General features: G+C 45.3%; 58 protein-coding genes, 1 rRNA gene and 3 pseudogenes (1 of these 62 running past the window's edge). 15 read left to right on the top strand and 47 right to left on the bottom strand.

All coding sequences use genetic code 11. The features are described from left to right. The 9 genes and pseudogenes from NLX74_RS20905 to NLX74_RS20865 form a co-directional block, all read right to left on the bottom strand. On the bottom strand, positions 1–8,370 hold part of the coding region annotated (locus tag NLX74_RS20905) for a non-ribosomal peptide synthetase (protein ID WP_254329862.1) (this coding region is incomplete at its 3' end). Its footprint begins 6,531 nt before the window's first position; 8,370 of 14,901 annotated nt are visible. Between the two features lie 2,026 nt (positions 8,371–10,396). Beyond that, a complete protein-coding gene (locus NLX74_RS20900; protein ID WP_235306323.1) occupies positions 10,397–10,576 on the bottom strand; it encodes a hypothetical protein in 180 nt (59 codons plus the stop codon). 299 nt (positions 10,577–10,875) lie between these two features. Beyond that, entirely contained in the window at positions 10,876–11,184 is a 309-nt protein-coding gene (locus tag NLX74_RS20895; protein WP_254329861.1) for a hypothetical protein, read from the bottom strand. A 120-nt stretch (positions 11,185–11,304) separates the two neighbouring features. After that, positions 11,305–13,155: an ABC transporter ATP-binding protein gene (locus NLX74_RS20890; protein ID WP_250261360.1), complete on the bottom strand. Its 1,851-nt coding sequence runs from the start codon at positions 13,153–13,155 to the stop codon at positions 11,305–11,307. Beyond that, positions 13,148–14,911: an ABC transporter ATP-binding protein gene (locus NLX74_RS20885; RefSeq protein WP_165179824.1), complete on the bottom strand. Its 1,764-nt coding sequence runs from the start codon at positions 14,909–14,911 to the stop codon at positions 13,148–13,150. Before NLX74_RS20885 ends, NLX74_RS20890 begins: the two co-directional genes overlap by 8 nt. A 74-nt stretch (positions 14,912–14,985) precedes the next feature. Continuing rightward, entirely contained in the window at positions 14,986–15,396 is a 411-nt protein-coding gene (locus NLX74_RS20880; RefSeq protein WP_250261362.1) for a MarR family winged helix-turn-helix transcriptional regulator, read from the bottom strand. Between the two features lie 768 nt (positions 15,397–16,164). After that, positions 16,165–17,187, bottom strand: coding sequence for an NADH:flavin oxidoreductase/NADH oxidase (locus NLX74_RS20875; protein ID WP_254329860.1), 1,023 nt, complete (start codon positions 17,185–17,187; stop codon positions 16,165–16,167). A 174-nt stretch (positions 17,188–17,361) separates the two neighbouring features. Next, a pseudogene (locus NLX74_RS20870) lies at positions 17,362–17,588 on the bottom strand (NAD(P)H-binding protein); the annotation flags it as partial. 856 nt (positions 17,589–18,444) lie between these two features. After that, positions 18,445–18,705, bottom strand: a complete 261-nt coding sequence (locus tag NLX74_RS20865) for a hypothetical protein (protein WP_254329859.1) — start codon at positions 18,703–18,705, stop codon at positions 18,445–18,447. A gap of 469 nt (positions 18,706–19,174) precedes the next feature. Here NLX74_RS20865 and aiiA point away from each other — a divergent pair, with 469 nt between their 5' ends. The 5 genes from aiiA to NLX74_RS20840 all read left to right on the top strand — a co-directional run bounded on the left by aiiA (position 19,175) and on the right by NLX74_RS20840 (position 23,699). Then, a complete protein-coding gene (aiiA, locus tag NLX74_RS20860) occupies positions 19,175–19,933 on the top strand; it encodes a quorum-quenching N-acyl homoserine lactonase AiiA (protein ID WP_165179822.1) in 759 nt (252 codons plus the stop codon). A gap of 14 nt (positions 19,934–19,947) precedes the next feature. Next, positions 19,948–21,273, top strand: a complete 1,326-nt coding sequence (locus tag NLX74_RS20855; RefSeq protein ID WP_254329858.1) for an MFS transporter — start codon at positions 19,948–19,950, stop codon at positions 21,271–21,273. A gap of 45 nt (positions 21,274–21,318) precedes the next feature. After that, on the top strand, positions 21,319–22,707 hold the full coding sequence (locus NLX74_RS20850) for an amidase (protein ID WP_254329857.1): 1,389 nt from the start codon (positions 21,319–21,321) through the stop codon (positions 22,705–22,707). Positions 22,708–22,737: 30 nt separating this feature from the next. After that, entirely contained in the window at positions 22,738–22,929 is a 192-nt protein-coding gene (locus tag NLX74_RS20845; RefSeq protein ID WP_254329856.1) for a hypothetical protein, read from the top strand. Positions 22,930–23,090: 161 nt separating this feature from the next. Continuing rightward, on the top strand, positions 23,091–23,699 hold the full coding sequence (locus NLX74_RS20840; protein WP_061830913.1) for a TetR/AcrR family transcriptional regulator: 609 nt from the start codon (positions 23,091–23,093) through the stop codon (positions 23,697–23,699). A 1,126-nt stretch (positions 23,700–24,825) separates the two neighbouring features. On the opposite strand, the pseudogene NLX74_RS20835 reads toward NLX74_RS20840, so the two are convergent. Both NLX74_RS20835 and NLX74_RS20830 read right to left on the bottom strand, forming a co-directional pair. Further along, a pseudogene (locus NLX74_RS20835) lies at positions 24,826–24,939 on the bottom strand (NAD(P)H-binding protein); the annotation flags it as partial. Positions 24,940–25,228: 289 nt separating this feature from the next. Then, the gene (locus tag NLX74_RS20830; RefSeq protein ID WP_416145773.1) at positions 25,229–26,110 is read right to left on the bottom strand and encodes a LysR family transcriptional regulator; all 882 of its coding nucleotides are present in this window, start codon (positions 26,108–26,110) and stop codon (positions 25,229–25,231) included. A 99-nt stretch (positions 26,111–26,209) separates the two neighbouring features. On the opposite strand from NLX74_RS20830, the gene dapA reads away from it, so the two are divergent. Continuing rightward, positions 26,210–27,094 carry a 4-hydroxy-tetrahydrodipicolinate synthase gene (gene dapA / locus NLX74_RS20825; RefSeq protein WP_367997052.1) on the top strand — a complete coding sequence of 295 codons (885 nt, stop codon included), beginning with the start codon at positions 26,210–26,212 and terminating at the stop codon, positions 27,092–27,094. Between the two features lie 437 nt (positions 27,095–27,531). Here the strand turns inward: dapA and NLX74_RS20820 are convergent, their stop codons facing one another. Together NLX74_RS20820 and NLX74_RS20815 are read right to left on the bottom strand one after the other, a co-directional pair. After that, entirely contained in the window at positions 27,532–27,636 is a 105-nt protein-coding gene (locus NLX74_RS20820) for a DUF6254 family protein (RefSeq protein ID WP_023988604.1), read from the bottom strand. A gap of 232 nt (positions 27,637–27,868) precedes the next feature. Further along, positions 27,869–28,783: an arginase family protein gene (locus tag NLX74_RS20815; protein WP_254329855.1), complete on the bottom strand. Its 915-nt coding sequence runs from the start codon at positions 28,781–28,783 to the stop codon at positions 27,869–27,871. 105 nt (positions 28,784–28,888) lie between these two features. On the opposite strand from NLX74_RS20815, the gene NLX74_RS20810 reads away from it, so the two are divergent. Then, entirely contained in the window at positions 28,889–29,230 is a 342-nt protein-coding gene (locus tag NLX74_RS20810) for a winged helix-turn-helix transcriptional regulator (protein ID WP_013310350.1), read from the top strand. 152 nt (positions 29,231–29,382) lie between these two features. Here the strand turns inward: NLX74_RS20810 and NLX74_RS20805 are convergent. Next, positions 29,383–30,666, bottom strand: a pseudogene (locus NLX74_RS20805) (glycoside hydrolase family 2 TIM barrel-domain containing protein); the annotation flags it as partial. 62 nt (positions 30,667–30,728) lie between these two features. Here NLX74_RS20805 and NLX74_RS20800 point away from each other — a divergent pair. Continuing rightward, a complete protein-coding gene (locus NLX74_RS20800) occupies positions 30,729–31,016 on the top strand; it encodes a helix-turn-helix transcriptional regulator (RefSeq protein WP_254329854.1) in 288 nt (95 codons plus the stop codon). Positions 31,017–31,185: 169 nt separating this feature from the next. On the opposite strand, the gene NLX74_RS20795 is transcribed toward NLX74_RS20800, so the two are convergent. Further along, the gene (locus NLX74_RS20795) at positions 31,186–32,073 is read right to left on the bottom strand and encodes a LysR family transcriptional regulator (protein ID WP_250261367.1); all 888 of its coding nucleotides are present in this window, start codon (positions 32,071–32,073) and stop codon (positions 31,186–31,188) included. A gap of 111 nt (positions 32,074–32,184) precedes the next feature. Between NLX74_RS20795 and NLX74_RS20790 the strand changes: the two genes are divergently transcribed. Next, positions 32,185–33,570: an MFS transporter gene (locus NLX74_RS20790; protein WP_254329853.1), complete on the top strand. Its 1,386-nt coding sequence runs from the start codon at positions 32,185–32,187 to the stop codon at positions 33,568–33,570. A 278-nt stretch (positions 33,571–33,848) separates the two neighbouring features. Here the strand turns inward: NLX74_RS20790 and NLX74_RS20785 are convergent, their stop codons facing one another. From NLX74_RS20785 to NLX74_RS20725, 13 genes are all read right to left on the bottom strand, one after another. Next, positions 33,849–54,926, bottom strand: a complete 21,078-nt coding sequence (locus NLX74_RS20785; RefSeq protein WP_254329852.1) for a non-ribosomal peptide synthase/polyketide synthase — start codon at positions 54,924–54,926, stop codon at positions 33,849–33,851. Positions 54,927–54,940: 14 nt separating this feature from the next. Continuing rightward, positions 54,941–59,566 (bottom strand): non-ribosomal peptide synthetase, encoded by a 4,626-nt coding sequence (locus NLX74_RS20780; RefSeq protein ID WP_254329851.1) that lies wholly within the window; start codon positions 59,564–59,566, stop codon positions 54,941–54,943. 23 nt (positions 59,567–59,589) lie between these two features. Continuing rightward, complete coding sequence (locus NLX74_RS20775) at positions 59,590–68,463, bottom strand: amino acid adenylation domain-containing protein (protein WP_483311661.1); 8,874 nt, start codon at positions 68,461–68,463, stop codon at positions 59,590–59,592. Between the two features lie 698 nt (positions 68,464–69,161). Beyond that, the gene (locus NLX74_RS20770) at positions 69,162–75,251 is read right to left on the bottom strand and encodes an aminotransferase class III-fold pyridoxal phosphate-dependent enzyme (protein ID WP_254329849.1); all 6,090 of its coding nucleotides are present in this window, start codon (positions 75,249–75,251) and stop codon (positions 69,162–69,164) included. Further along, entirely contained in the window at positions 75,226–76,446 is a 1,221-nt protein-coding gene (fabD, locus tag NLX74_RS20765; protein WP_254329848.1) for an ACP S-malonyltransferase, read from the bottom strand. The genes NLX74_RS20770 and fabD overlap by 26 nt, the downstream gene beginning before the upstream one ends. Before the next feature lie 634 nt (positions 76,447–77,080). After that, positions 77,081–77,866 (bottom strand): S-layer homology domain-containing protein, encoded by a 786-nt coding sequence (locus NLX74_RS20760; RefSeq protein WP_254329847.1) that lies wholly within the window; start codon positions 77,864–77,866, stop codon positions 77,081–77,083. A gap of 402 nt (positions 77,867–78,268) precedes the next feature. Beyond that, the gene (locus NLX74_RS20755; RefSeq protein ID WP_254329846.1) at positions 78,269–78,565 is read right to left on the bottom strand and encodes an SAM-dependent methyltransferase; all 297 of its coding nucleotides are present in this window, start codon (positions 78,563–78,565) and stop codon (positions 78,269–78,271) included. An 83-nt stretch (positions 78,566–78,648) separates the two neighbouring features. Next, positions 78,649–79,176, bottom strand: a complete 528-nt coding sequence (locus NLX74_RS20750) for a GNAT family N-acetyltransferase (protein ID WP_254329845.1) — start codon at positions 79,174–79,176, stop codon at positions 78,649–78,651. A gap of 525 nt (positions 79,177–79,701) precedes the next feature. After that, positions 79,702–80,004, bottom strand: a complete 303-nt coding sequence (locus NLX74_RS20745) for a putative quinol monooxygenase (RefSeq protein ID WP_028541298.1) — start codon at positions 80,002–80,004, stop codon at positions 79,702–79,704. A 93-nt stretch (positions 80,005–80,097) separates the two neighbouring features. Further along, a complete protein-coding gene (locus tag NLX74_RS20740; protein ID WP_235306340.1) occupies positions 80,098–80,892 on the bottom strand; it encodes an SDR family NAD(P)-dependent oxidoreductase in 795 nt (264 codons plus the stop codon). Positions 80,893–81,029: 137 nt separating this feature from the next. Continuing rightward, the gene (locus tag NLX74_RS20735; protein WP_254329844.1) at positions 81,030–82,058 is read right to left on the bottom strand and encodes a helix-turn-helix transcriptional regulator; all 1,029 of its coding nucleotides are present in this window, start codon (positions 82,056–82,058) and stop codon (positions 81,030–81,032) included. 1,146 nt (positions 82,059–83,204) lie between these two features. Beyond that, on the bottom strand, positions 83,205–84,269 hold the full coding sequence (locus NLX74_RS20730) for a Gfo/Idh/MocA family protein (RefSeq protein WP_254329843.1): 1,065 nt from the start codon (positions 84,267–84,269) through the stop codon (positions 83,205–83,207). Positions 84,270–84,386: 117 nt separating this feature from the next. Continuing rightward, complete coding sequence (locus NLX74_RS20725) at positions 84,387–85,295, bottom strand: AraC family transcriptional regulator (protein WP_061830945.1); 909 nt, start codon at positions 85,293–85,295, stop codon at positions 84,387–84,389. A 490-nt stretch (positions 85,296–85,785) separates the two neighbouring features. Here NLX74_RS20725 and NLX74_RS20720 point away from each other — a divergent pair, with 490 nt between their 5' ends. From NLX74_RS20720 to NLX74_RS20705, 4 genes are all read left to right on the top strand, one after another. After that, positions 85,786–86,994 carry an MFS transporter gene (locus NLX74_RS20720; RefSeq protein WP_254329842.1) on the top strand — a complete coding sequence of 403 codons (1,209 nt, stop codon included), beginning with the start codon at positions 85,786–85,788 and terminating at the stop codon, positions 86,992–86,994. Between the two features lie 113 nt (positions 86,995–87,107). Further along, a complete protein-coding gene (locus NLX74_RS20715) occupies positions 87,108–88,349 on the top strand; it encodes an aspartate aminotransferase family protein (RefSeq protein ID WP_254329841.1) in 1,242 nt (413 codons plus the stop codon). A 34-nt stretch (positions 88,350–88,383) separates the two neighbouring features. Beyond that, positions 88,384–89,433 carry a 2-amino-2-deoxy-D-mannitol dehydrogenase GutB1 gene (gene gutB1, locus NLX74_RS20710; protein WP_254329840.1) on the top strand — a complete coding sequence of 350 codons (1,050 nt, stop codon included), beginning with the start codon at positions 88,384–88,386 and terminating at the stop codon, positions 89,431–89,433. A 30-nt stretch (positions 89,434–89,463) separates the two neighbouring features. Further along, a complete protein-coding gene (locus tag NLX74_RS20705; RefSeq protein ID WP_254329839.1) occupies positions 89,464–90,216 on the top strand; it encodes an HAD family hydrolase in 753 nt (250 codons plus the stop codon). Positions 90,217–90,578: 362 nt separating this feature from the next. Here NLX74_RS20705 and NLX74_RS20700 read toward each other — a convergent pair whose 3' ends face one another. The 15 genes from NLX74_RS20700 to NLX74_RS20630 all read right to left on the bottom strand — a co-directional run bounded on the left by NLX74_RS20700 (position 90,579) and on the right by NLX74_RS20630 (position 108,942). Next, entirely contained in the window at positions 90,579–92,180 is a 1,602-nt protein-coding gene (locus tag NLX74_RS20700) for an alpha-amylase family glycosyl hydrolase (RefSeq protein ID WP_254329838.1), read from the bottom strand. 176 nt (positions 92,181–92,356) lie between these two features. Then, positions 92,357–92,833, bottom strand: a complete 477-nt coding sequence (locus NLX74_RS20695; RefSeq protein WP_165179843.1) for an RNA polymerase sigma factor — start codon at positions 92,831–92,833, stop codon at positions 92,357–92,359. Positions 92,834–92,907: 74 nt separating this feature from the next. Then, positions 92,908–94,122 carry an ABC transporter permease gene (locus NLX74_RS20690; protein WP_254329837.1) on the bottom strand — a complete coding sequence of 405 codons (1,215 nt, stop codon included), beginning with the start codon at positions 94,120–94,122 and terminating at the stop codon, positions 92,908–92,910. Then, complete coding sequence (locus NLX74_RS20685) at positions 94,119–94,856, bottom strand: ABC transporter ATP-binding protein (RefSeq protein WP_061830961.1); 738 nt, start codon at positions 94,854–94,856, stop codon at positions 94,119–94,121. Before NLX74_RS20685 ends, NLX74_RS20690 begins: the two co-directional genes overlap by 4 nt. After that, positions 94,853–96,325, bottom strand: coding sequence for an efflux RND transporter periplasmic adaptor subunit (locus NLX74_RS20680; protein ID WP_254329836.1), 1,473 nt, complete (start codon positions 96,323–96,325; stop codon positions 94,853–94,855). The genes NLX74_RS20685 and NLX74_RS20680 overlap by 4 nt, the downstream gene beginning before the upstream one ends. Positions 96,326–96,359: 34 nt before the next feature. Further along, positions 96,360–97,466, bottom strand: a complete 1,107-nt coding sequence (locus NLX74_RS20675) for a TolC family protein (protein WP_254329835.1) — start codon at positions 97,464–97,466, stop codon at positions 96,360–96,362. Positions 97,467–97,675: 209 nt separating this feature from the next. Continuing rightward, the gene (locus NLX74_RS20670) at positions 97,676–99,688 is read right to left on the bottom strand and encodes an ABC transporter permease (RefSeq protein ID WP_254329834.1); all 2,013 of its coding nucleotides are present in this window, start codon (positions 99,686–99,688) and stop codon (positions 97,676–97,678) included. Next, positions 99,654–100,433: an ABC transporter ATP-binding protein gene (locus tag NLX74_RS20665; RefSeq protein ID WP_254329833.1), complete on the bottom strand. Its 780-nt coding sequence runs from the start codon at positions 100,431–100,433 to the stop codon at positions 99,654–99,656. The genes NLX74_RS20670 and NLX74_RS20665 overlap by 35 nt, the downstream gene beginning before the upstream one ends. A 101-nt stretch (positions 100,434–100,534) precedes the next feature. Then, positions 100,535–101,521, bottom strand: coding sequence for a sensor histidine kinase (locus tag NLX74_RS20660; protein WP_254329832.1), 987 nt, complete (start codon positions 101,519–101,521; stop codon positions 100,535–100,537). Continuing rightward, positions 101,518–102,219 carry a response regulator transcription factor gene (locus tag NLX74_RS20655; protein WP_254329831.1) on the bottom strand — a complete coding sequence of 234 codons (702 nt, stop codon included), beginning with the start codon at positions 102,217–102,219 and terminating at the stop codon, positions 101,518–101,520. Before NLX74_RS20655 ends, NLX74_RS20660 begins: the two co-directional genes overlap by 4 nt. A 487-nt stretch (positions 102,220–102,706) precedes the next feature. Next, positions 102,707–103,549, bottom strand: coding sequence for a carbohydrate ABC transporter permease (locus NLX74_RS20650; protein WP_254329830.1), 843 nt, complete (start codon positions 103,547–103,549; stop codon positions 102,707–102,709). Positions 103,550–103,577: 28 nt separating this feature from the next. Further along, entirely contained in the window at positions 103,578–104,456 is an 879-nt protein-coding gene (locus NLX74_RS20645) for a carbohydrate ABC transporter permease (protein ID WP_061830977.1), read from the bottom strand. A 78-nt stretch (positions 104,457–104,534) separates the two neighbouring features. Continuing rightward, positions 104,535–105,836, bottom strand: coding sequence for an ABC transporter substrate-binding protein (locus NLX74_RS20640; RefSeq protein WP_254329829.1), 1,302 nt, complete (start codon positions 105,834–105,836; stop codon positions 104,535–104,537). A 198-nt stretch (positions 105,837–106,034) separates the two neighbouring features. Then, positions 106,035–107,141: a response regulator transcription factor gene (locus NLX74_RS20635; protein ID WP_069291914.1), complete on the bottom strand. Its 1,107-nt coding sequence runs from the start codon at positions 107,139–107,141 to the stop codon at positions 106,035–106,037. Further along, positions 107,134–108,942: a sensor histidine kinase gene (locus NLX74_RS20630; RefSeq protein ID WP_235306352.1), complete on the bottom strand. Its 1,809-nt coding sequence runs from the start codon at positions 108,940–108,942 to the stop codon at positions 107,134–107,136. The genes NLX74_RS20635 and NLX74_RS20630 overlap by 8 nt, the downstream gene beginning before the upstream one ends. Before the next feature lie 177 nt (positions 108,943–109,119). Between NLX74_RS20630 and NLX74_RS20625 the strand changes: the two genes are divergently transcribed. Then, the gene (locus tag NLX74_RS20625) at positions 109,120–110,106 is read left to right on the top strand and encodes a LacI family DNA-binding transcriptional regulator (protein WP_235306353.1); all 987 of its coding nucleotides are present in this window, start codon (positions 109,120–109,122) and stop codon (positions 110,104–110,106) included. 82 nt (positions 110,107–110,188) lie between these two features. After that, positions 110,189–112,465 (top strand): alpha-galactosidase, encoded by a 2,277-nt coding sequence (locus NLX74_RS20620; protein ID WP_254329828.1) that lies wholly within the window; start codon positions 110,189–110,191, stop codon positions 112,463–112,465. A 133-nt stretch (positions 112,466–112,598) separates the two neighbouring features. Here the strand turns inward: NLX74_RS20620 and NLX74_RS20615 are convergent, their stop codons facing one another. The 4 genes from NLX74_RS20615 to rrf form a co-directional block, all read right to left on the bottom strand. Beyond that, positions 112,599–113,144, bottom strand: a complete 546-nt coding sequence (locus NLX74_RS20615) for a GNAT family N-acetyltransferase (protein WP_254329827.1) — start codon at positions 113,142–113,144, stop codon at positions 112,599–112,601. After that, positions 113,141–113,866 carry a YjjG family noncanonical pyrimidine nucleotidase gene (locus tag NLX74_RS20610; protein ID WP_254329826.1) on the bottom strand — a complete coding sequence of 242 codons (726 nt, stop codon included), beginning with the start codon at positions 113,864–113,866 and terminating at the stop codon, positions 113,141–113,143. Before NLX74_RS20610 ends, NLX74_RS20615 begins: the two co-directional genes overlap by 4 nt. Before the next feature lie 273 nt (positions 113,867–114,139). Beyond that, complete coding sequence (locus tag NLX74_RS20605; RefSeq protein WP_254329825.1) at positions 114,140–114,991, bottom strand: alpha/beta fold hydrolase; 852 nt, start codon at positions 114,989–114,991, stop codon at positions 114,140–114,142. 277 nt (positions 114,992–115,268) lie between these two features. Next, positions 115,269–115,343 (bottom strand): 5S ribosomal RNA (gene rrf / locus NLX74_RS26045); the annotation flags it as partial.

Below are 115,343 nucleotides of genomic sequence, written 5' to 3'. Positions count from 1 at the left end.
ATAACCGGATGCCAAATCCTCCAGCAAAATACGCCACGAAACACCGTCCACAACCAAATGATGAATCACGATTAGCAAATGATCGCCCTCAGCGCAATGGAACAGACCGAGCTTCACAAGCGGACCCTCGCTCAAATGAATGCTCGCTTGAATTTCGCTCGCCTTGGCTTCGACAGCGGTGGATTCGTCTTCAACTCCACTAAAATCTACAATGTCCAGCGTGTATAGCTCGCCTTCCTCCACACTGCGGTTCCAAGCGGCATAGCCCTGCTCCGTCTCACGGAATACCGTGCGCAATGCGTCATGATGCTGGACAATACGGTCCATCGTACGGCGCAGCGCTTCTATGTCAAAGCGCCCAGCTCGATACAGCATCATCGCCTGGTTGCTGTGGTGCAGATCAACCGGCTGCTGCTCGAAGAACCACCGTTGAATGGGTGTCAGTTCTACCTTGCCTACGGCCTCTTCCTGGCTGGCAATCTTGCCATCTGTACGAAGCAAAGGACTGAGTGACGCTACCGTCGGATTGCTGAACAAATCCTTCATGTCCAGTCGATACCCTGCTTGCAGCAATCGGGAGGATACTTGCAGCGCTTTGATCGAATCGCCGCCCAGTTCAAAGAAGTTATCCTGCGTACCTACGGCTTCTGCGCCCAGCACCCCAGCCCACACCGAAGCTAATACTTGTTCCACCGTAGTTCGCGGTGCCACATAAGCTGCACCGGTATGAATGCTTCCTTCCGGTTCCGGTAAGGCCTTGCGGTCGATTTTGCCGTTGCTGGTCAATGGTAAGGTCTCCAGACGCATCAAGCGTGCAGGTACCATATGTGCTGGCAGTGCTGCTTCCAGTGCTGCTTGTACTTCCTCGATCTGCAGCTCGGTTTCTCCCGTGATGTATCCGCACAAATACTTGTGCCCACGCTCGTCCGTCCGGTCGATGACTACGGCTTGACGCACACCGGGCACCCGTTGAATCGCCGTTTCAATCTCGCCCAGCTCAATCCGGTATCCGCGGATTTTGACCTGATAGTCCATCCGGCCGATAAAGTCCACATTGCCGTCTGGCATCCACCGCGCCAAATCGCCTGTGCGATACAGTCGTTCACCCGGTACGTATGGGTTCGCTACGAATTTTTCCGCCGTCAGGTCCGCACGGTTCAAGTACCCACGTGCTACCCCGGCTCCGCCAATACACAGCTCGCCCAGTACGCCGATCGGCACCGGATTCAGCTGGCTGTCCAAGATGTAAAACCGGGCGTTCAGCCACGCCTGACCAATCGGTACATTGCCGCTACTTGGCAGCTTCGACAGCTCTTCGTCGTAGAAGCTGGAATCAATCGCCGCTTCCGTGACGCCGTAGCTGTTCATAATGCGGATATCTGCGCCAAACCGTTCCTGCAGCACCCGATAATCCGTCACGCTGCAGCTGTCCGAGCTGGTGATCAGCAGTTCCAGACTGCTCATGTCCAGTCCCTGTTCATGTACATGCTGCATGAACGGTACAATTAAAGCCGGTGTGGATTCGAACACCGTAATCTGATAGTCGTGAATCCAGCCGTACAGACGGCTTGGGTCAATCCGGTCGTCTTTCGGGCAGATGACCATCGTGCCGCCGTTATAGAGCGCCCGCGCAATATCGCCGACGAACACGTCGAAGGAGAAACTTGCCAGTTGCAGCAATCGTACCGGGAACTGGTTCAGACGGTAATCCCGGCGGTAGGCCGCGGCTGTGTTTACCAAACTGTGATGCTCGATCATGACCCCTTTCGGGCGTCCCGTTGTACCGGACGTATAGATCATATACGCCAGATCCTGCGGCTCATTGATAGGTTCCACATCCGTGGCATCCCCGGTGTACAGCGACTCATCGTCCAGCGCCAGTACGGTGTGCAGACGCAAGTTCGTTGCGGATTTGGATGCTGCTTCGCTATTAGATGACGAATCTGATTTCAAGCTTAATCCCTCATTAAGGCTGTCTCTTTCCATCGTTTCAATGCTAACCGCCGTTTCCAGCTCGCCCTCAGCCTGCCCTCCGGCCAAAGCCTGTCGGCTTTCATTCAGCCATGCCTGCGCGCGCTCCTGCAAACCTGTTTGAGTCAGTAGCACTGTCGCACCGCTGTCCTCGAGCATAAAGCGGATACGTTCGGACGGATAATCCGCATCCAGTGGCACGTAAGCACCGCCAGCCTTCCACACCGCCAGTACGCCGACCAGCATGTCCACCGAACGCTCGCTCAAAATACCAACAATGGATTCGCGCCCAATGCCTTCATTCCGCAATCTACGAGCAAGTTGGTTCCCACGCTCGTTCAGCTCACGGTATGTAAGCTGCCGCTCCTCGTATACAACTGCCACGTGATCCGGCGCAAGCTGCGCTTGTTCTTCCACATAGGCGTGGAACAACCCTTCTGATTGCTTTTCATCACTCCATGCAGATACGCCTACTGATCCAAAACCGTCGATGATTTTCGCTTTTTCCGAAGCAGTCACTAGCTCCAGCTCATCTACCAGCGCATGCGGTTTGTGAATTGCTTCTTCAATCATATGCAGCAAATGCTCGCGGATTTGCTCTACAGCTGTACGTTCCAATACTCGCGCGTTGTACTCCAAATGGACATGAATTTCATCCCCCGGCACAACCGTAATGTTGAAATCATAGTTCGTTTGCTCCGATACGGAAGCATTGGCAATCGTAAAACCATTCGTACCACGGCTACCCATGTGCTCCATGCGCTGTTCCACTGGGTAGTTTTCAAACACCATAATATGGTTCACCAGGTCCTGTTTTTGCTCTGTCAGGGCCTGAATTTCATATAACGGATAGGTTTCATAGGCACGGGAAGCCAGTGCCTGCTCCTGTATCTGCTTCATTAACGCAGCAAACGTCATATCTTTCTCACTGTGAATCCGTACAGGAACGGTATTAATGAACAAACCAATCATTTTATCGATGCCTGGAATATCCGCTGATCTGCCAGATACGACACTGCCAAATACAACATCCCGACTGTTGTTATACCGTTGCAGCACAACGCCCCACGCCGCTTGCAGCAGTGTATTGACCGTTACCTGCTGCTGCTTGACCAGCTTGTTCATCTGCTTGGTCACTTCGCGGTCCAGTGTAAACGAAAGCTTGTCCGCTTCATATTCTTTAGCGTGACCGTCCAGCTGTTTTGCCTGCGGCAATACCGTCTGCTGCTCGAAACCAGCAAAATAATCACTCCAGAACCGTTCAGCCTCTGCTTTGTCCTGCCGCTCCAGCCATTCAATATATTCGCTGTATGGCGTTACCGGGACAAGCTCCGGCTTGCGGTCTTCGAGGATGGCAAAGTACGTATTAAATGCTTCCCCCACAACTAGGAACAAGCACCAGCCGTCCATCAAAATATGGTGGAAGCTCCACACAAAACGGTACGACTCCTCGCCTGTACGCAAAATAGACACCCGCATCAGCTCGCCTGAGCTAAAGTCAAACCCTTCTGCCTTGTCACGCTTTGCAAAATCAGCAATGTACGCGCCCAGTTCCTCTTGCTCCAGTGAACGTACATCTTCAAAACGGAATCCAGCCGCTTTATGGCGGTACACTACCTGTAAAGGCTGCTCATTCCACCCGCTATAAAAATTCGTTCTGAATATTTGATGGCGATCCACCAGTTGATTTAAGCTTTCGGCAAAAGCCTCCACTTGAAAGCTGCCTTGCAGATCAAATGTCGCCTGCTCAAAGTACGCCCCGGATTTCGGCTCCATTAAACCGTGGAACAGGATGCCTTTTTGCATGGGTGTGAGCGAATAAATATTTTCTAGTTCTCCCGCAGTAGCCGTCTGCTCTACAATATGATCCAGCTCTCCAGCCGTCAGTCCTTGGAAGGACAAGTCGCTTGGCGTCAGCTCTGGCAACTCTTTTTCCACACAGTGAGCCAATACCTCACGCAAGCTCTCCTGAAGCAGATCAGCCAGCTTTTTGATTGACTTTTTCATGAATGTTTTCCTGCTGTAGCTGATCGTCAGTTCCAGTGCACCGTCCGTGATCATGCCGTTGATATCCAGAGTATGCCGCTTGGTCAACGTATCACTAATGGAAGCTCCGATGGAATAAGGAGACATGCCAAATGCATTATGTTTCAAATCCTGATCGAATTGTCCGAGATAGTTAAAGCTGATTTCCGGCTCGGCGACAAAAGCGGCTTCCCCTTCCCTAGGCGCAGAAAGATATCTCAAAATACCGTATCCAATTCCTTTATGCGGCAAACGACGCAGCCCTTCCTTGACGCTCTTGACACGCCGTCCCACATTCCGATCCTCGCCCATATCGAGTACAACCGGGAATTGGCTGGTAAACCAACCGACCGTACGCGTAATATCCACATCCGGCAAAATAGCTTCCCGTCCGTGATCCTCCAGATTTACAAGCACCTGACGGATGCCTGCCCACTCCTGAATTGCGGTGCCCAGAGCTGTCAGCAACAGGTCGTTCGCTTCCGTATTGTAGGCCCGGTGTGCCTGCTTCAAAAATTGTTCTGTTTCTTCTACCGTCCACGCTACTGTCAGTGTGCGGTCATCTCGTAGCTGAGGCTTGGCCTCGGATTTGCAAGTGTAATCCTTGGGCAAAGCTGCTTGTGTAGCTGCCGCTTGCTCCAGCTGTTGCCAGTACGCACGCTCCTTCTCCAAAGCCGAACTGTTCGCATATGTTGACAGCTGATCAGCCCACAGACGGAAGGAATCCGTCTTATTGGGCAAACGGACAGACTCGCCACGTAAAGATTGCTCATAGCCGGTTGCCAAATCTTCCAGCAAAATACGCCAAGACACGCCGTCGACCACCAAATGGTGGATCGCTACCAACAAATGGTCTCCATCGATGCAACGGAACAGACCCAGATTTACCAGCGGTCCTTCGGACAGGTTTATGTTGTTTTGAATTTCAGTTGCTTTCGCCTCAATCGTCGCGCTCAGAATGGCTGCATCTGTCAAATCCCTAAAGTCCAGCACGTCCAGATGATACAGCTCGCCTTCCTGTATTCCGCGGTTCCACGCTTGAAAGCCTTGCTCGGTCTTCCTGAACACCATCCGCAGTGCATCGTGGTGCTCCGTCAGCTTGATAAGCGCCTGACGCAAAGCAGCTTCGTCAAAGCCCTGCTCCCGGTGCAGCATAACCGCCTGATTAAAATGATGCGCATCCACTTGCTCTTGTTCAAAGAACCCGTGCTGGATCGGAAGCAACGCTGTTTCCCCGCTCACTTCTCCCTGATCTGCTATATGACTTGCCTCGTGCATGTGCGGTGCCAATGCTGCAACGGTTGGATATCGAAGCAGATCCTTCATGTCCAGCTTGTAGCCTGCCTGGAACGCACGAGATACGATTTGAATCGCCTTGATCGAATCGCCGCCCAGATCAAAGAAATTGTCCAACATTCCGACGGTTGGCACGCCCAGGACTGACTGCCAGACGGCTGCGAGTGCCCGTTCCGTTGCAGTGCGTGGCTCTACATAATCCGCTCCGCTTTGCAGGCTGCCTTCCGGTGCTGGCAAGGACTTACGATCAATTTTACCGTTCGGTGTCAGCGGCATCTGATCCAATTGAATGAAATACGACGGCACCATATAGCTTGGTAGCTCCCGCCCCAGCTCACTTCTCAGTTCGCTGGCTCCGAGTTCTTGACTCGCCACATAGTACGCCACGAGTTGTTTTTGACCCGTTTCGTCCGTATGGGCCACGACGACCGCTTCTCGTACCGATTCCACCTGCAATAGCTGCGATTCAATCTCGCCCAGTTCGATCCGGTAGCCCCGGATTTTCATCTGGTGGTCCATCCGTCCCAAATATTCAATGTTGCCGTCCAGCGACCATCTCGCCAAATCGCCTGTACGGTACATACGTTCATACCCGACTTTGCCTCCGGCAAACGGATTATCCACAAATTTCTCGGCCGTCAGTTCTTCGCGATTCCAATATCCACGGGCCAATCCTTCCCCTGCAATACATAACTCGCCCGGCACACCGACTGGCTGCAATTCCCCACTCGCATTCATGATATAGATTTGGGTATTCGCGATGGGACGTCCGATATTAATGTCTTGAGCATGAGTCAGTTCCTTTACGGTCGACCACACCGTCGTTTCTGTAGGTCCGTACATGTTATAAATGCGGGGACCGTTTATTTCTTGCAGTGCTGCGAGCAGCTTGGACGGAAGGGCTTCACCCCCGACCATAATTTCCTTTACGTCTCGCAACGCGCGGAAACCTGATTCATGATCCATCAGCATTTGCAGCCGCGATGGTGTCATTTGCAACATATCAATATGATGGTGAGCAATCAACTCACCAAGCGCCTGAGGGTTCACCTGATGCTGGCGGTCGCCAAGCACAACAGTCATTCCACTCAACAGGGGCAGGATGGTTTCCAAGACGAAAATATCGAATGAAATGGTCGTCAGTGACAAAATCGTTTTGTTCGCTTCAAAGTCGATGATTTCACGCATCCCGGTAATAAAGTTGAGTACCGAGCGATGCTGGAGCATAACTCCTTTCGGATTTCCAGTCGAACCAGAGGTATAGATGACGTAAGCCAGATGCTCTGGGCGGGCAAACGCCTCTAGGTTGCCGCTTTCTCCCTGATACAATGCTGCATCCTCAAGAAACATGGTATTGGCGATGTAATGATGTTCTTCTGCCAGATCACGACTGGTCAGAAGCACTTCGGCCTTGCTGTCTTCCAGCATGTATTCAATACGAGATGACGGAAATTCGGGATCGATCGGCACATATGCACCACCTGCTTTTAAAACGGCCAGCAGACCTACGATCATTTCCAATGAGCGCTGCACCATCAGACCAACCAGTTTGTCAGGTCCTACTCCTTGTGCTTGAAGCATTCGTGCCAATGAATTCGCCCGTTCATTCAGCTCCCGATAGGTCAGACACTGATTTCCAAACATAACCGCTGTCTGATCCGGTGTACGTTCTGCCTGTTCCTCGAATAGCTCATGAATCCCCACATTGTGTGGATAGGGCACTGCTGTCGCATTAAATACATCCATAATTTGTGCCCGCTCTTCGTCACTCATCAGTGACAACTCCTGAATCCGCTTCTGTGGCCCTTTCACCATATGCTCTACCACACTCAGGAATTGGCGAATAATTCGGGCGATCTCCTGCTCGCTGAACAACTCGGTCCGATAATCCAGTTGCAATACAAGTTTATCGTCATCCAGCATGTCTATCATGGCAATATCGAAGTCACTCACCGTATCTCCGCAGAAATCGGTATGCACCTGCTGAACGGCTTCATCAAAACGGGAGAAGCTCAGTGTACGGTATTGAATGGTAACGCCAAACAGGCGGCGAATATCCGTGCCGCTTTGCTGTTCACGCAAATCCTGCATGATTTTGTTGTACGGATAACGCTGATGCCGCAAAATGGACGCCTGCTCCTTGCCAACACCTTGCAGGAAGGTGAGTAGCTCGGATTCCGGCTCAACCCGCAGACGTGTAGCCACAGTGCTGACGAACATGCCCATTGTATTTTTTTCCTTCTTCAACGTACGGTTAGCATACAATGTGCCCACGGTTAAATCCTGTTCCCCTGTCATTTTATGCAAATAAATATACAGAGCAGCCAGGAAAAATGTAAAAATACTGATGTTATTCGCCTCGCAAAAAGCCGTGACACCACGATATAATTCGTGCTCCAGTGTATAGTTCTCCCGGCGTGCAGCCGTACTCACCGTAAGTGGATTGTATGATTTTAAACCTGTAACCTCCGGCAAATCGGCAAATTTCTCCGTCCAGTATATCTTGTCCTTTTGATAGCGGTCCGATTGCTCATAGCTTTGCTCCACCTGAATAAAATCGAGATATGAATTCGCTGGAGCCGACGCATCTGAACCTGTACCATGCACAATATTCATATAATGCCCCGTAATTTCATTAATGGCCTGCTCCATGGTTACGCCGTCCGAAATAATATGGTGCATTTTGAAACTAAACCAGGTGTCTTCTGCCCCCAACCGCAAAATAACAAACCGATACAGCTGCGAATCCAACAAGGGGAACGGCTGTGCGTTATGATGGCTGACCCATAGCTCAGCTTCCTCCGGGGTAACCTGAAGCGTTTCTATGCTTTGAGCAGCAAACGGCTCCACATATTGATAGGGGATGCCGTCCCGAGCCGTGATTTTGATACGAAAAGAATCGTTTTGTGCAATCACCCGGTTCATTGCCTGCTGCAATGCATCTATTCGAACTGTTCCCTTGATTTTAACAGTGGTAATAATCGTGGACGTGTTGCGATTGGGATACACAAGCTCCGTGTACCAAATACGTTGCTGTGGTTGGCTTAATGCAAACAATTGAACATTGTGCTGAGTCATACGTATCTCTCCTCGCGAAATAGATGTGGGTAAAAAGTAACTCCTCATAAATGACCGTCCTTGTCAAGGAACTGGTCATGCGTACCTTTTCACCGGCATTAAATTGCCAATGACAGTCGGCAAAAGCGACCACTCCTGATATACCATTGAGATATGGGTGTCTTCGAAGAGCTAAATTTGAATAGAAACAAGCACATCTCTCTTTTTCATCACTCACACTTTCGCAGTGCAAGCTTTTTTAGTTGGGCGGACATAGTGAAATAACTCTGACTCTGGATGTATGAATATGTGCATGGAGTGAGAACATTTTTGAATTATGCTGAGAGTACATCTTGGTGGTGGGTTGTAGAATGGTTGCCGCAGTGTTAACAACGTAGTGTATCATGCTGTGTGCTGTTAGAATCTTGGCTGGAGGGTATCGATGCTGCGAGATACATGAGCTGCTGCAGCGTGGTTAGGAGCGTAATTCTAGGATGAAAGGACAAAAAAATACTCACGACTGCGTTTATAACTTCCCTGATTTTGTACATGGATGAAAAATGATGGTCATCGGACGAGCCAACGGGATTCCAAGGCTGTTTAGGATATATTTCGCATACCTTAAAATAATAGAGTTGACTTTTGGAATACGGAAAATGTGAGACGGATTTACCAGATATGATGCTATGGACAGGAAATCTTGCAGTTTTGCCTATACAACTGCCATGCTGTTTCAATTACAATCAGTGCTCCCATACAGTGTCTAAAAAAGAAAACAGCTTATGTACTTATGAAGCCATTTCGGGAAGCCGTTGAGGGCATATTGTTCTGCTTGATATCCATGGAGCTTCTGTTGAACAACTTTCATGTTCTGTAAGCCATTCAGGTTTAAAGCCCCCATGTCGAGCGAAACAAAATAACTGGATCTTCTCAGTCAGATGGATCACGTTTTTAAAACCAAGTCATGACCGAGTTGACATATAAATTTCTCATATCCTCTTACTGTCCAAAATCTCACAATAAATCCTTATATCCCTTTTTTCCTCCCAATACTTTCTAGCTATTTTAAATATACAAACTTTAAAACCGATTAGCATGGGACATAAGTTCCAAATTGATGGATTTCATGAAATCAATAAATAACCCATATTATTCTATTATTTTTATATCTTCAAATGCAAGAATTTTACTTTTTTATTAAATTGAATACTGAACATGACCCGTTAACGTGATTCAAAACAAAATTTTTGATTTTATAAATTGATAAAATCAAAATGATGTAGGCTTGCAAGAAAGTCTCGAAATCCTTGTGCCAAAACAAATTTTACGTTACATACCATTAACACAAATATAACAAATCAATCCTGACATTATCCGACAAATTTCAACTTTTTCAGCAATATTCTTTAATTACCTATATCATGGAATTTATTTGCATTAAGCTGGAATGATTCAAAATTAATAACTCTTCACTTTTTAAATAGATAGTGACTTTTAATAGATCTTTTGAACTAATTTACATGCGGAATTTTCTTTAATTTTTCTTGTGAAATTTTAGTTCAGCTTAAATTTCCTCTAATTTAAGCTATAAATTTTATTTTTTAATTAATAGAAACGTTTTGATTCCCCTTTAAAAATATAAATTTTTAAAAAAATCATAACTTTAGAACTATTTTTTTTCGCAAAATTTAATGAACGGAAAATACAAAATAGCAAGTCTCCATGTTGCAAGAGACTTGCTTTTTTAAAGTTTTGGCGACTTGACCCTTAAGAATGAACTGAATACTCCCACAGCGAACGTACCGGAAATATTTGTTGTGGGATATATACTGTGTACGAATCGAATCGTTTTTGTTGCCGAGCGCATCACAACCGAGTGAGCTTCTGCCCTGTGACCAGACAGGAAACGAATCCTTTGAAACCACTCATCAGAAATCCAGACAAACCCTCTACATCACGTCTTTTAAATGACAAGGGCTTGCCGCAGCTGTTCACATTAACCGATTCAAAATGGTGTGCGTCAGGCAGGAAAACGATTCGAAATGCTTCACTCGTTGGGAAGCTCCAGTTTTTTACGCAAAACAATCTCATTACTGTCTTCCTCGCTAAACATCCCATACAAACGAGCGCTGACAGCCCATCCTGACAATCCAAACTGTTCCGAACTGGAGATCTCCATTAATGCGCCATCCAAAGCAATAATTAAATCACCGCTTTTTACCGTCAATGGTTGTTCGCCTAATTTACCAGCTTGCACTGCTTCCGTAATGAGAAACAGCGAAACATCTCTAACCTAGCATCGTTCCCCTTTTAGTTGATCCAACTGTTAAGTCTCTTAGCATCCAGCCAATGGAATATGTATTTTGTGGTATGGATTATTCTTCCCAGTATATTGACATAATTAACAAAAATGCTGACATCTATGTAACTCGATGTCAGCAGGCAGAAATCAGCACTGTCAATTTGCTGTAAAGATATACTACGAAGTCAACAACCTTCAGCAGAATAAGAATAGTGAATAGTTCTTCACCCATTCACCACATCTGCTTGCAAATCTGTTGCAATTTCAATCATCTTAGGCACGACAGCCTCATCGGAAATAGCCACATACACATCACCCATGTAATGACGAAAAGGTATTTCTACATCAGCATACTTCCACATGAAAAAGTCTCCCTCGATCGACATGGTACTCTCAGCACCTTGTATGATTAGCACTCGTGAATACGAAAAGTCTGGCTGGGATGCAAAGTAATCTTTGCACTCCTCCAGGGAAATGGATGGCTCCACAGGACTTTCCTGTATGGAACGGGTGATTCGAAAACGCTGGTTCATTGATCTGCCTCCACAATTATGATTAAAAAATTCTGGCTTTCATACCTTATAATGTCCACATGCTGCTGTCAATTTCGTTAGAATTATATGGATATTTAATGTGCTTTCAAGCATTTAGTTTTAAGATGCATGTTCAAACTGACTATTGTATAGATCGGCATAGAAGCCGCCTTTAGCCAACAATTCCTCATGGTTACCCATTTCGATAATGTCACCGTCCTTCATGACCAGAATCAGATCCGCATTCTTGATCGTCGAAAGTCGGTGAGCAATCACAAAGGAGGTTTTCCCCACAGTCAGCTGGTCCATCGCTTGTTGAATCAGCAATTCCGTACGCGTATCGACCGAGCTTGTGGCCTCATCCAGAATGAGCATGGGTGAATCTTCAATCATCGCTCTTGCAATGGTAATCAATTGCTTTTGACCGGCAGAGAGATTGGCTTTGTCATCCAGCACTGTATCATAGCCCTGCGGCAGTGTTTTAATGAAGCTGTGCAGACCCACCGCTCTACATGCAGCTTCCACCTGCTCATCGGTAACATGATCTTTGGAAAAGACGATATTGTCACGAATCGTTCCTTCGAACAGCCAGGTATCCTGAAGCACCATACAGAATAATTCATGAATATTCTCGCGCGTTAATTGGCTAATCGGGGTGCCGTCAATGTAGATTTCTCCATCGTTCAGCTCATAAAACCGCATGAGCAAATTCACGAGCGTGGTCTTACCAGCGCCTGTCGGACCGACAATGGCAATTTTCTGACCAGCTTCAGCTTTCATGGAGAAGTCCTTGATGATCATACGATCTGCATTATAGCCGAAACGGACATGTTTGAATTCGACATCCCCTTTGGCAGTGTCCAGCTTTATGGTCTTGTGACGCTCATCTGCCAATTCTTCTTCACCCAGAAATTCGAATACACGTTCACTGGCGGCAGCCGCCGACTGCAGATTGGTTGCGGCCTGTGCCAGCTGCGACAAGGGCTGTGTAAACAGACGAATATACACCATGAAGGCGACAATAGTTCCAATAGTTATAGTCTGTTGGTTGACCAGCAAAGCTCCCACGACACAGACCGCGACATAACCAAAATTTCCAATGAACATCATGACTGGCATCATCAGACCAGACATGAATTGGGACTTCCATGCATTTGTATATAAGCGGCTGTTAATGCCATGAAACACTTCCTTGGCTGCTTGTTCCCCGTTATATACCTTGACTACGTTATGACCAGCATAAGTTTCTTCGATATGACCGTTGATCTGGCCAAGCTCCGCTTGCTGTGCAACAAAGTATTTCTGTGAATGCTTCATAATCACGCTCATCAGGCAAAAGCCGATCAGCGTAGCTATAATTCCGGTAACGGTCATGATCCAGTTCGTATACAGCATCATAATCAAGGCGCCCACAAAGGTAGCCAGCGCACTGACAAGCGTGCCGAGACTGTTGTTTAACGTTTGTCCAATGGTGTCGACATCGTTGGTTACACGGCTAAGCACATTACCGTAGCTCGTAGAGTCAAAATACTTCAAAGGCATATGATCGATTTTTCGAGACAGTTCTGTCCGCATCTTCTTTGTAAGACGCTGTGAGACGGTTGCTGTAATGAAGCCCTGGAAATAGTTAAAGATAAGACCAAATCCATATAAAAGCGCCAATACAAGAACAATCTTCTGAACAGCACTTACATCAATCCCGGTCACGATTCCTTCCTGAATCAGGTTGGCAATATCGCTGAGCTTATCGGGGCCAATCACGTTGAGGGTGGAGCCGACCAGGGCCAGTACCATAGCTAGTATAATCATAGGCACATAGGCCTTGCTGTAGGATACAAGCTGACTGATGGTCTTTTTAAAATTATTCGCTTTTTCACCAGTACCCTTGCCCCCCGCGGGTCCTTTACCCATGGGACCTCGCTGATTCATTTTCATTTGCTGGCTGTCGACGGTGTGTTCATTCTTATCCATGTATGAGTTCCTCCTTCGAAAGCTGCGAATATGCGATCTCCTGATAGGTGCTGCAGTTCGTCATCAGCTCTTCATGCGTGCCGCTCCCTACAATCTCTCCCTGGTCCAGCACGATAATCCGATCAGCGTCTTTGATAGTACCTATGCGCTGACCAACGATAAGTGTCGTAGCGTGGCCGGTTTCTTTTTTGAGAGCGGAGCGCAGAATTCGGTCTGTTCTGTAGTCTAATGCCGAGAAGGAATCATCGAAAATATAAATTTCCGGCTGACGGTAGATGGCACGCGCAATGGACAGTCGCTGCTTTTGACCACCGGACACGTTCGCTCCACCTTGCGAAATTCTACCCTGATATTGACCATCCATCTTTTCGACAAACTCCGTTCCTTGAGCAATACCAACGGCTTCTTTAACGAGTTTCTCCGAAGCTCCTGCTCTTCCGTTATCGCCATACGAAACGTTGGATACAACCGTACCGTTGAACAATACAGCTCTCTGGGGGACATACCCGATTTTGTTATGGAGTGCCTGCTGATTATAGTTCCTGACATTCACACCATCCACGAGTACCTCCCCCTCGGTCACATCATAGAAACGGGGAATCAGATTGATCACGCTGGTTTTTCCGCTGCCTGTAGCGCCAATAAAGGCAACCGTCTCGCCTCGTTTCGCCGTAAAGCTAATGTTGCGAAGCACGGCCTCCTCCGCGTCTGGATATTTGAAGCTGACATTACGGAATTCCACTTGCCCCATAACGCTCTCTTCTCCTGTCGTCTCATGCCCGTTAACGATGCTGGATTCGGTATTCAAAACCTCCATGATCCGTTTGGCAGAGATCGAGGCGCGAGGCATCAGAATGAATATCATACTTACCATCATAAAGGCCATAACCACCTGCATTGCATAAGAGGAGAATACGACCATATTGGAGAACAACGTGATGCGGTCTGGTACGGCCGCCCCGTTAATCAGGTAAGCGCCGATACAATAGATAGAGACACTCAGACCTGACATAATAAAGGTCATACCTGGGCCAATCATCGTCATTAATCGGTTCGCGAACAGGTTTGTATTCGTCAACTCAACGTTAGCCTGCTCGAACTTCTCCTGCTGATACTGATCTGCATTATAAGCGCGTACTACCCGAAGTCCGATCAGATGCTCACGTGTTACCCTGTTCAGATTATCGGTGAGACGCTGGATTCTCTGAAAACTTGGAAGAGCGAAAACAACAATGACACTTAGCATTAAAATCAGAACAGCCACGGCCGCTCCTGTGGAGGCGGTCCACTGCCAGTTTTTATCCGCAATCTTCACAATAGCCCATACGGCCAGAATAGGTGCCTTGATGATCACCTGCAGCCCCAGCGCAACCACCGTTTGAATCTGCGTAACATCGTTCGTGGAGCGGGTAATGAGGCTTGCCGTCGAAAAGCTGTTCATCTCTTCCATCGAAAAGGATAAGGTCTTGTCAAAGACCATCGCACGCAGACGCATAGCCAGCCCAGCAGCCACCTTTGCCGCGAAATAGCCCACAATAATAGATGCAATCATACTGCCGACGGCACAAAACAACATGTAACTGCCGGGAATCAGCAGTTCGGACACAGGCGTTCCTTCCGTTTGCAGCTTGGTCGTAATTTCCGCCATATAATCAGGCAGCTTCAGATCAAGCCATACCTGCACAACGATGAAAGCTAGGCTGCAAAGTACGAGCATCCATTCATTTTTCTTGAGATATTTGAATATCTTTAGCATTCTGTTGCTCTCCTTTTATCTGATAGTCTTTGATGTTTGGTGAAGTATGGTGCGTCCTGCATCTGCATAGAAATTCAGCTTCTAGAGACAATAAGCTTAATGAGTCGAATCAGTTCTTTAGCATCCTCTTCGTCTAACTTTCGAAGAACATTCTCGGTCCATGCAATTCCTTCATTATGCTTATCAATCATAAATTGCTTACCTGAATCCGTAATGAATACAATCACCTTACGTTTGTCGTTGACATCAGTACGCCGTACAACTAGTCCTTTCTTCTCCAGACTCTTCAGTGCCGTTGCTACCCGTCCCGTACTGACGGACAAGTATTCGCTCAAGTGGCCAGAGGTAACCCCGTCCTTATTGAAATTCAGACAAATGAGAATCCCCATTTCGCCACGTGAGAAGTGCCCTCGTTCCTCTAATGCCGGTTTCCGCGATTTGACGATATACTCGAATAATTCTGTCGCTAATGCTTTATAATCCAATGGTCACAACACCTTCTCGCTAATACCTTTATACTATAAGATAATTAATCTTATAGTATAAGGTAATTAATCTTATAGTATAAGATAATAATAATGTCGAGTCACAAAGTCAATTAGAGAAAATATGGAATACAAAAAAATCCTTCGTAACTAGCTTGTATTTGTACCAATTTTTCTACACAAAGTCCAATGTAAAGACATCAGAGCTAAAACTGAATCTCTTCTTATGTATCTTCCTCTGAACATCTTCATTATTGTTTGTAAGGTCAAGTTCTACATGCCGTACTTTGATGAATCGTCTGGTCATCGATTCCGCCCACAGATTCAAAGCATATTCGGCAATCTTACGCACTTCTCCCGCCACAAACGGAAACCTTCTTCCATGCTCCTGCCCAGGCAGCCAGCAAATTGGTTTGAGCAACAATATTCTGGATGCTCTCTGTGATCGCAGAGTTCATTAATTAGACCTTTTGTAGAGTACCTTGATAGAGTACTTTACAGAAGGTCTAAAGGACGTACTTTTTTTGCTTAATCGACCAATTCAAATTCCTTTATCGTTGCATTCGGTCTTAAAATATTTTCCTGGTCGAATATAGCTAGAGGTTCATCATTTTTAACTTTGACAGGCCATGATTAGCAAGAGCTCCTTTGCCGCCATAAAACGCAAGTTGCTCTCCTTGTGGTTGCACTGCTGATGAAGCCAATTTATTTGATTCGAATCGTTTTACTGACCCAAGCAGGCTCAACCAGTAATGTATACAGTCAATCTTAAAACCCTGTAGTATACTGTGTAGGGATTGCAGTTTCTTTTTTCAATTTTGATGCTGCTTCCAGTGACCAATAAGGATTTCTCAACATCCCTCTACCCACAGCAACCAGATCGGCCTCTTCATTACCGATAACTGCATTCGCCAAAATTGGATCTTCCAGTCTTCCAACGGCCATCACCGGAATATCCAGAGCTTCTTTGATATCTTTTGCCAAGGGGACTTGATACGCTGCGTGAGTTCCTGGTCTGCCCCATGCAGCTATAGGTCCCTCACCGCCAGATGAAATATCAAACATATCTACTCCTGCCTTTTGGTATTCCTTGGCAAAAGCAATGCTTTCCTTAATACCATATCCACCTTCTACATATTCTTTGGCAGAAATACGCATCAACAGTGGCATATCTTCCGGCATTTCGCCCTTCGCTGCCTGAATGATCTCCCGACCAAAGAGGGTAAGATCTTTACCATATTCATCTTCCCGTTTGTTCGTAAGCGGCGAATGAAATTGATGAATCAAATAGCCATGTGCACCATGAATTTCAATGCTGTCGAATCCAGCCTTAACAGCGCGAGCTACAGCAGCACGAAATTTCTCAACGAGTCTTTTAACCTCTTCTGTTGCAAGCGCGCGAGGTTGTTTTGAATTTTCATCAAATGCAATAGCAGATGGTGCTACAGGGACTTCAGCATCTTCCGCCTTGCGTCCGGCATGCGCGATCTGGATTCCCACTTTGGCACCGTAGCTGTGACAAGCATCTACAATCCGTTTGAGAGCAGGAATCTGCTCATCTGACCATAAACCAAGATCAAAATCGGAGATACGACCATCTGGCTCTACATCTGTCATTTCAATTATGATAAAACCAGCTCCGCCTACCGCCCGGTTAACGTAGTGTATATAGTGCCAATCTGTGGCGACCCCATCCTTTTTGTCAACCGAATATTGGCACATTGGAGGCATAACTACGCGATTTTTCAATTCCAAACCTTTAATTGTATAGGGACTAAATAAATCTTTCATGTGAGAAAGACTCCTCTCTGATTTATATTATGAAATGCATCAATAAAATGCATGCACAAGCATATACATTAACATGTTTGTTTCATTTGTCAACTCTAGGCATGATCTCAAAACTTCAAAGTAATTGGTGCAAATAATTCATTATTGTTTGGATTCACACTTGATCATTCATCTTCAGATTTTTTGCAATGCTTCGACAACTGAATCGTCACCAGTAATCAGATCAATGCTCGCTTGTATGTGTTCTCCTCATCTAAAGCTGCCATAATGGCACGGGCTACATCCTCACGTGGGATGCTGCCATAGGTGATATTCTCCGCGGCAGCCACTTTTCCCGTACCGATTTCACTTAAAAGAATCCCCAGTCTTATGATTGTGTAGTTCAAACTGCTGCTTTCCAGCTATGAGTAATGGCTATACTTGAGACAAAAGTTATTCTTACATTCCTAAAATTTCTAGTTATAAGTGATACTTTCTTGCTTTATAACTGAGACTTTTTACGTTTTTTTGGATTATAACTGAGACTTATCCTCCAACAATAACATAATCACACCCTAATATGATCACTCGTCATTCTATAACTGTGAAGAGAAATGAGAACCAGTAGATTCCTTTTAGCTACTGGTTCTACCTGAACCGCAACAGCGACACAACATCCGTTTGAGTAAACTGTAGGCGATCTGCCCGGCTAAAAAAGTCTCAGACATATACCAAAAAAAGTATAGCTAAATTCGTCTCATGTATTACCGTAACTCATACCTGCGTCAATATGCCGGAAGTGTATTCAATAAGATATCCTTTTTCACGAAGCATATTTGATTGTGTTTCTAATCCGACGCTGAAACTCCATTGGTGATTTAACCTTTCCGATATGAATTTCTATCGTATTATCCCACCGAAAATAGCCGTAAATATTCGTCCCTTTACCAGGAACTCTTAGCCACCAGACTATTCGTGTTAAAGCTAAGCAATCCAAGAAGAATGCCATAATGTCGATTGACAACCATGAAACCGGTGCATGACCTAAATACAAGAATAATCCAACGAGAAAACTAAATATAAAACTTATGCAAACAGTTTCAAACGAACGCCCTTAATAAAGCCTGAAGCAAAATTTGAATCTCTTAAACATTTCATCCCACCAATCTTTAAATCTCTGCAGTTGTCTCCATGCCGTGGTTTTTCCACCATTTGATCACAGTAACCGCTGACTCCCCAAGATCCTGTAAGTCAATAACGTGTACAGCATGACAACATTCAAGCTTTTACCCGGACTAGATGCCCCTCATGGATCGAAATCCATTCGTGCCGAGAGGAGTGAATTCTAATCGGGCTATCTTTCTCAAATGACCACTCGTATCTCCCTGGTATCCAGCCGTCCCCAAATTTAACCTCCATGTAGCTACCCGCTTGGATCTGCTTACCGGCAACAAAATGCCGCAGGCCATTGCCGCTGCCTTCGTGTCCAAGTGTAATCAGATCTTCAATCATTCCATCTTTTTTCGGCCGCGGAGTCATCGGGTCCTTCTCCCCAACCCACTTCCTGACTTTCAGTTCCAACCCAGGGATCGGTTCTATCCAATCCGCATCCTAATAATATGTTCCGGTATGATTCCGAAGTTATCCGCTGTAAATAGTGTTCTAAGCTGACTAAAAGAGGGCACTGTCACAATTTCCTCTCCTACTTCGGGTACCGTCGTAAGATTAAATCGGACCTCACTTCAGATACAAATTCATCGTTGCTTTTCAATTCAAATCGTGGCAGATGACTAATAAACTCGGATCGCTTTTTGCCAACTGCCTCTGCATCTTCTTCTTGCTTCCGGGATGCGTAAGGGTAGAGCAGATACATACCAATTGTTGCAGGTATAAGGCTTTTGCCGAAGCCCAACCGCCGATGACAAATTGACATCGGACAATTTGTCCGATATAATCAAAACAAAACGGACAAACTGTCCGAATTTATAATATGAAGGGTGAAACTGGGATGAATATAAAAAAGTTGTATTTTTTACCTGTAGGTGAATGTTTTCTAGATCAATCGGCAGTTAATCGAACCCTTGCCCCCGGGAAATTAGTCGGAATGCCTGTGTGGTCTTTTCTATTAGAAACGACCAGCGGGCCGATACTCATCGATACGGGAATGCCCGACGCTTTTATCAACAATCCCGATTACTACAAGGGGACTAGACGTGAAGGGCGCGTCGTCCCCAACATGTCTGACGGCGACTCGATCGTAAATGTGTTAAAGCGTGTAGGTTATCGACCTGACGATATTCAAATGGTCATTAGCTCCCATTTACACTTGGATCATTCTGGGGGAAACGGGCATTTCCGCAATACGCCGATCCTTATTCAAAGGGCAGAGTATGATGCGGCCATAAACAATGAGGATTACTCTCCATTAGAGTGCAGGCTGCCTGATTTACAATATCAAATCATTGAGGGTGACCATGAATTGATTCCGGGGGTTCAAATTTTATTCACTCCGGGTCATTCCCCTGGCCATCAATCAGTCCTTGTCACAACGGAAAAGTCGGGTCCAGTGCTACTGACAATTGATGTTGCTTATACTCGGGAGAACTTCGAGAATAGCGTACCGTTCTTGACATTCGATCAAGAGATGGCTGCCAAATCGATTACTCGCATGCAGGAGTTAATTCAGGATGTTCGGCCGTCCTATGTTTTCTTGGGACACGATAGAGATCAGGCGCAAAAATGCCGCACCTTTCCTGACTTCCTGTAATGGAGGGACAGGCCATGGATACTCAATCAATGGCTTTATCCGGCAATGAGCGGAAATTAATGGGGACACTTTGCTTGCTCATTATTTTCGGAAACATCAATATGACCATGTTTAATTTGTCTATACCTTCGATTTCCGCTGACTTTGCCCTCACCTCCTCGCAGGTGAGCTGGGTTATGGTCGGCTACAGCATTTTGATGGCTATCGGCGCCGGTACTTACGGCAAGTTAACGGAGTCCTTTTCCTTTCGCCAGCTGTATGTCATTGGTTTAATCCTTTTAGCTTTCGGCTCTATGATCGGCTTTTTTGCAGCTTCTTCATACTTGCAAGTCATCATTGGAAGACTGCTGCAGGCAGCAGGGGCCTCATCCATCTCTCCCCTGTCTTATGCGGCAGTAACCCTGTATTTTAAGCCTACAGTCAAGGGACGGGTGCTGGGAACCTTATCCGCCACAATTGCCTTTGCTTCCGGCTTCGGGCCTGTGTTCGGCGGTTTCGTGGAGCAATACTTTGGCTGGCGTGCTTTGTTCATTGTGTCCAGTCTGAGCCTATTTGTTATCCCTTTGATATACAAGTATGTTCCTGACAAGAAACACGACCGCGGTTCATTCGATTTTCTCGGAGCTGTTTTGTTCTCCGCGGGACTGGCGTTGGTTTTGCTAGGGGTTACGAACTATTGGTTTATGCTCATTGCAGGAGCAGCAGTTCTTCTATGGTTCGGTACTCATATTCAGAAAAAAGAACATCCATTTATCGATGCATCTTTCATGAAAAATGCTCCTTACCGACGAATTCTAGGGATTGGATTCCTTACCTTCGTATGCAACACGGGGTTAACCTTTACTCTTCCTGTCATGATGAAGAATTCCTTTCATTTACCAACTAGTAAAATCGGTCTGCTGATGCTTCCCGGTGCCGCCTGTGCAGCCTTGCTCGGATCCCGGATCGGAGGTTGGACAGATCGTTTCGGAAGCTCCCGCGTGCTTGTCATATCGCAAAGTCTCGTCATCAGCGGATTTATACTACTGGGGGTATCCGTACATTTGCCGCCATGGATCGACGCTTTATTGATCATTATCCTTATGATTGGATTCAACGGTGTCCTCACCTCTAGCAGCAATTTAGTTTCGACGACACTCCGTTCGGCTGAGCTGGGTGTAGGGATGGGTATTTTCACACTGGCCTATCTCCTAGGCGGAGCATTCGGACCTGCGCTGGTCGGCCGACTGATTGATCTTAAGATGCCTTTTTCTGTTGTTTATTTTACCATTTCCCTGTTGGCAATCCTGACATACTTATTCGCAAGAAAAGCAAATCGTAGCGGAAGCTATGGTAATTAGTTTGGTAGACTTACGACATGTCCGAAAGATACGGAGGATGAATAGATGAGTAAATTAAATTTCCAACTGTCCTTTGCTGCTATTCATGAGCTGGCCGAGGGGATCCGAACAAGGGAAATATCCCCGGTAGAGATTACAGAACATGCGCTTCACCGCATCGAACGTTTGAATCCGAAACTGAACGTTTTCGTTACCCACACGTCCGAACTGGCGATTGAACAAGCGAAGCAATCGGAACGCGATATTATGCATGGTCGGTACAAAGGGCCCCTTCACGGGATTCCCATCGTTCATAAGGATCTATATTACACTAAAGGGATCCGAACAACTGCCGGTTCAAAAATATTGAACAGCTTCGTCCCCGATTACGATTCGACGGTTGCAGCTAAGCTACATGAGGCTGGAACAGTTCTGCTAGGCAAAGTACAGACTCACGAGTTCGCTGCGGGATTGACAACAACTAGCCCGCACTTCGGTCCTTGCCTCAATCCGTGGAACACTGAACTTGTAACGGGAGGTTCAAGCGGCGGCTCGGCTTCTGCTTTAGCGGCTGGACTTACTTATCTGGGCACAGGCTCGGATACCGGAGGTTCGATCCGCATACCCGCTGCTTTGTGCGGTGTCGTAGGGATGAAGCCGACGTACGGTCGGGTCAGTCGGTATGGTATCATTCCAATGGCCTGGTCATTGGACCACTCGGGTCCGTTGACCCGCTGTGTCATGGATGCGTCCCTGTGCTTGGATGTGATGTCTGGCTTCGATCCAAAGGATGAATCGACTGTCGATCTGCCTGCGCCAGGTATCAAGATGTATCCGAATGGTCTCAGGGGTGTGCGTATCGGTTTGCCGACAAGCTACTATTACGAGGATTTGATGCCGGAAGTGGAAGCTGCGATGAAGGCCGCTATCAATAAATTCCGAGAACTGGGAGCAGAAATCATCGAAGTTAGCCTGCCCCTGATCAAACATGTTAGAAGTGCGACGATGGCCATTATGATGACGGAAATGTACTCGTACCACGAGAAGTGGCTTGAGACAGAATTGGAACAGTATGGACCGGACGTCCGAATGTTTCTTGAAAGCAGTAGAGATATTCCGGCTTCCATTTACCTTCAGTCTCAGCGGGCCCGGCAACTAATTGTCAATGATTTTTTGAATGCATTGTCCGGAATCGACATCTTGTTGACGCCGACAACACCGATCACTGCGCCGCGTGCAGATGATGATGCTAGTGTATTTAGATTGAACTCATTTACGGTTCCGACCAATTTGACTGGCTTGCCTAGCCTGAGCATGCCTTGCGGCTTCTCACCTTCCGGTCTGCCGATTAATATGCAATTGATTGGCCGCCCCTTCGAAGAAGCGACAGTACTAGGTATCGGCAATACTTATGAAATGAATACAGACTGGCACAAGAGACATCCGGATTTGTAAGCCTTGACTATATTTGATGGAGGGTAATCTATGGATCAAAAGCAACTTAACTCTGAAGTTAGCAGGAAAGCATCAACCGAAACCGGAACAGATACGACGAGCGACAAGAAAAAAGCATACGAGCAGTTTATTCATACGATCGCAAGTTTAAAGGAAATGGACCTATCGGGCATTGAACCGCATTTGCCTCCAATTTACAAAAAGCACTATACCAAGAAATAAAAAAAGGCTCATCGGTCGCCCAAATGAATGTATTTTTAATTTTTCACGAAATGTATTATAATATGAAGACGGACAACATGTCCTATACACGAAAAACGGACATATTGTCCGTTTTTCGTGTTAAATAACAGTTAAATTAATGATGAAAGGAGATGTTTATGATGAATTCAGAATCGCAATCTGTCTCTCTGAAAATTCCCAGAGAGGAGTTAAACCGAAGACGAATTTTGGCGGCGGCTAGAGAACTTTTCATCAAAAACGGTGTTGACAATGTCAATATGCATCAGATTGCGAAGACTGCTGGAGTAGGACAAGCAAGCCTATACCGTCGCTACTCGGATAAGGGCGACATATGTCAGGAGATCGCGTATGAAGAATACCAACCTTTGTTTGATGAAGTTCAAGCATTTCTTGATCAATCCCCAGAAACCGCTGCCTTGGACCGGCTTTACCATGTAATCGTAAGATATGTCTCTTTTTTAGAGGCGAAAGTTCCTTGGCTCTGTGAGGTCAGCCGGGCCTCAACCGGGCATCGTCCGTTACAATCTCCGTTATGTCAATGGATGCGCAATATAAGCAGAAATCTGCTAAATGAGGCCGTTGAACAGGGAGACGTATCCGGGGTGGACATTTCATATACTATTGAAGCCCTGCTGGCCGTGCTTCACAATATCGATTACCATCTCCAAGATGAAGGCTTTACAAGCCAACGAGTTCTTGATGGATTACACCGCATATTTATTGAAGGTTTAAGAGCGAATAGACATTAATTGAGGGGCTGGCCACAAAGCCACATAACATGGATGAGGGATAGTCCTGCGTAACTCCTCTTTTTATCTCATAATGGTATATTGAATGTACAAAGAAACCATATCCTTTCAAATGGTCGGGTGGTACCTCCATTTTACCCAGGAACGGTTTCTTATTGTTTTACAATTGGAGAACAGGACGTCCCTAGTCATTTTTATGACTTATGGGACAACCTTTTTTTCTGCCAATGGCTGCTATACGAATTGTCCGGATCGGACTTCCATGGCACGCTCTCCTTATTCGGTCTTCTTATCATCAGCAGCGCTCTTTCGTCTACTTCCTGTAGGCTTCGTAGCCTGAGAATCCATGGAGAACAAGCAGGTTTTCATCTTATGTATTCCAAAATTGCAGTTGAAGAGATTTGTACAGCACTTTTATCGTATGACTTCTTCTCTTGTTGCTTCTCAAGTTTCATCGAGGCTTCCAGTACAAAAGTCGGGTGATTCACTAAATCAGTAAAAAATATCTCTAGATCCTCACCATCAGGCCTCCTTAGCCACACATGAGGGGGATTTATGGTAACCACCTTGAACTTTTTCCCATAAAGACAACACTAAGCATATATCCTGATTTGGTTAAATGCCATACAACATTCCTCCATCTATTTTTTCTACTTGGGGGTTCACCTGTGTGTTTAGTAATATTATGCTACGGGATGAAATAAGCTCATTGAGATTGGTGATTAATGTTCCTTTTGCGATGAGGTGATAAATCAATGGTTTAATTAAGAGGGGATCTGTATTGTTTACGAATGTGGAGGCAAGATGGTCAACTGGACAAGACCCAAATACACTGAAGTCGATAGATAACAGGGTTATATACCATTGTGAATAGTACTTTCTCTCTTTTAAAAAATCTTTCAAAAACTTAAGGTTACGGGACAGAGATATCGGCGTTTTTTTGGGAAAACTACTTGATATTCCCAATCCTTTTTTGATGCGTATGTTCTACAATATTTATTACCCAATTCTGTTCGATCATTGTTTCGTTCTTCTTTGGGCTCCAGTTTTATTTGATAAAGTAATGGAATATGCCCTTGCCTAAAAACCAAAACATCAGGAACATGGAACCATTATGATAAGCATCAGCTTGTTCTTGTTTCCTAACCATCGCACGGACTGTGTGTTCTTTGTTTTCTTTCAAAAAATGGATAAGATGTTGTCCAATTTGTCCATTTGAACCTACCACCAAAACCTTCACCTAATCACTCCTCATTATTATATTTTTTCCTTTCCCATTAACTTAAATCACCATTCTTGGCAGTAAGGTCGATCATCTTGTTCTAATTAAACATTAAGTAACCGAATGGTTTAGTGAATACAACTATTGATTGCTTATTATCCAGAAAAAATACGGTCGATGATTTGAATAAACTTTGGTTCATCTTTGCTTTCTAAGTTCTCATCCTTCGGTACGTTTAACTTTGAGCGCTTCTGGTATCTACTAGGAAGCGCTCGTATTGTATATTAATTTTGATGTGGAGGAAAATCTATATTCTCATGCTCTCCATAAAAAAGCTCAATGCGTTGGACACCCACTTTTTGGGATGAAGAACAAGCTGAATTTCCAGCTTGAGCTCGGCATGCTCAAAGGGTAACACCTTCAGCTCTTCCCGTTCGATCTCCTCCAGTGCAGCCATTAGAGGTAGAATGGATATGCCCTCTCCAGTCTTGATGCTCCGTTTGATCGCTTCCGGATTACCCAGCTCCAGACTCACGCGATAGGTGATTCCATTTGCTCGAAGCACTCTCTCCAGCAGTTGTCTGTAGTTGCACGTATGCTCGGGCATGATCCACTCCGCATCAACCAGATCATTCAGGTCGATTCGCTCTTTAGCGATAAGCGGATGGTTCGGATGGACAATCAGCACAAGCGGTTCTTCTCGAATGGTAATCCACTGCAACGCCGGATTGCTTGAATCGTCCGCGAGGATCAATCCAACATCGGCCTCCCCTTCCCTCACCTGGTGCAAAATCATCTCTTCGCGATCCGTGTGCAATCGTATGTTCAAATCTGGGTATTCTTTGCGAGTCGCCTGCATATACGGCGGCAGAAAATACGAAGCGATGGAATCCATAGTACCGATCGTCATGGAGCCCCCGCCCTGCTTGGCCAATTTTTCTTTCGATTGCTCGAAAAGCTCCAGCATTTGTCCAGCAAGCTTGAACAGCTCTTCTCCGGCGGAGGTAAGACGAATCTTATTGTTATTGTAGCGCTCGAACAATTTAACTTGATACGTTTTCTCCAGCTTCTGAATCTGGGTCGTGACGCTGGATTGTGCGTAACCGAGCACTTCTGCTGCTCTTGTAAAGCTTTCACGAATGGCAACTTCCCGAAATGTTTGAAGATAAATGAAATCCAATCTGGCCACCCCATCGAAAATTTTGATTAGAATCATCGTTTATTATAGATAACTCTGATCCTGTTTCCTATGTTACATTAGATTTAATTCAACGGGAAGGGATAACTGATGATGATGAACGAACAACATATTCATGGGATTTTCATACCGCTGATTACACCTTTTACGCGTGACTATAAGTTGGACATCGATTCGTACCGGAAGTATGTTACCTATCTTGCAGGCCATGACATCCAGGGTCTGGTCGTTAACGGTACGACAGGAGAGTCGCCAACCGTATCCTGGGATGAAGTGAAGCAGATGGTACATGTGACGCAGGATGTTCTGAAGAGCATGAATAAAACCATTCCGATCGTCATTGGCACGGGAACGAACGATACCTATTCAACGGTGCATCGGACGGAAATGGCGGCTGAATTAGGAGCGGATGCAGCCATGGTAGTCACTCCGTATTACAACCGGCCGACGCAGGAAGGAATATTGGAGCATTTCCGTGTCGTATCTCGTGTAGGCCTGCCTGTGCTAGTATATGAGATTCCGGTTCGCACGGGTAGTCGCATGACAGTAGATACAATACGCAAAGTGCTGGACCTAGATGGCATAATTGGGCTCAAGGACAGCACGGGCGGTCTTGATCTGCTCTTAAAATTGACCCAGTACGAGACCAAGCCTGTCCTCTGCGGAGAGGATGCCTATTTCCATGCCATGCTATGCCAGGGGGCTACCGGTGGTATGCTTGCATCCGCTCATCTCCATATCCAGAAGTATGTGGATATATACCAACGTTTTGTGGCTGGCGACATGAACGGGTCGCGAGACAGTTTTATGCTACTAGAACCGATGATCCAGCATGTATTTGCAGAGCCAGCCCCGGCCGCGATCAAGTGGTGGCTTACCCAACAAGAGATTATTGCCGCCGAGCAATTGCGTCTGCCACTTATGCCCCTGTCGGATCAGGTGAAGCAGGGTCTCCTGAATTCAATCATATCCTGATAAATCAGCTTATCTCAGACTCCCCAATCATAACGTAGAAGAAGCATCTCCTGAACAGGAGATGCTTCAATTCTTAGCCGGAACAGGCAACCTGTAGAAAAACGAATTTAAGAAGATACCCTCTTTAGTAGAACGCTGCGCATCTTCATCCCCAACCAACCCCAACTGTCTGTCATCAGGAAAACATTTTTTACAAGTCCCGCTATCTGCATTGGGTTGTTATACAAAGAGAATATTATGAATAACTACATACTCAGCGTTTTCATCCTAATGAGGTCTACAATCTGAAAAGCTTACAAGCAATAGCTGGAAAGTTATTAGTAAATCCAGCTGCAACATTAAAGGGATTATTTCCTGTAAGCGAAATTATTGCAAAAAAAGGCTGCCGATGAATTTCACCGACAGTCCTTCTCTTTCAAGCAGTATACTCCTCACTCCTATTCGCTGGACAGCTCCTTGAGCGATTTGACTTTACCATGGGGATGCTGCTCTTGCTTTCGTGACTTCCAGGCTGCTTCTTTCCTTTTCTTCTGGTGAGCCATAACAGATATCCTCCTTTGGAAATTGTGATGTATACTACTTTCTTAAGTTGTCATTTCTCAGCTCTGTTCATTCATAAAACTAAATTCGTTGAATTTTCTCCTACATCTCACAATCCCAAATATAGGATGTCAAAATCGCTAATCATAAAAATGCACTCACGCACTTTATGTTTGCGGAGGTGTATTTTTATGATTAAGCAGATCATTGTTCTATTATAATCCATGTATGAACTTACTTATTTAAAATAGGTATCTCTCCAAGCAGATTCTTTAAATTAATAGCATCCCACGGCATATGCTCTGTTATACCTAATCCAACTACATCTGTTTCTTCAGATAGTTCTTTAATCAGATTAAGTAGCTGAGGCATTTGCATTGTTCCCGCGGGAGAAAAATTATAGGGCGCTTCAGGGTTGGCGAACAGTAAAGAACGAAATGCTTTTGGGTCAAGCACATCTAAATCAAGGTGAATAGCTAGATGCTTAATGCCACTTTCTTTAATCCACTCTCTAATAGATTCAGTACTATTCGTTAACTCTTTGGTTCCTGCAGTTTTAATCCCTAGTCTTTGAATCACTTCTGTGTCTGATTCTGCAGGAGCTATCCCTAGTCTTTGAAACGCTTCTGAAATGCCTTCTGTTTCTTGTTCTGTAGGAGCCGCTAATCCCGCGATAAAAACATTTTCAGGTTTTAGTGGGATTTTCACATGTTTTGCGAACTCCTCATCTCCTTCTCCCAAAAGATTTCCGAGCGGTAATGTATGTCCGTTATCATAGCCCACATATCTAACTAAATCACTGTGAGCATCGATCCAAATTAAACCTAATTCCCCACCGTATTGTTCGTTCAAATAGGCAAATGGAGCTTGTTCCACTAAGCAGTCACCACCAAACATTACAATACGATCTGGCTTATGAGCATCAATGATATGCTGAGCAGCCTCTAACTGTTCAAGTAGCTGTTTTCTCCCATTCATACCGTTTTCGTTTTCAAGCGGAGTACCGTTATAAGCTTGAATGGGAACATGAATAAGGGGTTGATCATTATCCGGAGCTAGCCAAGCAAGCAGTTCGGCTCCAAAAGAGTAATTAGGATTGTTTCCCCCTTGCCATTGTGGCATTAACAGACGTATTGTTTTTTTAGTCATGTTTTCTCTCCTTTACTTCAAAAGTAAGGTTAGTATAAACTGAACACAAATAAAAACGTAGTACGCACTATTTTGATAGGTACTACCCGAAAGGATATTGTAAACATGAGTATGGCTGAATTTAAAGGTAAAGTTAAAAACATTCAAGATACACCTTTTGGTTATACAGTTTCACTGATTGGTGGTAAATGGAAAATGGTTATTATTTATCTCCTAGCCGAAAACCGAACAGTTCGCTTTAATGATCTGAAAAGACAGATAGGGGCTATTACTTATAAAACATTGAGTTCACAACTAAAAGAATTGGAAGCGGATGGTCTGGTGAATCGGAAAGAATATCCTCAAGTCCCCCCTAAAGTCGAGTACAGTCTCACAGATAAAGCAGAAACGCTATTACCTGTTTTGGAAGGGTTATGTGAGTGGGGAACAAAAAACCAAAATAATTAAATCCAGTTTTCTAATAAAAAGCCTGTATGCGAAAAGTTGTCCTGTTTTCCAACATTGCTATTCCAAGTTTAAACCTCTAGTTAAGTGAATCCAGCAATGGCTGAACAACAGCATGCAGCCGTTCTGCAAATTCTATTATCTTAATTATCGCTTCAAGCTAGATTTATTTCCCGAATCACTTCAAGCGGAACCTTCGGTTTTCGGTCTTCCGTCAACAACCCGTTGACTTCCTGCTGTACATCGGTTACCTGTGTATAGCAATAGCCCGAGAGATAGGGGGTCGCTTTAATTGCTCCGGTGATTGCACGGAAACGTTCGATAAAAGCTTCGACTGAATCCACCTGGTTTCCGTATCCCCAGCCCTTGTCCGTCTGGAAGGCAATGCCGCCGAATTCGCTTATGATAATCGGTTGTCCTCGGTAGGCATATCCTTCTGCAAAGGCATATTTCCAATTGTTAAAGGAGATGCTGTTGTTTACGATGCTTTCCTTGTCCTGATATCGCTCCAAAAACTCTTCGCCCGTCTCCACATAATCATGAAGGGTCAAAATATCCGAGACCGTATGCTCCCAACCGTCATTGGTAACCACCGGACGATACGGATCAATCGTCTTCGTCAGATGATAGATGGTTTGCGTGAACTGCTGCTGCCTTACATCATGTCCAATGGTCGATATGCCCCACGATTCATTGAACGGGACCCAAGTTATGATGCTTGGATGATTGTACTGCTGCGGCACGATTTCCAGCCATTCCTTCGTAAAGCGGCTAACCGCCTGATCATTGAACTCAAAGGTCGACGCCATTTCTGACCAGACGAGCATGCCTTTCACATCACACCAATATAAAAAGCGAGGGTCTTCCAGCTTCATATGTTTACGAACCCCGTTATATCCCATCGCGGCTATTTTATCGATATCTTCGATAAGAGCTTCTTCAGAAGGGGGAGTCAGATGAGTTTCCGGCCAATAGCCCTGATCTAGAATCAGCCGCTGGTAAAGAGGGCCATTATTCAATAGAATCTGTCCGTTTTCAATCGATATTTTCCGCATGCCAAAATAAGAATACACCCTGTCGCTCTCTTTCTCATCCTCATACAGAGCAAACTCTACATCGAACAAGTTGGGCGATTCCGGTGACCACAAGCACTGCTTCCATGGACCACACGCTTCATGAAATACATGGGCCTCCACCGTTATCCAGGGCCTGTCGGCAGATAAGCTGACCTTTTTCACATGCTGTCCTTTCAGCGCAATCCGTGTCTCCAGGCGTAAATTATCTTTAGCCTCAATACCCATGAGCTGAAAGTCAAAGCGGATCATATGACGGTCGATATCCGGTATTATCTTGACCTCATTGATTCTTACCTCATTCACATATTCAATCCACACACTTTTCCAGATTCCGGTGCTCTGTACATAAAAGCATTCAAAGTTTCGGCACCTCTCCCGGCGGCACCGTCCATGAGAGGATTCGTCATACGGCGGAATATATTCGTATGCAATGTCGGAACATGCTCGATTTGAAGACAATGGCTGCGACGTCAGGTTATAGCTCCTTTCATTTTAGCCGGCTCTTCCATCAGCTCATGGGCAGCACCCCAGCTCAATATTTGCTCCAATGCCGAATAACGCTGGCCAAACATCTCCTTGTATCCACGGTACTCACTGTAAAGCAGATTGCACTGGAAACTGGCTTTCATCAAAGAAGCTATTTTATCAAGAGATTTCGGGAGCATACAGGCATCACGCCGGAGCAGTTTCGCCAGCTGAGAAGGATGGGTTAGTACAATCTAATAACTGTTCAATAGCTGGGCATGTGTGATTGGCAGCGTACAAATCGAAATTACAAATTTTGCAGTTGAATAAAAGAATAAGCGGCCGCTTAGGACGTTTGGTTAACATGTCCTACGCTACCGCTTCTGTTAATGTTTTTTATTTCAGTTATATATGGGATTATATTGTCTGTTTGGATATTGCTCCGAAATATTCTACAACTACCTCACGGAATTCCAGAGCAGCCCGCGAAATATACCGACTCCTGTGCCATAATAAAGCGATCTCCCGTACCAATTCGTGATTTTCTACTTGAAGATATTTAAGATGTTCCCGTGAATTTCTTGCCGTGCTTGGTATGAAGGCTATGCCAATTTCAGCTTCCACAAGCGTACTAAGCCTTGCAGGTTCATCCCCCTCATACACATACTTAGGTATAAAACCTTCCGATTTGCATACAGAGTCCACTAAATCGCGAGTACCGTAGCCTCTCTTTACACCGACAAACCATTCATCCCTTAGATCCGTCAACGTTACACTGCTTCGATCCGCCAGCCGATGCCCCTTTGGAACAGCTACAAGGATTGGATCGATAAACACGATTTGGCATTCGATGTCATCTCCCTCTATTGGAGGTGAGGACAAGCAAAAATCGACCTCTCCTCTATGAAGCAGCGTTACCATTTCCTGCGTGGTCAGCATTTGCACATGAAATTGAATATAGGGTCGCTTTTTCCGAAACTCTCGCAGAATATTGGGTAATGTGCTTGCGGTGGTCACTGCCAATTCGAGAGTGCCATGTTCCGGGCTGGATAAATCACTAAGCTCCTGCTTCCCCTGCTCCAATTCAAATAAAGCCCTCTCTGCACGGTGAAGGAATCTGCTTCCGAACTCATTCAATCGCAGTTTCCTCCCTGTTCGATCGAATAGAGGAACCCCCAGATCTTCCTCCAGGCGTTGAATCGTTTTGCTCAGCGACGATTGAGTAACGTGCAGACTTCGTGCAGCTTCGGTCACATGTTCCAAACGAGCTACCGCGAGAAAATATCGCAGTTGAAGAAGTTCCATTATGATCCCCCATTCATTCCCTCAAGTCAATGAGATTATAACATCAAATGCGTTGGAATAAATAATCGCTTTCAAGTACGATGATATTAATTCGCTATGGGGGGACCAGAAATGAGCGTTCGCAGCTGGTGGTTACTGATTTCAGTTGGTCTAGGGATACTATTGAACCCATTAAATTCTTCGATGGTTTCTGTTGCTATTCCAAGTCTGCAAAATGTATTCCAACTTGACTTTACAGGTGTTTCCTGGATTATTTTTTCTTTCTACATTGCAAGTAGCATCGCACAACCTGTCATGGGAAAGGCCAGCGATTTATTCGGTCGTAGGAGGATATTTCTTTCTGGGCTTGTTGTAAGCTTCATTGCATCATTATTAGCTCCATTATCACCAAATTTCGGGTGGCTCATCGTGTTCCGCATTGTGCAATCCATCGGAACAAGCATGATGGTTGGGGTTGGAATGGCTATTGTTCGAATTCATATTACAGAGAAACCAGCAACTGCGCTGTCTGTTTTGTCCATATTCCTATCTGGAGCAGCAGCGATTGGCCCCTTTATTGGCGGTGTCTTGATTCACTGGTGGAATTGGCCTGCTATCTTTTTCATCAATATTCCGTTTGTGGTGGCCAGCTTTGTATTGGCTTGGAGGACTATTCCTAAGGACGAACTGCCAACATCCGTAGCACGCAACATGTCCTTTCGTAAATGGTTTGAATTGATTGATGCATTAGGAATTCTGCTCTTCACAGTGGCTTTGGTTACCCTGCTCGTTGGATTACTCTCAGCAAAATCATCTGGACATATCTTATTAGGAAATGTCATTTTCGGGCTGGTAGGTCTCGTTGCGCTGGGGATATTCGTACGACATGAGTTAAAAGCGATATCACCCTTTATTCCTTTACGTACATTTGCCAAGTACCCTGCGATGACTTGGGTTAATGTTGAATTCATGCTCGTTAATGTACTATATTACTCGCTCTTTTTCGGACTTCCGTCCTACTTGCAAATGGTACGTCATGTCAGTGAGTTCCAAACAGGCATTCTCATGCTAAGCTTAGGCTTGTGCTCGCTAATTACTTCTCCAATTGCAGGACAATGGATCGATAAATCAGGACCCCGACCGGCATTGCTGGTGTCCGCAATTCTGATGACATTGGGGTCAGTGTGGCTCGTGACATTGAATCCAACTTCACCGGTTATCAGCGTGTGTTTGGCTTTAGCTGCATTCGGTATTAGCAACGGTTTGAACAATGTAGGTATGCAAGCAGCACTGTTCCAAAGTTCTCCAAAAGAAATAATCGGTGTAGCATCCGGATTATTTAACACATCAAGATATCTGGGAACCATTATCTCTTCATTATTGATAGCTATCGTAATGGGAGGTACGTTTAGCTTCAAGGGATTTCAAATGCTTGGGATTATCCTCACGGTAATTGCATTGTCTATGGTATTCATGAGTCGACAGCACTGGAAGTCAGCGCAATTGCATGAGTCGTAGTCCCACAAAGTTCATATCTTAACCATTGCGAGGCACCAATCATCATGCATCCAATGTCATTTATTTGGCGTAAAGATCTACTACAACAAGTTTTAATTCAGCGACATTGCTACATAAAACTTCGCTACATTCAAACCACAAAAGCCGTAAATCTCCGGGGTTATTGGAGACTTGCGGCTTTTGTGGTTTGTTTAGATTGCCCCAAAGCCATTTGAAAGCTTTGGGGCAGTTTCCGTATTTTGAACTCGGAGCTTGTTTTTAATGCCTAAAGTGAAAAATCAGGTGGACATTATTCCACTTCCGTCTGTTACTAGTAAGTTCGCTAGCTCTGTTTCCAACATTGCTTTAACGATTTCTGGATTTTCTTCAAAAGGAAGTTCCAGTGAGATTTGCAATACATTCTCCATATGCTGAACAGTAAAGAAAATGATTGAATCCCGATAGATGTCCCTCTCTTCTGGCTCGATATTTTTAAACAGCTGATATTTATCCGACGCTTCGCCAAGGTAATTGAAGACAATAGGTAGCTTATTCAGGCTATGCTTCAGATACCGGTTAGACTGCGGATACAACGAAGCCATTTCATCATTGTATATGAGATTTAGAAAATTCAGATTACGCGCTACGGCCAACTGCATACTGTTTCTGATCTCATGCCCATGTTCATCCGCATCTGTAAGCAGTACAGGGATTTGGTCTATAAATTCACCTATAATATCAAAATACTGCTTCTCCTCATATGCACGGCCATAATTGGTGAGAAGAATAGGAATCTCGTCCACTTGCAAATATCTGCGGAAAAAGCGGTTAGCTAGTCGTATAGCCAAGTCCCACATGTCTCCGATTGCGTCAGAATCATTCCAATCTGCAAGTTCTACTGTCACATCTGTGCCCGTTGTAAGGCTGCGCTCTTCAATTGCGAGGACTACAGCGTCCGAAGCAGCAGCAAATGCGGACAAGCGAAATTTGTCGACAATCTCTTGATCGCCCATGTCCTGAGGTCCTTTGCGAACCTGACTCACATAATCACGGTAGCTTCCTGCTAGTTGCTCTTTTACATTGCTCATGTCATCATATGCACGGTAGAACTCACTCTTAACGACCTCTCCGCTCATGCCATCATAGATGAGATGTGAACAAGGGAGCAGCAGCAAATGATCCCGTAAATTAAGGCGAACAAGCGCAATGCGATATAACAAGTTTCCGGTTGTTTCATAAGGGTTCATAAAGAATGCAGGCAGTATATGTGAGAGTATACGATTTTGCATCTCTGCACCGTAGTTCGATAAATCTATCATTGGAATATCCATGCGCTCCTTCATGGACAACATTTCCCATTCCCATCCGACATCTGTTTGGACCAACACACTTCTAAAGAGTTCATGACGCTCTATCAGGCGTTGCATGATTGCAGATAACCGTTCTACATCCAGCAGGTAACTATCAAAAGGAATGACACCTCCTGAGGATTGCGGATGCTCCAAATGATAATGTTGAGCGGGAGCAAGCGCATATCGTTGTAAAGGCTCCCCTGCCAGCATCGTGCTGTTCCATTGGTCATTCATCCGCAGCAGATGTTCCAGCCATTCCTCAGCATGCCGCTTCACAGCTTCATCGTCTACCATCGTATCTGTGTATAACTTTTCACAGTCAGGTGCTTGAGCAGCCGCTTCAAAAGGAAGCAAATGATGTGGATGAAGGTCAGGATGAAGGCGTGACAAAATGACTTCCTTCAGCGCCTCTGCTTGTATAGAATCGAAAGGATCTATGTGCAAAGTTAATTGATCTCGCCCTTCAACAGCTGTTGATTGGAAATGAGCATGTACGTTATAAGCCTTTTCGATGATGTCGATTGCCTCGGCAATATCACGTGTTAGCATACCCGACATCGAAGTGTCTGCTCGCATATACTCTGATATTTGGCGAATAGTCTGATATTGAAACACCTGATTAATCCCTATTTCAATGCCAATAGCCTGAGCCTGTGAAACCAATTGAATGGCTTTTAGGGAGTGTCCGCCTAAATCAAAATAGTTATCATCAATGCCAACAATACTGACACCCAGATTCTGCTTCCAAATATCTACCATGTGCCGTTCCATGCCGTTTCGCGGGGCTGCATATTCAACACCTGTTTGAATGTCTCCGTCCGGCGCAGGAAGCGATTTACGATCAATTTTTCCGTTAGTGGTCAACGGCATCTTCTCCAATTGAACAAAATAGCTAGGCAGCATGTACATCGGAAGATTCGGAACCAACGCTGCTTTAAGTTCCTGAATGGTCAGATCGCTATCAGCTACAAAATAAGCACATAAATCTTTTTGTCCTGATTCATTCTCACGAGCAATAACCACCGCTTTACGGATCGCAGGCAGGTTCATTAATTGCGCTTCTACTTCTCCAAGTTCAATTCGGTAACCCCGAATTTTTACCTGATGATCCATCCTGCCTAAATATTCAATATTTCCGTCTGCCATCCATCGCGCCAAATCTCCTGTGCGGTACATACGTTTTCCGGGTTGGAAGGGGTCTGCTATAAATTTCTCATCTGTCAGCTCAAGATTTCCCATATAACCTCGCCCTACTCCATCACCACCGATGTAGATCTCGCCTGCAATTCCTATCGGAACCAACTTCCGATTCATATCCATAATATATACGTGCTGGTTAGCCATTGGCTTGCCAATCGGCACCGTATGTGTCCAAGCTGTCATCGTTTCCCCGTCAATGTCGTATGCAGTTGTGTCTACGCAGCACTCGGTAGGACCATAAACATTAGTTATTTGCGGACGATATCCGGGCCGGGTGCTCAAAAATGTTTTAACGAGATGACTGGGCAGCGCCTCTGCTCCAAAAATAAAATGCTGTACATTCAGGTCTGCAACGGAGTCTTGCATTTCCGTCAGCATATGCATGTGTGCCGGTGTACCATCAGTAAAATCAATACGTTGGGATCTGAAATAGTCAGCCAAACGATGACCATTGGTGCTAATCTCTCTCGGCACCACGTGAAGCGCATGCCCGAGAAGCATGCATGGGAAAATTTGTTTCACTGATGCATCAAATACATACGGCGATAGCCATGCCATCCGCATTGGCGATTTGTATTTCTTATACACTTGTTGTCTAAATGCAGTTGTCATATTAACGACATTAGAGTGTTGAATCATCACTCCTTTGGGTTTACCCGTTGTGCCGGAGGTATACATCACATAAGCCAAATGGCCGGATTCACATACTTCGGCCAAATTGGAACCGTCTTCTGCGGATAGCCTATGACTATCAGGTGAAATGACTAGCACATCCGTCGGTACCTTCACGGCCATTTCCGGCTTTGCAATCAGAAGCTGGATATGGCTGTCTTGTAACATATAGAGTATACGTTCCTGCGGAAACTCAGGGTCGATAGGTACATATCCCCCACCAGCTTTTAAAATACCAAAAATCCCTACAATCATTTCGATAGAGCGCTCCATAATCATTCCGACCAATTGATCCGCCTGGACTCCTTCTGCTCTTAGCACGCGAGCCAGTTGGTTTGCACGCACATTTAATTCGTTATATGTGATCTGGCTATCTCCAAAAACTACAGCTACTTGATCTGGAGTCTTCTCTACCTGTTCTTCGAATAATTGATGAATGGTTTTTTCACTTGGGTATTTCACCGCGGTATTTCCCCAGACATCCAATATCATTTCGATTTCCTGTGGCGTAATGATCTCAATTTCAGAAAGCTTTGTCTGTGGTTCATCTACAACAGCTTTAATCAACTGGAGAAAGTGATCGGCCATTCGTTTAATCGTGCTTCTCTTGTACAGGCTATCGGCATATGTGAAGCTGAAAACCAAACCTTCAGAGCTTTCCATGGCCGTAAGTGTCAAATCGAATTTTGCCATATTCTGTTCGCCTGGGCACAGAGTAACCTGCAAGTCTTGGAATTCCGTCGTACCAGAGTCCATGTTATCTAGCTCAAAAAGAGTATCGAATAACGGATTCCGACTCAGGTCCCTCTGTACATTCAGCTTCTCCACCAGCAATTCAAACGGATAATCCTGATGCTCAAAGGCATCAAGCACCTGGTCCTTTACTTCCTGAACATATTCGTAAAATGACTTGTCCCCTTCAGGAAAGCTCCGCAATGCAAGCGTGTTGACAAACATGCCGACGACAGGCTGCAAATCGTGATGCTGTCTACCTGCAATAGGTGTTCCAACAACGATATCCTCCTGACCGCTGTACTTGAACAATAGGGTCTTGTAGGCTGCAAGTAATACCATAAATAAGGTAGCTCCCGCCTGCAAACTGATTTGTTTCAAACCGTCCACTTCCTCAGGTGAAATGGCAAAGGAAACGGTGCTGCCCGAAGTGCTACGTGTTGCAGGTCTTTCAAAGTCGACAGGGATACCCAAAAGCGGAATGTCGCCGTTCATTTGCTTGAGCCAGTATCCTTCTTGTTTTTCCATCCATGAGCTACCAATATCCCCCTGCTGCCATACCGCATAATCCTTGTATTGAATTCGCAAGGCGGGCAACGTTTTTTCTTCATACAGTGCGGGCAGCTCGTTCAGCAATATACTCATGGATACACCATCTGAAATCACATGATGCATGTCAAACATAAACCAATGACGCTGTGGAGATTCTTGCAACAGAGCAGCTCGAAGTAACGGTGCCTTCCCAAGATCAAAAGGTCTGATAAATTGTCTCATCATTGCTCTTGCTTCGTTCTCTCCGTGTCCCTGCATAACCTCCAAAGTAAAATCAACATGGTCGTGAATCCGTTGTACCAGTTTATCATCTACGAATTCAAAAGAGGTTCGCAAAGTATCATGACGCTGAATTAATTGCTTAAGCGCTCTTTCTAATCTTAAAAAATTCAGTTCCCCTTCCATCAAAAGCATGGTAGACATATTGTAGTTATTCATGCTGCTCAAAACGTATAGTCTATTTTGAGTTATAGATGCCGGATAACTGTCTCTCAATTCGGCAACAGGAATCGCTGCAAATGGATTTGGTGACAATTCATGAACAGCCTGCGCCATTTGCTCAATTGTTGGAAAGTCAAATACATAACGCAACGGTAACTCGATATTCAGTTCTTTGTGAATTTTTGCGGCCAATGCAGTCGCACGAAGTGAATGTCCGCCAATGGCAAAGAAATTATGATGAATTCCAACGGACGGAATGTCGAGTACCTCTCTCCAGATTTGTGCTAACTTCGCCTCCATGGCTGTGCGCGGCGCTGCATATTCTGCAGTCAAATCAGTATGTTCCTCGAATGCCGACAGTGCCTTGCGATCAATTTTTCCGTTCGGTGTCAGCGGCATGTTCTGCAGTTGTATAAAATACGACGGTACCATATAGTTCGGCAATTTCTCATTCAGCAAATTCAACATCATACTGCCGCTGATTTCTTTTTCAGCTACGTAGTAAGCGGCCAAATGATAGTCTCCCTGCTGATCTGCACGAGCCATGACAATAGATTCTTTAACACCGTCCACCTTGATAATTTGCGCTTCAATCTCACCGAGCTCAATCCGATACCCGCGGATTTTGACCTGATGGTCAATCCTACCCAAATATTCAATGTTCCCATCTAGCAACCATCGTGCCAAGTCACCTGTACGGTACATTCGCTCATAGCCAACTTCCCCTGCTGCAAACAGATTGACTACGAATTTTTCTTTTGTCAGCTCTGGACGGTGCAGATAGCCGCGTGCCAGCCCCGGACCGGATACACACAGCTCACCAGGGACTCCTGCAGGTGAAAGATTTCCGTGTGTATCCACCATATACACGCGGTGATTAGATACTGGCCGTCCGATGGATATGATTCCACCTAACTCAGAATTTTCTTCCGATACCGGCCAAAGAGACGTTGCAACGGAATTTTCGGTAGGACCATACGCATTGTAATAAGCCACCCGGTCCTTCCATTTGGACACCAGTTCTGCGGTAGAGGCCGATCCTGCTGTAAGCAGAACACGCAAATCAGGCATGCGATCAGGGTTCAGGTATACAGCATAGTTTGGCGGCAGCGTTGCAATTGTAATTCTGCAGGAAGCCATGTATTGCTCGAAACGTTCATAATTCAAAATAGTCTCGGAGGAAGGTATATACAATGTCGCTCCGCATAGTAAAGACTGGATTATTTCCGAGCATGACGTATCAAACGAATAACTGGCAAACATGACAACCCGATCGGACAAGCCAATACTCAATTTTTGCTCGAAGTAGGTTTTAAGATTACTAAGACCGTGATGCTCAAGCATTACTCCCTTAGGCTGACCCGTCGTCCCGGACGTATAGATGACATATGCTAGATCGTTTGGACCCGATACAGCCTCCAGATTCGAACCGTTCTGATGATATACGGACAGCATTTCTCCGCGCACATCCGCTTTTCTTGTATCGGAAGCGACTCCGTCTTGTTCACCGTCAAGCACCAGCACCTTGCCTCCAAACAGCACCTTCTCCGTCAAGTGCTGTTGCGTTAACAACAGTTCCGTACCTGAGTCGTCCAGCATGTAGCGGATGCGTTCCTCCGGATAGGTTGGGTCTATCGGGATATATGCTCCCCCCGCCTTCAAAATTCCCAATATGCCCACAATCATTTCTACGGAACGCTCTGTCATCAGACTAACCAGACTATCGGCTTTCACACCATAGCTGCGTAAAGTACGGGCCAGACGGTTTGCGCGCTCGTTCAATTCATGGTAGGTCAATTGTTGACCTTCAAAATATACCGCTGTCTGATCCGAAGTCTGCAAAACCTGTTCCTCGAACAGTTCGTGAATTGTTTGTTCACGCGAATACTCTGCCGTGGTATTTCCCCACACCTGGATGATGTGCTCCCGCTCCTGCTTAGTCAACAGATCCATTGTCTCAATTAAACTATCTGGATTCGCTATAATTTGATCCAGCAACTGCAGTAGATGTCCTTGAATCTGCGACACACTCTGATGATCATATACCTGGGCATTATAGGTAAAATCAATCCGTAGCGTATCTCCCTGAAATACTATGATGCTTAAATCGTAGCTTTCTTGCTCAGTATTGGCCTCTTCCAAAGTAGTCTCAAACACCATTCTATGTCCAAAAAGTGCCAGTTGTTGCACTTTCGTTGTAACCATTTCAGACATTGGTAAATGTTCATATACCGCAGATTCATCGGTTTGCTGCTGCACTTTTCTCATCAACCCGATAAAGTTCGCTCCTGCTTCGGTTCGAATGCGAACTGGTAAGGTGTGGTTACCCAGTCCAATTGAATGCCTCAATTCCAATATATCTGTCAAAGGACTTGATATGGAGCAAGCGAACACCACATCATCTGTACCGTTATACTTTTGCAATAAAATTCCCCAGGCTGTCTGCAGCAGCGTATTTATCGTCACCTGCTCATTCAGTGCAATTCGCTGCAGTGCCACCGTTCGTTCAACATCCAAATTAATCTCCAGATGCTCTGTCTGATATGGACTGCGCTCCATCAGATTGGCATATGGCAATTGAGGTGCTTCTTCATAGCCTTCGAGCAGAGTACTCCAGTAGCGAGAAGTCTTTAGGGTGTCCCTATGTTTTTTTAGAATCCCTTTGTCTTCTTCCGAAATCAGCGTCAATTCGCCCAGCTTAGCATTGGGATCGGCTACAACGGTTTTGACCAACTGTACAAAATGCCTTGCCATGCTTTCTACCGTTTCCCGTTTAAACAAAGATGTAGCGTACAGAAATTGGAGCTGGATAGATGCTTCCTCCTCACTGACTTCAAGCGTCAGGTCGAATTTCGCAGAAACCTGCTCTATCCCAAAAGAGCGGAAGAACAACTTTTCCAACTTCACTTCCTTTTTCTCCACATTCTGCAATACAAACATCGTGTCGAACAACGGATTACGGCTCATATCTCGTTTCAGGTCGAGCTTTTCCACCAGCTCCTCAAACGGATAATCCTGATGCGCATATGCTTGCAGTGCACACGTCTTGGCGTCCTCAATGCAGTTATAAAACGTCTGTTCAGCGTGAGGATGATTACGTAATGCGAGCGTGCCGACAAACATACCGAGCATAGGCTCCAGGTCAGCATGTGGTCTACCTGCAATCGGAGTACCCACAATGATGTCTTCCTGCCCTGTGTAATAATGCAGCAATGCTGTGTATGCAGCCATAAGTACCATGTACAGCGTAGAATCCGTATGCACCGCCAGTTCTTTTAAACACTGAGTCAATTCCTGTCCCATTTCAAATTCAACAGCGTCACCTTCCGTACATCGTGTTACCGGACGCTCAAAATCAGTTGGCAAATCCAGTTGAGGCAAATCACCACTAAATCTATTCAGCCAGTACTCTCCCTGACTCTTTATTCGCTCCTGCTGAGTTTTGCTATGCTGCCACACAGCATAGTCCGTATATTGAATACGCAGCGGAGATAATACTTCACCTCTATATAAGCGGGCAAAATCACCAGCTAATATTTCAATGGATACTCCGTCTGAAACGATGTGGTGCATATCAAGCATCAATAAGTGCTGCGGCTCCTGTCCTTCCTCGTCCAATCCCAATTTAACCAGCTTTACACGTAGCAACGGAGCGATCCTCAAGTCAAATGGGCGTACAAAGGAACGGGCATGTTCTTCTGCTAAATTTTCAAGCATAAGTTCATTGGATTCTGTCCGCAGTTCTGATATTGTGGCATATTCCAACTCAAATTGAATCGTATCGTGCACTCGCTGCATAGGCACGCCATTTACCAGTTCAAAGCTTGTCCGGAGGGCCGTATGACGTGAAATTAATTGACGGAATACCTCTTCCACCTGGTTCACATCTATCGGACCGATTACTCTCAGTGCTGATGTGGTGTTATAGCTTATCCCTTCCGGATCCAGCTGGTGAAGCACATACATCCGTGTCTGTGCGAAAGAAAGCGGGTAAGTGTCGCGTTTTTCCGCCACCGGAATGGATGCATATGTGATTTGATCCTGTTCTTCAAGCAAGACCGCCAATTGCTCGATCGTTGGTGCATCAAATATGTTTTGCAAATCCATCGGTTTGTTTAAATCTTTGCGAACTCTAGAAGTCAGTGTCGTCGCCCGTAGCGAATGACCACCAATTTCAAAGAAATTTTCGTTGATGCCTACTTGCGGTAGACCCAGCACATCCTGCCAGATGTCTGCCAATTTTATTTCCATCCACGTTCGCGGTGCAACATGGTCGGCCAAACGAACTTCTGGTATCGGCAGCGCCTTACGGTCAATTTTACCGTTTGGTGTAAGAGGTACGTTCTGCAACTGAATGAAATGTGAAGGGACCATATAATTCGGGAGTTCTTCATTTAACATCTTGCGAAGCTCGCTCCCCGTCACTTCCCGTTCCGCCACATAATAGGCAACGAGTTCGTGTTGGTTTTGGCTATTCGCATGTGCCAGTACGATGACCTCTTGCATGCGACCTGCCTTCAGCATAGCCGCCTCAACTTCGCCCAGTTCAATCCGGTAACCGCGAATTTTGACCTGATGGTCAATCCGACCCAGATACTCAATGTTGCCATCAGGCATCCATCTTGCCAGGTCGCCTGTCCGATACATGCGTTCATAGCCCACTTCCCCGCCAGCAAACGGATTGGTTACAAATTGTTCAGCCGTTAATTCCGGACGGTGCAGGTAACCGCGCGCCAGTCCTGGGCCGGATACGCACAGTTCACCGGGGATTCCGGACGGTGAAAGCTGTCCATGTGCATCGACCATGTACACGCGGTGATTCGGTACAGGACGTCCGATTGAAATGGCCCCCTCTGCTTCGGGACCTCCCGGTACAGGCCAGACAGACGTTGCTATGGAATTTTCTGTTGGGCCGTAGGCGTTAACATAGGTCACACCGTCTCTCCATTTGCTGACCAGCTCAGTGCTGGTCGCCGATCCGGCCGTGAACAGGATGCGTAGTTCCGGCATTCGTTCTGGGCTCAAGTATATGGCATAGGTTGGGGGCAGCGTTGCAATTGTAATGTGATAATCCGCCATATACTGCTCAAACTTGTCATAGCTGAGAATAGTTTCTGATGTCGGGATACACAAAGTGGCCCCGTTGAAGAGCGCCTGAAGCATTTCCCAGCATGCCGCATCAAAGGAAAAACTGGCGAACGATACAACACGGTCGGAACTGCTGATCCACAATGTCTCCCTGAAATACGTATGCAGATTGCAGAGTCCACGATGCTCGAGCATGACTCCCTTAGGCTGGCCTGTCGTTCCAGACGTATAGATTACATATGCTAGGTTATGAGGACCGGATGTGGCTTCCAAATTCGAACCATCCCTGTGATATGCGGATATAGCTTTTCCATTTGCCTCAGCCATACTTGCATCCGCACTGCCTTCACCCAATTCTGCATCCAACAGCAGGACCTTGCCCCTAAATTCCACTTTTTCAACCAAATGCTGCTGCGTTAACAGCAGTTCCGTACCTGAATCGTCCAGCATATAACGGATGCGGTTCTCCGGATAAGTCGGATCGATCGGAATGTAGGCGCCCCCTACCTTCAAAATACCCAATATGCCGACAATCATGTCAATCGATCGCTCTGTCATCAGGCCGACTAGGCCGTCTGCTATCACACCGTTACTGTGTAAAGTTCGCGCCAGACGGTTCGCTCGCTCATTTAATTCACGGTAGGTCACTTGTGCTCCTTCAAAATATACCGCTACCTGCTCCGGTGTCTGCTTGACCTGCTCCTCAAACAACCCGTGAATCGTCTGCTCACGTGGATATGCTGCTATCGTGTCACACCAAGCACCCAGCAGTTGCTCGCGTTCCTGAGGCGTTAATATATCCAGCTCGCAAATCCGACCAGCTGGATTGATCTTGATTTGCTCCAGCAGTTGCAGCAAATGCCCCCGGATCTGTTCTACCCTTTCATAGTCATATACCTGGGCGTTGTAACCAAAATGAACTCGCAGCGTCTCTCCCGGTAACACCACGATATTAAAATCATAATTCGTCTGCTCAACCGCTCCTGCTCCGGTTATTTTAAAATCAGCTTCCTCTCTTTCACCTAATTGCTCAATTTGTTCATCCACCGGATAGTTCTCAAATACCATAATATGATTAATCAGTTCCACTTTTTGCTCTGCCTGTGCCTGAATCTCATAGAGTGGGAACGTTTCGTATGTTCCCGAAGCAAGCGCCTGTCGCTGAGTTTGCTTCATCAGCTCTGTAAATGCAGTTGCTTGTCCGCCTTGAATACGGACGGGGACCGTGTTAATGAATAGTCCAATCATCTGCTCTACTCCGGCAATGTCCGCTGGACGTCCCGATACCACGCTCCCGAAAACGACATCCTCTGTGCGATTATACTTTTGCAACAAAACGCCCCAGGCCGTTTGCATCAGCGTATTTATCGTTACCTGTTCTTGCTTTGCCAATTGCAGTAGGGCCGTTGTCAGGTCTATACCCAAATCAAACTCCAGATAATCGGTCTCATATCCCTGGGTCTTCCCTGTTTTGGCCTGCGGCAAGACCGCCGTCTCCTCATATCCCCGCAGGTAATCGTTCCAATACTCCGCTGCTTCCTGACGGTTCTGCCCCTCCAGCCATTCGATGTATCGGCTATATGGTGTTACCACAGGCAATTGCGGTGGCTTCCCTTCTGTAAGGGCGGTATATCCTCCAAAGACTTCGTTGGTAACCAGCGACAAACACCAGCCATCCATTATGATGTGGTGGAAGCTCCATACAAAATGGTATGAATCATCTGATGTACGCAAGATAGATACCCGCATCAGTGCATCCTTTGCCAGATCAAAGCCCCTCTGTTGATCTCGACGCGTGAACTCCTCGATGTACTGCTCTTGCGCCGACTTCTCCTTCTCACGTATATCCTCTACGTACAGTTCTCCGCGTTTATTCCGGTACACCACTTGCAACGGCTCGTCCTGCAAATCGCTCCGGAAGTTGGTCCGCAGTGCTGAATGACGCTGTACCAACAAGTCCAGACTGGCAGAGAATGCAGCGAGATCCAGCGTTCCCTTCAGTTCAAAGGTAGACTGCTCTACATAGGCGCTCGACTGGGAATCCAGCATGTTGTGGAACAGCATTCCTTTTTGCATCGGCGTCATGGGGTATATATTCTCAAGCTCTCCGTCAGGCTGAATCTGCTCCACCATCCGGTCCAGTTCTTCAAGGCTTAAGTCCGAAAGCAGCACATCACTCGGCGTCAATTCAGAACGCTCCCGAGATGCACAATGCTGAATCACTTCCAGCACGTTCTGCTTGAATTGCTCTGCTAGTTGCTCAGCAGTATTTTGTTGGAGTGCCTTATTGTTGTATTGAATACTTAGTTCCAGCATGCCATCTGTAACGAGTCCTCCCACGTCCATAACACAGGACATTTGGGTCAGTTCATGAGTATTAGCTCCGCTGGAATATGGAGAAAAATGCATGCCGCTATGCTGCAGTGTCTGGTCAAATTCGCCCAAATAATTAAAGCTGATTTGTGGCTCGGCGTATATTGCCCCGGACGGTCCGTTCTGGCTAAGATATCTCCAAATGCCGTACCCAATCCCTTTATGTGGAATGCTGCGAAGCATCTCCTTCATCCGTTTGATGTGCTCGGAGATGTCATCTTCCCGGTTAATCCGCAGCAGTACCGGATATTGACTCGTAAACCAGCCAATCGTCCGTGATATATCCGTATCCTTCATGATTTCTTCCCGGCCATGGCCTTCGAGAAGAATCGCAACCTTTTCACTGCCAGTCCAAGCGCTTAACGTCTTGCCGAGTGCCGTCAACAACAGATCATTCACTTCTGTGTTGTACGCGCGGTGGGCTTGCTTCAGTAGTTGATCAGTCTCTTCCTTCGTAAGCCTCACATTTACGATACCCATGTCTTGCTGCATAAACCTATCGCTATGCTCTTGGGACACTGGAAGTTGGGGCGACTCAGATGCCGCCAGTTCATTCACTTGCTCCCAGTATGCGTGCTCACTTTCCATCTCAGGACTATCGGCATATGCTGACAACCGCTCCGACCAGACCCGGAAGGAGTCTGTTTTGGCCGGGAGCTGTATGGCTTCTCCACGCACAACCTGCTCATAGGCATTCGACAAATCCTCCAACAGTATCCGCCACGATACGCCGTCTACCACCATATGATGAATAGCCAGTAGCAGATGGTCCCCATCAGCGCAGTGGAACAGGCCCGCTTTCAGCAGAGGTCCTTCATCCAGTCGGATGCTACTCTGAATAGTACTGGCCCGGGCTTCTATAGCTTGACCCAATACGGGACCGATCGGCACGGCTTTGAAATCGGCCACTTCCAGATCATACAGCTTCTCTTCCTTAACTCTGCGGTTCCACGCTTCCCAACCTTGCTCCGTCTTGCGGAACACCATCCGCAACGCATCATGATGCACCGCCAACTGCGTCAATGCCTGACGTAGCGACTCTTCCTCGAATCCCTGCTCCCGATGAAGCATAACCGCCTGATTAAAGTGGTCCGGCACAGGCTGTCCTTGCTCCACAAACCACTGCTGAATCGGCGTCAGTAGCACGGCTCCGTCGATCTCTTCCTGATCAGCTAATTGGGCATCCGACACACGCAGGTGTGTAGCTAGCTCCGCAACCTCAGGGTACTTAAACAAGTCTTTGATATCCAGCTTGTATCCTGCATGCAGCAGGCGTGAGGATACCTGAATCGCCTTGATCGAGTCCCCGCCCCGATCAAAAAATTGATCAGTCAAGCCGACAGGACCGCCGCCCAGTACAGCCTCCCATACACTGGCCAGAGCCTGCTCCGCTGCTGTCCGCGGAGCCCTATATTCCTGCGTGGAACGGGAAATCTGTTCCGGTGCTGGCAATGCCTTACGGTCGATTTTGCCGTTGGGTGTGAGCGGCATTTGCTCCATCTGAACAAAGTGCGAGGGAACCATATAATTCGGGAGTTCTTCACTCAGCTGCTTGCGAAGTTCGCTCCCCGTCACTTCGCGTTCCGCCACGTAGTAGGCAACCAGTTCGTGTTGGTTTTGGCTGTTTGCATGTGCCAGTACGATGACCTCTTGCATGCGATCTGCCTTCAGCATAGCCGCCTCAACTTCGCCCAGTTCAATCCGGTAACCGCGAATTTTGACCTGCTGATCGATCCGGCCCAGATACTCAATGTTGCCGTTCGGCATCCATCTTGCCAGGTCGCCTGTCCGATACATGCGTTCATAGCCCGCTTCCCCATCTACAAACGGATTAGCCACAAATTGCTCAGCCGTTAATTCTGGGCGGTGCAAGTAACCGCGTGCCAATCCTGGACCGGATACACACAGTTCACCGGGGATTCCTGCTGGTGCAAGCTGCCCATGTGCATCGACCATATACACGCGGTGATTCGGTACAGGGCGTCCGATTGAAATAGACACTCCTGCTTCGGGACCTTCCGGTGCAAGCCAAATAGATGTTGTTATGGAATTTTCCGTTGGACCGTAGGCATTGTAGTATGTCACATGATCCTTCCATTTGGATAACAATTCTGGTGAGGCAGCCGAGCCGCCTGTAAACAGGATGCGCAGATCCGGCATTCGTTCCGGATTCAAGTATACAGCATAGGTCGGCGGCAATATCGTAATTGTAATTCGATGATCCGCCATATACTGCTCAAACTTGTCATAGCTGAGAATGGTTTCTGATGTCGGGATGCATAAAGTGGCCCCGTTGAAGAGCGCCTGAAGCATTTCCCAGATCGAAGCATCAAAGGAATAACTGGCAAACGATACGACACGATCCGAGCCGCTGATCCGCAACGTCTCCCTGAAGTACGTATGCAGATTGCAGAGTCCACGATGCTCAAGCATGACTCCCTTAGGCTGACCTGTGGTTCCGGACGTATAAATCACATACGCTAGGTTATGAGGACCGGATATAGCGTCCAAATTCGTACCATCCCTGTGATATACGGACACGGGTTCTCCTTTTGCTTTAGCCGTACTTGCATCCACAGTGGCTTCGTCCATTTCTGCATCCAGCAGCAGGACCTTGCCCCTAAATTCCACTTTTTCAACCAAATGCTGCTGCGTTAACAGCAGTTCCGTACCTGAATCGTCCAGCATATAACGGATGCGGTTCTCCGGATAAGTCGGATCGATCGGAATGTAGGCGCCCCCTGCCTTCAAAATACCTAAGATGCCGACAATCATGTCAATCGATCGCTCTGTCATCAGGCCGACTAGGCCGTCTGCTATCACACCGTTACTGTGTAAAGTTCGCGCCAGACGGTTCGCTCGCTCATTTAATTCACGGTAGGTCACTTGTACTCCTTCAAAATATACCGCTACCTGCTCTGGTGTCTGCTTGACCTGCTCCTCAAACAACCCGTGAATCGTCTGCTCACGTGGATATGCTGCTATCGTGTCACACCAAGCACCCAGCATTTGCTCGCGTTCCTGAGGGGTTAATATACCCAGCTCGCAAATCCGACCAGCTGGATTGATCTTGATTTGCTCCAGCAGTTGCAGCAAATGCCCCCGGATCTGTTCTACCCTTTCATAGTCATATACCTGGGCGTTGTAACCAAAATGAACTCGCAGCGTCTCTCCCGGTAACACCACGATATTAAAATCATAATTCGTCTGCTCAACCGCTCCTGCTCCGGTTATTTTAAAATCAGCTTCCTCTCTTTCACCTAATTGCTCAATTTGTTCATCTACCGGATAGTTCTCAAATACCATAATATGATTAATCAGTTCCACTTTCTGCTCTGCCTGTGCCTGAATCTCATAGAGCGGGAACGTTTCGTATGTTCCCGAAGCAAGCGCCTGTCGCTGAGTCTGCTTCATCAGCTCTGTAAATGCAGTTGCTTGTCCGCCTTGAATACGGACGGGGACCGTGTTAATGAATAGTCCAATCATCTGCTCTACTCCGGCAATGTCCGCTGGACGTCCCGATACCACGCTCCCGAAAACGACATCCTCTGTGCGATTATACTTTTGCAACAAAACGCCCCAGGCCGTTTGCATCAGCGTATTTATCGTTACCTGTTCTTGCTTTGCCAGTTGCAGCAGGGCCGTTGTCAGGTCTATACCCAAATCAAATTCCAGATATTCGGCCTCATATTCCTTGGACTTCCCTGTTTTGGCCTGCGGCAAGACCGCCGTCTCCTCATAGCCCCGCAGGTAACCGCTCCAATACTCCGCTGCTTCCTGACGGTTCTGCTCTTCCAGCCATTCGATGTATCGGCTGTATGGTGTCACCACAGGTAATTGCGGTGCCTTCCCTTCTGTAAGGGCGGTATATCCTCCAAAGACCTCATTGGTAACCAGCGACAAACACCAGCCATCCATTATGATATGGTGGAAGCTCCATACAAAATGGTATGCATCGTCTGATGTACGTAAGATGGATACCCGCATTAGTGTATCCTTTGCCAGATCAAACCCCTTCTGCTGATCCCGACGCGCGAATTCCTCGATATATTGCTCTTGCGCCACCTTCTCCTTCTCACGTATGTCCTCTACGTACAGTTCTCCGCGTTTATTCCGGTACACCACTTGCAAGGGCTCGTCCTGCAAATCGCTCCGGAAGTTGGTCCGCAGTGCTGAATGGCGCTGTACCAACAAATCCAGACTGGCGGCGAATGCCACGAGATCCAGCTTTCCCTTCAATTCAAAGGTGGACTGCTCCACATACGCGTTCGATTGGGAATCCAGCATGTTGTAGAACAGCATTCCTTTTTGCATCGGCGTCATGGGGTATATATTCTCAAGCTCTCCATCAGGCTGAATCTGCTCCACCATCTGGTCCAATGCTTCCAGGCTTAGCCCCGGAAGCAGCACATCACTCGGCGTCAATTCAGAACGCTCCCGTGATATACAGTGGCGGATCACTTCCAGCACATTCTGCTTGAGTTCCCTGGCTAGTTTCATTACATTATCTTCCTGTAATACTTTTGTGTTATAACGAATATCCAACTCAAGCATTCCATCCGTTACAATGCCCCCCACATCCAGGGAACACGGCATTCTGGTCTGTTCGTTAACATCTGCTCCACTGGAGTACGGTGACATGCGCGTTTCGCTGTGCCGCAGCGTCTGATCAAATTCACCCAAATAATTAAAGCTGATCTGTGGCTCGGCGTATGTTGCCCCGGACGGTCCGTTCTGGCTGAGATATCTCCAGATGCCGTATCCAATCCCTTTATGCGGGATGCCGCGTAGCATCTCCTTCATCCGTTTGATGTTCCCGGAGATATGATCTTCCCCGTTAATCCGCAGCAGTATCGGGTACTGGCTCGTGAACCAGCCAACCGTTCGTGATATATCCGTATCCTTCATGATATCTTCCCGGCCATGGCCTTCCAGAAGAATTGCAACCTGATCACTGCCAGTCCAAGTGCTTAACGTCATGCCGAGCGCCGTCAGCAACAGATCGTTCACTTCTGTGTTGTACGCGCGATGAGCCTGCTTTAGCAGTTGATCAGTCTCTTCTTTCGTGAATTTCAAGCTCAAAGTAGCTGTGTTATTTATGGTCAATGTTTTTCTAGAATCCAACAATTCTGTAAGTCTTAAAGACTCGGATGCTGCCAATTTATTCACTTGCTCCCAGTATGCGTGCTCACTTTCCATCTCAGGACTGTCAGCATAGGCTGATAACCGCTCCGACCAGACCCGGAAAGAGTCTGTTTTGGCCGGGAGCTGTATGGCTTCTCCACGTACAGCCTGCTCATAGGCATTCGACAAATCCTCCAACAGTATCCGCCACGATACGCCGTCTACCACCATATGATGAATAACCAGTAGCAGATGGTCCCCATCAGCGCAGTGGAACAGGCCCGCTTTCAGCAAAGGCCCCTCATTCAGTCGGATGCTACTCTGAATAGTGCTCGCACGGGCTTCTATAGCTTGACCCAATACGGGACCGATCGGCACGTCTTTGAAATCGGCCACTTCCAGATCATACAGCTTCCCTTCCTTCACTCTGCGGTTCCACGCTTCCCAGCCTTGCTCCGCCTTACGGAACACCATCCGTAACGCATCATGGTGCACCGCCAACTGCGTCAATGCCTGACGTAGCAGCTCTTCCTCGAATCCCTGCTCCCGATGAAGCATAACCGCCTGATTAAAGTGGTCCGGCATAGGCTGCCCTTGCTCCACAAACCACTGCTGAATCGGCGTCAGTAGAACGGCTCCCTCGATCTCTTCCTGATCAGCTAATTGGGTATCCGACACACGCAGATGCGTGGCTAGCTCAGCAACCTCAGGGTACTTAAACAGGTCTTTAATATCCAGCTTATACCCTGCCTGCAGCAGGCGTGAGGATACCTGAATCGCCTTGATCGAATCCCCGCCCCGATCAAAAAATTGATCTGTCAATCCGACAGGACCGCCGCCCAGTACAGCTTCCCACACATGGGCCAGCGCCTGCTCCTCTGCTGTCTGCGGAGCCCTATATTCCTGCGTGGAACGGGAAATCTGCTCCGGTGCCGGCAATGCCTTACGGTCGATTTTGCCGTTAGGTGTGAGCGGCATTTGCTCCATCTGAACAAAGTGCGAGGGAACCATATAATTTGGAAGCTCTTCACTCAGCTGCTTGCGAAGCTCGCCCCCCGTTACTTCCCGTTCCGCCACGTAGTAGGCAACCAGTTCGTGTTGGTTTTGGCTGTTTGCATGTGCCAGTACGATGACCTCTTGCATGCGATCTGCCTTCAGCATTGCCGCTTCAACTTCGCCCAGTTCAATCCGGTAACCGCGAATTTTGACCTGCTGATCGATCCGGCCCAGATACTCAATGTTGCCGTTCGGCATCCATCTTGCCAGGTCGCCTGTCCGATACATGCGTTCATAGCCCGCTTCCCCATCTGCAAACGGATTAGCCACAAATTGCTCAGCCGTTAATTCTGGGCGGTGCAAGTAACCGCGTGCCAATCCTGGACCGGATACACATAACTCTCCTGCTACTCCAGCAGGTAAAAGATGACCAAGAGCATCGATCATGTACACCCGGTGGTTGGGTACTGGACGTCCTATAGAAATGGTATCGATTGCTCCGGGGTGTTCCGACACCGGCCAAATGGACGTTGCTACCGAGTTTTCTGTCGGGCCATAGCCATTAAAATAGGCAACCTGATCCTTCCACTTGTTTACAAGCTCCATCGAGGAAGCGGAACCAGCGGTGAACAGAATACGCAGATCCGGCATTCGTTCTGGGTTTAGATACACGGCGTAGGTAGGAGGTAATGCCGCTACCGTAATTTCATGTTCCGCCATATACTGTTCAAACTGGTTGTAGTTCAGAATGATTTCCGAAGTAGGCACGTAAAGTGTCGCACCACAAAATAGCGCCTGAAATATTTCCCAGCATGCAGCATCAAATGCGTAGCTCGCAAACAGTAGGGCATGATCTGACGGACTTATCTGCAATGTTTCATCAAAATACGTTTTCAGGTTACACAATCCATGGTGCTCCAGCATTACACCTTTAGGCTGTCCTGTAGTACCTGAAGTATATATGACGTAAGCTAGATCGTTTGCTCCTGATACGGCCTCCAGATTTGATCCTTCCATGTGATATACAGTTGGATCTCCATCCAATACCAGAACTTTTCCTCCAAAGGCGGCTTCTTTGACCTTTTCCACAAGATGGGTTTGTGTTAAAAGCAGGTCTGCACCGGAATCGTCAAATATATAACGGATACGTTCCTCTGGATATGACGGATCGATGGGTACATATGCCCCTCCTGCTTTAAGAATAGCAAGAATGCCAACCACCATATCTATAGAACGATCAGTCATGAGTCCAACTAGCCGATCGGTTGTTGTGCCGTAACTACGCAGGGTACGAGCCAGTCGGTTAGCACGTTCATTCAGCTCAGCATAAGTCAGACTGGAGTTCTCACAGACAATTGCTGTTGCCTTCGGTGTCTTTTCTACTTGTTTTTCAAAACAAAGATGGATGGTATCACTAGAAGGATATGAGATCTGTACTCCGCTAAATTCGGATAAAACCTGACTTTTCTCTTCTGTTGTCAGAAATTCCAAAGCGGAAATCGGTAGATCCGGCTGTTGAACAATCTGCTCCAGTCCCTGTTTAAGATGAGCTGCAATTAGCTTAATCCAATTTTCATCGTAAACCAGCCGATTATAACTAAATGTAACTTCATACTGTGATCCAGGAACGACAATCACATTAAAATCATAGTTGGTCTGTACAATATCCTCTACGTCGGTAACCTGAAGCGTATCACGCCCTTTTTCCGCATGAATAAGCTCCTCTGAATAAGGATAGTTCTCAAAAACAACAATATGACGGACTAAATTTTGTTTCAAATCCGTGTGATTCTGAATATCTGCCAAGGAAGAATAAGAGTACTGAGTAGACTCGATGTTGGAGTTTTGCACAGATATCAGCAGATCTGAGAATCTCTGATCCGCATCACTGGTTATGCGTGTTGGTATTGTGTTAATGAATAATCCAACCATATTTTCAATTCCCGGAACTTCATCTGGTCTGCCGGATACTACGGACCCGAACACAACATCCCGGCTGTGGTTGTACATTTGAAGCAATAATCCCCATACCGTCTGAAATACAGTGCTGACTGTCGTGTGGTAGTGTTTAGCTATTCTCTCCATTCCTTGAGTCAGTTCTTTCCCCAGCTTGCATGTGTAACGTTCTGCTTCGAAGATTGGATTCAATGGACGGTTATAACCCGGCAAAATTGTTTCATTTTCAAGCCCATTTAAATATCCCCGCCAATAGGCTGTCGCTTCTTCCTTGTCCTGTTGCTCTAGCCACTGAATAAAACTGCTGTACGGATATACCGTATCCAATTGCGCAGGCACTCCAGACCGAAGGGAAGTATACATAGTAAAAAATTCCTGGGCTACCGTTCCCATGCACCAACCATCCATTATAATGTGATGAACACTCCAAACAAGCCTGGAAGACTCATCATCCCATTGAAACAGAGCAAGCCGAATCGGAACATCTTTTTCCAAGTCAAAACCCGCTTGGCGCTCTGCCTTTAAAAAGGCCGTAAAATGCTCCCTTTTCTCAGCTTCGGGAAAAGCACGGATATTTTCGAAATGAACAGGCAACGCATCACGTTCCTCCAAGACAATTTGAAGCGGACGTTCTGTTTCTTTATACATAAAAATGGTACGGAATATGTCATATCGATTCATGAGCTGCTGCAAGCTTTGCTGAACCAAATGAACATCTAGCACTTCATTAAAGGTAATAACGGTCTGCTCAAAGTAAGCTTCTGATTTTGCGTCGAGGATGGAATGAAACAACATTCCCTCCTGCATCGGGGATAGCGGATAGATATCTTTAATATTTACCTGTGCCAAATCATTCACCTTTCCTTTATCCATGCAGAATTTGAGTTTCAACTTGCTGATATCCTTTATTTCAACAGATTTCCCAGCTTATCCGATAATCGGCTTGATATTTGTTCAAATTGCCCCATAGACAATTGATTATATGTAAAATCCGTAGGGCTGCGCTCCGCCTGATCTTTAGTGCAACAATGATGGATAATATTCAATAGATGTTTTTTAAAGCCGATCGTTAATCGCTCTACCGTCGCTACACCATATTCAAGCCCGTTATATTCAAATTCAAACCGAAGGATTCCGTTCGTGATCATGCCGTTAATGTCAAATGTGTTCGTCTTTTCCGCACGCGGGCTTCTCTCATCATTGGCTAAGTCTGCTAATCGGGAAATACGCCAAGGCATGTCTGTCTTGTTTTCTTCGTCGAATTGTCCCAAATAATTGAAGCTGATTTCCAGGAATGGTGCAGCGACTAGAGAAGCGGCTTTAGTCTGGTCCTTGGTCAAATAACGTAAAATACCATAACCGACGCCCTTATTAGGCACCCGCCGCAGCTTATCTTTAACCATTTTGATCTGATAGGCCAAGTTCTCGGGTCTGTTGACCTCGATTACAAAGGGATACAGGGAGGTAAACCAGCCGACTGTACGAGAGATGTCCAAATCTTTAATGATCTCCTCCCTGCCGTGTCCCTCCAGCAAAATCGGGATTTCGTTGTAACCGCTCCATTCATAAAAAGCCAGGCCCAAGGCTGTAAGCAACAGATCATTCATTTCCGTATGATAGGCATGATGTACATGCTTCAATAGCTTTTCCGTCTCATCCCTGCTGAGTACCACCTCCGCTTGGCGTCGATCTTGCATCAGGCTAACCGCGATTTCATGATCTCTTGGCAACCGACGTATCCTGCGTGGATCTACATTGTTCCAGTAGCTGATTTCTTGGCGTACCTGTACACTTTCGGCGTAAGTGGTCAGTCCTGAAGCCCACTCTTTGTAAGCATCAGTCTTGGCGGGCAGATTCGGCATCTCACCGCGAGCTACCTGATCATAGGCGGTGCCCAAATCTTCCAGCAAAATTCTCCAAGACACACCGTCTACAATAAGATGGTGGATAACGATCATCAGATGATCTTCACCGGATAAATGGAATAAAGCCAAACGTATGAGAGGACCTCGTTGCAGATCCAAACTGCTTTGCAGCTCATCACCAATGTGTCGTATTTCTTCTTCAGGCTGGCTTGATTGTGTCAAATCATAGCTCGTTAATGTAAAGAACTCACCTTCGTTCACTCCCCTGTTATAGGCGGTGGTTCCCTTTTCCTCTTCCACAAAAATGATGCGTAATGCATCGTGATGAGCTACCAGCTTGTCCATAGCGTTTTTCAGCCATAATTCATTCCATCCTCTATCATTTTGCAGCATGACTGCCTGATTATAATGGTGACGATCTCTCCGATGATGCTGAAAAAAATCGAGTTGAATAGGTGTCAATTCTACCTCACCTTCTACAATCCCCTGGGGAATGATACGGGTGATTTTTTTTATAAACGGTGCTATCAAGTGAATTTCAGGGTAACGGAATAAGTCCTTTACTTCCATTTTCAGGCCTTTGGCATTTAAGCGGATTGCAATTTGCAATGCTTTAATCGAGTCCCCGCCAAGCTCGAAAAAGTTGTTGTGTAATCCAATTGGTTTAACGCCAATCACTTCTTCCCAGATCAAAGCGATTGTTTTTTCCAATTCATCCTGTGGTGCCTCATACACACTATCCAACAATGCTATTTCATCCGGTTCGGGCAGATTGGATCGGTCTATTTTCCCGTTATGGGTCAATGGCAACTGTTTCAATACAATGATTTGGGTTGGAACCATGTAGACTGGTAACTGCTGAGCCAGTTTATCTCGCAGCATGTCTTTCTCAGCTGCACCTGCAACATAGGCACATAAGTACTTTTGTCCCGCTTTGTCCAGTCGATCAACAACAACCGCCTGGCGTACTCCTTCCGTTTCGAGCAAAATAGATTCAATTTCTCCAGGCTCAATCCGGTATCCGCGAATTTTATATTGGTAGTCAGCTCGCCCGATAAAATCTATATTCCCATCTGGCTTCCAGCGTGCCAGGTCCCCCGTACGATACAAGCGTCCACCGGGCGAGAAAGGATCAGACATGAATTTCTCAGCCGAAAGCTCCGGTCTGTTCAGATATCCCCGTGCTACAGAAGCTCCACCAATACACAGCTCGCCCGTTACACCGACAGGGACCGGACGCATCCTGTCATCAACAATATATAGCTTATGATTCGGTAGAGCTCTGCCGATAGGGACAATACCGGACAGCGGCAATTTTTCCAGCTCGTCCTCATAAAAGCTAGATTCGATTGCGGCTTCGGTAACTCCATAGGTATTAATAATTCGCATCTTGCTACCAAAACGGGTCAACATCTTACGGTAATCTGCAACAGCCAAGCTATCTGCTCCAGTAGTAAGCAGCTTTAGGGAACTGATATTTGTACCGTGCTCATAGATGTAATTCAATAGCAGAGCTAAAAGCACAGGAGGCGTCTCAAACGTAGTAATCTCCTGCTGCTCCAACAGTGTAGCCAGGGCAGCTGGATCATTTCTCACGTTTTCAGGACAAATGACTAAGGTACCTCCATTGACAAATACCTTGGCCAAATCGCATGCAAACACATCAAACGACATGCTGGCAATTTGCAGTAGCTTAACTGGAAAATCTTTGAATCCTTGGCTGTGTCTGTAGCCGAGTGCAGTGTTAACATATTGTTGATGTTCAACCATAACGCCTTTTGGCTTACCTGTGGTACCCGATGTATAAATGACATACGCCAAAGAGCCAGGCTCATATGTGGAGATATACTGCTTGTCCAAATCCATCTCGGGCTGGAGTGGCAACGTAGCGAGATCGACTACCTCGCCCATAAAATCCATTGTTTTCAGCCAGCCCGTCAGGTGAGATTGCGTAAGCACAATCGTCGTTCCGCAGTCACGCAGCATATATTCAATACGTTCTTCTGGATACACGGGATCTACTGGTACATAGGCAGCTCCTGATTTCATAATTCCCAGCACCGCCACTATCATCTCAACAGACCTGTCAACCATGACAGCGACCAGACTCTCCCGTGTAATTCCACGCTTCTGCAAAAGATGGGCAAGAGCGTCTGCCCTATCATTAAGTTGTCTGTAAGTGAGCATCGTATCTTCATATATGACGGCCGCTCGTTCTGGTGTACGCTCCGTCTGCGCTTCGAATATCTCGTGAAAAGTAAGTGCAGGAAACTGGACAACGGGTCCGCTCCATATTTTCGTCAAAGTAGCCTCTTCTTCGGTTGTTAACAGCCGAACATCACGGAGACAAACATCTGGATTGCTGGCAATTTGGAGGAAGACATGCTTCAAATGATGGGCCAGATGCTTCATCGCTTCACTGCTATAGACCTTGCCGTTATAGGACAATATGAAACTCATTGCCTTCTTGTCTTCAACTTCAATATTAAAGTCATACGGTATTTCTTCGAATAACCGGGCGTCTTCAATAATGAATCCGAGTTTGTCTTGCCAGTCCCGTCTCCCGACCATGTTTTCCAGCGGATAGTTCTCGAATACAACGATATGATCGAGCAAGCGTTGCTTCAGTGCAGATTGCGACTGGATTTCAGCAAGTGAACAGTATCCGTTCATCCTTCCTTGGACAGAGGCTCTCTGGACATCGCGCAATAATTCAACAAAACTCTTTTCTTCATTTAATCTAATTCGTAATGGAATGGTATTAATGAACAATCCCACAATTCGCTCTACTTCATCCAATTCCGACGGGCGGCCAGATACCACCGTGCCAAAAACTACGTCCTTGCTTCCGTTGTAACGACCAAGTACAATTCCCCAGGCGGCCAGAAAAAGACTGCTAAGCGTGGTCCCATTGCATTCAGCAATCGTACGCAAAGTGCTGGTCTCTGTTTCCGTCAGCGTGGTTCTATATTCCTGCAGCAGATAGCCGCCTTTTTCAGGAGTTGTAGCTGGAGTTTTTAGCATCGGAAGTCCAGCCGTTTGTTCGTAACCTTGTAATTCAGAACGCCAGTAGTCCTTGGCCGCCTCCTGATCCTGTTCTTCAAGCCAGTCGGCATACCCGGTGTAAGGTCGTGGTTCAGGCAATTGAACGGAACGGCCTGTACGATAAGCTTCATAGGCCGTTAACAACTCGTCCATTATGATGCCAAGACACCAGCCGTCCATAATAATATGGTGAAAACTTAAAAGCAACGTATAAGCATCTTTATCCGTTTGAAGTACAGCCATCCGGATGAGCATATCCCTGCTCAAATCGTAATGGCTGTTACGGTCCACATCCATAAATCTACGAATAGCGTCGGCTTGCTCCTTTCCGGTCAGCTCTGTCATATTTTCGTAAGTAATCGCCGTGTTTCGCTTTTTAAAGACAATCAGCCGCGAACGAGAAGCGGATTTATGATAAATGTTCGAGCGCAGCGTTTCATGACGCTGAACCAGTAACTGAAAGCTTTTTTGTAGGGCATTCCAATCCAGATCTCCTCGAATAGAAATACGTAATTGCTCGTAATAAGCCTGTGATTCTGGTTCCATCAGTGCATGGACGAGCATTCCTTCCTGTAAGGGAGTCAAGTTGACCACTTTTTCAATTTCAAGTCCTTTGATCATGGATATCCTCCTCGTACGAATCCTTATAGATTCTCATAAAACTGCTTCATGTCTTCAAACTCATCCAGATCCAAACCACGTGCTCCCACATCCGATGGTGTTAGTTGCCGTCCGGATTGGTCCAGACAATGCTGAATAATGCCCGACAAATGATGTTCAAAACGCAACAGAAGCATTCGGATAGTATCTGCTTCATACGCGTGACGGTTATAAAGCATGCAGATGGAAAGCTTACCGTCTTTCATCCACCCATCCAGATAGAGGGGATAGGCTAAATCTGAAATGCTACAATTCTGTCCGGACCATAATTCAACATCCATAGGCGATGTATGAAAGTGAGAGGAACTGACCGATTCAGAATGAATCAAGCGGAAGCCAATTTCCGGGTAATACTTAGCATTAAATTCCGATCTGCCGGAGGTTGCAGAACCATATTTTAGTAATCCATATCCTAAACCCTGGTTGGGTACTTGCCGGATCGTCTCCTTTACGTTTCTGAGCAACAGAGAACTGCCTTCCCCAGGCTCTATATCCAGAACAAGCGGATATATGGAACCGAATTGACCTACGGTTCTTGAAAGGTCCGGTTTGTCCGAAGTCACCGTTTGTTGCTCCCGATCATAATGTTCAAATCCAATGGCAATTTTAGACTGTCCGGACCATTCCACTATAGTCAGTCCCAGTGCAGCAAGCAGTAACTCAGCGCTCACCGTATTATAGGTTTGGTTAGCCCGTGTCAACAGTTGGCTTGTTTTCTCGTCCGAAAGCTGTATGATGCAATTTTCTACTGGACGAAGTGTTTCGAAATGTGCAGATGTCTCATGGTCCTTCGGTATAAATTCTCCATCGAAATTAACCTTATCCAGCCAGTAGAGTTTCTCTTTGGCCAGCTTTTTGCTGTCTGCATAGTCTTCTAGCCACCGCATCCAGGAGTGGTAAGAATCTGTTTTGTCAGGAAGCACCATCGGTTCCCCGTTAAGAGCTTGTTCATAGGCAGTTGTGAAATCCTCAAGCAGGATACGCCAAGATGTGGGATCAGCCACTAGCGGATCTACAGAAAGGAAGAACTGGTCAGAGCCCGACATCCGGAATAAGCCTGCGCGTACTCTGGGTCCCTCAAACATTCCATAACTGTTTTGAATCCGGAAGCATTCGCTCTGTAATTGCTTGCTAGCTTCATGGTCATCATCTGCAAGAGAGAACACATCAAGTGTGAACAGTTCTTCATTTTCATCTCGGTATATAAGGGTAGACGGTTCGTCGATCGACGCCAGACCAAGCCGCAGTCCCTCGTGATGAGTAGTTAATGTTTGCAGCACAGATCGCAATAGATCCTCATCGAAGTCCGGGTTAGCTGTAAATAGCATGGATGTCGCCGTCCGCAAGGTGTAAAATGTACCCAGTTCATTCAACTGCCGCTGAATCGATGTTATTGGAATCTCTCCATGTATCGAATTCTGGTCTCTGTAGCGGAACAAAGTTGTCACAAGCTTGCTGATATCCTCAATGAACGGGTGCTCCATCAAAAATGAAATGTCAAGGGAATAACCATGCTGACGCAGACGTGAGGCAACCTGAACGGCTTTAATAGAATCGCCGCCAAGCAGAAAAAAATGATCTCGAACGCCTATATGGCCACATCCCAAAACGTCTTGCCATACCACGACCAGCGCCCTTTCGACATCATTTCTCGGAGCAACATAATCCGTTTGTAAAGAGTCATGTCGGTCCGGCTCAGGTAACGCTTTTCGGTCCGTTTTTCCATTGACCGTAAGAGGAAGCTGCGGCAGAGGCACCACATATGCTGGAATCATATAAAACGGCAGCTTCTGCTTGAGCGCATTCTGCACGTCCAGCGGACTTAATGGCTCAGAAGCCACAAAGTATGCACACAAGTCCTTGTAGCCGTCTTTGTTTTCCCGCGCTACGACCACTGCTGACTGGATTCCGTCTACAGACAGCAACTGCGCTTCAATCTCACCCAGTTCAATGCGGTATCCTCTTACTTTAACCTGTTGATCGATCCGTCCCAGATATTCAATGTTGCCGTCAGGCATCCAACGCGCCAAATCTCCTGTGCGGTACATCCGCTCATAACCCTCCGCTCCGCTGTTAAACGGATTGGTAGCGAACTTCTCCTTTGTCAATTCCGGTCGATTAAGATAGCCCCGGGCTACTCCTATACCACTGATACAAAGTTCTCCCACCGCTCCAATCGGTTGCAATCGCTCCGTGCCTTCCTGTACAACATACAAATGAATATTATCAATCGGTTTACCGATCGGGATCACCGAGTGCTCTTCCACAGGCTCGCACTCAAAGAATGAAACGTCTACAGTAGCTTCTGTTGGACCATACAAGTTAATTAGTTTTGCGCTTCCAATCCCTGACATGATTCGATAGAAACGCGCCACCTGCTGAGGAGGCAATGCTTCGCCGCTGGCAAATACATGTTTTAGCGTTTTCAATTTGGCTTGCACGACTTCCCTTGGTTGCTGCTCCAGATATTCCAGAAAAATATGCAGCATCGCGGGTACAAAATGAAGGGTGCTTACCTTGTCTTCATTAATCGTGATCAGGATCTGTTCGGGAGACTTTTCTCCGCCGATTGGCAACAAGCTTACTTTAGAGCCCACCATCGACCACCAGAACAACTCCCATACGGATACGTCAAAAGTAAAGGCAGTTTTTTGCAAAATCGTATCTTCTACGTTCAGCCCATATCTATTGTGCATCCAGCAGAGCCGATTCACGACGGAGCGGTGCTCAACAATAACCCCTTTCGGTTTCCCTGTGGAACCGGAAGTATAGATGATATAGGCCGCATGGTTGGGTTCTGCTAGAGGCGTAAGGTTGGAGGCATCTTCATGCCAGCTACTCATGCAGTCTGTCATAGGCTCCGTCGACCTGGACGCTTGCAAAGCCATGATCGTGGAAGCATAATCCAACACCATTACCTTGCAGTCCGCATATTGCTTCAGCTGTTCTGCAAACTGTGGTTGTGTCAGCACCAGTTGTGTTCTTGAATCTTCAAGCATATATTGAATTCTTTCTTGTGGGTATCCCGGGTCAATGGGTACATAAGCTCCACCCGCTTTTAGAATTGCATAGATGCCGATCATCATCTCAGGTGAACGCTGAGCGATAATCCCCACCGGCTGATCCGGTCCCACTCCTTCCGCCCGCAACGTTCGCGCTAAACGATTCGCCAGCTCATTCAACTCTTGGTAAGTCATACACTTACCTCCAAATATGATTGCCATGTCATCTGGAGTCCTGCTAACCTGCTGCTCAAACCTTCCATGAATCGTTGCATCCCGCGGAAAATAGGCAGAGGTGTTGTTGAACTCATATAGTAATAAGTGCTTATCTTCTTCTGTCAGCATATCCATGTCAGCCAAGCGAATTCCGACATCTTGAGTTGCGATTTCCAACACTTTTATATAATGGAGGGCAAATCGCTCAATCGTCTCCAACTTAAACAGGCTGGTCGAATACTCCCAGGTGAAAGTTAAATGGTCTTGAGTTTCCGTTACATGTAATGAAAGATCGAACTTCGATACCCCTGCATTAAACTCATTCGGTTGCAAACGAAGTCCCTCGAATTCAATGACCTCTGTTCCCTTATTTTGCAGACTGAACATCGTATCAAAGATGGGATTGCGGCTTACATCGCGTACTCGATCCAGTTTGTCGACCAGTTGTTCAAATGGATATTCCTGGTGCTCCAACGCAAGCAGAGTGTTATGTTTGACGTCCTCCAGGAAAGCACTGAATGGCTGGGACGCTAGCGGTCGATTACGGAGAACTAAAGTATTCACAAACATGCCGATCATCGCTTCCGTATCCGCATGCCCTCTACCCGCTGCCGGCGTACCTACAAGGATGTCCTCTTGCCCGGAGTATTTGCTTAACAGCACATTATAAGCTGCTAAAAGCACCATAAAGAGCGTTGGTCCCGTGTCTCTTGACAATTGATTAAGTCTTTCCGTCAGCTCGGATTGCACATTGACGGTAAGGCTGTCCCCTGCGAAGCTCTGACTTGGCGGACGAGCAAAGTCAGTTGGCAGGTCCAATACAGGGAGCTCGCCGTCCAACGTGTCTAACCAAAATGCTTCATCCTTTGCTTGGCTGTCTCCGGCATAATGTTGTTTTTGCCAAACGACATAGTCTTTGTAGTGCACGTCAATGGGGGCAAGTGGCATACCCTGATACCGCGTGCTGATCTCATCCATTAATACTGCCATTGAGAAGCCGTCTGAAATGATATGGTGCATATCGATCAGCAACATAAACTGGTCACGATGGATTGCGAACAGTTCAGCACGAATTAAAGGAGCCTTACTCAGGTCAAAAGGCTGAATAAACAGTTCATGGGCGTGACTAGCATCCTCTTCGGAAATTGGAGTAACAGGAATGTTCAGTGAAAGCACATCCTGTACCTTCTGCACGGTTTCCCCGTCTACTATCTCAAAATACGTCCGAAAGGATTCATGCCGTGAAAAAACCTCCTTCACTGCATCAATGAACCTGGAAACGTGTAACTCTCCCTCTATATGCAGTTGACCCGATACATGATACGCTGCACCTCCACCCAGTTGATCCAGCACATACATTCTTTTTTGAGCGGGAGATACCGGATAAAAGGGCTGTAAATCTGCCGGAACAAGCGGCTCAAACTTTCGCTTTTGTCCTCCTTTTACATGTGCCGCCAGTTGTGCAATCGTTTGCAAATGTAAAATTTGTACCAGCGGAATATATACTTCGAATTCCTTGTTAATTCTGCTTAAAATAACAGTCGCTTTTAAGGAGTCTCCACCCATTTGAAAAAAATTATCGTTGTATCCGATATTAGATACATTCAAAACTTCCTTACATATGGATATCAGTTTGTCCTCAATCATATTACCGTCAGAAACCTGCTTCTGCGAGTCCTCTATCCTGATATCTTCTGGTTTCGGTAATGATTGAAAATCCGGCTTCCCATCAGCCAAAAGAGGGATGCTATCCATCAAAACCCAAAAGCGAGGTTGCCCATAATCAGGAAGTATTGAGCTTACACTCTCTTTCAGCTTCGCTATATCCCACGAATTAGAATTATTGTCCACTATATAAGCCACTAGATACGATGAGTTACTGCTCTCGCCGTCTTTCCGTGCCGTCAAAACACAGGCATCCAAATCCAGTGCTCGCAAAAGATGTTTCTCTATCTGCTCAAGATTCACTTGATGCCCGCGAATAAGAACATCTCGGTTAACTGCACCAATATGTCGAATTCTCCCTCCAACCTCAACATAAGCCCATTCCAGCGTCGTTCCCAGTAAACCAGCGGATGTGGCCAAATATACTTGTCCGATGGTACCCGTAGGAGACGGATGTTTATATTTATCCAAGACACAAGGATAATTCCCTTTAGAATCCGAGTGTGTCGCCCACACTTCCAGAAGCCGCTCCCTTTGCGTACTTCGAAGCAAAGACAGCGCAGATACACGCATTCCGTCTTCCTGCACAATCGAGCTCAGCAGATGTAAAAAGTATTGCGCCCATACCTCTATAGTGTCTTGTTGAAAAAGACTCGCAGCATAGTCAAAATCAAGCCGCAATTGCTGACCAGACTCCGTAACATTCAGGAACAACTCATACTGACAGGACAATATTTCATGTTCCAACAATTCTGTTTCCAGTCCGTAATAGTGAAACTCCGGAATGGGCCTATCCATATTGAACAACACCTTAAGAATGGGCAAATGGCTTAATCCTAGCTGGGCAAGTCCGGCAAAGCTGTATTTCTGATAAGCATCCAGCGTATGCATTACTCGCTTGACCGTCTGCGTGAATTCCGTGAACGTTGCTCCAGAGTCTACCTCACAAATCACTGGAAGTAAGTTAACGCAGTGGCCAATTAGCGGGGACACACCCATATGAGATTGCCCTGCGGTTGGAATACCTACTATGATTTGATTTTGGCCTGTCAGTCTGTGCAAGAAAAGCTGAAAAGCAGACAATAAAGTCACAAATAAGCTGTTGCCCAGCCGAATACTGACTGATTTCAGTTGCTTCACCAGAGGCGCATCCACCACAATGGTGTGCCGTGCTCCGCGCGAAGAAGGAGAGCTGATGTTGCGTTGGAGAGACGGCAAGTCAAGAACTGGCAATGGCTTCGCAAGTACATCCGACCAAAAAGCAAGGGCAGCTGCTCCACCTGCCTCTAACTGGTTTTGCTGCCATGCTGCGAAAACTCGGAACGGAACAGGATCGGGAAGCGTGCAGCGTTCGCCCCGTACACAAGCGGAATAAAGTTGTTCCAGTTCATGGAAAAACACACCGATGGACCAGCCATCTGCAATCAGATGATGAAATGTAAATGCAGCGATGTGCTTCTCATTCGACGTTTTTAAAAGCTGGATACGGAATAAAGGTTCCCCCGCACTTATTGGGAATACGGTCTCCCTGTCCTTCTCCATCCAAGCACGGATATCGTGTTTCTGCTCCTCTCCAGAAAGACTGCTGATATCATGTAGCGGAATGCTGACAGTCATTGCCCGGGCGATGATCTGCGTTTCTCCGTCCTCCCCCATAAAGGTGCGTAAGGCTTCGTGGCGCTCAACGATGTGATGGACAGCCTCATTAAATTCCTTAACATGTAGCGGGCCCCGGAAACGCAGTAAAACAGTCTCATGAAGCGACTCCGACCCCTTTGAATCCGAGACTGAGGCGAACCATAACTGCTTCTGATCCGGAGTCAGCTTAATCGTCGATTCCTTAAGGTCTGCAGTTGCAGTTTCAGGAAAAAAAGCCTTGTTTAGATCGCTTTCATGAGGGTGCAGATCCGGCAGAAATCCTCCTTTGCGCAGCTCATTAACGCTCTCTTTAATTGCCTGTACAATTCGCTCCATATCTTCCGAAGTATGAGCCGTTGACAAAAAACAGTTACGGCCTTCCCATATATAAATTCCTTTATCCAGCATGTGATAGAAGAATAGTTCCAAGTCACCTTTAAGGACGAAGCGGAACAAGGAACCGAAGTAAACGACCTTTATAGGTATCTGTTCCTCCGTAAAATAGTGGTTCAGTTCTGCTGCGAGCGCCTTCGTACGACTATTCAGCTCGTTATGCAGTTGCCCCCTGTCCTTCTCCAACCGCTCTAGTACGGCCAGCGAAGCTGCCATAGCCAAGGGGTGATGGCAAAAAGTTCCTGCTACAAACGTTCGCTGTTGCTCATGCGGTGGATAAGAGTCATCTCCGAAGCTCCACATTCCTCCATCAATTCCATCCATGAACGATGCTTTCCCTGCCACGATACCGATCGGAAGACCGCCGCCAATGATTTTACCGTAAGTTACAAGGTCGGCTTCAATGCCGTACCACGCCTGCGCACCCCCCGGCTGAATACGGAAGCCCGTAATTACCTCATCAAAAATGAACGCGGTCCCGGATTGCTCCGTAATCTGGCGTACTTCCTTCAGAAAAGCTGCGGGCTGGAAATCAGGGCGGCGACTCTGCACTGGCTCTATGAGAACAGCAGCCAGTGCATGGGCATGGGAGCGGATATATTGGAGTGACTCGTCCGTTCCATAGCTGAGCACAACGACATCGTCCACCATGTGCTGTAGTACACCAGGTGCCAGAGGAGTGGAATGTTGTTCCCTGTCATCCGTTGCTCCCCCCAATGCCAATATTCCATCAAAGGTACCGTGATAGGAACCAGAAAAAATCACCACTTTATCCCGCCCGGTGGCAGCCCGTGCTAACCGAAGAGCGACCATAATCGCCTCTGTCCCCGAGTTATATAGCGCAATTCGTTCCATGCCTGTCATTTTGCAAATTTTTTCAGCAATCTGCCCGGCCATATTAGACATCGGTCCAAGGCACATCCCGTTATGTATTTCCTTTACTATCGATTCACGAATAAAGGATGGGTTGTGACCAAACAAATTGACCCCAAACCCCATCGTCAAATCAATATATTCATTACCATCCAAATCCCAAATTTTAGAACCCTCTGCACGTTGGGATATAATCTGATACACCATTTCCTTGAGAGCAAACCTAAATCCGGCCACATTCCGGTTATTGGCGTATACAGATCTGTATTGCTGAGTATATTCTTTGGTTTTTCGTGTGCGCATCGTGTAATGTTCAATCAGCTTTTGCAGATGCTTTTCCTGCCTAAGTGAAAGTGAATTATGGGTTTGTACATTTATTTTTTGATAGGGAACAAATGCTTTCGTTTTTTTTCTGTCTGGCAAAACAGCTGACATGGAAGCTTGTACGGGGGAAACAGAAGTAACTGTGGCAGCTACCTCCTTCATCGCGGATGTCTGAGGCTCGACAGCAGTTTGTAGTGAATGCGATTCAGGCATTGCCACTGGTGCAAGCCGAGATTGACACAGTATTTCCATCTGCTGCGACATGAGTTGAAGTTGCATTTCTAAAATTCGTTCTCTCCCCGCAAATATATCCTTATTTGATAGCTTGCTTTCATGGGATGCAGGATCTTCTATAGGGATAGTGGATTTTTGACTCCAGTCCGGCAAGACGGAAGGCACCGAAGAGGTGACACTGGACGACGCAGTCAACTGAAGCTCCTCCGAATTCCGGGTCAATTCTTCAGAGGTCGAGGTTACCCTATCAGCAATATAGTTTGTCAGCAACTCCAGCGTAGTCAGTGATTCAAAAAACTCGTTCATCGGGATATCCAAGCCAAACGTACTTTTAATGCTGTGTCTAACCTGAGATAGAAGAATAGAGTCTAAACCCAGTTCTAAAAAATGTTTTTGCGGCTCTAATTCGTCTGGACTGAGTTGGGATACACTTTCGATTATTTTTGACAGTTTATTAGCAATCGTAGATTTTTGCGGATTGGAAGCAGATTCCGTCGAGAAATACTCATTCACCATCTTTTCAGACTCCTTTACTATGGGGGATTCAAGGAATAATTTTATCCTTTTCAGCTGTGACGCTAGCCTAAAAAGTACGATACAACCTAGCTAGGGGTAGAGATAGAGTTCTCTCATAGGAAGGTAAATATGAACGGTCCACTGTATAAGAAAACCATCTTCATACTAATAAAATATAATTATCCATCTGTTAAAGCGAGGATCTAATTTGTTTTATTAAACCATTAATGGCTAAATTCTTTTATTCAACTTATTATGCAGGATATAGTTTTTTTCCAGTATTGATTCTTAAAAACTCAAATCTTTTCTTTTACCCGCTGACATGCGTCCTCATAAACTTTAAAATTCACGACACTCAAAGCTCAAATTAAAGACTCAAAGGCTTTAATATGGTTGCTCTGCCCTTTACGTGCGATTACAACCACTTGCAAAATATGACCTTTGTTGTCGATTCAGCGCAGCCTCACAGCCCAATTGCGATTTTCTTCCACTGGCTTTTTTATAATTGGTACCTGCACTACTAAAAATGCCAAGTCCTAAGAATAGAACCTGACATTTTATCAAATTTGGAGCGTAAAGACGCCGAGGTGCACTTTACTTAATTTTTCGGCAAAATAATACGGGATTGGCCAATTCACTTAACGTCTCACATTAATATAAGTTCGCATGTTAAGAAGTCACTTCGTTTCTTGACATTAAGCGAACCAGAACTGCCTTTGATCCGGGGTTAGTGGAATGACCGTTTCATCCACATCCACTGTCGATACTTCTGAAGGGTCAGCTATATACACACTTCGCTTACCTGGACCTAGGCCTTTCCCGATCGGGGTCAGATCAGGCAAGAAGCCCCCTTTACGCAGCTCATCTACACTGTCCTTGACAGCTTGTATGATCCGCGCAATATCTTCCTCCGTATGAGCGGTCGACAAGAAGCAATTCCGCCCTTCCCAGATGTAAATACCCTTTTCCAGCATGTGATAGAAGAAAAGCTCCAGATCACCCTTGAGTACGAAGCGAAATAGTGAACCAAAGTGAACAATCTTCATGGGTATCTGCTCATGGGTAAAGTAACTATTTAACTCTGCTGCCAACGCCGAAGTACGGCTGTTCAACTGATTTTGCAGCTGTTCGCCGTGGTTTTCCAAATAATTCAACACTGCTAGGGATGCCGCCATCGCCAGCGGGTGATGACAGAACGTACCAGCTACAAAGGTTCGCCGGTGCTCATTCTGAGGATAGGAATTATCTCCGAAGCTCCAGGTGCCTCCGTCAATCCCATCCATAAAGGCGGCTTTCCCTGCTACGATACCGATCGGCATCCCTCCGCCAATAACTTTACCGTAGGTCACAAGGTCAGCTTGTACATCAAACCACGCTTGAGCGCCTCCCGGTTGAATTCGGAAGCCTGTAATCACTTCATCAAAAATAAAAGCTGTACCGGATTGCTCCGTGAATTGGCGAACCTCCTGCAAAAAGACTTTCGGCTGAAAATCGGGACGACGGCTTTGCACTGGTTCCACAAGCACAGCAGCCAGCTCATGCCCATGTGTGCGTATATAATCCAGCGATTCATCCGTTCCATAGTTAAGTACAACGATATCGTCCACCATGTGCTGCAAAATGCCAGGCGCAAGAGGTGTGGAATGCTCCTTATTGTTGCCAGCGCTACCCAACGCAAGCACCCCATCGAATGTACCGTGATAGGAGCCGGCAAAAATGGCTACTTTGGCTCGCCCGGTGGCAGCACGCGCCAAACGAAGAGCAACCATAACCGCCTCAGTGCCGGAATTGTACAAAGCGATCCTTTCTACACCGGTCAGCTTGCAAATCTTCTCGGCGACTTGTCCTGCCATGTTGGACATAGGTCCGACACACATGCCGTTCTTTAGCTCTGCCTCAATTTTTTCACGGATAAAGGCTGGATTGTGTCCAAACAGATTAACACCAAAGCCCATGGTCAAATCTACATATTCATTCCCATCCAAATCCCAAATTTTGGACCCGTCTGCACGTTGAGATACAATTTGATAGACCATTTCCTTTAAAATAGGCCGGAAGCCAGCTACATTACGGTTATTCGCGTAGACAGACCGATACTGCTGAGTGTACTGCTTGGTGCTTCGCGTCCGAGCAGTAAAGCGCTCAATCAGCTCTTGCAGATGTTGTTCTTGTCGGTGTGAAAGCAATTCATGGGCTTTGACCTCCAGCTTTTTATAAGGCGTAAACAGTTTTGCTTCATGGCCTGTCTTCTTCGGAACAGCTAGTACCGGTGAAACAGTAGCTAATGCAGTTGCGACTTCCTGTTTGGTTTCAATGATCTCTGCGCTTCCTCTATTTGCTGACGACAAATCCCTTTCCGGTTGAAATGATTGAGAAACGGATGTCGGAGGAGTCGGTTGAGTTCGGAGCACATCAAGCTGCTGTGACATCACGTGCAGCTGCTGCTGCAAAATCTGCTCGATACCAGCAGAAGTCGCTATAACTGTTGTGCTTTGAAATGGCTCTTGCCCGGACGTAACTATTCCATGAGTCGATGTACCAATTTCGCTGGAATCCTGCCCTGTCCAGGTTGATACTGTAGTAGCATCTACCCGATTAAGGGGTATTTTCGGTTGGCTTTCAGGAGCACCAACTGCTGCCTCGTCAGAAACGGAACTCACCTGATCTGCAACGTAGCTAGTCAACAATTCGAGCGTGGTCAGCGATTCAAAAAATTCATTCATTGGGACATCCAGGTCGAATGTATCCTTGATGCTGTGGCGGACCTGGGACAAATTAATGGAGTCCAGCCCTAGTTCTAGAAAATGTGTTTGCGGTTCCAGTTCCTCAAGACTAAGTTGTGACACATTACCGATCATTTTCGCTAATTTTTGTTGAATGGAAGATTTATGCTGTTCAGTAAACGACACTGACGTCGAATACTCATTCCCCATAATTTCAGACTCCCTTACTATAGTATTTTTATAAACGGGTGTAGTCTGCTCCGCTCGCACCTGTTCTGGAACATGAATCCAGCACCTTTTCCTTTCAAACGGATACGTAGGCAGCGAAATCCTTTTGTACGGGTGACCTGCGTATAGCGTGTCCCAATCTATTTGTGCCCCCTGAACGTACTTCACTGCTACTTGCTCCAGTGCTTGCAAAGTGTCCGAGCTTCCGACGGCTGTTTCTGTACCACCACTACTATCTACTTTCCCAATGTATACACCTTCAATGGCCTTGCCCTGCTCATGAAGCTGATGTAATTTCGCTTTCAGGGCCTTCGCTCCTTCGGCTATCACAGCCACTCGATATGTTAAGTGACTTCTGCCTGTGTTAGCTGTATAGCAGACATCCTCCATCGGCAATTCTTCCTCACGTTCAAAGCGATCCACGTACCGTGCAATCAACTCGCTTAAAGCTCCTTCAGTTCGCGCCGATAGTGTCAGCAGCAATGGCGATGATCCATTTTTTCGGTCGGTGGTTTCTTGGTCCGCACCCTTTTTCGCTATATATTCTTCCAGCACCACGTGACAGTTTGTCCCGCTGAAGCCAAAGGAACTCACCCCGCATCTTCTCGGGAATCCGTCTGTCTTCCATTCCCTCAGTCTAGTGTTGGCATACACCGGAGATTCTTCAAAATGGATGTTCCTGTTCGGTGTGCGAAAATGAACGAGCGGTGCAATCTGCTGATGTTTCATTGACAGCACGCATTTGATCAATCCCGCAATCCCAGCAGCTTCGTATAAATGCCCAATATTCGTTTTGACTGTGCTTATCGCCACAAACTGCTTGCGCTGTGTAAATTTGCGGAATGCCTGGGTAATGCCCTTAATCTCAACGGGATCGCCTAGCTTGGTGCCGGTACCGTGAGCTTCAATATAACTCACTGTCTCGGGATCAATCCGTGCATCACGCCACGCCTGCGAAATGACTTCTGATTGAGCCAGCGCATTGGGCGCGGAAATTCCAATCGTACTGCCGTCCTGATTAATCGCGCTTCCTTTAATCACACCCAGAATGTGATCTCCGTCTTTTTCCGCTTGACGAAGCGGCTTTAAGAGAACGGCTCCAACGCCTTCTCCCCAGCCTGTGCCGTCCGACTGATCGTCGAATGCTCGTGCCCGGTCATCGGAGGATTCCATGCCAATGCCAGCTTTCAACGGCAGCAAAATGGTCTTCACTCCACCGGCCAAAGCCATCTCGCAGTCTCCATTCAAAATCGACTTACACGCCAAATGTACCGCCACGAGTGACGAGGAGCATGCCGTATCAATGGTCAGTGCCGGGCCTTTTAAATCAAGCAAATACGCAATCCGACTGGAGATAACGGACGGAAGATTGCCTATGCCAAAGTTTGGAATCGCCCCTGGCTCCACTTCGGACAACAATCGTTCATATTCAAAGCTGGTTTTGGAGAATCCAACATACACTCCTACCTTTTTCCCCGACAGCTGTTTTCCTCCATAGCCTGCATCCTCAATCGTGCTCCAAGCAGTTTGCAGAAATAAACGTTGATTCGGGTCCATCAGAGAAGCTTCCCGTGGAGTTAGCTTGAAGAAGGTGTAGTCAAATTTGTCCACTTCATCCAGATAGCCACCTTCGGCGATTTGCATGTTTCTCCCTTCCATATTCAGACGGGAAATAAAAGCTTCGGCATCCTTTTTTCTTTCGTCGCTATATGGACTGATATGGTCTGTACCGGAAGCTACATTCGCCCAAAACTGCTCCAGTGTATCCGCATGAGGAAACTTGCCGGACATGCCAATGATAGCAATATCCAGGTCCTCTACCTCCTCTTTGGATTCTGGTTGCGGTGCTGTAATCACCTTATGACCTAAATCCTGACTGGATATATATCCAGCTAGCTTGGCGATAGTCGGGTAAGAGAAGAAGTCCGTTACCTCAATATGAATCCCGAGTTGTTCCTCTAATTGGTCCGCGATCTGAACGAGTTGTAAGGAAGTTACGCCGATATCAAAGTAGCTGTCTTCCGTTCCAATTGACTGTACATTTAAAATAGCTTGGCAAATCCCAATCAGTTTTTGCTCGATCTCACCTTGATGAATAGGGGCATGGTTCGCTACCTGTGTAATTTGAGTGGCCTCCGCCAGGGATGCCAATACTGCATCAAATTCTCCCTGCTCGTAGCTCTGAGCTAGCTTGTAGCGCTGAACCTTTCCACTAGTAGTTTTGGGAATACGGCGGATTGGAACTACATCTTGAATATGCCATCCTCCCCGATAATTCAAATGGCTTTTCAGCCTTTGGACTAGTGGCAAAAATAACTCTATTTTTTTCGTGTGCATCACAAAAACAACAATACGATCCTGCCGAGTTTGTTCATCATGTACACCGCAGACAGCTACTTTCCCCAGATCCACCCCGTCCAGTTCCTCTGCAATCCTTTCGATATCATGCGGATAAATGTTCTGACCGTTCACGAAAATAATGTCCTTGGCTCTGCCTGTAATCACCAGTCGTCCGTTTCTCATAAAACCCAAATCTCCGGTAATGAGCCAGTCATCCTTTGTCTTGACCTTTGCGGTAGCCTCAGGATTGTTATAGTACCCGGCAGTCACATTTTTGCCGCGAATTTGGGTGTATCCGATTACATTGTCCTTTAGCACCTGATTTTGCTCATCACAAATACGAACGGAGGTGCTGGCCATGGGGTAGCCCAAATCCGCAAACGTAAGACAACGCTTATCGGATGAATCTACTTCTTCTATAGGTTCACCTACATGCAGCTGCTGCCGATTTAAATGAATGGTAACAAAATTATCTTTATCCAAAGGTGGAGTGGAGACACCTACGCTGGCCTCTGCCAAGCCGTATACAGGATACATGATATTTTTATTTAATCCATGTACACTCATGGCTTCCATAAATACATGGCAAAGCTCCACCGATATGGGCTCAGCCCCATTTAAAATCATACGAACACTTGACAAATCCCAGTTATCCGCTGTTTTGGATTTATATTGATCAAGGAAAAATTTATAGCCGAAGTTAGGAGAACAGATTTGAGTCACCTTATGCTCCGACACCTTTTTTAGCCATAATGAAGGACGTCTTATAAAAAGAGCTGTTGGCATAATGAGTTGCTTGGCATGGGCGATGACACAAGTTAAATGAAAAGCGATCAACCCCAAATCATGTGTGAGTGGCATCCAGCCTAGATACGCATCACTTGAAGTCATTCCCGTTTGACTGGCGATATCCCGAATATTGTATACGAGATTCTCATGCGTCAGCATGACTCCCTTAGGATCACCTGTTGAACCAGAGGAAAATTGAATAAACGCCAAATCCTCCGGTCTGGATTCATGTATGGTCCCTTTGTTCTGATCGGAATAATCAAAATCATGACTAGAAAAGGTCGCTTTTTTTACAGAATCAAAGAAATCCAGCATCTCATGCTGGTGAGAATACTTTTCTAGCTGCTCTAGTACTTTATGATCCGCAATCATGTAAGGGCAAGTAAGGGTACTCCAGATTTTAAACAGCTTCATTTTATGTTCATCATTATTCCCGATACTTACAGGTACGGGGACGATTCCTCCGAGCAGACAGCCCCAAAACACATTCACAAAGGTATGATTGTCTTCAATTTGCATAATTAGCTTATTACCAGGCTGTACTCCTTTTTCCTGCAATTGATGAAGCACCTGCAGTGCTTGCTCCAGAAGTTGACTGTAGCTTACATACTCCTCCTGTGTATCACCCGAAATGAAAATAATCCCATTTTCAGCTCTACTGGCTCGGTCCTGAATGATTTCAATTAAAGTTTGAAACTGTTCCATCCTGATCCCTCCTCAAAAGGTCTAAAACTTCCTCCTGCTCTCCTGCAGATACTTGTTTGGTTTGCAATATCAGGCGAATACACTCCAGCGCTTCGCGTCTTAGTTCATAAGCAGAAGAAGAGTTGCCCGATTCTATGCTTTTGAGTAACTCTTCCAACCTGCGAATAGGTAAAATAACCCCCTTATGATACTCATCCTCATTCCAATTGGCATTGGGTGTAGACACCACCACCGCCAGCGGTTTGACCAACCAATCACGGATCGAAAAACGACGTTCCAGTTCAATCCGATCCAAGTCTCTGTCCAAGGAAAGCACCTCAAAAGCGATGTTTGTTTCCTTTGCCAAGTTTTTCAGCACCGTTCGCGGTCCTAATTCAATCCCCTGCTTCACCCCATGTTTCTCCATATACTGCATCGTTTGTATCCACCGCACTGGACGGATCATTTGCAAATGCAAACCTTGACGAATGCTGTTGGCATCCGTATATGGTAGTGCTGTAACATTAGAAATGACAGGCCACAGTGGTTCATGAAACGTATATTTTTGCAGTTCCAATGCTAATCGGTCAGCAGCATGCTGCATAAGCGGGCTGTGAAAAGGGCCGCTTACCTGCAAACGGGTAATTTGGAACCCGCGTTGCTCTAATTGTCCCGCCACGGCAGCAACAGAGGCATGATGACCAGAAACGACGTATTGATAGGAAGAGTTATAACATGCGATGGTAATAGGCTGACTGGTTACGGCATAATGATCGCACAGCTCTTCTAGCAGATTTAAATCAGCCCCACGAACAGCAACCATGCAACCCACTCCGGCCTCTGAGGCTTCTTCCATAAAGCGTCCTCGTTCTTGCACCACCCGCAAAGCATCGCCAAACGACAAGACTCCGCTGCTTACCAATGCAGAGTACTCACCCAAACTATGTCCTGCCGAAAATTCAGGAATAATCCCAACATCGTGCATGTAACGTCTGAATGCGATGACACTGATCGTGAGAAGTGCCGGCTGGGTGTAGGATGTTCTTGATAATTGAGAGATGGGTCCTTCCATACATAAAGTTTTCAAATCATACCCCAAAATATCAGCAGCCTCTTCAAAAATGTGACCTGCCTCTGAAAAACCATCATGCCATGTCGCTCCCATCCCGACATATTGAGACCCTTGTCCCGAAAAAAGCAAAGTCATGCGGTTCATGTCCAACCCCTTTCCTCACCATAAAAAAAGCGGTAAAACAAATGTTTTATGGGATCCAGATGTTCACATTCCTATGTATTTAAAATAGATACAGCAAAAACAACAAAATGTCTTGCCACAAACAAACAGTAATCGACATGTTAAAGTAAATCGTTTTTGAGTTTCATGATGTAGTTAGAAATAAAAAGTGTGTAAGTAGACTTGGAAGTGTAAAAAAAATGGAGAGTGCTGGAAGTTCAGGCTTGATACTTAGAAACTTCAGCATCATAGATGAGTGTAGTAAAACATAGATTAAGGCTATTAATTTATTATAAACATTAAATTGAATTAAAGTACAGTGATATATAATACATATATTTTATAAACAAAAACAATACCCTCTTTTGCTTAAAAAAAGGAATTGTTTTCAGCTTTTTAATGAATTTACATGAAAATTTCATATTCTAAACTATTGACTGGCATCTATCGTTAAAACAAAAAAGCCGCCAATTTGGCGACTTTTATACATTGTTTCATTCGACAGTAATCGACGGTTAGGCGTCGTCATAGATACGTAACTAAATAAGTAGAAATCTCCAAAGCGGTTTATCTCCTTATGTAGACAGTCTCCTTGATGGCTACAATACGCAAGCGGTTAGTGTCGATCCTCCACTGACTTCGTTGTAGCTTCGTACAAACGCTGTAAAATGGTAACAGCTTCAGCCCGTGTGACTAGCGCTTTTGGGTGAAGGTATCCTTCATTAGCAGTAAGGACTCCCATCTTGGTTAGGGTGTAGAATGCTTCTGCCTTTTGATCCTGGGAATCTCCATCATAGTTGTACTCTTCTCCAGTCTTGTCGATGTACAGCACCGGATAGTAGGCCGAGAAATTGTCATTGTAATTGGCCTGACGAACTTTCATATCCTTGTACTGCGCAGCTGCGGAAATCACTTCCTCAATCTCAGGATGAAGCGTCTGATTGGTATAATCTGTCCGAAGAGAGGCGATCATCATCACATCCCAGCGGGTCAATGGTTTGTCAGGTTTGACATAGAATTGATAGTTTGGATATTTCCCGCCAACACTTTCAGCATACGGCCAGACGTAGTCCCCGTTGAATATTGCTGCAAAATCTTTATTCGCCCAGTGTTTACGCGCATCCACAAAGTCGGAAGGTTCGCCGGAAGAATGATTGATTTCTGGAAAAAGCTTGTGAAACATATGTACAAATTCCGCTTTCGTTATGGTTTTGCTTGGCTTGAAGGTCCCATCTGCATAGCCCTTGACAACGCCCTTGTCGACCATGGAACGAATCGATTCGGCAGCCCATTCATATTTTGTTCCTTCCACATCAGGAAACGTGTTTGCCGCGAATGCAGATTGACCGAAAAACAGTGTCGTCGCAACCAACGGGGTGATAAGCCATTTCTTTTTAAACATCTCTTTCCACTTCCTTTAGGTAAAATTTATGTATAAAATAGTTCTCTAGACTCAATTTTATATCGGCATTTCAAAAGAAAATGATGATATTAGAGAGAAAAAAGCACTGTTAAACAGTATTTTTAAATATCGACAATCTGTGTTTAAAAAATGTTATGGATACAAGTTCTAAAGCCTCTCCGTATTCGGGTAGACCCGTCGGGAATTGAGAAAACTTGTGGAGGCCTTCATGGGCCGTTCTCGCTTTTTACTCTTTTGACCTAAGCCTGTACGTTCGACCCTAGCATCGATTAACCGCTTCATGCGATGAGGAATCTGCATTAGTGTAATCTGCCCGTTAGTTAAAAAACAGCCGAGTGCTCGGCTGTTTTTGGTAGCGTTGAACTATCATTTTTAGTTAGTTTAGCGAATTACACCCCATAGGACTGGGGAGCTCTTCGCTCCAAAATATTGATACATATCTACGCTTATGACTGCATCGAAGTATTGCTCTGCAAAAGGCAAGTGGCAGGCATCTGCATGGATGGGGATAATTTGGCTTTCCAAACCAAACTCTCTGAATCTTCTATAGTTTTCAGTTGCACTAATCCATAAATCGACAGCAAATACGGTTATGTCAAACTTTTGCGCCAGATAGATAGAAGTAAGTCCGGTCCCACAACCCAAATCCAACACTCGCATTCCTTTCTGCAAAGTCAAATTTTTCGATAGCTCCTTGAGCATGTAATCGAACTAGGCCCCATTAAATTTTATGAAATCTACGTCATCTAGATCTCGCCGGATCATTTCTGCTGACCCCCTCCTACTTTCTTCATTTGATATTTCCAAGAAAGCAATTCTTCATCTTTGTGATCAATTTGAAATCCTAACTTCAATAACAAATTCTTAGAGCTGTTATTGTCAGGTACGCATCTTGCCATTACGATTTGGACTTCTTCATGATTTAAGGACCACTCTATTAATTTTTGAGCGGCTTCATAGCAATAGCCTTTGCGGCGATGACTTTCATTCGTTGCAAAACCGATCTCAATCATACCGTTCTGATCAGGATCTCCTAAAAAACCAATCCCTCCAACAATTTCTTGGGTATCCTTCTCCACAATGATCCAAGAATCAAAACCTCTAGTGCCATTATTCTTTTTCAAAAGTTCTCGAAAATAAGGTAAAGCTTCAAAGAAATCAGGACCCGGCCATTCATCACTGGTTTTATAACCCAAAGCTTCAATAGCACCTATATCACGTCGGGCTGCTGCTTCAATTAAATTAAGATCAAGTGTTTTTAATAGGAGCCGATTCGTTTGAAGTTTCATGTATTGTCCACCTTTCTACTTACTTAGATTGAATCTTTCATTCAAGAAGTCTGGTTGTATTTGACCAAATTGGAGTAATTCCCTTCTATCCCCCTTTGCTAAAATTAGAAAAGGGCAGGAATGAACATACGTCATTCCTACCCTCATATCACCTGCTATTTAGCCACAAAAAAATCCGCGCTGAACCAGCACGGATTGGACTCATTATAACAGGTATCCCTAAGGATCTGATAGTATCCGTTGTTCTTAACTAATTCCGAAGCTTTCAAATCCCCACCCGTAATACAAAAATTGGGCAGACGAATAGTAGGTGCATGAAAACCTCTTTTTATGGAATTGGATTAGTAAAGAACAGCTCCAGACAAAAAAATCTCTCCTTAGTGAATTACCCTTATTATACCAGGGCCAATTTTATCTGCCAACCTTTCATATATTACAAAAGCGTTTCATTAGGACTATCCTGCTGGTTAGCTTAAAAACAACCGAGTGATCGGCTGCAGTGGTAGCAGCACTTGCATCATGGCCCTACAGGCCTTTTCCCCCTAGAGCACGTAGTTTAATGGGCTCCGCTCCAATAATCAACGGTCGGCCGCGTTGTATCGACGCCAGTACCTCTTCGTTCTTAAGGCTGGCTGCATGGGCATCTGCATCTTTCCACAGTTCGGTTACATACACCGCATTCGGGTCGTCGTCTGACACATTGACTATATACAAATAGCAGTCATTATTCGACTTCAACAGATCGGCCGCTTCTAGCAAGATGTCTGCAAGAGCGTCCCTTTGCCCTGGACGTGCCGTCAACTTTCCATACATAGCAAAATGGTTCATGATCCTCATCCTACCCTCGAATAATATTTGACTTCATCTTATTATAATGTTCCACAATGTCAGCGCTAATTTCAGCAAGCTTCTCCACAAGCGTTAATAAATAGTCGGTACCATTCCTCCATCCATACGGATTGGCGAACCTTTAAATGCAGATGCATAAGGACTACATACAAATGTAGCTAGTCTACCTATTTCAATAGGCTTGATAAATCGCTGTATTTCAGATTGAGGCAGGTTTGTAACCATAAAATCTTTCTCTTTTTCTGAAAAAGTCATATCTTCATGAGGATACATACTCTCAATGATTTGGTGCACATTCTCAGAGAGTGTTGGTCCTGGCATGATCGTATTGACTGTAACTTCTGTCCCTATTGTTAATTTAGATAAGCTTTTTGACAATGATAACAACATAGATTTTGTCATACAATACTGCGGCATTTGTCCTGAAGGCATAATTGCTTCTTCACTCGCAATAAAAATAATGCGGCCATAATCATTTTTCAACATTTTAGGTAAATAAAATTTTGATAATCCATTTGCAGCAAGAACGTTAGTACGGAAGTATTTTTCCCATACTTCATCGTCTACGTCCTCATATTGCATAATTTCATAAATGCCCGTATTGTTAACCAAAATATCAATACTAGGGTATTTTTCAAATAAAGCTTCTCTTTGTCCAATATCCACAATATCGGCTGTCGCATTTTGAGGGGAGGTAGCTGGGAAATTTGACTTAATTTCATTTATAGTTCGTTCTACCTCTTCATAATTTCGTCCATTAATTAGTACATTAACACCTTCTTTGGCTAGTTCAATGGCAGTTGCTTTACCTATGCCTTTCGTTGATCCTGTAACTAAAGCTGTTTTATATTTTAATCCCATATCCATAATACACTTCTCCTTTTTTAAAACAGTCTTGAGCTCTGGATAGTGATTATATTAACTTGTCTGGATTGTCCAGTAACTAGCATATTGCGCCAAAGTTCTTGTTTAACACGCCAAATGATAAAACTCATTAGGCAGTCCTAACGTGCTCCTGATATCGAGTTTGTACCTAAATGCTCAGTCCGCCAATTTGAAGGTGTATCACCCTCCCATAGGCGGAAGGCACGGTAAAACGAGTTCTGGTCTTCATATCCAATCAAAAATGCCACCTCTTTAATATCGAGCGAGGGGTCTGCCAAGTACTCTCGTGCCTGCTCATGTCTAGCTTGTGCCAATAGAAGCTTGAAGCTCGTGTTTTCGTCAGTAAGCCGGCGCTGCAAGGTACGATCGCTCATACTGAGCTCCTTCGCCACAGCCTGAATGTCAGGACGCCCTCCTGTAAGGCTACGTTTCATGATCCATTTGACCATTTCAGTAATTGAGCGGCTGCGCTGCTGCTCATCCAACGATCGGTCCAGAGCAGGAGTCAGGATTTCCAGCAACTCTTTGTTGTACGAGACAAAGGGACGGTCCAGATCTCTTCGATGTAGCGTCAATCGGTTACATTTTGCACCAATTCGGATGCGACAGCCGAAGTATGCTTCAAGGGCTTGTACATCGCCCATGGAGTGCGAAAATTCAACAAGCTGCGCTGTCAAAGGTTGACCTGTCCCCCGGCGTCCAATCTCCAGAAGACAAGCCAGCGTAATACCCACCAGCATCGACGGACCAGATTGCTCGGGAGACAGCCATTCCAGATCAATTGTACAGTGCTCGCCCTTCTCAGTGATGTGTAGGTTTTCCGGGGGACACAGTTGTTTGTACCGAGCCATTCGGTTTAGAGCGTCGCGGTAGTCCCGAGCGTGGTAAGTCGCTAAGACAGTCGGTGGGTACTTCGCTGTATCAAAGACGGTCGCAAGCTTGATGATTCCTTGTGCAGTGTCACCAATGAGATCAGAATATGCCTGCCAGATCGCGAAATATTGAGCGGTAGTGACTACTGTTTCAGTACTAATGGTGATCGGCAATCGTGCTTTGCGAGCTACGTCGTGGGCGCCAAACCCTAACTGACATAATCCTGCCCACAATCCTAGCGGGATTTTAATACGGTCAGAGGTATGAGACTTCATATATATGGGCCTCCTTTATATACTTCATATTCATTAGTTTTGGTTGCGATGGGGTCCCTCTTAAGTACACATAAGAATACTCTTAAGTATGTTAAGGTGTCTACATTAACGTAATAAGCTGCGAAAAATGTTACATCTTCTTGTTATCTGTGATACTTTCAATCAATGAAGAGGAATATGGCGAATTACTTAATCATAATAAAATTCTGTTAATGGCATGAACGACTCATCCTCAACATCAAAAAAACACACCCATATGTTTATGAGTGTGTTTTTAAAACCTCAAATCACGACACTCCTAGGAATGTCATTCCTTCAGGCTTCTTATATTTAAAAATTAAGGCTTCAAGAAAGGCCCGTTTTCACCGATCTTACCGGGGGCAGGATTATCCGAGAGATCAAGTACAATATACCTTTTGCACCCCAGCAGCTAGAGTAGTTATACACAACATCCTGTATGATTTTAATATCTTTGTCGTGTGCAGCATTAATCAAATCCTGGTAGGTTGCACCTGGCGACTCTCATTGGATCACTGTGGGATGCATTGCCGCTTGAAACATGATTCGCACCACCTCGGTTGTTCGAAGGGGCCGCATCAACGTTTTTTGCATTGATCAGCATTGATCGGCGTTACAACATTACAGATGTTAATACAAGTATCCCCGTGATCATGAGTAAAAATTAGCGTTTCCAGGACCTTCGTTTATAACTCCTCATTCTCTAGTCCCTTCATCTATATTCTTCTGGTCGCACACTACATTAAATGATCTCTCCCTTCCTCTTTTCTCGTACAAATGATTATTCTATCACTCTCATGGATTATTTTATGTTTTTATGGAAGAATTCAGAGTGGAATATGTTGATTTATAAGAGGAAATAGCGGATTTTATGTAAAAACTTCTTTTCTCTTTACGTGTAAATTAAACCTATTCGAAATCTCAGCAACTTAAAAATGATCAAGCAATAGAATTCGGTTGTGGAGCGATACCCGCTTGGTTTTATGGTGGGCAAAATTATTTTGCTCACCATTTCAAAGGTTTACTGATTACTCAAATGCATCCCAAAATTTCATTAGATCAATACTGTTTGGTTCTCTCCAGGATCCTATATCTCTCTCTTATGATAGATCGAAAAATAGAGCGGATTTAAATAGTTCTTCGAATCACGCTTTTGGTTGCTGCCGCCTCAAAAATCGTCTCAATCAGCACCAATACACGGTGTACTTCTTCATTTTTGATCGCAATCTCCGCTTTTCCTTCGATGGTAGAGACAAAATTCTCATAAAAGCTTTCTGCAGCAGCAGGCATTTTCTCAATCGGGAACCTAAGGGTGGATTCCTCAGACGGCGGCGCCATCGTTTTCGTCAATCCTTGACCTGCTTGAATCGGCTTGGGTTCCACGTGAGCGACATCTGGATTTCGGGTGACGATCTCTCCACTCAAATCCCAATCTCTAATCATTGAAGTTCCTTCAGTTCCTTTAATATACCAGCGCGGCAGCTTTACGTAATTGGTTGTACCCACTTCAATGACTGCGGTCAGACCGTCCTTGAACTCAATAAAGCTGGTAAAGCCGTCATCCACTTCAGTCCCCAAAATATAGCTAAGGGTAGCAGCTACGCTTTCTATTTTGCTGTCCGTAATCTGAAGCAGCTGGTCCAACAGATGTACTCCCCAATCCAGTAGCATTCCTCCTCCATACGCCTTTAGTTGCCGCCAGTCACCTGGGATGCCATTAGCCCCCTGAACTCGCGATTCCAAGTGGAAAAGATCACCCACGGTCTTATTGCCAATTATATCTTTGATAATTCGGAAGTCTTCATCCCATCTACGGTTCTGATGTACTGTAAACACACGATTTTCTTTCTTCGCCACCTCAACAATGTCCAATAAATCCGCGCTCGTTATCGTAACCGGCTTTTCACAAATGACATGTTTTCCGGCTTGCAGTGCCTGGATCGCGATTTCCTTATGAACATCATTAGGTGTTGCTATCAAAACAATATCCACTGCCTGATCGGCAAGGACGGCATCCAGGCTGGCATAGGTTTTATAGCCGGCAGCCGCAGCCAGTTCCATTCGGTAATCGACAATATCATATACACCGCCAACGGCAAGTTGCTGATTAGATTCGATCAATTGAACATGGTAGCTTCCCATGCCTCCATAACCGATAATGACTACATTGTATATACGATTGCCCATTTTCATCTTCCTCCACTCCTGATTTAAGCCCACCGCATATCAAGTGGTTGCTCATAGATCAATAAATTTTAATGTCCTCGTAACTCTCCCTTCACTTCATCGGATAGCTCTATCATACAAATCTCATGAAAAGCTTTCCTCCTCATTTCTTGCTGTTTTATTCCCGAATATTGTCCTGCGGTATTTCAATGGTGATGTTCCTGTTGCTTCTTTAAAGAGATGATGAAACGTCTTTACACTACTGAACCCTGCTGCCTCTGCGACCTCAGTGATCGGATTGTTTTCATTCAACAAAATCCATTTTGCCTTATTCAGTCTGTAATCATTCAAAAATGCTACAAAGGTCATCCCCGTATTCTTCTTAAATAGCCTGGCGAAATAATAGGGACTGAACCCCATATAATCAGCGACATTCTTCAGCGAAATGGTTTCATGATAATGGCATTCCACATATTCAAAAATACGTTCCAGTTTATAAAGGGTGTCCTTTGATTGTGTTAAGGGTCTTTCAGAGATGTCAGGAAGCCTTGGCGTCATGCTTCTCGGCACTTCACGCATAATAAGAGTCAACATCTCAAATAACTTCGCTTTGATCATATAGGCATGACCTTCGTGGTGGTTGACGTTCTCATCATAAATGCTTTGAATCAGAGGAAGCATTTTAGCTGCTGTTTCTTCTGGCCAGTTCCAGCTTGATTGCTCCATCTCCGTAAATATATATCTAAGAGGGCGTTTCTGATCACTTAATGTGGAAACCTCTTGAAAAAAGCTCAGATCAAATTGAATAACCACCCGTTCGCTGTCGGGAGAAGCCAAGAAATAATGAACATCACCCCCATTTATAAACTGAACTTCACCTTGTTTCATGCGTATCGAAATATCGTTAATTCCCAGATCCAAGGTTCCCTGGGTCACATAAATAATTTCAATTTCTTTATGCCAATGAGGATAGCAAAGCACGTCGCCTTTATTAATAAAACTCCGGAAAGGAAAATGTCGGTCAAGCTCCGGGATTTCTAAATAAAAATTCATTTTGGTAGACTCCTTTTGTTGTAAAGTTCAAAAAAGCCGTACACATGACTATTGATAATTATGCTGCACTGCATTCCTTCTTCTCTTCTTCATTTTTCTCCTTCTCGACTTTCGAATAAATTCCCTCTCCCTTTTAAATTGTAAGCGGTTAACATTCTTTTTCCTACCCTATCAATCATAGTTGTATTAAGTAAAACAACTGTTAGGTATCCTTACTAACCTAATTTTGCAAACACAAAGTTATGCCTTAATTATGAGCGGTTTGGCGCCCGAAAACAATTTGGGCTGATCTTATTTCTCCCTTCCCCATGCGGTTTCTCCGGATAAACAGGTTTCACCTTAACTGGATTAAGTAAATACGTGTAAAATTGTCGAGCGATCATTTTTACATTTTTTATATAAATACATGTGTACATTTCCAAGAAAAAGGTATAATCTAGTAAAGCAACAGAATCCATATAAAAAATATAGACTTATGGAGGGACGGACCTTGAAGAGACTATTCGCTTTAAGTTGTGCTTTCTATCTGTTAATCGGCATTACTAGTGTGGTGCTTGGAGCATTACTGCCGGTCCTACTGCCTTACTATGGACTGGGGTACAGCGATGGCGGATTATTGTTGTTCCTTCAGTTTTTCGGATTTCTTGTCGGTGTTCTGTTCTCCCCCTTCATGGCTCTACACATCGGTCGCAAGTCTATGCTGTCCATTGCCCTGGTTAGTATCGTAGCAGGATATGCCATCTTGGGGGTACTTCCCTCATGGACCTGGGTTATCGTGATGACCATATGGGTTGGCTTCGGCTCAGGCATCATTGAGTCGTCCATCGGAGCGTTCACGATTGAGTTCACCGAAGAGCAGAAAGCCGTAGCCATGTCCAAGCTGGATGTCTATTTTGCACTTGGCGCACTGCTCATTCCCGCAGTGGTAAGCCTGTATATCTGGCTTGGAGTGTGGTATTTGACCTTCTACACCATCTCCCTTCTGACGTTTATTCTGGGGCTGTTCTGGATTACCATGCCTACTTCCTCCTCTTCCCACCTTATCCAAGCAGATCTCCAAACCTCTGAGCGATCGGTCGAACAAGCCCGGTACTCTGTACAGCACCGTGTGTTACTGGGAATATTCATTGTATTCTTCTTTGTTTACATGGGGCTTGAACTGGGGCTCATGAACTTCCTGCCCTCTATTCTGATCGAGACCCTGCAGATTCGGGAATCCGTAGCTTCGTTGGGTGTTAGTATACTATGGATTGCGATGATCATCGGCCGCATGTTCTCAGGGAAAATTGCAGAGTCCACAGGATATATTCCTTTCCTGCTGTGGAGCGGAATCGGAACTTTCTGCTTTCTGGTCGCAATGGCGTTTGTCTCCAGTCAGTGGGCTACATACCTTCTGATTTTTGGTGCAGGGTTATTCATGTCCGGTCTCTTCTGTATTGCCCTCGTCTATGCGAACGTGCTGATTCCGGGAATGACCGAGAGAACGACCAGCATTCTAATTGCGTCAGGCGGAATTGGCGGAGCAGTGCTTCAATATGTAACAGGCTGGAGCATGAGCGAATGGTCGGTGACGGCTACCCTTTGGATTTTGGCGGCTTTCAGCCTAATTTTGCTGCTGGCAGTCATTTTCTCGTATCTGTGGAATAGCAGGAGCAGACGGGTAGTTGACTCCCTTGTCCATCAGGGCAAGGAAGGATGAGATTCTTTATTCTTGGGGGAGGTGAGGCCCACCGCTTTATGTAGTAGCAGGGCAGTACATTTTTTAAGGATGTACTTAATGAGAATGTATATTCTGATATGGAGGGGAACATCGTGCATACCTTAACCAAAGAACGCTTCAGATACGGAAAAGGCATTACTCTGATTGACGATTCAGGTAAGGAATATTTAGATGGCGTATCTGGCACCTTCAATCTCTCACTCGGTTACAATCACCCTCATGTCGTCACCAAAGTACAGGAACAAGTCGCCAATCTTGCCCACATGTCCTCATCCTTTACCGAGCCCTATGTCGAGGAAGTCCTGGATCATTTGATCCAGTATACGCCGAACGGCATTGACGCGGGATGGATGAGAGATATTACCGGCTCTACAGCGAACGAATGCGCTGTGAAGCTAGCCCAGAAATATACGGGAGCGCTCGATATAATCAGCCTGTATCTATCCCATCATGGGCAGACCCAATTCGCAACAGGCATATCCGGCAACGCCTTCCGGCGGAGGAAGTTTCCCAACTCGGCTGCAGCAAATTCCCTTCATGTACCTGCTCCCTACTGCTATCGCTGCCCGTTTAATTCTTCGCCTGACAAGTGTGGCTATCAATGCGTCGAAGCCATATCGGATGCTATTGAGTATGCAAGCTCAGGTTCTGTGGCCTGTATGATTATTGAACCCATCCTGGGCAACGGAGGCAATATCATCCCACCTGCAGGATATTTTAAGCGTCTCCGTCAGCTGTGCAACGAGTACGGGCTGATCCTAATCGCTGATGAGGTGCAAACCGGGATTGGGCGGACAGGCTATATGTTTGCAAGTGAACTGTTTGATATCCAGCCAGATATCATTACTCTCGCCAAGGGTCTCGGCGGCATTGGTGTACCGGTAGCAGCAGTATTGATGCAGTCTCGTCTTAATGTCCTCGAGAAGCACGAGCACTCCTTCACCTCAGGTAGTAATCTAATCTCGGTTACGGCAGCTAAAGCCACGCTAGAGGTTGTATCTGAACCCGGTTTTCTGGAAGCCGTTCGGTCCAAAGGAAGCCTGCTCGAAACCCTGCTGACGGAGATGGCCAACAAGCACGATTGTATCATTGGTGAGGCTCGCGGCGTCGGCTTGATGTGGGGACTGGAAATTGTCGACGAGGATAATGCCCCAGACGCAGTTAAGAGCAATGCGATTATCGACCGCGCTTTTGCCGAACAGCAGCTGATTCTCAGAGGCTCCCGTTACGGTTACGGCAATGTGGTCAAAGTGAGACCTTCCCTCACGGCTACGGAAGATGAGATTGTCGAAATTGCCAAGCGGCTTGACACTGTTCTGACCACCCTTCACTAACGATCTGCCTAACAGGCAAAAGGAGGAATTATTTATGCTTGCACTGGTATACAAATCGGCTTGGGATGTCGCACTTGAGGAAAGACCTATCCCGGAGATAAAAAAAGATAACGATGTACTCGTCCGAATTCGGGCGACAGGCGTATGCGGTACGGACCTAGGTATCATTAGTGGCAAATATCATGCCGTTCCGTCCACTATCTTGGGCCACGAATCAGCGGGGGATGTGATCGCTGTAGGATCAGCCGTCAGTTCACTGCAGCCTGGGGACCGGGTGGTGATTGATCCAACATACTACTGCGGCCAATGCGAAATGTGCCGGACAGGAAGACAGAATCATTGCACACACAAATCCGTAACCGAGACCGGAGTTAGCGCCGACGGTACGTTCACCGATTATTATGTGACTGAGGACCGTTTTTTGTACAAGCTGAAGGACCATATCAGCTACGAAGAAGCGACGCTGACCGAACCGCTGAGCTGTATGCTGACCGGAATCAACCAGATTCACCTGCTGCCGAACTTCACAACCGTTATTTTAGGCGCAGGTCCGATCGGGATTCTGTACAGTTATGCTCTTGCTTCGAAAGGCATAACTGGTTGCCTTGTTGACATCTCGGAGGAACGGCTCGCTATAGCGGATTCTATTGCTCCCGAACGGTGGTCCGCGCACGCCACACTGGAGTCGGCCATTCATGAGCTGGCTCCGTTAAAAAATCAGGTGGACATGATTGTGGATACCACAGGAGTGGTCGGCACTGAGGTACTAAGCCAGCTTGCGAGCGGCGGGTATTTGATGCTGGTGGGGCTGAGAGATGGGGTAAGTTCGTTTAATCCGAAAGAGGTAGTTGACCGTAGCCTTAAAATCATCGGCTCGATTGATTCTCTGGGCACGTTCTCCACGGCGCATTACCTGATTGAGCAACAAATCATTCCCGCCAAAAAAATCATAACCCACTCGTATCCGCTTGATGACTACCATGAAGCCTTTAAGACGCTTGGATGCAATATCAGCGAGCGGACACTTCAGCCTTCGTCTCAGGCGATCAAGATTGTACTGCAATCTAATGGCTCCGGCAACTAAATTTAGCTACTAACAAGGGAGAGAATGGACATGACGAGCATCCATCATGTTACACCGACCAATAATGAATGCACAGGAGACCTATCAGCGTCCGTTCCGGTCAAAGCGGTCATTTTCGACATGGACGGGGTGTTAGTAGACAGCGAACCGATTTACTTTGAGGTCGAACGCAGCTCCTTTGCCCATTTCGGTGCGCCCATGACGGAAGAAGAGCATCACACCTATGTCGGAGTGACACTCGAATCCATGTGGCGTCAAGTGCTGAACAGGCATCAGCTCACCAATACGGTGGAAGAGGCCCTGTCCTATCACCGAAAAAATGTGATGCAGACGATGATTGCGCGCGAGGGCCTTGTGGCGATTGACGGACTGGAGCGGTGGCTGGACTGGCTGAAAGAGAAAGGGATTCCGGTCGCGGTGGCCTCTTCCTCTCCACGGGCGCTGATTGATCTCATTATGGAAAAGACAGGACTTGGCCGTTACTTCGACATTCGAATCACCGGTGAAGAGGTATTGCAGGGTAAGCCTGCACCGGACATCTTCTTATATGCCGCCGAGCAGCTAGGCATTGCACCGGCCCATTGCATCGTTATTGAGGATTCACAGAACGGGGTCCAGGCAGCCAAAAGTGCAGGAATGTACTGCATCGGCTTTCACAACCCCGGCTCCGGCCGGCAGGATCTGTCCAGAGCCGATCGCTGGATTCTCAGCTATGACGACCTGTGGGCGATCAAAGAGAATCTACCGTTCGATGAGCAGTTGCTTGCTAAGAGCAAGAGCTGAAAGGTACCGGAAGGTATACCCCCTTTATAATTATATGGAATCGTCCGATCTTTACTATGATTGAGGGTATTAAATAATGCCCCTTGGAATATACACGGGAGAATGTCATTTATCCTTCCCTGTGTGTACTCTAAGGGGCGTGCTTTGCATCCAAGTGGTCTAGTTGAAACGAGTAATTTCCCGGTTCAACACACAACTGTCGTAAAACTGTCTTTTTGACATATAACTGATCTCCTGACGGTTTTAAATCCTCTATTCGTGTGCAGCAAAACTTATATAGAAAAATGGGGTGCTGTTAACACCCCAAATTGGATTCATCGATATATATCCTGCTTCATCTGAACGGTAATTTTGCCCTATATTCAGCTCTTTCTGTCTTCTTCGGTAATTAGAGAACTGTAAGCCGGAATTGTAACTGTTCCTTTCTTCACCTTTACATCCTTTGAGGTGGAAAAGATCACTTTCCATTTACCCTTATCGAAATCTTTTATCTGCAAGGTAACCGACTCTCCAGACAGGTTATGATATACATACATTGTTTCTTTGCCTGAAGTACGTTTAAACGCGGTCACGCTGGCAGAACCTGCTTGTATAGGTTGCAGACTGTCGCTACGTAAAGCTTCATGTTCTTCCCTCAGACGGATGAGTGTGCGATAGCTTTCCAGTAAGGAATCATCGTCCCTCAGCTGCGCTTCCACCGATACCTTGCCTGTGTTGTATTTGGGTTTCTCCCACGTCGTTTGACCAGGGCCATCTCCCTTGTACCAGCGCATAGGCTCACGAAGATACTCATCAGGCTTCTCTCCCTTCATGCCGATTTCTTCCCCGTAATACAGGAAAGGCTGACCCGGAAGCGTCAAAAGAATGGAAGCGGCCAGCTTGGCTTTTCGCACATCCCCGCCCAGTTCGCTCATGACACGGGTCTGGTCATGGTTGCTCAAGAACGGAGCATCGAGTGCTGCCTTATTATACGATTTGTACAGTTGCAGCGTTTTCTCGGCGAATGTCGCGATACCCTGATCTCGGCCGTTTTTCACGGAGTTCAAAATCGTTCCACCCAGGTCAAAATTAAATAGGGAGTGGAGTGGTCCGAAATAAGGAGCTATGGTCTCCGGTTTGTCCCATACCTCTCCTGCCAGATATACATTTGGATTCACCTTCTCCATCTCGGAACGGAATTCATTCCACCAGGCGATGTTCTTATCCGCACCATCCTTCGTCTGTCCTCTAAAAATATGCATCGCCGCGTCAAGCCGGAACCCGTCTGCACCCTGCTGCAGCCAATACTTGCCTACTTTGATCATTTCTTTGCGGACTTCGGGATTGTCAAAGTTCAGATCCGGCATGCCCGACCAGAATGTACCGTAGAAATATCCTTCGCCGTTCGGATTCTTATGCCATACCTGCTGACCCCACGATCCCTTTTCTTCCAGATCTGTGTTCTCATCCGCCCATACGTAATAGTTGTGGTATTTGCTCTGTGGGTTGGCACTGGCCTCCTTAAACCATGGGTGCTCGCTGCTCGAATGATTGATAACAAGGTCCATGATCACCTTGACGCCCTTTCGGTCCGCTTCTTTCATCAAGGTGCGGAAATCATTTAGACTCCCATACTGCGGGTCCACCTGATAGTAATCAGTTACATCATATTTATGGTAGCTTGGAGATGGATTTAGGGGCATAAGCCAGAGGCCGCTGACCTGCAAATCCTTACCCGAATGGAGTTTGCCATCGTTTAAGTAATCAAGTTTTTGTGTGATTCCTTTCAAATCACCGTGTCCGTCTCCATTCGAATCATAAAAAGAATTGATATAAATTTCATAAAATACGCTGCTTCCAGTAGAAACCGGAGGCTTATGTCTGTTCAATTCCTGCTCTGCCATTGCACCTGAAGCGAACATCGTGAGCATAGGCACCGTTAACATGGCGGTGGACAATCTTCTTAAGCGTTTGTTACGTGTCAAAACAAATCAGCTCCTTTGATTGTTATGGGTGCGCTTTCATTATAAATAGAAACAATCCAAAAAAAGGGGATATTTATTATCTATTATGGTGGAAAATATCGATCTTATTGTTATATCTCTGTATCAAGCAAAAAAGAGCAGACTCTATGTCTACTCCGCTTTTCATCCAAATCAGTTCAGGAAATATATCTTAATTTAATGCGTTTTGAAGCTCTGTGCAGCGAAGACTTTACCGAATTTTCACTCTTGTTTAAGATTCTAGCCGTTTCTTTTATGGAGTATCCTCGGACTACACGCAATTCAAGTACCGTCCTTTGCTCGGTATTACTTGCCATCAAAAGAATTCGATTGACCTCCTCCTGAATTTCAAAATCGACGGTATCCCAGTGATAGTAGAGCAGCTCCTTACGTAAGTTGTATTCATCCATCTTTTTTCGTTTTCTTATTAAATCTATAGCTAAATTTTTGGCAATTCTCAGAAGATAAAATCGAATACGATCTTGAGGCAAGTCAGGTGAAGCTCTTATAAACCGAATAAAGCACTCATGCAACAAATCTTCGGCATCCTGTTTGTTATGCAATATCCTCAATAGATATCCAAAGAGATCTGATTTGCAAGATAAATATAGATCCTCCACATCTTTAATATCCATATTATTGCTTGTCCCTTCTGTTTTGTTTGGAATCGGCAAGTCACTTTATTGTCTTAAATTCATATCCCTGCTTATTATTCGTATCTCAATGCATCTATAGGCTTCAAACTTGCTGCTTTATAAGCCGGGTATACTCCAAATAGGATGCCTGTGCCTGCAGAGCTAAGAAACGAATATATAATAGGCGAGGTCGTAAATTCAATGGTCATATGTGCAGTTGCCTCAAGTATTTTGGATGCTCCTATGCCTGTTACAACCCCGATTGTACCTCCTAATAGACCAAAGATGACCGCTTCAGATAGGAATTGAATCATAATATCTCTCGGCTTGGCGCCAATAGCTTTTCGAATACCGATTTCTCTTGTACGCTCTATAACCGACACCATCATAATATTCATAATTCCGATTCCCCCTACCACGAGCGATATCGCGGCTACACCTCCTAGCAAGCTGGTCATGATATTATCTACACCTGAAGCAGCACCTGCTGCTTCTGACAGACTCATAATTTGAAATTGATCCGGTTCCGAGGGTTTTAGCTGGTGCGTTAAACGCAAGCTTTCCAATATGTCTGAACGAGCCTGATCCATCAAAGCTGGTGACTTGGCGGATACGTCCAATCCTGTAATGTTCTTCTCACCCAGACGGTTCATTATAGTTGTAGCAGGGATGTAAATTTGTTCATTAGTGCTGTAGCTTAATTTCGTTACTGGCTGAGTATTTAATACTCCAATTACCTTGAAAGGGATCTGTTTAATTTGAAACGTTCGTCCCAATACATTTTGGGTATCTCCACCAAAAAGACGTTGAACCGCCTGACTTTCAAGAATGGCGACATTCATGCGTTTATCCATCTCATCGTTGGTAAATGTTCTGCCCTCGGCAAAGGAAAACTTTTTGACTTTATAGAATGAAGCGGAAGTCCCTACAATAGTGGCGTTATAGTTATATCGCCCCCACGTAGCTTTTGAATTGCTCGTTATATTTGGCATCAATGCATCTATGGAATTCTTTTGTTCCAACGCCTCGACATCAGCCCAAGTAAACGATGGAGTGTTGTCATAATCTATTTCACCATCGAACATTGTCATAGCTGGCGCAACCATCAATACGTTATTCCCTAATTTATTAATTTCCGCCTTTATGCGGGTTGTAGAGCCGTTTCCAATCGCCATAATGGCAATAACCGCTGCCACGCCGATAATAATACCGAGTATTGTTAAAAAGGAGCGTAGCTTATTGGTTGTTAAACTGTTAATTGATACACGGATCGTTTCCATTAAATTCATAGGCTTGCCATCCTTGATGAAATTCTTCTATTCATAATGCTCTCATCCCGCTCAATATTCCCATCACGAAAGCTGATCAGGCGCTTGGCATATTCGGCAATTTCCAGCTCATGAGTAACCAAGACAATGGTTTTCCCCTGTTCATTCAAACCTTGAAATAGCTCCATAATCTCGACACTCGTCTTTGTATCTAGTGCCCCCGTTGGCTCATCCGCCAGCAGAATAACAGGATTATTCACCAACGCACGCGCAATGGAGACACGTTGCTGCTGACCACCAGATAGCTCATTAGGCTTGTTGTACATCCGTTCTGCAAGCCCTACACTTCGAAGCGCCTCCACAGCTCGTTCCCGGCGTTCCTTGGCAGGTATACCTGCATACATCATAGGTAGCTCTACATTAGCTAATGCTGTAGTTCGGGGAAGTAGATAAAATTTCTGAAACACAAAACCCAGTTTCTGATTTCGAATCTCGGAAAGCTCGTTCTCACGAGCATCCAAAATGGAATACCCATCCAAATAATACTTCCCCGTATCAGGATGATCGAGGCAACCAATGACATTCATCATAGTGGACTTACCCGAACCAGAGGGGCCCATTATGGCAACAAACTCACCTTCGCTAATAGATAAATCAACACCACGCAGAGCCTGAATCTCCTGACCGCCCACCTCATATATTTTTTTAAGTTCTTTAATTTCAATAACGCTTTTATTCAAACGAACTTCGTTCATTGTGCCTGACCTCCATCAGGGTCCTGACCCTCTTGACTGCCATTCGGACTAGCGCTACCACCCTGGGGCGGAATAACAATGGTTTCGCCTTCCTTGACACCAGACTTGATTTCGGCCTGATCCGCTGTATAGACCCCCAGCTTCACTGGTCTGAATTCATAATCTGCAGGGTTAGCCGGGTTCCTCGCTACATATACTCCATCCACTCCACCTTCGGATCTCAATGCGAACAATGGAACAGACAACGCATCTTTATGTTCAGCCAAGAGGAGTGATACATCCATGTTCATCCCTGGTTGTAGTCTTATCTTTTGACTATCCAAAGACAATTCAATTTTGTATGTAGTCACATTGGAATCCGTAACCGGCTCTGGAGAAACAAAGAGGACTTCGCCTTTAAATTCTTTGTCAGGGAATGAATTCGTGTGTAACGTAGCCTGGAGCCCAGTCCTCATTTTAGCAATGTCACTTTCGTTAACCTTGGCACTAACCTTCATAACGCCTGTATTGGAGTTGTTCATAACAATGAAAGGTGCTGTAGGACTGGTACCCACATCGCCATTAACCTTCAAAATAATTCCATCCCACGGTGCCGTAACCTGTAATTTGTTCAGAACACTTTTCTTCTGTTCCAATTCCGTTTCAGCCTGTTGTAAAGAAGCCTGTGCGGATTGAATATTGGAAGCATCAGGCGGGGACTGTGCTGCCTTTAATTGTATTAAAGCTGTTTTATAGCCCATTTCCGCATCCTCAATCGCCTGAACTTGTCGATTCTTTGCCTTCTTGTATTGAAGTTCGACATTATTCATATCCAATTTTGCCTTATCCAGGTTTTGCTTGGCCGTCGCCAGGTCACTTTCTGCAGCTGCATCATTCTGGACTAGATAATTCTGGTCATCATAATCCTTCTGGGCTTTATCCAAAATCATCTTGGCCGCCACTTTTTGTGCAGCGACTTCTTCCAGCTCCATGGAATCCTTGGCTGTTTTAATCGCCATCTGCGCCTTTAGGACATTTGCCTTCTGGAGCTCAATATCACTAGACTTTGGTCCGCGCTTGGCTTCCTCCACCTTGGCTCGGGCAATCGCTACATTGGATTCAGCATTTTTAATTTGTAACTTGGAATCCGAATCATCCAAACGAGCCAACACCTGACCCGCTTTGACACTATCTCCTGCTTTAACATTGACGGCAATGAGCTTGGCACCCTCAACATTTGTAAAATTGATATTGACTTCCTTAGAAGCCTGAACGGTTCCAGTTACTTTAAGCGATTCGGTCATGTTTGTTTTCTGTACCTGTACGATCTGGTTCGCAGGACCCTCCACGGGCTTTTCCTGACTTCTATTCATATAAACAGTACTGCCAATTCCCGCTATAATAATCAAGACAAGAATACCTATGATCCCTTTCAATCTTTTTTTCCTTCTTAACACTTGCAATGCATCTTTCTTTTCTGTTTCCGACAATGTTATATCCCCTTAAAATGTATTTTTTCTAAACCTATACGCTCCACGGTTTGTTTAAAGCATGTTGCAGCATTGTCATTTGAATAATGAGTTCATCCTTATTCCGTTCAATTTGCTTCACTTTTAACTGATTCGTGGCGACCTCCGCACCTGTGGCAAATCCACGTTCCCTTTTTTTACGAGATATGTCCAACACTTTAATAGCGTTCTGTAAATTACTTTGCATTTGTTCGTATTGTTCATCATTTTGCTGTAAGTTAAAGTAGATACTCTTTAGTGATTCTGCCAATTGGTCCTTGGTATTTTTGAGTCCACCTTCCGCCGAGTCTACATCAATCTGTTTAATTTCATAATCGTCCGTTCCCGAGTTCCATGTGTAATATTTAACTTCCATTTTTGCCAGCTTGACAGCCTCCTCCTGTCTCCATACCGAAGGACTCGACGAGATTGCACGCGTCACAAGCGTATCCAAATTCGTGTTATCCATTTTCCGGTAAGCGGGTCGATCAACCAGTTCATATACCGTACCTTGCGGTTGCCCCATTTGGGTGTTTAGCACCTCTAACGCTTTTTGCAGCGCAGATTTTGCAATCTCTACATTCTTTTCTGCTTCTAAACGAGTCTGAATAATGGTGCTTTGTTCACCTGGAGATATTTTTCCACGGTTCGCTTTCGCCTCAGCAGCTTTTTCCTCCAATAACGCAAGCGAAAGTGCATCCTCACTACTCTTCACTTTGTTGTCAGCCAAAAGTACGTCGTAATAGTCCTTCATTGTGGTGTAGTCTGTCTGATCTTGAGCAAGTTCGATTTGCTTCTTGGATTCCAAATAAGAAACCGTCGATGAGGTATACCCTTTCCAAGCAGAACTACTAGCCGCGTCCTCTTCACCGTTGCCTGCACCTGCTGGAATGAAATCCAGATTCTTACCTGCATTTTTCAGGTTAATCCGGTTACGCTCTATCGTTTGCTGGGCTTCTTTCAAACTAAAGCTATTAGACCGTGCCCATTGCTGGGCTTGACTCAATGTTAGTTTCACACTTGCATTGGAAGCCAATTGCTGCCCCTCTGCTTGAACAAAGGACCCTGAAAAAGAACTGGTTGATAAGGCCAACAACAATAAAATAAACACACTTTTTTTCATAGATATCCCCCTCTTTCTAAGTTTATTAAGTCTAATAAATACGTTGTTATATGAATTTCAATTCTTCCTCTACACTACAATTTCTTTGTATGACTCCCCATCAAGGAAATCGTGATTGAGAGCTGCATCGTCTATAATCCGTGGAGATTCCAGAAAGGAGGAACCGCTCCTCCCCTTCTGCAACTTTTTTACACACAGCTTATCGTTCCTTATAACATCTTCAAATCCAATTGACGAAGGTACAGGAACCGTACAATAAGAAAGGAAAAGAATTGGATTGCCCAAAAGCACAGCATAATCTGAATAAGCGTAATGCGAAAGGGTACTACATATACTCCAGATGGTTCTGACATAACTAAACAAAGCACTATTCCTATGGATGATACGACTAATGGCAGAAGAAATAAGAAAGCAATTTGTCTGGATGCAGCTCGTCTCATTTCTCTTGAGTTTAGTCCGATTTTCGATAAAGCTCGGTATATTTCCTCATCCCGTTGAAGATCTACATACAATCTGAAATACAATAGACTTACAGTGCTTGCCAACATAATAATGGCGATAAATCCGCCAATAAATTCGCTAATATTCAGATCCATCTCCGATGTCAAATAATCCACTGCTCTAGAGTTAAGCACCCCTTTATTCACCTTGTGGGCCAACACGGAATACAACCATATCTCCTGTTGAGTTTCTGAAGTATCTAAAGAAAGTTGACCATTCTTCCATTTTGGCACAAAGTAGTAAACAGATTTGTATGCCAATGGATCATTGAAATACCGTTGTTCAATTAAATGGTCGTAAGTTCGATCTGGAACAACAAGTAACCGTCCTAGTTCAGAGATGATGTTTTCATCAGACTTTAAGTTATGGTCCAACTTCCGAGTATCCATAATCTGAATATTCATAATCTGAGATTTTCCTTGATTGTAAGTTAGCTTTTTTTCAAAAAAGGTTTTCTGTTCTTCTAAAGACATCCCGTTTGAATCAAAAATGAAAAAGCCTTGATGATCCCGAAGCGCTACTGCCTGTTTTAGCTCCTTAAACCTGGAAGCAAGAGCCTCATAATTGGATTGTTTCATCACTGGCGCGAGCTGTTCATGAAAGGGAAAGATCAATACTTCACCTTTCGAATAATCTACCCCAGCCGTATGAAGATTTTGGTCAATCCCTTTTTCAAGCTCTATAGAACTTACAACATCAGAAGTAAGTGCAAATGAATAGGATTGCTCCTTAAGAAATCTTTTTTGCTGCTGCATAGAGTCAAACGTTGATGCTGCTCCTACACAGGAAATGATAGAAATTAGGGTAATTAATGAAAACAGCCCGGCATTATTCCTAATTTTGTATGTGATCTCAGATAACCATAATAAGCGTATTCCGCTCCAAGACCATTTCCTGTTAGCTTTAAGCAATTGAATGAATAGTACACATAATTGAGTGTAAAATAAGTAAACACCAATAATTCCCATTACAATTGTATATTTAAATGTGTCTCCAACTGAATAGTGTAATATATAAAAAGAAAGAGTCCCCAAACGATACGGTGCCAGATAAATGTAGGGTGGAAAATCAATCCTCATCAAATATACAGCCGCTCCTATTAATACTATGGCAAGAAAGGACAGGCTCCATGAAGCTTTTAAATCCTTTTTCAGCTGTGAAACCTTGCTAAAAGGCTGCTGCAATTTAAAATAGCGTATGAAGAAAACAGACACAAATGAGATCAATATAAACAAAAACATAAAGCCCACCACGGTGAAAGCCAGTGCTTTCCAAGGAAAATAAAACGTTAAATACATTCTTATGACATTGGAGCCCAAAAGTAGAAAGAATTTCGCTGAAACAAATCCTCCGATAATCCCGGTAATTAAGGATAAAAAGCCTATAATTAGATTTTCATATGCGACCAAAAAATAAATCTGCCTGTGATGTGTCCCTAAAATGGTCAGTATACCAAATTCTTTTTTCCGTGCAGCAACAAAAATATGGTTTGTGTATAATACGAAGAAAAAGGAAAACACAAAAATCAACAGATCAGCAACTTGTAATCCCTTTTTTACATTAGCTGCTGTGATTGCATCTGAGACATCCGGGTGAAAAATAAATATCGCATATACGAAAAAAATCGAAATCATCAATGAGCTGCTTACATAGTAAGGTACATAAGCACGCACATTGTGCTTGAGATTATTCCATGCTAACAGACGAAAGCTCATGCGCATGTCTACTTCCCCCCAAAAAGGAGAGTATATCTATAATTTCTTGAAAAAATAATTGCTGACTATGACTACGATGGATTTCATTATATAACTCACCATCTTTTATAAAAATAACCCGATCGCAATAACTGGCTTCCACGGCTCCGTGTGTTACCAGCACGATTGTGGAATGATCCACACGACTGATAAGCCCCAGCATTTCCATCACAACACGTGAAGACATGGAGTCGAGATTTCCAGTGGGTTCATCTGCGAGCAAGAGTGAAGGAGAGTGAATAATAGCCCTGCCTACAGCTGCTCTTTGCTTTTGTCCTCCTGACACCTCATAAGGTCGTTTATCCAAAATATCAATAATATCCAGTTTCTTCGCTACCTCTTCCAGTTTGTGCTCCATTTCCTTTAATCCTTTTTTATTCAGCATCAGAGGAAACAATATGTTCTCTCCCAAAGTGAGAGTTTCCAGCAAATTATAGTCCTGAAATACAAATCCCAGCTCTTTGCGACGAAATAAAGCCAGCTTATCCTTCTTGAGCTGATGTGGATTTTCCCCTTTAATGCAAACCTCGCCAGAAGTCGGCATATCAATGGTTGAAATCATGTTTAATAATGTAGTCTTCCCACTACCAGACGGCCCCATAATGCCAACAAACTCGCCTTGTTTGATCGTTAAATGGATGTTGTTAAGGGCTCGGTAGGGAACCTTGCCATAGTATATTTTGGTGACTTGATCCATTCGTACAATCTCCATAATTCATTCCTTTCTTTTTCCTATGTCATGATCATAATCCATCCAGACAAGTGAAGCGATCGATTAACATTACAAAAACCTTAAATCTGTTGTAAGGTTTCTCATTTGCGAATTGGAAACAGAATTTGAACCGTCGTCCCTTCACCAACCGTCGATTTTAACTGAATGTTATGATTCAGTCTTTTGCAGATTTCAGACACCAAATAGAGACCCATCCCGGTTGATTCACGATACTTCCGCCCATTTTCACCTGTGTAATAAGCCTCAAATACCCGTTCTACGTCTTTTTTAGGGATACCAATCCCCTCATCCTGTACTTCCAACACAATGACATGATCTCTTACGTGAGACATCAGTTTTAGACTGTGGGCATGACCTGAAGAATACTTCACCGCATTGGTCACCAATTGGTTAATTATGAATCTTAGCCACTTGGCATCGGTTATCACACACAACTGCTCGTCCACTTCATTGGAAGGATAAATTTCGTTACGAATCAATAGTCTTTTGTTATCATAGATCACATCACTAACCAGTTTTCGTAATACAACAGGCTCCACATGAAAATCAGGTTCAAAGGATTCCAACCGTGACATATATAAAATCATGTCTAGTCCTTTTCCCATTCGATCAATTTCATCGTAAATCTGATCAGATTCAGGATCTATTTTTCCTTTGAGGATTAAATGAATAACAGCAAGAGGAGTTTTCATCTGGTGAACCCACTGATTGATAAATGTAATATGATCACGCTGCTGATGCTCTAACTGATGAATTCGAGACTGATACAATCGGTAATATTGTAAAAGCAAATGTTGCAAAGAAGAGGCTAACGGATTAAGTACTTTCATCTGAATAAGCTCATCTAAATCTCTTAGGTTTGCAGTGGATAATATTCGATATAAACCAGAGTACAGGACATATCGGAAGAGCAAATAAACCAGCAATATGGAAGCCCCAAAAAAGACGGAATACAGGGCCGTCGACCAGTTACGGTAACCATCCAACCAATAGATACTTAACACAAAAAAAAGTTGGATGATATTAAAAATCACCAGCGAAAAATGGTCACGCCAAAAAAGCTTCACCGTTCATCCTCCTCAGTCAAGTGAAGCCGATAGCCAGCCCCTCTAACCGTCTCTATGATATCCCCCAGTCCCAGCTCGCTCAGCTTTTTACGGACACGAGTGACATAAACATTCAATGTGTTCTCCCCCACATATTGGTGATCATCCCATAAAGCCTCTAAGAGATGAACTCTACCCACAACCTGTTTAGGATACGTCATTAATAGCTCTAGCAGTGCTGCTTCTTTCTGGCTAATTTCGACCTGCTTGTCATGGAACACAAGTTCCATAATATCGGGATATAGCGTCAAACCTGACACTTTTAAGGAACGGGATTTTGGAGCAACGGCATAAGAACCATAGGCACGTCGCAGATTACTTTCTACTTTGGCTAACAGTACTTCGGGATAAAATGGTTTCGTAATGTAATCATCTGCTCCATTTTGCAAAGCAATGACCTGATCCATTTTATCATCGCGTGCAGACACAAAAAGGATGGGACATGTAGATTGAGTCCGTATTTGTCTACACCAATAAAATCCATCGAAACGAGGAAGATTCACATCAAGTAATACCAAATCAGGCTTCACCTCTTGAAAGGCAACTAAAACTTGATCAAAATTTGAAACAATAACTCCTTGATAACCATACTTTTCAAGATAGGATTGGAGCAAGGAGCTAATTTGAGGGTCATCCTCTACTATTAATATCTTTTGCATTGTGTTTTCTACCTTCTTAATGCTTGAATTTTTAACAACTGATTTCTCTATAATGCCTTTATTTGATCATTCAAGCAATAACAACAATCTAATCCCCTTTGGTTGTAGATTTAGGAGGTTTTCGTGGTGGTGTATATAGAACCCCGGATAATATGCATGGTGCCAAATACCAGAGTGATTAACAATATAATTATAGTAACAACAACTATTACTGTTATAATGGTTTTTTTACGATTTTTTAATATTTCATTGAAACTTTGCTTTGGATCTTTCAATTCTGCTCACTTCTTTCCTTGCCTTGCTATTTACCAGCATAATTAGTTTCTACATAACGAACAACAGTTGAATCTTACAAAAACATTTCTTTGCTGTAAGGTTTCTGATTACCTACAGACCATCGTCGGATTGAACTAACGTATGTACATAGCAAAACTGCCCGGGGTTGAGAATCTTTTTCTGATTCTCAACCCCGAGCAGTTTATCCTTTCTATCCTTTTACAGCCGAACCTACCGTCATCGCCCGCTCCACTTGTTCACTCAAGAACAGGTAGACGAGTACCATCGGTAAGGAAGCCATAGTCATAACAGCCCCCATGGCTCCCCAATCTGTGCTGTAAGAGCCTTGGAAGAAAAGCAAGCCGAGTGGCAATGTCTTCATATTTTCATCAGAAATTAAAATATAGGCCAAAGTGAACTCATTCCAGTTGTTCAAGAATTGAAAAATGGCCACCGTCGCAATTGCGGGCAATGCAAGTGGCACAATGATTTTCAGGAACAGTCTATAAATATTAGCTCCATCCATGCATGCCGCCTCTTCAATCTCCTTAGGAATTCCTATAAGAAATCCGTAAAAAATCATGGACGAGAAAGGAAGACCAATTGCGATATAAGGAAGAATAAGAGCTCCATACGTATTGGTAAGATGAAAATCGCGAACCAGAATCGCCAGCGGTATCATGATAACCTGCAGTGGCATAAACATTCCTATGATCATATAAGTCCGAACGGCAGAACGAAACCTCCATCTCATACGAGCCACTGCGAAGGCAAACATCAGAGCCAGTAAAAGGATGAACAGAGTCGAAATCGTTGATACGACCAGACTGTTCAGAAAGTAACGGGGAATATTAAACTGCGTCCAGGCATTAATGTAATTCTCGTAACGAAAATGCGTCGGCAGTCCAAATGGATTAGAGACAAAGATCTCATCGTTGTTCTTGAACGAGTAGGAAACCATCCAGAACAACGGGTAGACCGAAACAATAAAATACAACCACAGCGGTATCTGCAGAACAGCTTGTCTGAACTTGCTCAAAGCGGTTTTACTCATTTCGTTCTCCTTTTCGATACACGCCTTATCAGGCGGTTTGTCCGCGGTCGAACAGCTTATTGATGACTACAGTTGCCAATAGTGAGATTAATACAAGCAGCACGGATACAGCACATGCATACCCATAGTTGCTTTCCATGAAAGCATAGCGGTAAATCATGAATGTCATTGTATAGTTTGTAGTGCCGGGGCCACCATTTGTCATAATCAGCATCTGCACAAAGGCCCCAATTCCAGAGGTAATCGCAATAATAAAGCAGAATTTGTAAGTTTCCCTCATCAGAGGAAGTGTGACATGCCAGTGCGCTCTCCATTTGCTGCAGCCGTCAATCGTGGCGGCTTCAAAGTAGTCTTCGGGTACTGACTTAACTCCTGCATATAGCAGCGCGAATTGATACCCCATAAACTGCCAGGCATTAACGAAGGCGATGGCAATAATCGATGCTGTCGGGGAGCTTAGCCAATTTTGCTGATAAGGGATGTTCAAGAGATCAAACAGCCGGTTGATCAATCCGTTAGTTGGGTCATAGATTGCGATCCACAGCTGGCACACCACGGTTACCGATAAGACAACTGGGATAAAATAAGACGTTTTCAGTATTTTTCGCCCGCGTGTGCGCGGGTCCGCGCAGATTAGCGCTAATAGTGTTCCCAGTCCGATCTGAAAGACCGCCAGCACAATGGCAAAGATTAATCCGTTCTTAAGCGAAGTAGCAAGTAGAGGATCGGAGAACAGTTCCCGATAATTACTCAGTCCCGAAAAGGTCAGCGTACTCAGGCCATCCCAATCATAAAAGCTGCGAAGAACAGTTTGCAGAACAGGATATATCAGTATCACACTGTACAGTATCAAAGCAGGGAGGAGAAACAGTGCGAGCGCCGATTTGTTCCCCAAATATTTATTCATGTCTTGCTTCCACCCCTTATCTTTGGAACAGCATCCCCCAGCGACTTATCCGCCAAGGGTTGCCGAATCCCTGAATTCTCAGTTTTCTTTTTCCAATGTGCTATTCAGATTGTTCACAAAATCCTGTTCAGAGAAATTGTCTACCATTAAATTTTGAGTATTGTCATTAATAGTGTTCTGAATTTTTGTATTGCTCAGAAGTTGAGCATATTCCTGCGCGTTTGGCAGCAACTCTTTGACGACTCGCTGCATCATTGCTGGGACATTAGAGGCCATTGGCTTATCCACTTTCTGCGAAACAATTGGACTTCCAAGTTGGGTGTATCTGTACTCGGCTGACTTGGTGGCAAGGAAGGCCGCTACCTTTACAGCTGTTTCCTTGTTCTTGCTACTCGGTGATACTGCGTAACCTTGTGGTGAACCCGAGCCGTCTATGAAATATTTGGAATTCTCGTAGGTTGCTTCATCCTTTGCAGGCCAGTACATCCAGTCAACCTGGTCACCCAGCTTTTCTTGTGAACTGTAAATTTCCCATTGTCCGTTCACGAACATAGCAGCCTTCCCTTGATAAAATAAGGACGATGCCTGATCATAATTGGTATTCGTGGCGTTGGCATCGAACAATCCGGCTCTCTGCAATTGCTTCATCTGCTGAGCCACTGTTACAAATGCTTTCGGCAATGCTATTACACCTTTCTGATCAAGTGCTCCGAATCCATGTGGCTGCTCCCTTGTAACCAGTCCATTATAAAAAGCGGTCGTTATCCATTTTTCCTTGGCAAAGATTGACATAGGTACATAACCTGCGGCTTTCAACTTTTTCGCTGCATCGGCCATCTGGTCAATCGTCTTAAGCGGTGTTTTGATTCCGACCTTCTCAAAAATTGACTTGTTATAATAGATCATTTGGAATTCTATACCGGTTTCGGGATAAGCATATACATGATTGTCTGGAGCTACCAAACGCGATTCAACACCCGGGTTAAGATTCTTCTTGAATTCGGCCGTTGTGTCATAGTTGTCCAGCACCTCAACATTTTTCGATTTTGCGAAAGTTTGCAGAACAGACCAATCCGCTAAATAGATGTCCGGCATGTTTCCCGTTGCCGCATAGGTTTTCAGCTTCTGGCCTCCATCCTGCACGGCAGGATCCAGTTCAATCTCTACGTTTGGCATCTTCTTTTTGAGTTCTTCCACCGCATAATCGAACGGCTTTATGGTATCGTCATCAAAATGTTGCGCATACACCTTCAATTTGATCGTACCGTCCCCTGCCTCGCTCTTGGAAGAGGTCGAGTTATCTTCGCCACAAGCGACCAATCCAATAGACATGGTGAGCACTAGCAAAGCTGCACTCCAACTTCTGTAAGTTTTTTTCATGTGTTTAATCCCCCTCATGCAGTGTGTTTTATGATTACGCTTTCATTTGCATGACTACAGTATACTGCCGCTTCTTTTTTTGATTAAGGAATAAAACGGGCTTAATCAGTAAAAAACGGGACAAATAGAGTAGCGGTTCTCCATATATAGGAAAACCGCCAGGCTTAAATCGATTTGTCCTGCCTCTTAGGAAAGGCGCTACCTTTTTTTAAGTTGCTCATATTCAGTCGGTGTCATGCCAAAGCGTTTCTTGAAGCATTTGCCGAAATAATTGGGGTCACTGTATCCAACACTTTCAGCGATTTCTGACAGCTTCCGATTTCCATACAGCAAAAGCTCCTTGGCCTTCTTCATCCGGATGTGTGTAATATGATCTACTATGGAGAAGCCAGACTCCTTGCGAAAAACGCGCCGGAGATAGCTTGGATCGACGAAAACTCCGCACGAAACCTGCTCAGCAGACAACTCTGTGTCTGCATAATGTTCCTCAATATAATTGATCGCCGCCGCAAACAAATTGGAAGCCTTCGTAGGACGCATATTCTCCATCAGCTGGATCAGCTTGCGGTATAGGGCGAGCATCCAACCTTCAGCAGCCTCCCAGGAATCCAACTCCCGCAGCCGGTCGTAAGGAGATTTGTTCCCTCCTTCATCCCATAGCCGATCATAAGGAATACCGCGTTCACTTGCAAAGGAAAGTGCTAGAGATACGATTCCCATAAGCATCGCATCCGCGTATTCATCCCCCCACTTGTATATACTAAGCTGCCGGATTGCCTTACGGACCTCCTCTAACGTTTCACTGTCTTTCATTCGGAGGTCTAGCACGACCGCATCACGCAGATGGCCCAAATCAGGCATACCTGCTCTGCCGTGCAACGCTTCGCTACCATGCTTACCCCACTCGGTACTTTCGCTCTCTTGTGGAAACACTGGTAGTTTCGGCTTAATACGTTCCAACATCGAGAGCATTTCTTCTGCATTGAACGGCTTCAACAAATAATCCTGTACTCCGGTTCGAACCGCCTTCTGTAGGTATTCAAATTCGTTATGTCCGGATATGAATACAATAACGATGCGTTCGAACTTGACTTTCAACCTCTCGGCTAATTCAATTCCGTCAATAAAAGGCATATTGATATCTACGAGAGCGAGATGCGGCTGATGCCGCTCGGCTTCCTGAAGTGCTTCCTGGCCGTTCCTTGCTTCGCAGCAAACCCGAAAGCCATGACTTTCCCAATCTATCTTAATACGCAGAAAGTCTCGGAACAGCGGTTCATCATCGACAATCATCACTTTATACATCTTGGTGTTCACTCCCCTTTGGCAGCATCGGCAGCAACAGGTCAACAGTTGTTCCCTCCGTGAGCACACTTTGCACGGATATCCCATACTCTTCGCCAAAATAGAGGCTCAGTCGTTGCTGAACACTGTAGGTACCGATTGATCGTATTCCTTCTTTCGGTAAATGTCTGGACATGATAGTCTGAACTTGGAATTCATCCATCCCCACACCGTTGTCCTGCACTCGAACGACCACCTTATCTCCCTGTTTAAAGGCAAAAATACGGATAAAACCTTTTGTTTCTTTCTTCTTAAGACCATGATAAATCGAATTCTCGACAAGCGGCTGAAGCGAGAGCTTCGGGATCGGTGTACCTGCAAGCTCTGGAGGGATATCCACTTCATAGCGAAACACATCGGGATAACGGATTTGCAGAATCGTCAGGTAATCATCAGTAATCTGAGCTTCCTTTTCTAAAGTGATTAATTCCCGTCCCTTGTTCAGCACCATTCGATAAAAATCTGCCAGCGCTTTTGTAGTATCTCTAGCCTCCTCATTACGATCTAACTCATTGAGTGCATAAATGGTATCCAAAGTGTTGTACAGAAAATGCGGTTTAATTTGGGCACTTATTAGTGCAAGTTCATATTCACGCTTACGGTTCTGTTCCTGCCTTACCTCATCCAGCAGCTCCCGAACTCGTCTTATCATAAAATTAAACGCTTCAGCAATGGTACCGATCTCATCCTCTGTGCGGACTGTTGTAACCGATTGCAAGTCACCGGTTACAACAGTCCGCATGGCCCTAGTTAGTTGTTCGAGAGGGCTAACGACCATTTTAGATAGAAAGCTAGCGCCCAGCCAGGAAAAAATAAGGCATAACACGCCGATTAAGAGCGACAGTCTAACATTTTGCCGGACATCAGCCGTAAGCAGGCTAAGAGAAACAATATTGACCAACTTCCAATCCATCCGGTTATAATCCGTGACCGTTACCAGATTGCCCTCATACTCGAATGAGCACGTTCCATGGGATGCATTAGGTGCACAACGTTGGATGGCCTCACCCAGCTGTGGATTCACCAGATTCATCAACATCTCATTGTCTTCTGCCACAGCCACGCGCATTTCGTTATCTAAAAAATAATAAGATTTGGGTGCATCTGGATCGCTGGAACGAAAGTAATCAGACAAACCTTCTTCCTTCACTAACAGAAAAAGCGTTCCATAGGGTTCGCCGGTGTCTATATTAATGACCATCTTCCCCAGCGTCAAAACGGGAGAGCTCCGATCTGGTGTTAGGAAATCCCTCTTCTCCATATCAAACCAGAGGGCCTGTCCATAACTTTCAGATTCCCTTACCTGCTTAAGCATGCTATAGATCTTGCGATCATCCCCGCTTTCGGTATAAGAGGCGAAAATCGTCCCTTCGTTATCAATGAATACAGCGGCATCCACCTCACGAAAGATTGACAAATCAATGGATAAGCGGCTCTGCATCAAGTTTCCAAACTGAATAGGCTCCATGGCAGTATTAGGTTTGGCACCGTATGAATCATACATCCGGTTAATATTCGTGACCATAATATTGGCCGCCGTTTCCACACTCCTGAATATATAATCGGTCCTAGACAAGATGAGCTGAGACTCATCGACCACATTGCTGGTGGTTCGATCTATCAAAGAACGGCTGAAAAGTTGGTTTGACAATAGTCCAAGAATAAGCAGAGAAATAATAATTAGCGGAAGAAATACCGTTATAACCTTGCTTTTAAAGCGAAGTCGACCGAACCACTTACGAGCTAGTGACAAAATATTCAACTAGGACCCCTCCGTCATCAAGAGAATATTCATCATGTTAACACAAACAATCTCTACAGTAGTAGTTCAAAAATAAAGTTAAAAAAATTCAACCGTTCTTCTTGAAAGTGCTTTAGAGATGTGTTAGGATAAAGTCGATTTTTAGTAAAATTATTAACTAAAAAGGTGTGAGCTCTTTTGGCAACCATTAAAGACATTGCCCGCGAAGCGGGTGTGTCTGCCGCAACCGTTTCAAGGGTTTTAAATAACGATCTGTCACTGTCCGTAAGCCCAGACACTAAAAACAGAATTTTTGGGGTTGCCGAGCAACTCGGGTATAAGCCTACCCGGCTGAGGCAATTAAAGCAGAATACGGAACGTGCCGGGAAAACGGTCTCCCTCCTGCTGTGGTGTTCTATTGAGGAGGAAAGAGACGATCCGTATTACGCTTCGATCCGCCGTGGAATCGAACTGCGCTGTGAAGAGCTTGGCCTGACGTTGGGCCAGACCTTGCGAGGCCGCTCATCCATCGGCACCCTGCAGAAGGCGGACGGTCTGATTGTTGTGGGCGGCGTTGACCCTGAAGAGGTATTCAAGCTTCATCCTGACAAGAACACCATTGTCCTTGTCGACCAGTACCATGAACAGCTTGAGTATGATTCTGTACGACTTCATTTCCGGCAAGCTGTTGATCAGGCACTCGGTCATCTACTTGAGCTTGGCCACCGACAAATCGGATTTATCGGCGGTAAGAGCGACGGTGAGCGAAGAGCGCATTATTTTGAACGATTCATGCGGGAACAGGGGTTGTACAATCCTCAATTCGTCCGTATAGGTACCTGGAGTACCGCGGATGGTTATCTCATGATGAACGAACTCCTAACCCAACAGGAACGACCGACAGCCTGCTTCGCTGCAAGCGATCCGCTCGCTATTGGCGCCCTCCGCGCCCTTCATGGACATGGAGTCAAGGTACCCGAAGATATGGCTGTTGTCGGCTTCGACGACATTGAGATGGCAGCCTTCGTGCAGCCACCGCTAACCACTGTCCGTGCTTATCCCGAACAGATGGGAAAGGCTGCCGTGCAACTGCTCTCTGAACGGTTTGAGGGACGTGAACCACCTGCGTACAGCGTGATCGGGACTAAGCTTGTCATTCGGGAGAGCTCATGCAAAAAAGGCTAACATCAGTACTTGAGAGTCTTGTTGTCATTGATCAGTATCCTTACGTAAAACAATAATGATAACCCCCTAAGGAGTGAATATCATGAACATTCATGTTAACGAGGCGCTTGGTTTGTTTCATTTGCAGTCCAAGGATTGCAGCTATATTATCCAGCTTGTAGAAGGATATCCCGCACATGTCTATTGGGGAGCTCAACTTCATCATGACCAAAGTCTCGCAAGTATATTGGAGCTTAGGGAGCGTTGCTCCTTCTCTCCCACTCCCGTTTCTTCCAGCCGTACAATTTCTTTGGACACGCTTCCTCAGGAATACCCCCAGTATGGAACAAGCGACTTTCGTCAACCAGCTTACCAGGTTGCACTTGCGGACGGAACTCGGACTACGGAGCTGAAATATAGTGGTTACCGTATTGAACCGGGTAAACCAAAGCTCGAGGGACTTCCTTCTGTCTATGCCGAATCAGATGATGAAGCCACAACCCTCTTTTTGATCCTTGAGGATCAATACTCGGGGCTTAAGACTACATTGCTCTATACTGTATTTGCGAATCATAGTGCCATTGCTAGATCTACTCTTTTTGAACAAAAGGGAAGCGCTACCATAAATATTGAACACGCCATGAGTGCCTCTGTCGACTTCGCCGATTCCAACTACCAAGCTCTCTACTTATCTGGAGCCTGGGTTCGGGAAAGACATATTCAGCGCCGCGATCTCGGACCCGGTTCCATTCGGCTCGAGAGCCGACGGGGTTCCAGCAGCCACCAAATGAACCCCTTTCTGGCACTACTTCGTCCTGATGTGACTGAAGATCGTGGGGATGTTTACGGTTTCAGTCTAATCTACAGCAGCAACTTCGTCGCACAGGCAGAAGTAGAACAATTCAATCAGACTCGTGTAAGTATCGGAATCAATCCTTTTGACTTCTCCTGGCGGCTTGAGCCAGGTCAGTCATTCCAGACCCCTGAAGCCGTATTGGTCTTTTCCGAAGAAGGTCTTGGAGGCATGTCACGCACCTATCACCGACTCTATCGCACACGTCTGTGCCGAGGGGCTTACCGTGACAAAGAACGTCCGATTCTCGTGAACAATTGGGAAGCCACGTATTTCGACTTCGACGCCGACAAAATCGAAGCGATTGCCAAGGAAGCAGGACCCCTTGGAATTGAGCTCTTTGTTCTAGATGACGGTTGGTTTGGTAAGCGCGACAACGATGACAGTTCGCTTGGAGACTGGTTTGAAGACCGTCGCAAGCTGCCTGGCGGGCTTGCTGACCTGGCAAAACGGGTTAATGAACAAGGATTACAGTTTGGCTTGTGGGTTGAGCCGGAAATGGTATCACCGGATAGTGAACTGTACCGCAGCCATCCCGACTGGTGCCTGCATGCGGAAGGCCGGCGGCGGACGGAAGGCCGATCCCAACTGGTGCTCGATCTCTCCCGCAAGGAAGTATGTGACTACTTGTATGAGACACTTAGCTCCGTATTCTCGATCGCTCCGATTACTTATGTCAAGTGGGACATGAACCGTAATATGACGGAGATTGCTTCGGCTACCGCTCCTAGTGAACGTCAAAAGGAAACTGCACACCGTTATATGCTCGGACTTTACGATCTGATGGAACGTCTGACCTCCCAGTTCCCGGACATCTTGTTCGAAAGCTGTTCCGGAGGCGGTGGACGATTCGATCCCGGAATGCTCTACTATATGCCGCAGACATGGACCAGTGACGATACCGATGCCATTGAAAGATTGGCTATCCAGTACGGCACAAGCATCGTGTATCCAGCCAGTACCATGGGCGCACACGTATCGAACGTACCAAATCACCAGGTGGGGCGAATCACCTCCCTCGCTATACGCGGCGACGTGGCAATGAGCGGAAATTTTGGCTACGAACTTGACCTAACTGCCTTTACAAATGAAGAAAAGGAGCTCGCTGCCAAACAAATTGCCCAGTATAAGGAAATTCGTTCCCTCGTACAGCAGGGAGATATGTATCGACTCCTTAGTCCATTTGAAGGTCGAGGCGATACGGCCTGGATGTTCGTTAGCGAGGACCAGTCCGAAGCTTTTGTCGCTTACTTCCGCGTACTAGCTGAACCGAATGGGCCCATCCGGCGACTAACTCTAAAAGGACTTGACCCAGATAAAAAGTATATAATCGAACACGGAGCGACGGGCAACACAGCAGTCCATGCGGGTAATACCTTAGTGGAAGATGGCGGTTCCCCCTTCTGCGTAGCTTTTGATGGCGAAATTTTTGGAGGTGACCGCCTAATGAAAATTGGGCTTGTTGTCTCGGATCTCTCTGGAGATTTCGCCAGCTCTACCTTCCGCCTTAAAGCTATCTCTAACTAATAACAAATGCAGTTAGCAACGGTGAATATCGATGAAAAAATTAAAACAAGGCAGTCCGATTTTCCGGCCTGCCTTGTTTTATAACTTTGGTCCCTGTAGATTAAAGACACACAAGAGATTGCCAAGCAATTGATCATTTAATAGCATCCTTGACTTTGATTCTCCATATCATATGATCAGAGCCTGCTCCCCAATAATCTTTTAATAAATAATCAGGAGTTCCAAATTTCTTTTTCCATATTTTCTGCGCAATACGATATCCACTATCTAAACAAAATTCTTCTACTCCTCTATTCTTCAGCGCCAAATACATTGATTTCAACAATAAATTCCCTACCCCAATCTTCTGGTAGTCAGGGTGAACAAATACAGTTCCTACCTCGCATAACTTTTTAAATGTATCACTGGTAGATTTACTTATTAGTTGACTTACTGGTCCATATTCAATAGAACCCATTATTTGATTCCCATCTACAGCGATTAAGAAATATCGCTGCTCACCGTGACTCTCCAAGTCACTTTCCAAATATAACCTCTTACTATCAATTTCTTCCTCTATGTCTTCCAGCATATGACCAATGCCTTCTTTAGCAAACGTGTCTGTAATCACAACTCTAAACAATTCATTCAACTTTTCGATGTCCTTAATTTCCGGCCTTCTGATTTCGACATTATTCATCTAGTTTCAGCCGATGTATGATTCAGTACGGAATACTTTGAAAGTACACTATTCGGCAGCTCCATCAAACTTGTTATTTCATAAGTAGGTTGAATCCCAGACGTATTTGTTTTTCTGGAAGGGTTGAACCAACAGGTATCAATTCCATATTTGTTCCCTCCTTGAATATCAGAGGTTAAAGAATCGCCGACCATGAGAACCTTACTTTTATTAGAGATGGCCAACTTGGTAAATGCGTAATCGAAAATACCAGCTTGTGGCTTTTGGCAACCCACTTCCTCTGAAATAATTACCTGCTCAAACACATCACGCAGCGGCGAAAGCTGAATTCTGGAGGTTTGCACCTCTTTGATTCCATTCGTAATGATCGCCAAACGACAGTCGGATAGTACATTACATAATTCAATCGCTCCGTCCATCAAAAAAGCACCTTCACCCAAATAACGTAAATAAGCAGCACTAAAGGCATCTGGATTGAAGTCTAGATCATGAACAGTAAATAATCGCTTAAACCTCTCGACCCGTAGCTGTGCCGAGGTAATATGTCCTTCCTCTGCCTCTCGCCACAACGAACTGTTGATTTTATCATAGCTGGATTTATACTCCGTGGCCCCTTGCGGCAATCCAAATTGGGCAAACGTATTATGTAGCGCATGACTCTCTGCCATTTTAAAATCAAACAGCGTGTCATCAACATCAAACAAAATAATTTCGTATTTCATAACGACCTCCATATCATTGCTTTACTAAATTGTTCAGTCCGCTTGATCCTTTGAGCTGTTCCAGATAGAAGTACAACAAAAAACTAACAATACATTATTTCCTTTCGGTTATTATACAGAACCTAGTTAAGCCGTCAAGTCACTAATAACAAAATCATAGTATTTTGTCATCGGTGCAAAAGATAAATAACGCTCAATAAGAAAGCCCGTAAAATGAAGGTGATTCTCATTTTACGGGCCACTGAGCATCTAAGAGATGATTTAGCAAGAATCCTAGTGATCTTCATTAATCCATTCGGCTAATGTTTGATGAAAACAATGAGGTTCTTCAAACATCGGGTTATGCCCACTATATTCAAAAACCACTTTTTTCACGTTCTCGTAGGTGTCATCGACCCTATCCCATAAAGAAACTGGCGCAACCAAATAATCATACCTTCCCAAACCAATAAATACGGATTTATGGATATCCGCTAAGGATTGTATCAAATTCATGTTTCCGAATACTTCTCCCCATAAATAATCAATGATAGGCATGTTCGTATATACATCATTCCACGTGTAAGCCGCATCATAGGCATAATCATAAAAGCTTTGAGCTCCCATACGTATACACATGTGAACAAATCTTCTATCAGGGTCTCTTTTGATATCTTCCTCTAATAAAACAATGTCCTTTTCAAAACGTTCCTTTCTTTCTGAACTGGCCGTTTCATTAAAGAAAGAAAAGCTTTGCCGTTGTCTTTCTTGGCTGTTTGTAGGTGCTGAATTTAAAAGCACCACTTTTTGAACATAGTCCGGGTATTGTTTTGCATATTCTAAAGCCATAAAAGCATGCCCGGAATGTCCTAATATGATAAATTCATTTAGATGAAGGCATTGTCTTGCTGTTTCTATATCATTAATAACTTTATCCAAAGTATAGTCTTCTGGTTTTAAAGCTCGAGTCGGTTTTGCAAACCCTCTATGATCCAGAAAAATAAACTGAAACTTTTTATATAAATGGTCTGAAAATAAGCGAGGATAATATACACTACTGCCGATCACCAATATCGGTCTTCCGTTACCTCTTATAGCATATTTCAGCTCAAATCCATCACTAATAACTGTTTGATAAGTGCTCATTTATAATCTCCTTTTCTTTTTTAAATCACTCCCTTTCCTTTGTGTAATTCCCTTGTATTCTCCATAGAACGTTCCAACACTTCAACTCACCTCAAAAAGTACATTTATTTTTATGAGAAAAGTTTAACATGGTTTTTTCAAAAACAAAACTGGTTTACTTTTGTCTTACTTGTCTTGACTTAAGGGATTCATACTTCATTTTTGACAAGCAGATCTTTTTGGAAACAAAAAAACCGCGATAATCGCGGTTTTTTATGTAGAGGTCATACTTTTATTTGCTTGGCGACGTCCTACTCTCCCAGGACCCTGCGGTCCAAGTACCATCGGCGCTGGAGGGCTTAACGGTCGTGTT

Origin of the sequence: Paenibacillus sp. MZ03-122A, from assembly GCF_024213325.1 — a bacterium.
Classification (GTDB): Bacteria; Bacillota; Bacilli; order Paenibacillales; family Paenibacillaceae; genus Paenibacillus; species Paenibacillus polymyxa_B.
The sequence above is the reverse complement of the archived record's forward strand: the minus strand, read 5'-3'. Positions and strand labels throughout refer to the sequence as shown.

Bases quoted from the DNA above. Each gene is read 5' to 3' on its own strand.
- NLX74_RS20890 (WP_250261360.1), bottom strand. From the start codon at position 13,155: ATGGATAAGAATGAACACACCGTCGACAGCCAGCAAATGAAAATGAAT.
- NLX74_RS20665 (WP_254329833.1), bottom strand. From the start codon at position 100,433: ATGGAGATTGTACGAATGGATCAAGTCACCAAAATATACTATGGCAAG.
- NLX74_RS20620 (WP_254329828.1), top strand. From the start codon at position 110,189: ATGAACATTCATGTTAACGAGGCGCTTGGTTTGTTTCATTTGCAGTCC.
- NLX74_RS20690 (WP_254329837.1), bottom strand. From the start codon at position 94,122: ATGAATTTAATGGAAACGATCCGTGTATCAATTAACAGTTTAACAACC.
- NLX74_RS20735 (WP_254329844.1), bottom strand. From the start codon at position 82,058: ATGAAGTCTCATACCTCTGACCGTATTAAAATCCCGCTAGGATTGTGG.
- NLX74_RS20655 (WP_254329831.1), bottom strand. From the start codon at position 102,219: ATGCAAAAGATATTAATAGTAGAGGATGACCCTCAAATTAGCTCCTTG.
- NLX74_RS20875 (WP_254329860.1), bottom strand. From the start codon at position 17,187: ATGAAAGATTTATTTAGTCCCTATACAATTAAAGGTTTGGAATTGAAA.
- NLX74_RS20725 (WP_061830945.1), bottom strand. From the start codon at position 85,295: ATGAATTTTTATTTAGAAATCCCGGAGCTTGACCGACATTTTCCTTTC.
- NLX74_RS20685 (WP_061830961.1), bottom strand. From the start codon at position 94,856: ATGAACGAAGTTCGTTTGAATAAAAGCGTTATTGAAATTAAAGAACTT.
- NLX74_RS20800 (WP_254329854.1), top strand. From the start codon at position 30,729: ATGCAATGTCGGAACATGCTCGATTTGAAGACAATGGCTGCGACGTCA.
- NLX74_RS20670 (WP_254329834.1), bottom strand. From the start codon at position 99,688: ATGCGCATGAGCTTTCGTCTGTTAGCATGGAATAATCTCAAGCACAAT.
- NLX74_RS20675 (WP_254329835.1), bottom strand. From the start codon at position 97,466: ATGAAAAAAAGTGTGTTTATTTTATTGTTGTTGGCCTTATCAACCAGT.
- NLX74_RS20760 (WP_254329847.1), bottom strand. From the start codon at position 77,866: ATGTTTAAAAAGAAATGGCTTATCACCCCGTTGGTTGCGACGACACTG.
- NLX74_RS20705 (WP_254329839.1), top strand. From the start codon at position 89,464: ATGACGAGCATCCATCATGTTACACCGACCAATAATGAATGCACAGGA.
- NLX74_RS20750 (WP_254329845.1), bottom strand. From the start codon at position 79,176: ATGAAACTTCAAACGAATCGGCTCCTATTAAAAACACTTGATCTTAAT.
- NLX74_RS20895 (WP_254329861.1), bottom strand. From the start codon at position 11,184: ATGAACCAGCGTTTTCGAATCACCCGTTCCATACAGGAAAGTCCTGTG.
- NLX74_RS20815 (WP_254329855.1), bottom strand. From the start codon at position 28,783: ATGACTAAAAAAACAATACGTCTGTTAATGCCACAATGGCAAGGGGGA.
- NLX74_RS20855 (WP_254329858.1), top strand. From the start codon at position 19,948: ATGGATACTCAATCAATGGCTTTATCCGGCAATGAGCGGAAATTAATG.
- dapA (WP_367997052.1), top strand. From the start codon at position 26,210: ATGATGATGAACGAACAACATATTCATGGGATTTTCATACCGCTGATT.
- NLX74_RS20840 (WP_061830913.1), top strand. From the start codon at position 23,091: ATGAATTCAGAATCGCAATCTGTCTCTCTGAAAATTCCCAGAGAGGAG.
- NLX74_RS20850 (WP_254329857.1), top strand. From the start codon at position 21,319: ATGAGTAAATTAAATTTCCAACTGTCCTTTGCTGCTATTCATGAGCTG.
- NLX74_RS20610 (WP_254329826.1), bottom strand. From the start codon at position 113,866: ATGAAATACGAAATTATTTTGTTTGATGTTGATGACACGCTGTTTGAT.
- NLX74_RS20635 (WP_069291914.1), bottom strand. From the start codon at position 107,141: ATGTATAAAGTGATGATTGTCGATGATGAACCGCTGTTCCGAGACTTT.
- NLX74_RS20650 (WP_254329830.1), bottom strand. From the start codon at position 103,549: ATGAGTAAAACCGCTTTGAGCAAGTTCAGACAAGCTGTTCTGCAGATA.
- fabD (WP_254329848.1), bottom strand. From the start codon at position 76,446: ATGAACCGCATGACTTTGCTTTTTTCGGGACAAGGGTCTCAATATGTC.
- NLX74_RS20640 (WP_254329829.1), bottom strand. From the start codon at position 105,836: ATGAAAAAAACTTACAGAAGTTGGAGTGCAGCTTTGCTAGTGCTCACC.
- NLX74_RS20810 (WP_013310350.1), top strand. From the start codon at position 28,889: ATGAGTATGGCTGAATTTAAAGGTAAAGTTAAAAACATTCAAGATACA.
- NLX74_RS20790 (WP_254329853.1), top strand. From the start codon at position 32,185: ATGAGCGTTCGCAGCTGGTGGTTACTGATTTCAGTTGGTCTAGGGATA.
- aiiA (WP_165179822.1), top strand. From the start codon at position 19,175: ATGAATATAAAAAAGTTGTATTTTTTACCTGTAGGTGAATGTTTTCTA.
- NLX74_RS20865 (WP_254329859.1), bottom strand. From the start codon at position 18,705: ATGACTCCGCGGCCGAAAAAAGATGGAATGATTGAAGATCTGATTACA.
- NLX74_RS20695 (WP_165179843.1), bottom strand. From the start codon at position 92,833: ATGGATATTAAAGATGTGGAGGATCTATATTTATCTTGCAAATCAGAT.
- NLX74_RS20885 (WP_165179824.1), bottom strand. From the start codon at position 14,911: ATGCTAAAGATATTCAAATATCTCAAGAAAAATGAATGGATGCTCGTA.
- NLX74_RS20730 (WP_254329843.1), bottom strand. From the start codon at position 84,269: ATGAAAATGGGCAATCGTATATACAATGTAGTCATTATCGGTTATGGA.
- gutB1 (WP_254329840.1), top strand. From the start codon at position 88,384: ATGCTTGCACTGGTATACAAATCGGCTTGGGATGTCGCACTTGAGGAA.
- NLX74_RS20740 (WP_235306340.1), bottom strand. From the start codon at position 80,892: ATGGATATGGGATTAAAATATAAAACAGCTTTAGTTACAGGATCAACG.
- NLX74_RS20745 (WP_028541298.1), bottom strand. From the start codon at position 80,004: ATGAACCATTTTGCTATGTATGGAAAGTTGACGGCACGTCCAGGGCAA.
- NLX74_RS20845 (WP_254329856.1), top strand. From the start codon at position 22,738: ATGGATCAAAAGCAACTTAACTCTGAAGTTAGCAGGAAAGCATCAACC.
- NLX74_RS20605 (WP_254329825.1), bottom strand. From the start codon at position 114,991: ATGAGCACTTATCAAACAGTTATTAGTGATGGATTTGAGCTGAAATAT.
- NLX74_RS20780 (WP_254329851.1), bottom strand. From the start codon at position 59,566: ATGATCAAAGGACTTGAAATTGAAAAAGTGGTCAACTTGACTCCCTTA.
- NLX74_RS20770 (WP_254329849.1), bottom strand. From the start codon at position 75,251: ATGGAACAGTTTCAAACTTTAATTGAAATCATTCAGGACCGAGCCAGT.
- NLX74_RS20615 (WP_254329827.1), bottom strand. From the start codon at position 113,144: ATGAATAATGTCGAAATCAGAAGGCCGGAAATTAAGGACATCGAAAAG.
- NLX74_RS20795 (WP_250261367.1), bottom strand. From the start codon at position 32,073: ATGGAACTTCTTCAACTGCGATATTTTCTCGCGGTAGCTCGTTTGGAA.
- NLX74_RS20645 (WP_061830977.1), bottom strand. From the start codon at position 104,456: ATGAATAAATATTTGGGGAACAAATCGGCGCTCGCACTGTTTCTCCTC.
- NLX74_RS20820 (WP_023988604.1), bottom strand. From the start codon at position 27,636: ATGGCTCACCAGAAGAAAAGGAAAGAAGCAGCCTGGAAGTCACGAAAG.